The 91,472-nt window shown below is 46.7% G+C and carries 78 protein-coding genes (1 of these 78 only partly in view); 36 read left to right on the top strand and 42 right to left on the bottom strand.

Going from position 1 to position 91,472, the window contains the following annotated elements; translation table 11 throughout:
* Nucleotides 1-125 precede the first annotated feature (125 nt).
* The gene (locus Q0N89_RS00660) at nucleotides 126-4,307 is read right to left on the bottom strand and encodes an ESPR-type extended signal peptide-containing protein (RefSeq protein ID WP_294032891.1); all 4,182 of its coding nucleotides are present in this window, start codon (nucleotides 4,305-4,307) and stop codon (nucleotides 126-128) included.
* Between the two features lie 699 nt (nucleotides 4,308-5,006).
* Here Q0N89_RS00660 and cysM point away from each other — a divergent pair.
* Together cysM and Q0N89_RS00650 are read left to right on the top strand one after the other, a co-directional pair.
* On the top strand, nucleotides 5,007-5,930 hold the full coding sequence (gene cysM / locus Q0N89_RS00655) for a cysteine synthase CysM (RefSeq protein WP_294032890.1): 924 nt from the start codon (nucleotides 5,007-5,009) through the stop codon (nucleotides 5,928-5,930).
* Between the two features lie 6 nt (nucleotides 5,931-5,936).
* A complete protein-coding gene (locus Q0N89_RS00650) occupies nucleotides 5,937-6,713 on the top strand; it encodes a 3'-5' exonuclease (RefSeq protein WP_294032889.1) in 777 nt (258 codons plus the stop codon).
* Nucleotides 6,714-6,794: 81 nt separating this feature from the next.
* Here Q0N89_RS00650 and Q0N89_RS00645 read toward each other — a convergent pair whose 3' ends face one another.
* Both Q0N89_RS00645 and Q0N89_RS00640 read right to left on the bottom strand, forming a co-directional pair.
* The gene (locus Q0N89_RS00645; protein ID WP_294032888.1) at nucleotides 6,795-7,133 is read right to left on the bottom strand and encodes a type II toxin-antitoxin system RelE/ParE family toxin; all 339 of its coding nucleotides are present in this window, start codon (nucleotides 7,131-7,133) and stop codon (nucleotides 6,795-6,797) included.
* Between the two features lie 3 nt (nucleotides 7,134-7,136).
* Entirely contained in the window at nucleotides 7,137-7,415 is a 279-nt protein-coding gene (locus Q0N89_RS00640; RefSeq protein WP_294032887.1) for a hypothetical protein, read from the bottom strand.
* Between the two features lie 176 nt (nucleotides 7,416-7,591).
* On the opposite strand from Q0N89_RS00640, the gene Q0N89_RS00635 reads away from it, so the two are divergent.
* A complete protein-coding gene (locus tag Q0N89_RS00635) occupies nucleotides 7,592-7,834 on the top strand; it encodes a hypothetical protein (protein ID WP_294032886.1) in 243 nt (80 codons plus the stop codon).
* Nucleotides 7,831-8,199 carry a type II toxin-antitoxin system VapC family toxin gene (locus tag Q0N89_RS00630; protein ID WP_294032885.1) on the top strand — a complete coding sequence of 123 codons (369 nt, stop codon included), beginning with the start codon at nucleotides 7,831-7,833 and terminating at the stop codon, nucleotides 8,197-8,199. The genes Q0N89_RS00635 and Q0N89_RS00630 overlap by 4 nt, the downstream gene beginning before the upstream one ends.
* A 6-nt stretch (nucleotides 8,200-8,205) precedes the next feature.
* Here Q0N89_RS00630 and Q0N89_RS00625 read toward each other — a convergent pair whose 3' ends face one another.
* The gene (locus tag Q0N89_RS00625; RefSeq protein WP_294032884.1) at nucleotides 8,206-8,937 is read right to left on the bottom strand and encodes a sulfite exporter TauE/SafE family protein; all 732 of its coding nucleotides are present in this window, start codon (nucleotides 8,935-8,937) and stop codon (nucleotides 8,206-8,208) included.
* 172 nt (nucleotides 8,938-9,109) lie between these two features.
* On the opposite strand from Q0N89_RS00625, the gene rlmD reads away from it, so the two are divergent.
* The gene (gene rlmD, locus Q0N89_RS00620) at nucleotides 9,110-10,597 is read left to right on the top strand and encodes a 23S rRNA (uracil(1939)-C(5))-methyltransferase RlmD (protein ID WP_294032883.1); all 1,488 of its coding nucleotides are present in this window, start codon (nucleotides 9,110-9,112) and stop codon (nucleotides 10,595-10,597) included.
* A gap of 58 nt (nucleotides 10,598-10,655) precedes the next feature.
* On the opposite strand, the gene Q0N89_RS00615 is transcribed toward rlmD, so the two are convergent.
* The gene (locus Q0N89_RS00615; RefSeq protein WP_294032882.1) at nucleotides 10,656-11,678 is read right to left on the bottom strand and encodes a WG repeat-containing protein; all 1,023 of its coding nucleotides are present in this window, start codon (nucleotides 11,676-11,678) and stop codon (nucleotides 10,656-10,658) included.
* A 156-nt stretch (nucleotides 11,679-11,834) separates the two neighbouring features.
* Entirely contained in the window at nucleotides 11,835-13,805 is a 1,971-nt protein-coding gene (locus Q0N89_RS00610; RefSeq protein WP_294032881.1) for a DEAD/DEAH box helicase, read from the bottom strand.
* Between the two features lie 505 nt (nucleotides 13,806-14,310).
* On the opposite strand from Q0N89_RS00610, the gene Q0N89_RS00605 reads away from it, so the two are divergent.
* The 4 genes from Q0N89_RS00605 to Q0N89_RS00590 all read left to right on the top strand — a co-directional run bounded on the left by Q0N89_RS00605 (nucleotide 14,311) and on the right by Q0N89_RS00590 (nucleotide 19,454).
* Nucleotides 14,311-16,677, top strand: coding sequence for a bifunctional (p)ppGpp synthetase/guanosine-3',5'-bis(diphosphate) 3'-pyrophosphohydrolase (locus Q0N89_RS00605; protein WP_294032880.1), 2,367 nt, complete (start codon nucleotides 14,311-14,313; stop codon nucleotides 16,675-16,677).
* A 77-nt stretch (nucleotides 16,678-16,754) separates the two neighbouring features.
* Nucleotides 16,755-17,639, top strand: a complete 885-nt coding sequence (gene mutM, locus Q0N89_RS00600) for a bifunctional DNA-formamidopyrimidine glycosylase/DNA-(apurinic or apyrimidinic site) lyase (protein ID WP_294032879.1) — start codon at nucleotides 16,755-16,757, stop codon at nucleotides 17,637-17,639.
* A 99-nt stretch (nucleotides 17,640-17,738) separates the two neighbouring features.
* Nucleotides 17,739-18,857 (top strand): DnaJ domain-containing protein, encoded by a 1,119-nt coding sequence (locus tag Q0N89_RS00595; RefSeq protein WP_294032878.1) that lies wholly within the window; start codon nucleotides 17,739-17,741, stop codon nucleotides 18,855-18,857.
* Nucleotides 18,858-18,968: 111 nt separating this feature from the next.
* Nucleotides 18,969-19,454 (top strand): hypothetical protein, encoded by a 486-nt coding sequence (locus Q0N89_RS00590; protein WP_294032877.1) that lies wholly within the window; start codon nucleotides 18,969-18,971, stop codon nucleotides 19,452-19,454.
* Here the strand turns inward: Q0N89_RS00590 and Q0N89_RS00585 are convergent.
* Nucleotides 19,445-20,674 carry an ATP-binding protein gene (locus tag Q0N89_RS00585; RefSeq protein ID WP_294032876.1) on the bottom strand — a complete coding sequence of 410 codons (1,230 nt, stop codon included), beginning with the start codon at nucleotides 20,672-20,674 and terminating at the stop codon, nucleotides 19,445-19,447. The genes Q0N89_RS00590 and Q0N89_RS00585 overlap by 10 nt on opposite strands.
* A 267-nt stretch (nucleotides 20,675-20,941) precedes the next feature.
* Here Q0N89_RS00585 and Q0N89_RS00580 point away from each other — a divergent pair, with 267 nt between their 5' ends.
* On the top strand, nucleotides 20,942-21,487 hold the full coding sequence (locus tag Q0N89_RS00580; RefSeq protein ID WP_294032875.1) for an acyl-CoA thioesterase: 546 nt from the start codon (nucleotides 20,942-20,944) through the stop codon (nucleotides 21,485-21,487).
* A 56-nt stretch (nucleotides 21,488-21,543) separates the two neighbouring features.
* Here the strand turns inward: Q0N89_RS00580 and clpX are convergent, their stop codons facing one another.
* The 5 genes from clpX to Q0N89_RS00555 form a co-directional block, all read right to left on the bottom strand.
* Nucleotides 21,544-22,851 (bottom strand): ATP-dependent protease ATP-binding subunit ClpX, encoded by a 1,308-nt coding sequence (clpX, locus tag Q0N89_RS00575; protein WP_294032874.1) that lies wholly within the window; start codon nucleotides 22,849-22,851, stop codon nucleotides 21,544-21,546.
* A 12-nt stretch (nucleotides 22,852-22,863) separates the two neighbouring features.
* Nucleotides 22,864-23,517, bottom strand: coding sequence for an ATP-dependent Clp endopeptidase proteolytic subunit ClpP (gene clpP, locus Q0N89_RS00570; RefSeq protein ID WP_294032873.1), 654 nt, complete (start codon nucleotides 23,515-23,517; stop codon nucleotides 22,864-22,866).
* Between the two features lie 127 nt (nucleotides 23,518-23,644).
* Nucleotides 23,645-24,982, bottom strand: a complete 1,338-nt coding sequence (gene tig, locus Q0N89_RS00565; RefSeq protein WP_294032895.1) for a trigger factor — start codon at nucleotides 24,980-24,982, stop codon at nucleotides 23,645-23,647.
* 203 nt (nucleotides 24,983-25,185) lie between these two features.
* Entirely contained in the window at nucleotides 25,186-25,797 is a 612-nt protein-coding gene (gene rdgB / locus Q0N89_RS00560) for an RdgB/HAM1 family non-canonical purine NTP pyrophosphatase (protein ID WP_294032872.1), read from the bottom strand.
* A 24-nt stretch (nucleotides 25,798-25,821) separates the two neighbouring features.
* The gene (locus Q0N89_RS00555; protein ID WP_294032871.1) at nucleotides 25,822-26,565 is read right to left on the bottom strand and encodes an endonuclease/exonuclease/phosphatase family protein; all 744 of its coding nucleotides are present in this window, start codon (nucleotides 26,563-26,565) and stop codon (nucleotides 25,822-25,824) included.
* Between the two features lie 108 nt (nucleotides 26,566-26,673).
* On the opposite strand from Q0N89_RS00555, the gene Q0N89_RS00550 reads away from it, so the two are divergent.
* The 3 genes from Q0N89_RS00550 (at nucleotide 26,674) to Q0N89_RS00540 (ending at nucleotide 29,873) form a co-directional block, all read left to right on the top strand.
* Nucleotides 26,674-28,785: a M3 family metallopeptidase gene (locus Q0N89_RS00550; protein ID WP_294032870.1), complete on the top strand. Its 2,112-nt coding sequence runs from the start codon at nucleotides 26,674-26,676 to the stop codon at nucleotides 28,783-28,785.
* Nucleotides 28,786-28,793: 8 nt separating this feature from the next.
* Entirely contained in the window at nucleotides 28,794-29,027 is a 234-nt protein-coding gene (locus Q0N89_RS00545) for a YheV family putative metal-binding protein (RefSeq protein ID WP_294032869.1), read from the top strand.
* A 159-nt stretch (nucleotides 29,028-29,186) separates the two neighbouring features.
* The gene (locus Q0N89_RS00540; protein WP_294032868.1) at nucleotides 29,187-29,873 is read left to right on the top strand and encodes a hypothetical protein; all 687 of its coding nucleotides are present in this window, start codon (nucleotides 29,187-29,189) and stop codon (nucleotides 29,871-29,873) included.
* Between the two features lie 115 nt (nucleotides 29,874-29,988).
* Here the strand turns inward: Q0N89_RS00540 and Q0N89_RS00535 are convergent, their stop codons facing one another.
* The 7 genes from Q0N89_RS00535 to Q0N89_RS00505 all read right to left on the bottom strand — a co-directional run bounded on the left by Q0N89_RS00535 (nucleotide 29,989) and on the right by Q0N89_RS00505 (nucleotide 42,389).
* Nucleotides 29,989-32,067: an AAA family ATPase gene (locus Q0N89_RS00535; protein WP_294032867.1), complete on the bottom strand. Its 2,079-nt coding sequence runs from the start codon at nucleotides 32,065-32,067 to the stop codon at nucleotides 29,989-29,991.
* A 114-nt stretch (nucleotides 32,068-32,181) separates the two neighbouring features.
* On the bottom strand, nucleotides 32,182-34,185 hold the full coding sequence (locus Q0N89_RS00530) for a DUF262 domain-containing protein (protein ID WP_294032866.1): 2,004 nt from the start codon (nucleotides 34,183-34,185) through the stop codon (nucleotides 32,182-32,184).
* Nucleotides 34,186-34,196: 11 nt separating this feature from the next.
* Nucleotides 34,197-35,540 carry a DUF262 domain-containing protein gene (locus tag Q0N89_RS00525; RefSeq protein WP_294032865.1) on the bottom strand — a complete coding sequence of 448 codons (1,344 nt, stop codon included), beginning with the start codon at nucleotides 35,538-35,540 and terminating at the stop codon, nucleotides 34,197-34,199.
* Between the two features lie 60 nt (nucleotides 35,541-35,600).
* Nucleotides 35,601-36,581 (bottom strand): WYL domain-containing protein, encoded by a 981-nt coding sequence (locus Q0N89_RS00520; RefSeq protein WP_294032864.1) that lies wholly within the window; start codon nucleotides 36,579-36,581, stop codon nucleotides 35,601-35,603.
* A 122-nt stretch (nucleotides 36,582-36,703) separates the two neighbouring features.
* Nucleotides 36,704-38,152, bottom strand: coding sequence for a dihydrolipoyl dehydrogenase (gene lpdA, locus Q0N89_RS00515; RefSeq protein WP_294032863.1), 1,449 nt, complete (start codon nucleotides 38,150-38,152; stop codon nucleotides 36,704-36,706).
* An 89-nt stretch (nucleotides 38,153-38,241) separates the two neighbouring features.
* Nucleotides 38,242-39,444 (bottom strand): 2-oxoglutarate dehydrogenase complex dihydrolipoyllysine-residue succinyltransferase, encoded by a 1,203-nt coding sequence (gene odhB, locus Q0N89_RS00510; RefSeq protein ID WP_294032862.1) that lies wholly within the window; start codon nucleotides 39,442-39,444, stop codon nucleotides 38,242-38,244.
* Between the two features lie 92 nt (nucleotides 39,445-39,536).
* The gene (locus Q0N89_RS00505) at nucleotides 39,537-42,389 is read right to left on the bottom strand and encodes a 2-oxoglutarate dehydrogenase E1 component (protein WP_294032861.1); all 2,853 of its coding nucleotides are present in this window, start codon (nucleotides 42,387-42,389) and stop codon (nucleotides 39,537-39,539) included.
* A gap of 488 nt (nucleotides 42,390-42,877) precedes the next feature.
* Here Q0N89_RS00505 and Q0N89_RS00500 point away from each other — a divergent pair, with 488 nt between their 5' ends.
* On the top strand, nucleotides 42,878-44,389 hold the full coding sequence (locus Q0N89_RS00500) for an aldehyde dehydrogenase family protein (RefSeq protein WP_294032860.1): 1,512 nt from the start codon (nucleotides 42,878-42,880) through the stop codon (nucleotides 44,387-44,389).
* A 70-nt stretch (nucleotides 44,390-44,459) separates the two neighbouring features.
* Here Q0N89_RS00500 and Q0N89_RS00495 read toward each other — a convergent pair whose 3' ends face one another.
* On the bottom strand, nucleotides 44,460-45,410 hold the full coding sequence (locus Q0N89_RS00495; RefSeq protein ID WP_294032859.1) for a hypothetical protein: 951 nt from the start codon (nucleotides 45,408-45,410) through the stop codon (nucleotides 44,460-44,462).
* A gap of 118 nt (nucleotides 45,411-45,528) precedes the next feature.
* On the bottom strand, nucleotides 45,529-46,461 hold the full coding sequence (locus Q0N89_RS00490) for an alpha/beta hydrolase (RefSeq protein ID WP_294032858.1): 933 nt from the start codon (nucleotides 46,459-46,461) through the stop codon (nucleotides 45,529-45,531).
* Nucleotides 46,462-46,735: 274 nt separating this feature from the next.
* On the opposite strand from Q0N89_RS00490, the gene Q0N89_RS00485 reads away from it, so the two are divergent.
* Complete coding sequence (locus tag Q0N89_RS00485; protein ID WP_367178538.1) at nucleotides 46,736-47,275, top strand: TetR/AcrR family transcriptional regulator; 540 nt, start codon at nucleotides 46,736-46,738, stop codon at nucleotides 47,273-47,275.
* A gap of 152 nt (nucleotides 47,276-47,427) precedes the next feature.
* Here Q0N89_RS00485 and Q0N89_RS00480 read toward each other — a convergent pair whose 3' ends face one another.
* Nucleotides 47,428-49,101 carry an FMN-binding glutamate synthase family protein gene (locus Q0N89_RS00480; protein ID WP_078254517.1) on the bottom strand — a complete coding sequence of 558 codons (1,674 nt, stop codon included), beginning with the start codon at nucleotides 49,099-49,101 and terminating at the stop codon, nucleotides 47,428-47,430.
* 297 nt (nucleotides 49,102-49,398) lie between these two features.
* Here Q0N89_RS00480 and hisIE point away from each other — a divergent pair, with 297 nt between their 5' ends.
* From hisIE to Q0N89_RS00455, 5 genes are all read left to right on the top strand, one after another.
* Nucleotides 49,399-50,208 (top strand): bifunctional phosphoribosyl-AMP cyclohydrolase/phosphoribosyl-ATP diphosphatase HisIE, encoded by an 810-nt coding sequence (gene hisIE, locus Q0N89_RS00475; RefSeq protein WP_294032856.1) that lies wholly within the window; start codon nucleotides 49,399-49,401, stop codon nucleotides 50,206-50,208.
* 90 nt (nucleotides 50,209-50,298) lie between these two features.
* Entirely contained in the window at nucleotides 50,299-50,517 is a 219-nt protein-coding gene (tatA, locus tag Q0N89_RS00470) for a Sec-independent protein translocase subunit TatA (protein WP_294032855.1), read from the top strand.
* An 18-nt stretch (nucleotides 50,518-50,535) separates the two neighbouring features.
* Nucleotides 50,536-51,051 carry a Sec-independent protein translocase protein TatB gene (gene tatB, locus Q0N89_RS00465; protein ID WP_294032854.1) on the top strand — a complete coding sequence of 172 codons (516 nt, stop codon included), beginning with the start codon at nucleotides 50,536-50,538 and terminating at the stop codon, nucleotides 51,049-51,051.
* Nucleotides 51,048-51,827, top strand: a complete 780-nt coding sequence (gene tatC / locus Q0N89_RS00460; RefSeq protein WP_294032853.1) for a twin-arginine translocase subunit TatC — start codon at nucleotides 51,048-51,050, stop codon at nucleotides 51,825-51,827. Before tatB ends, tatC begins: the two co-directional genes overlap by 4 nt.
* On the top strand, nucleotides 51,824-52,174 hold the full coding sequence (locus Q0N89_RS00455) for a DUF4298 domain-containing protein (RefSeq protein WP_294032852.1): 351 nt from the start codon (nucleotides 51,824-51,826) through the stop codon (nucleotides 52,172-52,174). The genes tatC and Q0N89_RS00455 overlap by 4 nt, the downstream gene beginning before the upstream one ends.
* Before the next feature lie 18 nt (nucleotides 52,175-52,192).
* On the opposite strand, the gene Q0N89_RS00450 is transcribed toward Q0N89_RS00455, so the two are convergent.
* From Q0N89_RS00450 to Q0N89_RS00440, 3 genes are all read right to left on the bottom strand, one after another.
* Nucleotides 52,193-53,377 (bottom strand): PLP-dependent transferase, encoded by a 1,185-nt coding sequence (locus tag Q0N89_RS00450; protein ID WP_294032851.1) that lies wholly within the window; start codon nucleotides 53,375-53,377, stop codon nucleotides 52,193-52,195.
* Nucleotides 53,378-53,448: 71 nt separating this feature from the next.
* On the bottom strand, nucleotides 53,449-54,600 hold the full coding sequence (gene dnaJ / locus Q0N89_RS00445; RefSeq protein ID WP_294032850.1) for a molecular chaperone DnaJ: 1,152 nt from the start codon (nucleotides 54,598-54,600) through the stop codon (nucleotides 53,449-53,451).
* Between the two features lie 155 nt (nucleotides 54,601-54,755).
* Nucleotides 54,756-56,180, bottom strand: a complete 1,425-nt coding sequence (locus tag Q0N89_RS00440) for a phosphomannomutase CpsG (protein WP_294032849.1) — start codon at nucleotides 56,178-56,180, stop codon at nucleotides 54,756-54,758.
* Nucleotides 56,181-56,354: 174 nt separating this feature from the next.
* On the opposite strand from Q0N89_RS00440, the gene Q0N89_RS00435 reads away from it, so the two are divergent.
* The 3 genes from Q0N89_RS00435 (at nucleotide 56,355) to Q0N89_RS00425 (ending at nucleotide 60,105) form a co-directional block, all read left to right on the top strand.
* On the top strand, nucleotides 56,355-57,449 hold the full coding sequence (locus Q0N89_RS00435; protein WP_294032848.1) for a DUF4268 domain-containing protein: 1,095 nt from the start codon (nucleotides 56,355-56,357) through the stop codon (nucleotides 57,447-57,449).
* Nucleotides 57,450-57,552: 103 nt separating this feature from the next.
* Nucleotides 57,553-59,052 (top strand): UvrD-helicase domain-containing protein, encoded by a 1,500-nt coding sequence (locus tag Q0N89_RS00430; RefSeq protein WP_294032847.1) that lies wholly within the window; start codon nucleotides 57,553-57,555, stop codon nucleotides 59,050-59,052.
* Between the two features lie 63 nt (nucleotides 59,053-59,115).
* Entirely contained in the window at nucleotides 59,116-60,105 is a 990-nt protein-coding gene (locus Q0N89_RS00425; protein ID WP_294032846.1) for a tRNA-dihydrouridine synthase, read from the top strand.
* A 13-nt stretch (nucleotides 60,106-60,118) separates the two neighbouring features.
* Here Q0N89_RS00425 and Q0N89_RS00420 read toward each other — a convergent pair whose 3' ends face one another.
* The 3 genes from Q0N89_RS00420 to Q0N89_RS00410 form a co-directional block, all read right to left on the bottom strand.
* On the bottom strand, nucleotides 60,119-60,442 hold the full coding sequence (locus Q0N89_RS00420) for a MazG-like protein (RefSeq protein ID WP_294032845.1): 324 nt from the start codon (nucleotides 60,440-60,442) through the stop codon (nucleotides 60,119-60,121).
* Nucleotides 60,443-60,473: 31 nt separating this feature from the next.
* Nucleotides 60,474-62,297 carry an ABC transporter ATP-binding protein/permease gene (locus Q0N89_RS00415; RefSeq protein ID WP_294032844.1) on the bottom strand — a complete coding sequence of 608 codons (1,824 nt, stop codon included), beginning with the start codon at nucleotides 62,295-62,297 and terminating at the stop codon, nucleotides 60,474-60,476.
* Nucleotides 62,298-62,385: 88 nt separating this feature from the next.
* Nucleotides 62,386-64,590: a TonB-dependent receptor gene (locus Q0N89_RS00410; RefSeq protein ID WP_294032843.1), complete on the bottom strand. Its 2,205-nt coding sequence runs from the start codon at nucleotides 64,588-64,590 to the stop codon at nucleotides 62,386-62,388.
* Between the two features lie 187 nt (nucleotides 64,591-64,777).
* Between Q0N89_RS00410 and Q0N89_RS00405 the strand changes: the two genes are divergently transcribed.
* The 3 genes from Q0N89_RS00405 to Q0N89_RS00395 all read left to right on the top strand — a co-directional run bounded on the left by Q0N89_RS00405 (nucleotide 64,778) and on the right by Q0N89_RS00395 (nucleotide 66,321).
* The gene (locus Q0N89_RS00405; RefSeq protein ID WP_294032842.1) at nucleotides 64,778-65,134 is read left to right on the top strand and encodes a hypothetical protein; all 357 of its coding nucleotides are present in this window, start codon (nucleotides 64,778-64,780) and stop codon (nucleotides 65,132-65,134) included.
* 5 nt (nucleotides 65,135-65,139) lie between these two features.
* On the top strand, nucleotides 65,140-65,559 hold the full coding sequence (locus Q0N89_RS00400) for a type II toxin-antitoxin system VapC family toxin (RefSeq protein ID WP_294032841.1): 420 nt from the start codon (nucleotides 65,140-65,142) through the stop codon (nucleotides 65,557-65,559).
* Nucleotides 65,560-65,850: 291 nt separating this feature from the next.
* Entirely contained in the window at nucleotides 65,851-66,321 is a 471-nt protein-coding gene (locus Q0N89_RS00395) for a hypothetical protein (protein ID WP_294032840.1), read from the top strand.
* 1 nt (nucleotide 66,322) lies between these two features.
* Here Q0N89_RS00395 and Q0N89_RS00390 read toward each other — a convergent pair whose 3' ends face one another.
* The 5 genes from Q0N89_RS00390 to Q0N89_RS00370 form a co-directional block, all read right to left on the bottom strand.
* The gene (locus Q0N89_RS00390) at nucleotides 66,323-67,093 is read right to left on the bottom strand and encodes an ATP-binding cassette domain-containing protein (RefSeq protein WP_294032839.1); all 771 of its coding nucleotides are present in this window, start codon (nucleotides 67,091-67,093) and stop codon (nucleotides 66,323-66,325) included.
* A complete protein-coding gene (locus Q0N89_RS00385) occupies nucleotides 67,090-68,085 on the bottom strand; it encodes an iron chelate uptake ABC transporter family permease subunit (protein WP_294032838.1) in 996 nt (331 codons plus the stop codon). Before Q0N89_RS00385 ends, Q0N89_RS00390 begins: the two co-directional genes overlap by 4 nt.
* 91 nt (nucleotides 68,086-68,176) lie before the next feature.
* Complete coding sequence (locus Q0N89_RS00380) at nucleotides 68,177-69,166, bottom strand: iron chelate uptake ABC transporter family permease subunit (protein ID WP_294032837.1); 990 nt, start codon at nucleotides 69,164-69,166, stop codon at nucleotides 68,177-68,179.
* A 102-nt stretch (nucleotides 69,167-69,268) separates the two neighbouring features.
* Nucleotides 69,269-70,270 carry a siderophore ABC transporter substrate-binding protein gene (locus tag Q0N89_RS00375; protein WP_294032836.1) on the bottom strand — a complete coding sequence of 334 codons (1,002 nt, stop codon included), beginning with the start codon at nucleotides 70,268-70,270 and terminating at the stop codon, nucleotides 69,269-69,271.
* Nucleotides 70,271-70,531: 261 nt separating this feature from the next.
* On the bottom strand, nucleotides 70,532-71,068 hold the full coding sequence (locus tag Q0N89_RS00370) for a hypothetical protein (protein ID WP_294032835.1): 537 nt from the start codon (nucleotides 71,066-71,068) through the stop codon (nucleotides 70,532-70,534).
* Between the two features lie 303 nt (nucleotides 71,069-71,371).
* Here Q0N89_RS00370 and argA point away from each other — a divergent pair, with 303 nt between their 5' ends.
* Nucleotides 71,372-72,709, top strand: a complete 1,338-nt coding sequence (gene argA, locus Q0N89_RS00365; protein ID WP_294032834.1) for an amino-acid N-acetyltransferase — start codon at nucleotides 71,372-71,374, stop codon at nucleotides 72,707-72,709.
* Between the two features lie 48 nt (nucleotides 72,710-72,757).
* Nucleotides 72,758-73,267: a DsbC family protein gene (locus Q0N89_RS00360; RefSeq protein WP_294032833.1), complete on the top strand. Its 510-nt coding sequence runs from the start codon at nucleotides 72,758-72,760 to the stop codon at nucleotides 73,265-73,267.
* Between the two features lie 105 nt (nucleotides 73,268-73,372).
* Here Q0N89_RS00360 and Q0N89_RS00355 read toward each other — a convergent pair whose 3' ends face one another.
* Nucleotides 73,373-74,245 (bottom strand): FKBP-type peptidyl-prolyl cis-trans isomerase, encoded by an 873-nt coding sequence (locus Q0N89_RS00355; protein ID WP_294032832.1) that lies wholly within the window; start codon nucleotides 74,243-74,245, stop codon nucleotides 73,373-73,375.
* 311 nt (nucleotides 74,246-74,556) lie between these two features.
* Between Q0N89_RS00355 and Q0N89_RS00350 the strand changes: the two genes are divergently transcribed.
* A complete protein-coding gene (locus Q0N89_RS00350) occupies nucleotides 74,557-75,741 on the top strand; it encodes a mechanosensitive ion channel (protein ID WP_294032831.1) in 1,185 nt (394 codons plus the stop codon).
* 113 nt (nucleotides 75,742-75,854) lie between these two features.
* Here the strand turns inward: Q0N89_RS00350 and argH are convergent, their stop codons facing one another.
* Entirely contained in the window at nucleotides 75,855-77,237 is a 1,383-nt protein-coding gene (argH, locus tag Q0N89_RS00345; RefSeq protein WP_294032830.1) for an argininosuccinate lyase, read from the bottom strand.
* Between the two features lie 153 nt (nucleotides 77,238-77,390).
* Here argH and hemC point away from each other — a divergent pair, with 153 nt between their 5' ends.
* From hemC to Q0N89_RS00315, 6 genes are all read left to right on the top strand, one after another.
* Nucleotides 77,391-78,356 carry a hydroxymethylbilane synthase gene (gene hemC, locus Q0N89_RS00340; protein WP_294032829.1) on the top strand — a complete coding sequence of 322 codons (966 nt, stop codon included), beginning with the start codon at nucleotides 77,391-77,393 and terminating at the stop codon, nucleotides 78,354-78,356.
* Nucleotides 78,313-79,137: a uroporphyrinogen-III synthase gene (locus Q0N89_RS00335; protein ID WP_294032828.1), complete on the top strand. Its 825-nt coding sequence runs from the start codon at nucleotides 78,313-78,315 to the stop codon at nucleotides 79,135-79,137. Before hemC ends, Q0N89_RS00335 begins: the two co-directional genes overlap by 44 nt.
* A 158-nt stretch (nucleotides 79,138-79,295) precedes the next feature.
* Nucleotides 79,296-79,826: a nucleotide exchange factor GrpE gene (gene grpE / locus Q0N89_RS00330; protein WP_294032827.1), complete on the top strand. Its 531-nt coding sequence runs from the start codon at nucleotides 79,296-79,298 to the stop codon at nucleotides 79,824-79,826.
* 205 nt (nucleotides 79,827-80,031) lie between these two features.
* Nucleotides 80,032-81,942, top strand: coding sequence for a molecular chaperone DnaK (gene dnaK, locus Q0N89_RS00325; RefSeq protein WP_294032826.1), 1,911 nt, complete (start codon nucleotides 80,032-80,034; stop codon nucleotides 81,940-81,942).
* A 225-nt stretch (nucleotides 81,943-82,167) separates the two neighbouring features.
* Entirely contained in the window at nucleotides 82,168-82,422 is a 255-nt protein-coding gene (gene nqrM, locus Q0N89_RS00320) for a (Na+)-NQR maturation NqrM (protein WP_078254583.1), read from the top strand.
* Nucleotides 82,423-82,591: 169 nt separating this feature from the next.
* Nucleotides 82,592-83,782: an MFS transporter gene (locus tag Q0N89_RS00315; RefSeq protein ID WP_294032825.1), complete on the top strand. Its 1,191-nt coding sequence runs from the start codon at nucleotides 82,592-82,594 to the stop codon at nucleotides 83,780-83,782.
* Here Q0N89_RS00315 and Q0N89_RS00310 read toward each other — a convergent pair.
* The 5 genes from Q0N89_RS00310 to sdhC form a co-directional block, all read right to left on the bottom strand.
* Nucleotides 83,779-84,687, bottom strand: a complete 909-nt coding sequence (locus Q0N89_RS00310; RefSeq protein WP_294032824.1) for an AEC family transporter — start codon at nucleotides 84,685-84,687, stop codon at nucleotides 83,779-83,781. The genes Q0N89_RS00315 and Q0N89_RS00310 overlap by 4 nt on opposite strands.
* Before the next feature lie 79 nt (nucleotides 84,688-84,766).
* Nucleotides 84,767-85,477: a succinate dehydrogenase iron-sulfur subunit gene (locus tag Q0N89_RS00305; protein ID WP_078318268.1), complete on the bottom strand. Its 711-nt coding sequence runs from the start codon at nucleotides 85,475-85,477 to the stop codon at nucleotides 84,767-84,769.
* 72 nt (nucleotides 85,478-85,549) lie between these two features.
* Complete coding sequence (gene sdhA, locus Q0N89_RS00300; protein ID WP_078253704.1) at nucleotides 85,550-87,397, bottom strand: succinate dehydrogenase flavoprotein subunit; 1,848 nt, start codon at nucleotides 87,395-87,397, stop codon at nucleotides 85,550-85,552.
* 70 nt (nucleotides 87,398-87,467) lie between these two features.
* Nucleotides 87,468-87,803 carry a succinate dehydrogenase, hydrophobic membrane anchor protein gene (sdhD, locus tag Q0N89_RS00295; protein WP_294032894.1) on the bottom strand — a complete coding sequence of 112 codons (336 nt, stop codon included), beginning with the start codon at nucleotides 87,801-87,803 and terminating at the stop codon, nucleotides 87,468-87,470.
* 17 nt (nucleotides 87,804-87,820) lie between these two features.
* Nucleotides 87,821-88,210: a succinate dehydrogenase, cytochrome b556 subunit gene (gene sdhC, locus Q0N89_RS00290; protein WP_294032823.1), complete on the bottom strand. Its 390-nt coding sequence runs from the start codon at nucleotides 88,208-88,210 to the stop codon at nucleotides 87,821-87,823.
* Between the two features lie 700 nt (nucleotides 88,211-88,910).
* Between sdhC and gltA the strand changes: the two genes are divergently transcribed.
* A complete protein-coding gene (gltA, locus tag Q0N89_RS00285) occupies nucleotides 88,911-90,188 on the top strand; it encodes a citrate synthase (protein WP_078253701.1) in 1,278 nt (425 codons plus the stop codon).
* A gap of 150 nt (nucleotides 90,189-90,338) precedes the next feature.
* On the opposite strand, the gene Q0N89_RS00280 is transcribed toward gltA, so the two are convergent.
* Both Q0N89_RS00280 and Q0N89_RS00275 read right to left on the bottom strand, forming a co-directional pair.
* Nucleotides 90,339-90,725 carry a carboxymuconolactone decarboxylase family protein gene (locus tag Q0N89_RS00280; RefSeq protein WP_294032822.1) on the bottom strand — a complete coding sequence of 129 codons (387 nt, stop codon included), beginning with the start codon at nucleotides 90,723-90,725 and terminating at the stop codon, nucleotides 90,339-90,341.
* Nucleotides 90,726-90,753: 28 nt separating this feature from the next.
* Nucleotides 90,754-91,472, bottom strand: the 3' portion of a protein-coding gene (locus Q0N89_RS00275; RefSeq protein WP_294032821.1) for a glutamate-5-semialdehyde dehydrogenase. 565 nt of this gene lie beyond the right edge of the window; 719 of the gene's 1,284 nt are visible here — the last part of the coding sequence; the start codon falls outside the window, past its right edge; it ends in the stop codon at nucleotides 90,754-90,756.

Genomic DNA, 91,472 nt, shown 5'->3' with positions numbered 1-91,472 from the left:
TCATGGCAGCGGCTAGGGCTGATACTGCTAGGGCTTTGTAAAGGGTTTTCATAGTGGGTCCTTAAACTCAAAATTAAATTGGGAAACTACCCTGCCACTGGCAAGGTAGTTTGTTGGGATGTAGATTACCAGAAGTAGCCGATACCTAGGTTACCTGCATTCTCGTTTTGGCTGTTGGTTGCGTATGAACCACGGAATAGCCACTTACCATTATCCGAGATCGATGTGAAGCCTACTGCCACACCAGTTTCACCTTCGTACTGACCGACAGCCGCTACGAAGCCTGACTGACCTTCGCGGTATGCCTGTGGCAAGCCCGCTGCTGCCATCGCTGATGCCGAGCCAGCCTTACGGTTCGAGTCTAGGTCATCGATACGATTATTGACAGCGCCGATTTGCTGATTGAAGTTGTTCTGTACGGCATACAGCTGGCTACCATTGATCGCATCAGTCGATGATGGGCTGATCGCACCATTTGCGACATTGGTGATTTGGTTGCCGCCTACGCTTAGGGCTGGTACAGCAGTATCATCGATCTTCTGACCTGTGCTGTTGTAGTTGCCACCTGCGACTGTAGTTAGAGCTGTGTTGCCTGCATCACCACCGACATTGACTGTTGGTGCTGTGACTGACTGCCCAATGGTAATATTTTTTGCTAAATTAAACTCAACATCATTACTATCAGCAGCTTTAGTGATGACAACATTACCATCTGTGTTTTTCAGATCAACTGTGTCGCCTGGATTGACCGTGCTTGCATTCGTGCCATTTGCCAATAGACCAAAGCCCGAATTATTGATTACATCGACGATATTACCCACAGTTGCGACTTTATTGGCATTATTCGCATCAGCGATTGCCTTGCCTGCTGGTACTGTTTTGCCATCTGCATCTTTTGCAGCGCCATCACTCACTGATGCAACACCTGTCTCAACCTTGACTGAAATATTGCCCGTTGGGTTGGTGACGATGGTTGCTGTTTCAGTGTTTTCAAAGTTCAGCGTGCCATCTTTGGTGATGATGGTCGGTGCAGGCATATCTGCATATAGTGTGCCATTGGCATCTGCCTTGATCGTCGTGCCGTCAATCTTGGCTGAATAAGTCACAATGCTCGTCTTGCCATCTTCTGAAGTGACCGTGACTTGAGTGCCTGTACCTTGCTTGAACTGCACATTATCGGCAGGATTGACAAGATCCACTCGCTCGCCTGCATGATTTAGGATGTTCCAGCCAGTATTGTTGATGGTGGTTGTGATGTCACCGATGGTTGCTACACGACCTGCATCCACCGTTGTATTTGGTACAGCTTTACCATTTTCATCAACTTTTGATGTACCCGTATTGACATTTACCGAGACATTACCTGTGGTTTGATTGACTTCGATTCTTGTCGTATTGGTATTCTCAAGGTTGATCGGACCTTCTTTGGTGATAATCACTGGCGCAGGTGTGATGGCGGTTAGCTTGCCATCTTCTCCGATGGTGATGGTCTTGTCATCGACATTGATATCAAAGGTAACATTGCTTTGAGTGCCGTTGGTGTAATCAATACGAGCAGTTGTACCAGTACCGTTGACAAAAGCAACGGTGTCGTATGGCTTAACAAAGTCCACAGCTTCATCATTGACTTTTAGGTTCCAACCAGCATTTAGGACATCACCTAGAGTCGCTGCATTACTGCCTGAAGTGTTGGCAATATTCTGCGCTTCTTGTGCAGTAATTGGCGCTGCTTTGTTTGGTGCAGTTACTACTTCGCCTGCATCTTTAGTGATGTTGAAGCTTGTGGTTGGTGGCAGTGTTGTGGTCAAGTTAGTGATCACATTCTTACCTTCAGGCGTGGTCATGATGGTGATAGGGCTAGTAGTGATAACATCGCCTGCTTCATTCGTATAAGAACCACCGATGGTTGTGCTATTCAGCACAAGATCATCTTTGGTTGCATAGGTATAAGAAATCACGCCTGTAGTCGCATTGATCTCTTGAGTGACAACCATATTCTTGCCAGCTTCGAAGTTCACCTGATCGCCTGGATTGACTAGGGTTTCTTCAGCTTTAACCGTTGCTGTGGTTGAGTTGGTTCTCCAACCTGATGCATTGATCATATCAGCGACATTTTGAGCTGTAGCAACTGCATTACCTGCGTTTGTGATCGCAGCTTGTGCCGCATCTACAGCATTTTGTGCAGCTTTTTTCTGCGCTTCAGTCGCATCTGCAGGTAGCGCTGCTAGCGCATCTTCAGCTGCTTTTAAGGCATCAGTTAATGCAGGAGTAACAGGACCAGTGACGGTACCGTTAGGATTATTGGTGATGTCACCAGTTTTTACTTCTACCTTGATGCCGCCTGCTGTTGGTGTTACGGTCGTGGTATCACCATCGATTAGGCTAATTGGGCCAGTGACATTTTCGCCATTGACTTTCGGGCCAATCGCAGAGATTTGGCTGGTCACATTTTCAACAGGTACTGCACCTGCTTTTGGTGTACCATCTGCATTTACATCAGATGGATTGTAGAACTTATCACCAACTTTGGTTACTTGATCACCTTTCGCATTGACATAGGTGATTTGCGTGGTTTTGCCATCGACATTCACATTATACTGGATGGTGCTGACATTACCGTCTGAGCCGACGACAGCTGTCGTACCTTCACCATTTTTGAAGTTCACTGTGTCGTATGGCTTGACGAAATCAACCGCTTCATCATTGCCTTGTAGGTTCCAACCAGCATTTAGGACATCGCCCACAGTCGCTGCATTGTTATACATCTTCGCAGCTTCTTCGGCTGTTGGACCTGTTTGTGACTTGGTGTATTCCGTTGATGCAACATCACTAGGTACTCCAGTTGTTGCATCGATTGTCATGTCACCCACATTATAAGTCGGTGTCAAGTTACCTTTGACATTTGCCAAAGTTTTTGGTGAATCTGCAACATTATCACCATCATTCATCGAAGCGATCACATCGCCTGCATCAACTGGCGTTGCAGGGGTTGCAGTGCCTGCCGCTACCTGCTCTGGTGTTGTACCTGGTGGGTAGTATTTACCATCGATCAAAACATTATCTGCAGGGTAGAAATTGCCATCTGGTGCTTTGATTAGCTTATTACCATCAGCATCGGTATAGATCACTGGGAACTGATCCAGTGTACCTTTTGTAACTAGATATAGCTGTGAACCATTAATCGCGTCGGTAGAAGTTGCAGAAATTTCACCTGGGGCAACATTAATAATTTGACGCTCAGCACCTTTTGCACCGACAGAAACAATACCTGTAGCTGTACCTGCAAAACCACCATAGGTTACATTAGCTACTGTTGCACTGGTAATTTGATTTGCAGTACCTTTAGTTGTAGTCACTGACTCTTCTGAGCTATTTTGACCTAGGATGACATTATTTGCAGCAGTTGCAGTGATATTATTACCTAAGGCAATAGTGCCTTCACCCGATACAGTATTATTCAAACCAATTGTAGTAGAATTTGCTGCAGTAGCTTGAATGCTTGATTGCGTACCAATCGCAATAGAATTTACTGCTTCTACCTTGTTATACGAACCTAGAGTTGTTGCATTTGTTGCTGATTCAGTAGAGTTTGAGTACACGCCCAATACGGTAGAAAAATTACCGTCAGCACCCGCCCAAGAACCAAGAGCGGTTGCTCGATTAGCAGTGGCAGAACTCAGTGTACCAACAGAAGTTGAACCTAAGCCACTTGAAACAACATTATTACCTAGTGAAATAGCACTACTTCCATTTGCAATACTGTTTTGACCAATTGAAATTGAAGTACGACCAGAAGCGGTAGCATTGGCACCGATAGCCGTTGTTTGAATATCGTACGCTTTAGCACCATAGCCAAGTGCTGTACCTTGGTTCATATTTGCAATAGAAGCAGCCCCCACTGCAACAAAACCCGTGCTATTCGGTGATCCATTAGCATTAGGTCTTGCAATCGCACTAATTACAAAATAGTCACCATAGCCTGTTTTATCACCTGTAGCGTCATTAACGGGACTATTTGGGGTTACTGTTGGGTAGGTATCTCGAGTGCCTGTATAAGAACCCACAGTAAAACCATCACTATAACTGCTAGCCGCCTGAGCAACACCGCCAATTACAACAGATGTTACAGCTGCTGCCAATGCTGTTTTGGCGGTTTTTACTGATTTGGTCTTGCCTTTGGCACGAGCGACTTCAGATGCCGCCACCCAAGTTTGAGTTGCGTGGTTCCAGATAACTTTAAAAGCTTTGTTCATAAATTCACTTCTATCAATAAAGGTGATATTACTGCTCGGTGATGATAGTGACATATCAGCTTAATATGCTTACTACCGTGTAACCCCCAAGCGTCCCAAACTAACGATGCATGGCTTAAAATATCGCTAGTGTAATGTCTTCATTATAGCATTACAATTTATTATTACCACACCCCCCCCCTGCGGAAAGTATAAAATTGGTACGACATAACATATATTTTTAATATTTTATTATTATGTTTTATATCAATAAATTATGATATATTTGTATAAATTTTGTTCAATTTTTTATTGCCAAAATTTTACATAAAGTTACATAATTTACATAAAATCAACTTAATCTAAGCCTGTTTTACTGCTGAGATTTGATTAAAATTCACTCAATTCAAACATAATAAATATGCTGTATCTGTGTAACCGTGATGTCATTATAAGTTCGTACTTGTTTACAAATGATTGATTTTTGGCAAGTTTTGATGAATATAAGTAAGATTGGGCGGTGTGGTGCTGGGTGGATTTTTTTTGGTGAAATGATGCGTAATCTGCATGATATATTTTATCAAATACAATCATTGGGAATATTAATCAAAATCTACTAAAAATAATGTATCAAAATATGAGAATATGACATCTGTATGACAATACGACCGTTTTTTACGCTGATATGCTTTTGGATGATGGCTACTGAGACAATCTGCCTTTTTCTACCATGAATATGCTATAATCTGCCATTATATCGACAGGAAAAAACCCATGACAGACTTTATCCATCATACCACCACGCTATCTGACTGCGTGGGCAATACGCCACTGGTCAAGCTATCCACACTTGGCAAGAACACAGGCGCGACACTGCTTGCCAAGCTAGAAGGCAATAACCCAGCAGGCTCGGTCAAGGATCGCCCTGCCTTTAATATGATCTATCAAGCCGAACAGCGTGGCGATATCAAACCAGGCGATACGCTCATCGAAGCCACCAGCGGCAATACAGGCATTGCCCTAGCGATGGTCGCTGCCATGCGTGGCTATCAGATGACACTGCTGATGCCTGCCAACTCCACCCAAGAGCGTAAAGATGCAATGACCGCCTATGGTGCGACACTGATCGAAGTCGCTGACGGTATGGAAGCAGCACGAGATCTGGCACTACAGATGCAAGCTGAAGGCAAGGGCATCGTGCTCGATCAGTTTAACAACGCTGACAACAAGCAAGCCCACTACCTAACCACAGGCCCTGAGCTGTGGGAGCAAACCGATGGTAAGATTACACACTTTGTCAGCAGCATGGGCACCACAGGCACCATCATGGGCGTGAGCCAATATCTCAAAGAACAAAACCCTGCCATCCAAGTCATCGGACTACAGCCAGATGACGCTTCAAGCATCGCAGGGATTCGCCGTTGGCCTGCTGAGTACCTGCCGGGGATTTTTGATGCGTCATTGGTCGATACCATCATGGATGTCAGCCAAGCCGATGCCGAACGCTATATGCGTAAGCTGGCTCGCGAAGAAGGCATCTTCTGCGGTGTATCATCAGGCGGTGCAGCATGGGCAGCACATCAGATCGCCAAAGACAATCCTGATGCCGTGATTGCCTTTATCGTGTGCGATCGTGGTGATCGCTATCTATCCACAGGACTGTTTGGTGTCGTCGATGCACCATCAGAGTCAGAGTAAGCCGATATGAATAGCCAATCACCGATACTGGTCTTTGACATTGAGACCATCCCTGATGTTGAGACAGGTCGCCGTCTGTATCCGACACTCAAGGACTTGGATGATGCCGATGCACTGTCTGCCTTGACCGCACTGCGTCAGGCTGAAGCAGGCACGGATTTTATGCGTCTGCCCTTGCACAAGGTGGCGTGCCTGTCGTTTTTGTGGTTTGATGGGGTGAGTTTTCGTCTCAAATCGCTATCACTTGAGACGATGAGCGAAGATCAGATTTTGGCGACTTTTTTGCGTGCCTTTGACAAAAAGCCTGTCCTTGTCAGCTGGAACGGTGCAGGCTTTGACATCCCTGTCATCATGTACCGAGCCATGCACCACAGGCTGTCCGCCCCTGCACTGTTTAATTCTGCTCACAAGCCTGATTATCTGTATCGCTATGGCGAGATGCATATTGATTTGATGGACAAGATGTCCTTGTACAACGGCTATCAACGCCAAAAGCTCGACACCATCGCAAGCCTGTGTGGATTCGCTGGCAAAGGTGATATCGACGGCTCGCAAGTCGTGCCGATGGTACAAGCAGGCGACTGGCAAAAGCTCACCACCTACTGCGAGTCAGATGTGCTGAACACTTGGCTGATTTATCTGAGATGGCTGATATTGACTGGCAAAATGGACACGCCTGCCGCTGATGGGCTGATCGATGCCACTTATGGCTTTGTGGAGAGTCTGAGTGATAGTGACGGCAGGAATCGCCACCAGAATTTCTTGGATGCGTGGGTGCGGTAGGTGATACCCTTTCCTAGATTAACATAGATTAACATGACAAAACCGTTCATGCTCATCATAACCAAAGCATGAACGGTTTTTTTAATTGATCTCATCCACCCCAAAAAGTCGGCGAGCCGTCTGTGGATTTTCCTTAGCATGGCGAATCTGCGCCACCACCACAGTATGATAGCGATGATCGATAAAATAATAAATCAAGATGGGGAATTTTGACAGCGTCATCTTATAAACAGGCGACTCATGCCGATAAAACGCCACCACATGACGCTCTGGAAAAGTCTGCAAAGTCTCAATACTCTGCACCACATAATCAGCCATACGATCAATCAAAACCTGATCGCCTGATACCTTGTGATAAAACTCAAGCAGGGATTTGAGATCATCCCAAGCCGATGACAAAACCGTGATTTGAAAGCCCATCAATCACTTCACCGAATGCAAATCAGCAACAAACGCTCGCAAATCCTGCTTGGCACTCGTCCAATCCATCATCGATGCTTGATTGGCATAATACGCATCCATCCGCTGTGCCAAGATTTCATCAGCTCGCCGATCGGCTTGATATTCTTGCTCTTTGGCGATGATGGCTTTTTCGATGACTTCATTGATAAAGTGGTTGGCGGTGGTTTTTTCTTGCTTTAAGATGGCATCTAGCCTGTCTTTGAGTTCGGGTTGGATTTTGGCACTGATACTGGCAAGCATGGTGATGTCCTTGAGATTGGAAAGTTTTCTAATTTGTTCTTATTGTAGTGGAATTGGCATGATAAGACAAGCCATTGCAGGGATTTGACAGCTATTTTGACACCAAAGCATCTTTGCAATTTATCAAAAATCCCAGTAGAATAAAGCTAATAATAACAGCCAATAAGGAAAATGCCATGTTAATCGAAATCAGCACCCTGCCACCCATTATCCAAGAACAAATTTTACAAATTCAGCAAGGCGAAACAATCCAATTCGCCAATCACGGTCAGATTATCGGTGAATTAGTCCAAAACCACGACACCACCGACAGCGATAGCCTGATGGCGACTTTTGGGCTATGGCAAAATGATTCTATTGATGGCTTGGCGTATGAACGCAAGTTACGCAGTGAATGGGATAGAGAGTGGGAAAAATGATTTTAGTTGATAGTAATGTCATCATCTATCATTTAAATGGTGTCGCTCAAGCCACTCGGTTTTTGCAGGAGCATCGTGGCCATATGTGCATCTGCATGATTACTGTTGCCGAAGTACTTTCCTTTGCACCAAATGCACAAGCTCTAGCAATGACCGAAAAAATGCTACAAGAACAATTTACATGGCTTGATATCAGTCGTGAAATTATCTTAAAAAGTGCAGAGTTACGCCGTGAAAAGAAAATCAAACTACCTGATGCTATCATCGGTGCGACAGCGATTTGTCACCAATTGCCACTTGCAAGCAGAAATAGCAAAGACTTTGAACATCTGCCAATCACACTTATCAATCCTATTGACGAATAAACCAACTCAAACCCGCTCAAGTACAAATTTTATCATCACCTGCAAAGCAATCACTGTCAAAATCCACGGCATCGCCCCTTTGAGCCATATCATCGGCATACGATGACGCAGACGCACCCCAAGCCATGAGCCTATAATCGCCGAGATACTCATCAGCACAATCAACTGCCAATAATCCATAAACACAAAGCCGAGCGCCAAATAAGCGACGAGCTTGAACACATGAAAAAAGGTCATCATCGCTGATGCGACTGTCACCACCGTGTGCGTATCGTCGTATTTTTTGGTCAATAGTGGCATATGTAGCGGCCCTGGGCTACCCACAAACATCCCGATACCCACTTGGATAAAGCCAATCAAGTAGAAATTTTCACGGTTTTTAAGCCATTGATTAACAGGCTTTATCCACTGTGTCAGCAAAATATACACCGCAATAAACAGCGGCACCCACTCAAGGCTAATCACCCGTACAAGCAGCCAAAACACCGCCGCACCACCCACCGCACCAATCACATAAGGCAGGATATAACGCCAATCCATCTGCGCACGCCCAAACCACGCTCGACTGGCATTACTCGCTAGCTGTGCTGTGGCGTGTACAGGCACGATGGCGGTCGCAGGCAAAAACAGTGGCAACAATCCCACCAAAATCACCCCACCGCCCATACCGGCAATCCCTGAGATAATCGATGTCAGCAGATTGACCAGTGCCAATACTAGCTCATTTATCGCAATCATAACCACACCCAATGCACGCATCTGATGGTGACATTATACCCAAAATCTACCAAAACTGCGGATAGATTGGGCATAAAATCATCAAAAAGCGGATTGTAAACTGTGCTATAATAATCCGTTTACCCATCTATCTATTTTTAGCATTTATTAGCATTGATAAGACAGGCAGCTCATGACCGCACAACATTCTTTAATCAAAAGCCCAAGCAAAAAAGGCAAGCCCACCGCAAGAGCTCGCAAACGCTTGGCAGATGCTCCACCGATTGATTTTACCATCACCAATCTCTCCCACGATGGGCGTGGTGTGGCGGTCTATGAAGCTGATAATGATGCGCACAATCCTGATAAAACTGGCAAAAAAATCTTTGTCAGCTTTGCTTTGCCAAACGAAACCGTCTCGGTCAAGGTCACCAGTAGCAAAAAAACCTTTGAAGAAGGCGATGCCAAAGCTGTCGTTAGCAATCCCCATCCACAGCGTCAGACGCCGCCGTGTCCGCATTTTACCGTCTGTGGTGGCTGTAGCCTTCAGCATTGGGATGCCGATGGTCAAATCGCCTTCAAGCAATCGGTGCTCTCAGAGCTGCTTGAGCATCAAGCAGGTGTACAGCCGGATAACTGGCTGCCGCCACTGGTTGGCGATCGCTTGGGCTATCGCACTAAAGCTCGTATGGGTGTGCGCTATGTCGCCAAAAAAGACTCGGCGCTGGTCGGCTTTCGTGAGCGTGGCAGTAATTTCTTGTCCGAACTGCACGAATGCCATATCCTAGATTCACGCATCGGCTTTGAGATTGACAACCTAAAAGCACTCATCACCACGCTTGATGCTCGTGATCATATTCCACAGCTAGAAGTGGCGATGGGTGAGACGCTTGACCATGTCCCTGACAGTGCCAAATCGGTCGCCATCATCGTACGCCACATGGTTGCTCTAAGCGATGATGATATCGCCAAGCTACAAGCATTTTTTGCCGAGCGTAACTGGCAACTGTTCTTACAGCCCAAAGGCTCAGACACCGTGCATCGCATTGATACCGATGGTGCACGAGACAGCTCATTGACCGTACCACCGACGGGCGGACTGTTTTATCATTTGCCAAATTTTGAGTTGACTTATGAATTCTCGCCACTGGATTTCACGCAGGTGAACCTATCGGTGAACCGCAAGATGATGGATTTGGCGTGCGAGCTACTAGACTTACAAGCAGGTGAACGAGTGCTGGATCTATTCTGTGGCTTAGGGAATTTTAGCTTAGCGCTTGCTCGCAAAGTCGGCGAGACAGGTTTTGTCGTCGGTGTCGAAGGCTCAACCGAGATGACCGAGCGCGCCAAGATGAATGCGATTGCCAATGGCATACATCACACCGAGTTTTATGCCCAAGATTTGACGCAGGATTTTTCGGATAAGCCGTGGGCGACAGGCGAGCATCAGTTTGATGCGCTACTCATCGATCCGCCACGCTCTGGCGCGTGGGAAGTGATGGCATATTTGCCAAAATTCAACGCCAAACGCATCGTCTATGTCTCATGCAATCCTGCCACGCTTGCCCGTGATACCAAAGCGCTCATCGACGCTGGCTATCGCTTGACCCATGCGGGCGTGATGGATATGTTTAGCCATACCGGTCATGTCGAGAGCATCGCTCGATTTGAGAAGGTTTAATCAGATACAGCCACCATCATTCCAAAGTATAATCACGCTTTGGAATGATGGCGGTTTTTTAATATTCGATGCCGACCGTATCTTTTACACCGTCTTTAGTCACAAGTACTTGGCATTGGCGTGGCTGTCCATCATCCCGTTTGGACTCAATAAACAAACAATGATGCATAAAAATATTATCATATTGAATAGGCAATATTACATCGCCACCACGACCAAATGCACCAAATTTACCACCCTTTGATACGACGATAACATAATCTCCGATGTGGGAATGTATCGCATCAAATTCAATCGGAATCACGGCTTTGCCTGTGACATCTATCACCCCATAGCGCATCTGTTCGTCAGACTGGATGCCGACAAATGCAACTGGCTGATTGCTCAGTTTCGAGTTTTGATTGTCTTTGATTGCAAATGATACCGGATAAAATGGCAATGCTCGATCATAAGATGGCGAGATGACTTCTTTACCATTTTGGTCAATATAACCAAAGAGACCCCCTTTACGCACCATTGCCAGACCATTGGAAAAACTGTGCAAATAATCATAATCCAAAGTAAAATCCACCAATACCCGATAAGACTGATTAAAATTTGGCTTGCCATCAGCATCGGTTACAAACTGGATTACGCCCCATTTACCACCTTTGGATAATGGCAATGCACCCTTGTTAAACTTGCCATGCTTATCATATTCAAATGGCAGTATGATACGCCCTTTTCCATCATAGATACCGTACTGATCATCCAATTTGGCAAGATAAGCCGTACCACCTTCTTGTACCTGCTCATATCGCATTAGGTCATACAGTTCATTGTGTCGAACAGGAACAACCACTTTACCTGATTGATCAAGCACGCCAAATCGCCCGCTTTTCTTTACAATATATTTCCCTTGAGACGCTACAACATCATCATACAATACCATCCAAGATGCCTGCGATGGTGAGTACGACGGTTCTTGTGGCGCATCTGGTGCGTCAGGTTGATTGGATGATGGCTTTGATTCGGCATAACTGTTGCCGCCAAGCATGGCAACAAACAATATAAGCACTGTGGTGAATTGTCGTATTCTCATGATACCTTCCCAAATCTACTACTGCAAATTATAGCATAGCTAAACCCCATTGATATGCAATTGTTTTTTTATTCACCGCCCAAAACAAAACCCAAGAAAAATCAATTTCTTGGGTTTTTGTCATCTAATTAGCACTGATATAGTACTATTTGACACTTAAGCATCGCCAAATTTGCGAGCTTTTTTGGCTTGGCGTTTGGCAAAAAAGACTTCTTCGACTGCTTTTGGGCGATGGCTTTTTTGTGGACGGTCTTTGAATGACTTAGCGCCTGCTTTTGCCCCTTTATCAAAGCTTGGCTTGTCTTTGCCAAACTTCTCACGGCGATCAGCTCGTGCACCACGCTCAAAACGGTCATTGCGGTCAAATTTCGGCGCATCAAAGCCTTTATCAAAGCCCTTATCAAAACGACGCTCGCCACGATGCTCAAAACCACGCTCATTACGCTCTGAACGCTCAAAGCGATCGCCATCGGCACGATAGTAGCTGTCACGATTTTTGTATGGCTTATCAAAGCTACGCTCACCACGATCGCCACGCTCACGATGCTCAAAACGCTCTTCGCGATTAAAACGCTCAGACTTCGGCTGATCGAAGTTTCGGCGATGACTGCGTTCATGATTACGCTCGCCACGATAGTCATCACGACGCTCATGACGATACTCGCCACGACCATCAAAACGCTCACGGCTGTCAAATCTTGGCTTATCAAAACTGCGATCACCACGCTCAGCACCACGCTCAAAACGCTCACGAGACTCAAAACGCTTGGCATCATCAAAGCGCTCACCACGAGACTCAAAGCGATCCGAACGACTGTCAAAACGAGATTTGCGACCGAATCCGCCACGCTCTTGGCGAGCGCCATCACGATCATCACGGCGACGATTGCGACCGCCTTTGCCTTTACGGCGTGGCTCATCGATGATACCAAAATTTCGGCGTGGCTCTAGCCCTTCGATGGTGGCAATCGCCATATCACGCTTAAGGTAGCGGTTGATATTGGCAAGCTGTTTGTTGTCATCTAGGCTACACAGATTCACCGCCACGCCTGTACGTCCAGCACGGCCACAGCGACCGATACGATGCACATAGTCTTCGACTTGACGGGGCAAATCATAGTTCACCACATGGCTGATGGCAGAGATATCGATACCACGAGCGGCGACATCGGTGGCGATGAGTAGGTCGCACTTGCCTGCTTTCATGTCGCTGACGATGCGGTTACGCTTGCCCTGTGGCAAATCGCCATGCAGATAGCGTGCCTTGTAGCCGACTTCGTTTAGGGTGTCGGCAAGCTTTTCGGTAGATAGCTTGGTGGCGGTAAAGATAACGGCTTGTTTGATTTCTGGATTGTTCAGCACTTCAAGCAGGATTTTGTTTTTGTGATTAAAATCATCACAAAAATACACGCTCTCATCGATGTGCGCTGACTCAACCTTAATCGAGACTCGCTCAGGATTGGTGGTAAAGCTCTCAGCAATCTTGCCCACCGCACCATCCCAAGTGGCAGATGACATCACCGTTTGGCGAGTGCTTGGGGTGTTTTCTAGGATTTCTTTGATATCATCGGCAAAGCCCATATCCAGCATACGGTCAGCTTCGTCCAAAATCAGCATATCAAGCCCTGACAAATCCACACGCCCTTCACGCATATGGTCAATCAAACGGCCCGGGGTAGCAATCACCACTTGCACGCCCTTACGCAGTGCACGCAGCTGCCCGCCATACGGCGCACCGCCGACCAACGGCACGCTAAACATCCCACGCATCCCATCGCCATAGCGACGCACGCTGTCATGCACCTGCAAGGCAAGCTCACGAGTCGGGGTCAAAATCAGCGCATGAATATGCTTTTCAAGCTTGGGCAAGCGGCTCATCTTATCAAGCACAGGTAGCACGAACGCCGCTGTCTTGCCGCTGCCTGTCTGGGCAGATAATAATAAATCACGGCCGTTTAGCGCATGGGGAATGGCTTGGGCTTGGATGGGCGTTGGCGTGGTGTAGCCACTTTTGGTCAGTGCCTTGATGATGCCTTTGTGCAGACCTAAGTCCGAAAATTGTAGCACGAACTCGCCTGCCTGCTCGTCTGCTTGGGCGGTGCTTGCGGTGTGTAATTGATTAGTCATAAAAAAACCTTGTATTAGTCATGCCCCCACGATGAGCCAATTTTTTTGGTCAAAAAAACCGACAAGCCAACTTCAGCAGATGCTTTAGGCTTGCTACAAAATTGCATTTTGGATTTGGGTGGCGTATTGTCGCTCAACTGCTTGTCGTGGTGCAAAAAAGCACAATAAAAAACAAGCCAAAATCATCGCGACAGTTAGGACTAATAAAGATAAAATAGACAAAGCAGGTGGCAAGACCACAGCTTAGCAAGAAATCATATCATCACATGGGTCAAGTCAAACTTACCCATCAAAATCGGTGCGATGTCATCAAAAGCGTGTGTGAATTATTCACGAAAGATGAGATTATAACATGGTTTGGATAAAATTACTTGATTTATTTTATAAAAATAATGCGTCATGACTTTTTGGCATAAAATTTATCGATTTTGCCTTTAAAATTACACGCCAAAGTGCCATAATACTAAGATAATAAAACGAAATTGGTTTGGACAAGGATACAACCGTGGTACAGATTCGTGACAGCCTGCCCCTGTTGGGTGGTAACAGTAGCAGCATGGACAGTGCGACACTGGCGGCAAGTTTGGTCGCCAAACAGCTTCATCCTGATTTTAAGGCACAGCTTGCCAATCACAAGCTGGTCAGCGCCCTTGACCATACCAACAGCACCACCAATCCAAGCGACTTAAATGTCTCTGACATCGACATCGAAGCATGGATTGCCAAAGTCGCCGCTCGTATCGGCAAGGATGATTTGCCTATTTTGCGCAAAGCCTGCCAATTCGTCCAAATCCAAGTCAATAAACCCCATGTTACCCGTTCAGGTGCGTATATCACTGGTATCGGCATGGCGGATATTTTGGCGTATCTATTCCAAGATGAGAACGCCCTAGCCGCTGCCATGCTGTATCGCACCGCTCGCCGTGAGCTTGTCAGTATCGATACCATCAAAAAGAACTTCGGCGATGACATCGCACAGCTGGTCACTGATACGCTTGCGATGGGTAAGCTGTCTGAGAGTATCGAGAGCAACAAGCGACTTGAAGATTATTTTGAGAGCAATCAGCGAGATCAATTATCCAACATCTACAGTATGCTCATCAGCACCACCAATGATGTGCGTGCGGTGCTGATTAAGCTTGCTGAGCGTACCTTTGCCATGCGTGAGCTGTCATTTTCACCGCCTGATCGCCAAAAGCGAGTGGCTCGTGAAGTGATGACCATCTATGCACCACTTGCGCATCGCTTATCGATTGCACAGCTCAAATGGGAGCTTGAAGACTTAGCATTTCGCTATCTTGCCCCTGATGAATACAAAAAAATCGCCTCACTACTTGCCGAAAAGCGTAGCGAGCGTGAAGCCTATATCGAACTTGTCAAAGCCAAACTCAGCGCCGAGCTTGAAAAAGCAGGTATCCAAGGCGAAGTGTCTGGGCGTGTCAAGCACATCTATTCGATTTGGCGCAAGATGAAATCAAAGAATTTATCCTTTGATCAGCTCTATGACATCCGAGCCCTCAGAGTGATGGTCAATACCAATGCCGAGTGCTATTATACGCTAGGTCTGGTGCATGGACTGTGGCGACACATTCCTGAGCAGTTTGACGACTATATCACCAATCCCAAGCCCAATGGCTACAAGTCACTGCATACCGCGGTGATTGCTGAGAATCGTACGCTTGAAGTGCAGATTCGTACCTTTGATATGCACTTTGAAGCCGAGCTTGGCAAAGCGTCTCATGTCAATTATAAAGAAGGTCTAAAAGCCAAAAAAGACGATTATCTCACCCAAAAAATCAGCTCACTGCGTCAGCTACTCGGTCAAGACATCCCAGATGGCGAAGATGAGATTGAGCTCGATGTCGATAATGCTGAGCGGATTTATGTCTTTAGCCGTGATGGTGATATCACTGAGCTACCCAAAGGGGCGACGGTGCTTGACTTTGCCTACTATGTGCATACCGAAGTCGGCAACCGTGCCCAAGGCGCTCGGGTCAATGGCCGCTATGTACCGCTCACCCATCAGCCCAAGACAGGCGATCAGATTGAGATTATCACCAAATCCAGCCGTGAGCCGAATCGTGATTGGCTGATGGCATCGCTTGGCTATATCCATACCAATCGTGCCAAGTCCAAACTGCGCCAATGGTTCAACAAACAAGACCGTGATAAGAATATCGAAACCGGCAAAGGGCTACTGCTTAGAGAATTTGACCGCCTATCCATCGCCCCAAATCAAGTCAATCTGTCCGACTATTTTGGTGAGCTTGGGGTCAAATCCGAAGACGATCTGTATGTCGCACTGGTCATCGGTGATGTGAGTGTCACCCAAATCAGCAACCTAGTCGCCCAAAAACTGCACATCGCAGAACCTGTACCAGATGTGCCAAGTATCGACATCAAAACACCTGCTCGCACCAATAAATTTAAGATTGACTTGGATGGCTTTGATAATGTCGAAATGCACCTTGCCAAGTGCTGTAACCCTGTGCATGGCGAGCCGATTACCGGCTTTGTCACGCTATCAAATGGCATCAGCATCCACAATCAAGGCTGTCCTGAATACCTAAGACTGATCGAAAAAGAGCCTGATCGTGGGGTCAATGCACATTGGCAAGACAGCTTTGGTCGCTATCAGCCTGTGGTGATTCATGTCGAAGCACAAAATACATCAGGGCTACTGCGAGATTTGGTGCATGTCATTGACCGTGAAAAAGTCAATATCAGCCGAGCCGAAACAGTGAGCAACGACGGTGCGATTAGCCATATGAAGTTTTATGTGGAAGTGGCAGGCATTTCGCATCTATCACGCCTGCTTAATAAAATCGAGCAACAGCCCGGGGTGCTACACGCTCGCCGAGCCACAGCATAACGCCCCTTTAGCCCTTGATTGACCAATGCCGAGTAGCATACGGCATTGGTTTTCTTAACTGATCATAAGTACAGACCATGCCAGAATTACCCGAAGTCGAAACCACCAAAGCCAGCCTTGAGCCACTACTGAACCAAACCGTATCCAAAGTCAGCATCCGCTGTCCGACCTTACGCCATGCCATTCCTGCTGATTTGGACACTTTGGTCGGCTTTCGGCTTGTGGCGGTGCGTCGCCGTGCCAAATATCTGCTCTTAGATTTTTATCACACGATCGATCATCGGCACAAGACGGTGCTGATTCATCTTGGGATGTCAGGCAGCCTACAACAGCATCGAGACCTAGATGCTCGCAAGCATGATCATCTACTGATTGACTTCATCGATGATGATGGTATGACGACAACGCTACATTATCATGACCCCAGACGCTTTGGGATGATCTTGTGGATGCACAATGATGACTATATCGGCACAATCGATACCGCCGAGCGGTTCTTGTCGCATCTTGGGCCCGAGCCACTTGATGATGCCTTTGATGTCGATTATCTACGCCGCATCATCCATCGCACGGACAATCTACGCCAAAAAGCCATCGCCAAACCCATCAAATCAGTCATCATGGATCAGGCAGTGGTGGTTGGCGTGGGTAATATTTATGCTGCCGAAAGTTTGTTTTTATCCCATATTCATCCTTTGACACCAGCGTGCCAAATCGATGATGATGAGCTTGAAACGCTAGTCGCCAACATCAAACATATCCTTGCCCAAGCCATCATCCAAGGCGGCTCAAGTCTAAAAGATTTCACCGTTGGTAGTGGCAAGACGGGCTATTTTCAGCAGACGCTACTGGTCTATGGACGAGATGGCGAAAGCTGTTATCACTGTGGCAGCCTACTTGAAAACACCAAAATCGGTGGGCGAGCGAGTGTATATTGCCCCAGCTGTCAGCCATTGGTTTAGAACTAAATTAGCGATGATTGGCAAGATAATCATTTACAAAATACGGATATTTTTGTAATATATCTGTAATAAATCCTTTGAAATACTTGCCAATATATCATGAGCACACAAACCTATTATGACATCCTAGGTGTCGCCCAAAGCGCAGACATCACCATCATCCAAGCCGCCTATCACGCCCAAATCAATAAATATCGCCATGACCCTGCACAGGCGCATATGCTTGGCATGGTCAATCAAGCCTATGATGTGCTCAGCAATCCTGCCAAGCGAGCCGATTATGATGCGTGGCTACGAGTCAATCAATCACAGCCTGCCAGTGCGCCACCTTATACGCCACCTGTGCAAGTGTATCAGATGCCATCTGAGCCCAGCTATCGTGCGCCTGCCAAGACGAGCAATTCTAAGATTATCGCTTGGTTGATTGGGCTGTTTTTTGTGCTTTTGACCATTATTGTGCTGGCATATATGTTCTTGTCATCGGTGGGGACATTTGATGATGACGACACAGTCACGCCAATCAATCAACCTGCCCAAACCGTGCAAACCAACCCTGTTACTCTACAAGAAGTACAGCCACTTGAGCCAACCACGCCCGTCACCATCGACCCGCCAAAGCCTGTGGTCACTGTGACCAAAGAGCAACAGACAGCACGTAACCAAGCGCACGCCCAATATCTGGCTGCGGTCAATCGTATCAATAGCGTTTGGAACAGCCTACCCAAATCCACCCAAAACGCCCTGCGTGCCGAGCAACGAGCCATCAATGCCAAACGAGAAGCCGACTGCAAAGCCCAAGCAGCCAGTCAGCATACCGCCGCCATTGACCAAGAAACTGCTCGTTTTGCTTGTGAAGTGCCACGCATGGATGCACGCACCGAAGAATTGCGTGTCTATGCCGAGACCATCCGCAGTCAAGCTGCGCCTGTACAGAGCAATGTCAGTGATGACCCTGTGCACTATCTAAGCCCATCAGAAGCTCGTGCACTCTATGAAGCATCAGTGGCAAACATCAATGGCGTCTGGAACAATCTATCTGATGACACCCGAGAGACTCTGCGTGCCGAGCAACGAGCCATCAACGCCGAACGTGAAGCCCGCTGTAAGCAATATGCCAAAGAGTATTACAGCAGCAAAAACGACCAAACCGTCGCCCGCTATCTGTGCGAAGTACCCGAGCTTGATGCTCGCGCGATGGAGCTTGCGGAGTATTATTAATCGGTTTATCGCTAAGCAAGTATCAGCACAGGCTCAATCAAGACGCATTGAACTGCACCAAGATGATTTGTATAATACACTCATCTATCTGTATAGGGTGATGAGAAGTTTATGAAAACACTGTCTTGGTTGAAGCTTGGCGTGATGCTAAGTGTAGCACTTGGCGCATCTGCTTATGCCAACACAGATGCCAGTGCCGATGATGACACTTGGTATCAGACATTTTTGGGCAAACCCAATACAGCTGAATACATCAAAATCAACTATGACAGCATCGCTCGCCATCCCATGCGTAATGGGTTTTATACCAGCGCATGGATTGAGCGACGCCATGAACATTTCCAAAAAACCAACTTTGGCACAAGCTACGCCATCGACCGCACACACTGGCTGACGGATTGTGCAAATGACCGCTATTTGCTTGATGAAATCAGCTGGCACGATGCCAAAGGCAAGCGACTAGATGGCGCAACCAAATCTGTCAATCCAAGCACCGCCACCGATTGGACTGTCGTTATTGCGGGCAAGCCTGATTATGATGTCTATCAATGGATTTGCTGGATGGATGAAGTTAAGGCGCAGGCCAATTATAAATAACCAACAGGCACCGAAACCAAATTCTCATCCAGCCACAATTTGTTGGGATATTGACTGATAATCACCCCACAAGCGACCTGCAACTCATGTGCGGGCAAATAATCTCTTAGCACACGAAAGTTACTTGCCATCTTTTTGGTTGGATTGGCTGTTGTCTTAATCTCGATTGGATATAGCGTCTGTTGATACTCAATCACCACATCAATTTCTTTTTGGTTGGTGTCTCGATAAAAATATATCGGCGCCTGTATGCCTTGATTATAAAATGACTTAACAATCTCACTCACCACAAAAGTCTCAAAAAATTGCCCATTTTTTGCGCCATGCTGGATGGTTTCAGGCGTCAGCCATTTGGTCAAATACGCCATTAGCCCCGTATCTAGCATATATAGCTTTGGTGTTTTGATGGCTCGCTTGAGATGATTGTGATGATAAGGCTGTAGCAGATAAACGATGCCAGACATCTCAAGCACTGTCAACCATCGCTTAACAGTATCATTCGACACGCCAGCTTCTTGTGCGATATTGTTATAATTCACCAACTCACCACTGCGTGATGCGACCGATACCATAAACCGAGCAAAATCCCCAATATTATTCACATTCACTATTTGCCTAACATCTCGCTCAATATATGTCGCCACATAAGATGCGTAATACACTTCCCAATCAGTTGGCTGTTGGTACAATCTGGGCATACTGCCTTGGTGAATAATCTGCCACAAATTTTCAATAACGCCATCACCTTGGCGAGCTGTCAAATATGCCATCGTTGGCACAAATGGTTGGTCGAATGTCTCATGGCGAATTTCTCGCAATGACAATCCAAGCAACTTCAACACCGCCACACGACCCGCCAAACTCTCGCTGACATTTTGCATCAACTCAAATGCCTGCGATCCTGATAACAAAAATAACCCATTTTGTTGTTCGCGATCAATGGCAAGTTTTAGCAAGCGAAATAACTCTGGCGCATACTGGACTTCATCAATAATCACCTGTCTTGGATAATTGAGTAAAAATAAATTTGGCTCTTTTTTTGCCTGCTCGCACAATAACGGATCATCCAAAGTGACATAGCGATAGTCTTTGGCGGTACGTTGGAGCAATGTGGATTTGCCAACCTGTCTTGCTCCTGTAATCATCACCGCTGGAAATTGCAACATCAACCGCTCAAGCATCGGCTGTATCTGCCTTGGGATATAATTTATAACTTGCATAACAATCATCCATCATTATCAATCAGTTTTATATTGTAAAGTAAGCATTGGCAAAAATCTAGTTCAATTTCTCATTAGATAAGAAATCAAACTAAATTTTAGAGATTATTCGTCCACTGCAATTATATAAATTTCAAAATTTTTTTAAATTGGCTAAATTTCAAAAAACATCAATCCTGCAAACCCATCAGTCATCATTCGCCTGCTTTAGCCCGCCAAAATCTGCTATCATGGGCAAATCTTTTTTTAAGCGCATCGGAACACTTTATGTATCCTTTTATCCGTCTTGGCACAGGCATTGGCAAAAGCATCTATCACACGCTAAAAGGCGATACGCTTGGCGTCACCGACACTGGCGAAGTCAGCTTTGTGTGCAATATCAATGACATTGATAATTTTCTTGAAATGAACAATGGGCGGATTTTGACGCTGTTTGACCTTGGGCGCAACGACTTTGCCATCCGCACAGGACTTGGCAAAAAACTCATCGCCAACCGTTGGGGGCTGGTCGTGGCAGGTAGCACCATTCAATATCGCAAACGCATCCGCCTATTTGATAAAATCACCATCAAAACTCGCATCTGCGCCATCGATGAGCGTTGGTTCTACATCGAGCAGACCATGTATGCCAAAGGCGTGCCGACATCGCACGCACTGCTACGCACAGGCGTGACCAATCTGATTAGCGGTAAAGTCATCGACACCAAGCAGGTACTTGATGCACTTGGCGTAAGCGGGCTTGATATGTCACCTGATGAATGGGTGCAAGCATGGATTGATGCTGATAAACTGCGACCCTTTCCGGCCCAATAACAACAAAGCCCACCGATAAACCATCGATGGGCTTTGATGCACAAAGCTGATTGTGCTTATTTTTTCTTGACGGTTGGCTTGTCGCTTTGTTCGATGACATCTTTGGTGACGATGACTTCGCTGACATCGGTCATGCTTGGTAGCTCGTACATGGTGTCCATCAGGGCATTTTCGATAATCGAGCGCAGGCCACGAGCACCAGTTTTGCGAGTCATGGCACGCTTAGCGATGGCGGTCAGTGCATCAGGCTCAAAGCTTAATTTCACCCCTTCCATATTAAACAGGTACTGATACTGCTTGACCAGTGCGTTTTTTGGCTCGGTCAAAATCTGCACCAACGCCGCTTCGTCCAGCTCTTCAAGGCTTGCAATCACAGGCAAGCGACCAATCAGCTCAGGAATCAGACCAAACTTAATCAAGTCCTCAACCTCCACTTCACGGAACAGCTCCGTGATGCTCGACTCGTCCGCCGCCTTGACATCGGCATTAAAGCCAATGCCCGTCTTCTCAGTACGCTGACGAATCACCTTATCAAGCCCTGCAAACGCCCCACCGACAATCATCAAGATATTGCTGGTATCCACCTGAATCATCTCTTGGCGTGGGTGCTTACGGCCGCCTTGTGGTGGGATATTTGCCACCGTGCCTTCGATGAGCTTGAGCAGTGCTTGCTGTACGCCTTCACCTGAGACATCACGAGTGATGGACGGATTTTCGCTTTTTTTGGAAATCTTATCAATCTCATCGATATAGATGATGCCTTTTTGGGTTTTTTCGACATCATAGTCCGCTGCTTGTAGTAGCTTTTGGACGATGTTCTCGACATCTTCGCCGACATAGCCTGCTTCAGTCAAGGTCGTCGCATCCGCCATCGCAAATGGCACATCAAGCATCTTAGCAAGTGTCTGTGCAAGCAATGTCTTGCCCGAGCCTGTCGGCCCAATCAATAGGATATTACTCTTGGCAAGCTCAACATCCGCTTCATCAGCATCATTTTGGGCGACTTTTAGGCGTTTGTAGTGGTTATAGACCGCCACCGACAGCGCTTTTTTGGCAGCATCTTGACCGATGACATAGTCATCTAGATGTGCTCGTAGCTCTTTTGGCTTGGGCAGTGGTTTATTGAGCCAATCTTCCAAGCCATCTTGCTTGTCTGCTTTGGCATCATCTGCCTTATCTGCCTTATCTGCTTTGCTGGTTTTGGCTTTGGCAGGCTTGTCTTTAGTTTTTTGATTACCCAATAAATCACCGCACACTTCGATGCACTCATTGCAGATGTTGGCATCAGTGCCTGCGATGAGCTTTTCAACTTCGGTTTTTTTCTTGCCACAAAATGAGCAGCTTGGTACTTCGGTTTTACTCATAGCACTCTTCTCTTATAGGGCTTTTGGGCGTTTTTGTAGCACAACATCCACAAGCCCGTATTCTTTGGCTTGCTCGGCACTCATAAAATTATCACGGTCGGTATCACGCTCAAGCGTCTCAACAGATTGACCAGTATGCTCCGCCAATAGACGGTTTAGCTTGGCTTTGAGCTCGATAATCTCACGGGCATGAATCTCGATGTCCGATGCCTGACCACGAAAACCACCCAACGGCTGATGAATCATCACACGAGAGTTGGCGAGCGCATAGCGTTTGCCTTTTTCGCCCGCTGACAGCAGGAACGAGCCCATTGATGCCGCCTGACCTAGACAGATGGTTGAGACATCTGGCTTGATGAAATTCATCGTATCATAAATCGCCATGCCTGCTGTCACCACACCGCCTGGTGAATTAATGTACAGATGGATGTCTTTTTCGGGGTTGTCCGCTTCTAGGAATAGTAGCTGAGCGACGATTAGGTTCGCCATGTTATCTTCGACTTGACCGGTCAAAAAAATCACACGCTCACGCAATAGACGAGAGAAAATGTCAAATGAGCGTTCGCCACGACCTGACTGCTCGATGACCATCGGCACAAGCGTATTTTGGGGCGCATGATAGGCATCCGCCAATTGGTCATAAAAAGGATTGTTCTTGATATTCATAAATATTCCGCTGTTTAATTAATTATCCATACTAAGAAACTTGAGAACAAAAACCCCAATGCATACGCTTTGGGGCATTTGTCAATTTGCTAAAATTCAACCTTTAGCCGTCTAAGTACTTGGGCAATTAGATGGCTTGTTGTTGTGCTGCCGCCAATAGCTCTTGGTACTTGACTTCTTTTTCAGTCACTTTGGCTTGACCTAGTAGATAATCCACTACTTGATCTTCTAGCACCACAGACTCAACTTGAGCGCGTTGCTGCTTGTCGTTGGTGTAGTAGTCGATGACTTCTTGTGGGTCTTCGTAGTTCTCGGCAGCTTCAGCGATGAACGCAGAGACACGCTCTTGATCCACTTCTAGCTTTTGCGCTTCGATGATTTGGCTTACTAGTACGCCTAGACGCACCGCACGCAATGCTTGGTCTTCAAATAGCTCATTTGGTAGCATATTTGCATCAAAGCTTGCAGGGTTTGCGCCGAACTGCTGTGCAAAGCGGTTTAGCATCATTTGACGCTGACGGTCAATCTCTTGATCCAGCATCGCTTTTGGCACATCAAATTCGTTCTTTTCTAGTAGTGCATCAAATGCCGCTTGCTTGACTTGGTTGCGACCTGCGTGCTTGACTTCACGCTCCATGTTCTTACGAACATCAGCTTTTAGCTTGTCAAGACCGCCTTCAGTCACACCAAATAGTGCAAAGAATTCGTCGTTTAGCTCAGGCAAGGTCGCAGCTTTGACTTCTTTGACGGTGATGACAAACTGTGCATCTTTGCCCGCTAGGTGTTCAGCTTGGTAGTCAGCAGGGAAGGTGACGGTGATGGTTTTTTCTTCACCAGCTTTCATGCCTTTCATGCCATCTTCAAAGCCTGGAATCATACGACCAGAGCCGATCACTAGCGTGTAGTTCTCAGCGCTGCCGCCTTCGAATTTTTCGCCATCGATTGAGCCTGAGAAATCAAAAGTCGCTTGGTCGCCATCTTCGATTGCACCGTCTTTGGCTTCAAAAGTTTGGCGTTGTTTTTGTAGGCTCTCGATCATCACATCGACATCTTCGTCAGACACAGTCGCTACTTGACGCTCAACTTCGATTTCGCCTAGACCTTTAACTTCCACTTCTGGGAAAGTCTCAACAGTCGCTTGATAAACCAAGAAATCGTTTTCTAGCTTGACATCATCGATGTTTGGCACGCCAACCACACGGACTTTTTCGGCTGCTAGTGCTTCAAATACGGTGTCACGAATCACATCGTTGATGACTTCTTGTTGGATGCCTGCACCATACTGAGCACGGATGTGCGACACTGGTACTTTACCTTTGCGGAAACCATCAATCTTGGCAGTCTTAGCGACGCTGCGAATACGGCTTTCGACTTTGCTTTGGATGTTGCCCACTGGCACTTTAACGGTTAGCTGTGTTTCTTTGTCAGAGATGACATTCACAGATACTTGTAGATCGCTCATAATTCACCTTAATATCATTAAAAATAAAACAGTTTGCCCTAAGGCATAAAATTCGGATATGCTTGCTAACTAATTTCCATATTTAGATATAATTAACCAATAAGCATATAAATAGACTAAAAGCAATACAGTATACCCATATCAAGCTAAAATTACAACTCAATTTGCTTGAAAAACCGTACAATCGCTCAACTTGCGTAATCAAATCAAAGCGTATTCATGTTTTTGAGCTGATGAAGCAGCTGCTGTAGGGCTTGGCCACGGTGGCTGATGGCGTTTTTATCTGCTTTATCTAGCTCAGCTGATGATTTGCCAAGATCTGGGATTAAAAACAGCGGATCATAGCCAAAGCCCTGCTCGCCACGCGGTGCATCCAAAATCTCACCCTGCCATTTGCCAATGGCTATCAGTGGCAGTGGATCGTCGGCATGACGCACCATCGCAAGCACACAGACAAAAAACCCTGCAATCGGTGCATCACCCCGATAAGGCAATAAATCCGCCAAAAGCTTCTCGTTATTGGCAGCATCATCACCATGCGTACCTGCGTAGCGTGCCGAATATATCCCCGGTGCATTGCCAAGTATAGGTACGCACAGGCCACTGTCATCAGCGATGGCAGGTAGGCCACTGGCACGAGAGGCATGACGGGCTTTGATGATGGCATTTTCGACAAAGCTCAGTCCATCTTCGATGGCATCATCAATGCCTAGGCTGCCTTGACTGATGATCTCGACGCCTAGATTTGCCTGATCAAACAGTGCTTGAAATTCGGTAAGCTTGCCTTTGTTATTGCTGGCTAAGACCCATTGCTTCATAAGATTTCCTTTAATATTACTCAATTAAACTAGTGATACCACCGCACTGATTGGCAGATGATCGGATAAATTTGACCACGGCACACCGCCATGCACCACCGCATTATGCACCTGTAGTCCACGCACATAGATACGATCAAGGCAGAGCATCGGCATCTTGGCAGGATAAGTCGCAGGATATGCACCATGACAGGCATCAAACACTTCAACAAGCCCAAGTCCTGACAATGCTTGGCAAGACTTTTTTGACCAATCATTAAAATCCCCCGCCAAAATCAATGGCACTTGTGCATCCAATGTGGCAATATACTCACGGATGGCTTGATACTGTTTTAGCCTGTCTTTATGTAGTAAATTTAAATGACAGCACAGTACAATCACTGGCATCTGCCAGCCATCAGGTGTCACTTCGCAGTGCAAAATACCGCGTTTTTCGAGACGATTGACGGTGATGTTCAGATTATGCTTGGGGTCAAGCGGATGGCGTGACAAGACAGCATTACCATGATGACCATGCTCGTATTCGGCATTTTTGCCATAACTGTCTGAGTAGCCCAAAAACTCGCCAAACCACTCATGCTGCGGCTGTGACGGAAACTCATTAAAGGCGATGACGCGCTTTAGATTTTGCCCTTGGACTTCTTGTAGACAGATGATATCGGGGTTTAGGCGTGCCAACGCATCTTTCATGCCAGAAAGTCGCACGGCACGATTGGTCGGTGACATACCTTTGTGGATATTAAAACTGGTAATCGTGATGGGTGTCATGAGTGAATTTATCGCAATAAAAGGCTATTGTAGCATGATTTTGTCTTGCAAAATATGCATTTGGACGCATAATAGAACCAGCTTTTTGATAATTGAGATGCAATGACAATGACTACGATTGATTTGACCACAAGCCCACTGGATGCTCGCTTGGCATTGGTGGATTTTGATAAAGCCACACCAAGCACCTTACAAGCCCTGACCGAACAAGCACTACAAACCGCCACCGACAAGCTAGATGCCATCGAAGCGATGGATAGCGATGTGAGCGTGGCAGATGCTTTTGTGCAGATTGAAACTTTTAATACGCTTAGCCGCGCCATTGAGCGTGCGTTTGGCGTATTATCACACCTAAACAGCGTGGCAAGCACTGACGATATTCGCCATGCACATCATGAAGTATTGCCCAAGCTGTCTGCCTTTGGTACTCGTGTGGGTCAATCAAAAGCCCTGTATCAGCTGTATCAGACCGTGCATGATGGCTTTGAACAATTACCAAATGAGCACCAAAGCGACGCCCAACGCCAAGCCATCAAAAAAGCCCTACAAAGCTTTGTGCTGTCAGGTGTGGCGCTTGATGATGCCAAAAAGGCCGAATTTGCCGATATCCAAAGTAAGCTTAGCCTATTATCCGCCAAATTTTCGGATAATCTGATGGATGCCACTCGCCACTATGCTCGCCCACTAGCTACTGATGAATTATCAGGGATTAGCGACAATGGCTTGGCGCTACTCAAGGCTGCCGGTGATGCTTATCGTGCTAGCCATCCTGATGCCAATTTGCCAAGTGATTATGTAGCGACACTTGATATTCCGATGTATTTGGCGGTGATTAGCTTTGCTGATAGCCGTGCACTGCGTGAAGAGATTTATCACGCCTACAATACTCGTGCATCCGACCAAAGCCCTGATACCAAAGACTTTGATAATTCACCACTCATGACCGACATCATCAATCTGCGTACCCAAAAAGCCAAATTGCTTGGCATGGCAGATTATAGTGAATATTCACTGGCGACCAAGATGGCAGAAAATAGCCAAGAAATCGAAACGTTTTTGTTAGATTTGTCAAACAAAGCCAAGCCAAAAGCATTGGCAGAATATGCCGAATTGCAGGATTTTGCCAAATCGTTAGGCATTGATGAGCTCAAGCCTTGGGATGTCGCCTATGTCAGCGAAAAAATCCGCCAAGCCAAATTTAGTCTGACATCTGACGAGCTACGCCCTTATTTCCCATTGCCTGTGGTGCTCGATGGCTTGTTTGACATCTGTCGCACCTTGTTTGGCGTGGTCATCGAAGTTGTGGATAAGCAGGCATATTCTGCTTGGCATGATGATGTGCTATTTTGTCAATTGAGCGATGAAAATAGCGGTGAATTGCTCGGCGGTCTGTATCTTGACCTATTTGCCCGTAGTGGCAAGCAAGGCGGCGCATGGCTTGATGATTTCCAAAAACGCAACGAGCAAGGCGATAGCATCACCTTGCCTGTGGGCTTTATCGTGGGGAATTTTGCCCCGCCGGTGAATGACAAGCCAAGCTTACTATCTTTTGACGAAGCCAATACCTTATTCCATGAGTTTGGTCATGCCTTGCACCATCTATTGACCGAAGTTGGCGTGGCGGATGTGGCAGGTATCAGTGGCGTGGAGTGGGATGCGGTTGAGCTACCTAGTCAGTTTATGGAAAATTTTGCCATCACTGATGAAGGCTTACAAAAAATCAGCCGTCATATCGACACTGGCGAGCCTCTGCCAAGCGATAAAAAAGATGCACTGATTCGCACCAAAAATTTCCAAACAGGACTACAGACCCTACGCCAAATGGAGTTTGGGCTGTATGATTTGCGCCTACATAGTCAGTCGATGGCGAACTTTGGCAATGTCAGCTACCAAGACATCCTAGCTGTCGCCGATGCCGTCCGCCAAGAGATTGCGGTGGTGATGCCGCCTGCTTATCAGCGTTTTGGCAATGGCTTTAGTCATATTTTTGCCGGCGGTTATGCCTGTGGCTATTATTCGTACATCTGGGCAGAAGTGCTGTCGTCGGATGCGTTTGGCAAATTTGAAGAAGATGGGATTTATAATCCTGCTACCGGTCGTGCTTTTCGTGCCGAGATTTTGGCTCGTGGTAGCTCACGAGATGCCAAAGACAACTATCTGGCATTCCGTGGTCGCAAGGCGACTAATGAAGCACTACTTCGCCATCGTGGCTTGGCATAGGAGCGGTCATGCGCTATCAATCCAATCGCCCAAAACGCCAATTTCTAGCTGGCGTCGCTTGTCCATCGTGCAAAAAAGTCGATGTCATCGTACAAATTCAGGTGTTCACGCCACAGTTTGATGAATACATCGAATGTATCGACTGTGGGCACAGCGAACGCCGCCCCACCCCCGATGAGACCGCCATCATCCAAGAGCAAAATGCCAAAGCTGATGGCGTGGGCGTGGTGAAGTTTAAATAGATGGCTTAATTTATTTACAATCAATCTTAAAAAAAACTTATCCGACGCTAGCCCTATGTGCACAACTCAAATTAGGCTCTGTTATACGAACAGGGCTTAATTCTTGCAAATATTTTGAAATATTATTACAATAAATTCATTTGCAAGGAGCGATTTGTCATGACACCACTCAAAACTTTTTGCTGCACAGTCGTATTATTGAGCGCAACCACCGCTTGCACCGATACATCAAACACCACCACGCGCCCAAGCGATGATACACCGCACGCTCGTACTGCTGATTCGGCGGTCACTACACCTATAGCGACATCTGCGCCAACAACCCCCGACCCAGAAGACGACCCAAGCATCACAGGCACTAATGTGCTAGGCTTTAAGCTACAGGCATCGACCTTTGAATCCGTCAAAAAACGCTTGGAAAATTACCAATTTGATGAATATGCCAAATCATACGCCGGCGGATACATCCTAGAAAATGACGGCGCAGGCTTTGGCATAGAAGGCTTAAATCATGTGCAATTTGGCTTTGATACCAATCAAAAATTGGTTTATGTCTTTATGCAGATACACGAATCCGACCCCATGGATCATACCACCTACAAAAAGATTGTTTCTTATGTTAAGCAAAACGACTACACAGTTATTGGAAGCAAAGAGCCATTTGTTGGTGATCGTGAAACACGATTTAAGACCCCAAGAGCCGAAACCATCACGGTATCATCGCCACACATGGGTGATTTTCAGGTCTATGTAGAATACTATACAGATGAATTTGGCAAGATGCGCAAGCAAGCACAGCACAATGCCAAAACCAGCCAACAACAGACAGAATCCAAAAATTTCTGAAAAAAACAAGCCTAAAACCACACCCCAAAAGTTGAGCGCTTAGACAGTTAAATACTTAGGCTAAGCTTTGGGGTGTGGTTATGACAAACTTTTGAGATAATTTAATAAATTCTGCTCACGCCACAAAACCCATCGGCTGTGGCAAATTGTCTTGCTTTGCCATCGATTCATCATAGACGCCATCAAGCCACTCGCCTGCCGATGCAAACGTTGCCAGACGATGACGCCTGCGCACCGCCACAAAATCCCCCATCGTCAGATTACTCAGTCGTGACAGACGGCGTCTTTGGGTGTCGTTGAGTGCGCCAAGTTCAAGCTCGCTCAGCATCTCATCAGCGATGGCACAGCATTGCTCGGCGGTCAAATAACCAAACTCAAGCTTGACATCAAAACGGCGCATGGCAGCCATATCAAGCACAGACTTGGCATTGGTCGAGACGATCATCACCCCTTCAAAATCCTCCATTTGTGTCAGCATCTCATTGACCTGTGTACGCTCCCAGTGCCGCTGCGCCTGCTCACGGTCAAACAGCAGGCTATCTACTTCATCAATCATCAGCACACCACCCGTTTGGGTTGCAAGTTTAAAGGCGGCGGCGATATTTTGCTCGGTTTCGCCGACATATTTGGACATCAGATCCGATGCACGATACAGATGCAGCGGCACATCCATCTGCAAGGCAAGCCATTTCGCCCATTCACTCTTGCCTGAGCCAGGCTCGCCATAGCACAAAATCCGCCCTGTCTTATGCACTTTAATGCCATCGCTGATCTTGGCAAGCGTACTTTGGCAAGATACATACTCTAGTCGAAACTCGGATTTTTTGTCTTGATAAGCTTGGATGGTAGGTGCACCGCGACTTTTTAGCACCTCATTCACCATCATCAAGCACAGCTGATCGAAGTTTTGATGACCGCCTTGCTGATCCACACTCATCGCCACACCAAAGATACGCTCAATCATACCCACGCTCAATGACTTGACCTGTGCAAAATGTGCAATCTGCTGATCGCTAAGCCGATCGCCGACTTGCGCCTTGATCTGCGCTGCTTTTTGTGCGACAGACAAATCGGGCATCTGCACCACCAGATCAAAGCGCCGCAAAAACGCTCGATCCATCATATCGATGTCATTACTGATCCAAATCGTCGGCACAGGATTGGTCTCTAGTTGATGATTCACCCATGCCTTGTGCGCTTGACCCACCGATTTATCAAAAGCATTTGCAGCAAAAACATCTTCGATTTCATCGAAAATCAACAGCGTCGATGTTTTATCCAATAGCGCCTGACTGAGTCTTAGCTTATAAAGTCGAGATTTGGCAGAAAGTGGGTCTTGATCATCATCTTGATGAGTCACCGCAAGCCCCGCAACGCCCAGCTGCTCTGCCAAGACGCTCGCCAGCTGCGTCTTGCCCGTACCAGGTGCGCCATAGAGTAAGATATTCACGCCTGATTTTTGGGCAGTATAAGCATGGCGAAGATATGCCGCCATCATCTGATAGTGCTCATCCATATAAGCAAAATCAGTCGCTAAAAGGCCTGCCGATGCCACCGGCATGACGCACTGCTTGACGAGCTCATCCTTGCTGATCGGTCGCATCAAAAAATCAGTGCAAGTAATGCAGTCACCCCAGTCAAGCAAATCACTTGCATGAGTATAATTGTTCGAGCCATATCTATAACAAGCAGCCAAGATACCAAATTTGCGCAGCTGATTTTTGGATGTCATCAAAAAGCGTATCGCCGTCTCATCACAGTCCAATAGCTTGGCGACAAAGCGCAGTAATTGCCGATAATCCTTTTTAATCTGCTGCAACAACTCACGCAGCACTTCTTCGGCGACGGTATGTAGCGCCAATCTAAGAAACGCAATCTCATCATCGCTTAGCGCCAAAAACTCTGCCAAACAAGCGATATTCTCATACGGCTGCTGCCAGTCGTCGCTGTCTGCGATGCCTGTCCGCTTGATCGTCTGATAGCGGTCATCGAGTCGCTGTTTAATCTTGGCATAGTCATCTCGATCAATCTCATCAACATCATCAATGACGCCCAGCGCCTTGCCACACTGCTGTAAATACTCATCAAACCGTATGCCACAGTCACAGCCAAAATAGGCATGTAGCACCATATACTCCGCATAAGGCGATAAACTGACTTGATTCACATCAACCCATTGCTTTGTCTGCTTCATCATACGCTCCTTTGTCACGGGTGGGTAATGGTAGTATAACAACACAGTGCGACATTTTGTGTCGCATACAGATATGGCACAAAAAAATAACCGCACAATGGCGGTTATTTGCTGTTAGACAATGGTTTCAATTTGCTCTTTGATCAATCCTTCCAATTTGCCTGTATAGCTTTCAATCGCACTTATATCCCAGTTTTTGTGCATCAGCATGATCAGCTGACTTAGACTTTGGGTACTCTTCCCGCTATTGAGCCGTGCGATGACTTTATCGCATTTTGCAGCAGGCATCAGATTGGATAATCGTGAGTTTTCGCTATGACTTACCAAACACAGATTGCCCAATTGATTCAGTGCTATTAAATCATCGTCTGTTGTTTTTCGATTGGATTGATCTTCTGGATTGCGTGGATAACAATGTTCAATCGATGAGCGATGCATAAAGACAAACTTAGCAAAAGCCTTTTTTAGCTCATTAGCATTGGAATTTTGATTTGGTGCGTACCCTTTAAAAAACTCATCACTTTTGTTATCCTGCCCAGCCTGTTTCCACTGATACCACAAACAATAATCAACATAATTGAGCATAAAATAAGACACATCAGGATAGCTTAGTTTGTCCTGCTGTTTTTGGTAATAGTCATACGCCAAACAATGTAGTTTATTAAGAAACTTCTTATCAAAATCTTCATCTTTAGTCTGAGCATGATTCTTCCACAAATACGCCAAAATATCCTGTAGCCAAGTTTTATAAGTGCGGCTCGAGTGCGACACATGAAACATCGCCTGTACCATCACCAGATGCTCGTTGTATTTAGATTCCCCATCCACATTGGTTTGAAAAGTATTTTTGGCATAGATACTATTATTACTTAGCTTGGGCTGTAAGATCGCCCACTTGACATCCGTGCCATCATTTGCCTTGCGGTTGTCCTGCTTGATCACATAATAATCAAACAACAAACGGCATTTTAACAAATCCATCGCAAATCGCTTAACCGCATCTGCATCCTTCAAAGATTCAAATGCTGTCAGCAATGACTCATCATCCAAGCTGATTTTTTCTTTTTCTGCTTCCTTTTCTTGCACTTTTAGTACATGCAATAAAAAGTTTGGAAAATCAATCACCGATTGGTATTTGCCATCATCGGTATGATTATCATCTTTGGGTTTGTTGATTGATTTGCCAATAATATCACGGATAGAAAGACCGTCTTCTAATTCGCCAGTTTCAAGATCTTGTTCAATCTTAGCTTTTCTTGTCTCAAACTCTTCAGTTGCTAATTTTTCAGACTCTAATTCTTCTACCCTTTTTTTAATCAGTGACTGCTTAAACTTGTCCAAGTCAAAATCCTGCTCTAGGCGATTGGGCAATTCATCCACAAAAAATTCTGCTCGTATGACTGTCGGCAAGCCCGATACCGCAAAGCGACTCATATCCGAACAGGCATCCCAAATCATCGCAAATGCTTTTTGGTCTTTTTGGTCTTTTTGGTCTAATTTACCCATTAACTGCGCCTTGATGATTTCATGCTTTTCAAGCTGTTCGCCACGCGTGTTCATGATTTCAAAATAATGGTTCAAATCTGTATCTTTAGGCACGATGGTGCGGCAGATTTTAACTTGTTCATTGATAAATTTTTTAAATGAATCAATATTTGCACCATTCAAATTTTTAAGATTCATCAATGCCTGCCACATTTCATCAAAGCCACAAGCGATACTGCTATCGGTTTTCATCGCTATCGCCGGATCATCGATTTGCGCCTTGGACTCTGGACGAGATTCAAAGTCAAGCTTGGTTTGTTCTGTATCCCATTGAATTTTATACAAATCACAACCATCATCAAACTTTGATAAACATTTGTTCAAAATATGCAAAGTCGTCAATCGCTGCTGACCATCAATGACTTCATACCTGCCATCAGCTCGGTGATGCACCACTAAAGTACCGAGATAATAAGCCTTGTCCTTATCCTGCTCAAACGCTTTATACAAATCCTGAACCAATTGCCCAATCTCAACACCGCCCCATGCATAGTTGCGCTGATAGACGGGGATTAGATAGTGATCTTGGCTTAATAGCTGCTCGATGGTTAATAATTTGACTGCTTCACTCATAACTTTTCCTCTTATGATGACGACTTTGGTGCTGATAGATACTCTGCTAACTGAACGGATTTGCTTTTACTCTCAGATAAAGGCATCACGATAAAATTGGCAATTTGTTTAGGATGGATGGCGTGCAACAACACATCAAACAAACCATCACGCTCAGCGACGATTTTTTCAATCGTGCCCCAATCAATTCGTTCTTTGTCTAGACGCACTTGAAACACCCAATTAAAAATCCGCGATAACGCCACATCCAAACCATGTGTCTCAAATTTATCATAATACATCAATACCATCGCATAAAATAAGATGCGTAAATAGCCATCACCTGTACGATGCGAACCATCATAATCCATCGCATCCAAATAGCTGATTTGCTTTTTGACTTCGCTGGTACCATAGGTGAAAAAATAGCCATTTAACGCACCTTGATCTTTATCAAACAACCGATGATACATCTGCACATAATGGTCGATATACATAAAAAACAACTCACCATCAATCAATGGCTGCGTGGTCTGAAACGGCGACGGCGACGGCTGTACCATACGCCATGGATTTGCTTGGTGCTCTTGGTATAATGCCAAATTGGCACGCACAGCGTTGAGATAGGGATAAGGCTCTTCAAGCGTCACACCTTTAAACACAGACAGCTGCTTGACCGTAAACTCATCTGCCCGACGAGATTTTGACCACTGACGCAAGCAAAACAATGTCTTGCTAATGACTTGATCTAAGCTTGGCTTACCATCAATAGCCCGCTCCCAGCGCATGACATAGTCAAGCTTATTTGGGTGATCGAATGGGATGGCTCGCAGATGATACGCTTTGAGCAAATCATACGGCGCAAGGCTTTTACCACGAGCATTTTGTGAATCAAAAAACTGAAACGCTTCATTTTGATTGGTCAGCTCAATCCACACAAACTCACACTGCTTTTGGATAAATTCCCGCAAGCTTGTTTTACTATTGCCATCCAATGCACCTAGATACTGCTTAATCAGTTGATAATTATGATAGATATGATATTGGCTGATTGGGTGGGCAAATTGATCTTTTTCCAAAAATGCATCAATGCTTGTATCTTTCAAACGATGCAAAATCAACGCCAAAGTCACCAAGCGCTGCTGACCATCAACGATGTCATATTTATCTTGATTTTTGTGAATCACTAAAGTACCCAGACGATAGGTGCTGTTTGGTTGATTGATACAATGATGATTTAGGTCATCAAGTAGCTGGCGTACATTCTCCACACGCCACTTATACGGCCGCTGATAATCAGGGATGGATAGACCTTTTTTATACACTTCATTGATCTTATAGACATCCAATTTTGGATCTGAACCTGTCGTACTCATAACACTCTCCTGCTATTTTTTATCATGATAACACGATTTGGCGACAATCTGTGTCGCGCATCACGCCTTCGTCTTTTTCACCTGCCACACGCTCTCGCCAAAGCCATTGAGCCAGCGATCTAGCATATCACTATCCATCACGGTCGCGCGGACATGATAATAGCCATCATGCGCCTGTATCACTTGATCGGCTGATAATGGCGTCTCGGTCAGATGAAATCCTTCAATCGCATCAATACAAAACTCAAGGCAAATCCGCTCTCGCCCAAAACCAAAACCCGCCTGCTGATTGATATAATCCGATAAATCAAACCTACTCGGATACTCAAATGTCAGCGACGACACAGCTGCTGCCTGACAGCGATGCAGTGCCAAATGACGAATATCATCAAAGCCATCAAACTGTGCGACCAGATACAGATTACTCCCTTGTTGCACGAGCGCCAAAGGCTTGATGCTGTATTCACTGCTAAGATTGTGGCGACGCTGAGTTTGGTTGGCATATCTGATGGTCAAATATCGATTGTCATACAAAGCTGTACTGATGGCATCGAGCACTTCAGGCAAAATCACAGGGGGTAATAATGGCTGAGCCATCGGCGCAATGGCAACTTTTTTCATCCATGCTTTGGCATGATCATCGGTCGCATCCCGATGATACAGCTCATAACCTGCTTGCGCAAAGAGAGATTCCAGCGATGTCTTGGCAGAATTTGGCAAAAAATGCTTAAGATGCTGATATGCCAATTGCAGTAGCAACGCTTCTTGGTCATTCATCTGCGAAATGCTCACGCCAGAAGACTGCGCCGACCACTGATAGCGATAAGGTGTCTGACGATCATCACAAATAATCCCAAATGCATCGCACAATGACTGTAGATCCCGCTGCAGCGTACGCAGGCTGAGTGTGTAGCCCTGTGCCGTCAGTGCATGATGTAGCTCGCTACTGCTGATGCTTTTGGGCTGTTTGGGAATTTTCTTAAGCATTTCAAGCAGGTAAACCGCCCCTTGCTTATTGGATTTGCGTGCTTTTGTCGCCATCTGATCGATACTCCTGTCATCGATGGGTGCTAGATTTTGTGTTATTTTGCCACAAAAAACACCCCAAAAGCGCAAAACTTTTGGGGTGTATCAAACTTAAGTTAAATCAATCAGTTTATTGATTACTTGCGTTTTTTGCGTTGGATAGCGTGGATTGCACGGCCATCAGCAGATAGTGCCGCTTCATGCACCGCTTCAGAGACAGTTGGGTGAGCAAAAGTCATCAACTGCAGATCTTCGATACTAGATACAAATTCCATCGCAATCATGCCTTGATGTACGATGTCACCTGCGCCCACGCCGACCATGTGCATACCTAGTAGACGGTCAGTTTTGGCATCTGCCACGACTTTGACCAAGCCCATGCCTTCGCCTTGTGCTAGTGCACGGCCGTTGGCTGCTAGGCTAAATGTACCAGTTTTGACTTCATGACCCTTAGCGATGGCAGCTTCTTCGGTTAGGCCCACCCATGCGATTTCTGGGTGTGTGTAGATGACGCTGATGATGGTGTCGTAGTTCACTTGCGCTTTTTCGCCGTGGATGCGCTCAACTGCCATCATGCCTTCTTCCATCGCTTTGTGCGCAAGCATTGGGCCACGCACTAGGTCACCGATGGCATAGACGCCGTCTAGGTTGGTTTTGCATTGATCATCTACTGCTACCAAGCCACGCTCAGTCAGCTCAATACCACAGCCTTCGGCAAGTAGTTTTTCGCTATAAGCACGACGGCCGACGCAGACGATTAGTTTATCAAAGGTCTCGGTTTTTACTTCGCCTTTAACATCAGTGGTGACAACCACTTCGCCATTGACCACTTCTGCATTGGTCACTTTGGTATCGACACGGATGTCTAGGCCTTGTTTTTTCAGTAGCTTGGCTGCTTCTTTTGAGATTTCTTTATCAGCCACCGCCAAGAACTCAGGCATCGCTTCATAAACGACAACTTCAGCACCTAGGCGACGCCATACAGAACCAAGCTCAAGACCGATTACGCCTGCACCGATTACGCCTAGGCGTTTTGGCACTTCAGCGAACTCTAGCGCACCAGTTGAATCAACGATGTATTCGCCGTCAGTCTTAGCCACTGGGATTTCGATTGGCACAGAACCTGCTGCTAGGATGACATACTTAGCAGTGATGGCAGACTCTTCGCCTTCTAGTGAAGTGAATTTCACTTGTTTTTCAGCTGATTTACCATCAACCAGCGTACCCCAGCCTTGTAGCCAGTCCACGCCATTGCCTTTTAGTAGGCCTGCCACACCAGCAGTCAAGCCTTTGACGATGGCATCTTTGCGTTCAAGCATCTTAGCGATGTCGATAGCCACATCACCTGTGGTGATGCCGTGCTCAGCCAGCTCATGCTTGGTTGCTTCATAGCGATGTGAGCTGTCAAGCAGTGCTTTTGATGGGATACAGCCGACATTCAAGCAAGTACCACCAAGCGCTGGCTCGCCCTTGTGAACACGCTTTTCGATACACGCTACGCTAAAGCCAAGCTGTGCGCCACGGATTGCTGCTTCATAGCCACCTGGACCACCGCCGATGACAACTAGATCATAAGAATTTTTCATAACTATCTCTTTATTATTGATTTATAAAATGGACAAAGAATTGCCAAGCCATCAGCCGACAATCCTTTGTGTGAATCATGCTACAGACATTATAGGTCTAGTAGTAGCATTTGTGGATCTTCGATCAGCTCCTTGATAGTTACTAGGAACTGTACCGCTTCTTTACCATCGATTAGGCGATGGTCATAAGATAGCGCAAGATACATCATCGGTAGAATCACCACTTCACCATTGACCGCCATTGGGCGCTCGTTGATGGCGTGCATGCCTAGAATCGCAGTTTGTGGTGGGTTGATGATTGGGGTTGATAGTAGCGAACCAAAGACACCGCCGTTGGTGATGGTGAATGTACCGCCAGTCATCTCTTCGATAGATAGCTTGCCTTCACGAGCTTTGATCGCATAGTCACGGATACCCGCTTCCACATCAGCCATGCTCATGTTGTCAGTATCACGCAGTACAGGCACAACCAAGCCACGATCAGAAGATACTGCCACGCCCACATCATAGTAGCCATGATAGATGATGTCGTTGCCATCGATTGATGCGTTCACCGCTGGGAAGCGTTTTAGGGCTTCGGTCGCTGCTTTTACAAATAGTGACATAAAGCCAAGTTTTACGCCGTGGCGTTTTTCGAAACGATCTTTGTACTTGGCACGCAGATCCATCAATGGCTTCATGTTCACTTCGTTGAACGTGGTCAGCATTGCAGTTTCTTGGGTTGCTGACAATAGACGCTCAGCGATACGCTTACGCAGACGAGTCATTGGCTCGCGTTTTTCGATACGCTGACCTACTGCAGTTGCGATGACTTGGCCATTGTCGCCTTTTAGCGTTGGGTTCACCATGTCTGCTTTGGTCACACGACCGCCACGGCCTGAGCCTTGGACATCAGCAGGGTTTACGCCAGTTTCTTTGGCAGCTTTGCGTACGGCTGGGCTTTGGTCTTTGAAGTCACCTTCAGCGCCAGTTGATGCTGGTGCTGGTGCAGCTGCGGCAGCTTCTGCTTTTGGTGCTTCTTCGGCAGCTGGTGCAGCGGCAGGTGCTGCAGCGACTGCGCCCGCTTCAAAAATAGCAACCACTTCTACTGATAGTACAGTGTCATCGACATTTTTGACGATGCTGGTGATCACGCCATCATCAGGGGCAACGATTTCTAGCACAACTTTATCAGTCTCAACTTCAGCCAATAGCTGGTCACGGCTGACTGCTTCGCCTTCGGCAACGTGCCACTCAACGATCGTACCATCTTGAACTGATTCTGGGAATACTGGGGCTTTGATTTCAGCCATAATAAACTCCTTAAAAGTTTATAAATATCAATTAATTTAATTTTAAAAAGTAAAAACAGCCAAACCAGCCAAATGATTTGGCTGCGGATCAATTATTGTAGCTCATCAACAGTAACGCCAAGCGCTTGGGCGACTAGGGCTTTTTGTTGTTCTGCGTGCATCTTCGGTGAACCAGTCGCCGGTGCAGCTGCCGCTGGGCGAGCAGATGGTGCGATGATTTTCGCTTTGGTTGGCACAGGCACCACGATACGATATAGCTCTGGCGCTAGGTAGTACCACGCACCTTGGTTCAATGGCTCTTCTTGTGACCAGATGATTTCTTCTAGCTTTGGATATTTTGCAATCTCTTCTAGAATGCGTGCTTCTGGTAGCGGATATAGCTGTTCGATACGCACGATGGCGATATGCTCTTGACCCAGCTTACGGCGTTGATCAAGTAGATCGTAGTACACTTTACCGCCACACAGTACCAAGCGAGTCACTTTGCTGTTGTCGATGGTATCGATCTCTGGCAATACTGTCTCAAACTTACCTGTTGCCAATTCTGACAGCTCAGAAGTCGCTAGCGGATGGCGTAGCAAGCTCTTTGGTGACATCACAATCAATGGCTTACGCACTGGGCGAACCACTTGGCGACGCAATGCGTGGAAAATCTGCGCAGGTGTCGTCGGTGTGATGACTTGCATATTTTCTTCGGCACACAGTTGCAAGAAACGCTCTAGGCGGGCTGATGAGTGCTCAGGGCCTTGACCTTCAAAGCCGTGTGGCAATAACATCGTTAGACCGCACAGACGCTGCCATTTGGTTTCGCCTGATGAGATGAATTGGTCAATCACCACCTGCGCACCGTTCACGAAGTCACCGAACTGCGCTTCCCAAATAATCAATGAATTTGGCACTGTGGTCGCATAGCCATATTCAAAGGCAAGCACCGCTTCTTCTGATAGTAGCGAGTTATAAGTCGCAAATCGTGCTTGGGTTGGTGAAATGTGCTGTAGCGGAATGTACATACTGCCGTCATTCATGTTGTACAGCTCACTATGACGATGTGAGAATGTACCACGACCGACGTCTTCACCGGTGATACGCACCAATGAGCCTTCGTCTGCAAGGCTAGCATAAGCCAAAGTCTCAGCAGCACCCCAGTTCAGTGGCTCTTGACCGGTTTGCATGGCTAGACGCTGTTCCACGACTTTTGCCACTTGACGCTGTAGGGTGAAGCCTTCTGGGATTTTTGCCATTGCTTCGCCATAAGCTTTTAGCTTATTGATATCAACGCCAGTTTCCCAGTCATCTTCTAGCTTATGACCTAGATAAGGTTTCCAATCCACGAACAATTCGGTATTTGGCTCACTGACCCAGCCACTTGCGACATTTTGACCATTGTCTAGAGCGACACGGTAGTCGTCTTCGTACTTGGCATTTTCTTCGGCACTAATCACGCCTGCTGCAACAAGCTTGTCCGCATACTGCGTGCGAGTGGTTGGTAGTTTTTTGATAACAGCATACATCAGCGGCTGTGTGGCTGATGGCTCATCTGATTCGTTATGACCGTTACGGCGATAGCAGACGATATCAATCACGATATCTTTGCCAAATTCACGGCGATAATCCACCGCCAATTGAGAAGCGAATACCACCGCTTCAGGGTCATCACCATTGACATGGATAATCGGTGCATGAACCATCTTGGCAACATCAGTACAGTACTCGGTTGAGCGAGCATCTTCTGGACGTGATGTGGTAAAGCCTACTTGGTTATTGATAACCACATGAACCGTACCACCTGTCTTGTAGGCACGAGTTTGTGACATTTGGAAAGTTTCTTGGTTCACGCCCTGACCTGCAAAGGCAGCATCACCATGCACCACGATTGGCATAACGGTGCTGTTGTCAATCTCATAGCCGTACTTGTCTGAGCGACGAGCTTGACGAGCGCGCACTGAACCTAGTAGCACTGGCGAGACAATCTCTAGATGTGATGGGTTGAATGCCAATGCCAAGTGCATCTCACCGCCCGGTGTCATCACGTTTGATGAAAAACCATTGTGGTATTTGACGTCGCCTGAACCAACCGCTGGCTGTACTTTGCCATCAAATTCATCAAACAAATCGCTTGGATTTTTACCCAAGATATTGACAAGTAGGTTCAAACGGCCACGGTGTGCCATACCGATGACGACTTCTTTTGAGCCATAGCCACCAGCACGCTGTACCATCTCATGCATCGCAGGGATAAAGCTTTCGCCACCTTCTAGACCAAAACGCTTCACGCCTGTGTATTTACGAGCTAGGTATTTTTCTAGACCTTCAGCTGCGGTTAGGCGCTCTAGGATTTCTAGTTTTTTGGCTTTGTCAAAGGTGATATGACCTTGATTTGATTCGATATAATTCTCAAACCAGCGTTTTTCGGTGGCGGTGAATACATGCATGTACTCATAGCCGATGCTGCTGCAATAGATACGCTCTAGGATCTCAATGATCTCACGCAGCGTTGCGCTGTCTTTGCCGATGGCAAGATCATTGGTTGGGAAAGTTGTATTAAGGTCGGCTTCAGACAGACCATGATACGCCAAAGTCAGCTCTTCTAGCTGTGGGCGATCTTGTAGCCCTAGCGGATCTAGGTTCGCCATGCGATGACCACGGCGGCGATACGATGAGATCAGCTGCTGTACTGCCATCAATTTTGGATTGGTGTCACCAGAAGACTGAGCTGCTGCTCGTGGTGCATTGGTTTGGTTGCGTGCCAAAAGCAAGAACTGCTCTTTGATGGCATTGTGCGGTGCATCAGTCGGCTGCTGATAGTTGGCAAAGTAGGTTTGCCACTCGGTGCTGACACTGTTATTATCTTCTAAATATTGTTCATACAGTGCTTCGACATAGGCTGCACTGTCTGCCGCCAATTCGGTGTTTAAAAACGCCACCGTCTCTTTACTGTTTGTCATTGTATTACGCCATGGTTAGCCAAAATCAGATTGCCATCCTGACTGATTCATCAAATGATGGCAACGAACTATGCGTCTTGTTATAAGACATACCGCTATATAGTGTACGCCTTTTTTCTAAAGATAACAAGTTTCAATCGTGTAAATGTCGATAAAATTCGTGCCGATTGACGCAATTATTTTCAAGGTTTGGCTAAACAGTTTGTTATTTTAAGAATTTTAAAAATGTCAAGATGTTTGACGACTTTTTATGCGAAAAATTTTAATCGTTATCATTGATTTTTTTAAAGTTGCTTGTACCGAGTGATACGTTATTTATTTACATTTTAGCAAGTTATTGATACAAAATAACTACAAGATGCCATTTGCCAAGCATCAAATTTTTCATGCATTATAAGTGTATCGACAATGCAGGGAATGCATGGTGGCATCACCTCTGTCGTTGATGACACTCATCTATAAACGGTCACTCATAAAAGGAACTTATCATGCGTTATGCCAATCCAAATACCGAAGGCAGTAAAGTCAATTTCAAAGAAAAATACGACAATTTCATCGGTGGGCAATGGGTCGCCCCTGTGGATGGTGAATATTTTGATGACATCTCACCGGTCGATGGCAAGCCTTTTGCCAAAGTCGCCAAATCCAATGCCAAAGACATCGAGCTAGCACTTGATGCTGCACACGCCGCCAAAGACGCTTGGAGCAAGACTTCACCGACCGAACGCTCTGCATTATTATTAAAAATCGCTGACCGTCTAGAAGCCAATCTTGAGACGCTGGCGGTTGCCGAGACTTGGGAGAATGGTAAGCCAATCCGTGAGACGCTGGCGGCCGATATTCCGCTTGCGATTGACCATTTCCGTTATTTTGCTGGCTGTATCCGCAGCCAAGAAGGTAGCATCAGCCAAATCGATGACGACACGGTGGCGTATCATTTCCATGAGCCGATTGGCGTAGTGGGTCAGATTATCCCTTGGAACTTCCCAATCTTGATGGCAGCATGGAAAATCGCCCCTGCTCTGGCAGCGGGTAACTGTATCGTGCTCAAGCCTGCCGAACAAACCCCTGTCAGCATCATGGTATTGATTGAGCTGATTGCAGATTTGCTACCAAAAGGCGTGCTCAATGTGGTCAATGGCTTTGGCCCTGAAGTCGGCACACCGCTTGCAACCAATCCACGCATCGGCAAAGTCGCCTTTACCGGCTCAACCGAAGTCGGTCAAAAAATCATGCAATACGCCACCGAGAACATCATTCCTGTGACGCTTGAGCTTGGCGGTAAATCACCGAATATTTTCTTTGCCGATGTCATGGACAAAGATGATGACTTTTTGGACAAGGCACTCGAAGGCTTTGCGATGTTTGCCCTAAACCAAGGCGAAGTCTGCACCTGCCCATCTCGTGCACTGGTGCATGAGAGCATCGCCGAAGAATTCTTGAAAAAAGCTGTTGAGCGTGTCAAGAAAATCAAAACCGGTCATCCGCTCGACACCGAGACCATGATTGGCGCACAAGCATCCCAAGAGCAACAGGATAAAATTTTAGGCTGTATCGCCAAAGGCAAGGCCGAAGGTGCGGAAGTCTTGACAGGCGGTGAAGCGCGCAGTGAGATTGATGGCGGATTTTATATTGAGCCGACCATCTTTAAGGGTGAGAACAGCATGGAGATTTTCCAACAAGAAATCTTTGGCCCTGTCTTGTCGGTCACCACCTTCAAGGACTTTGACGAAGCCATCGCCATCGCCAACGATACCATGTATGGACTTGGCGCAGGTGTCTGGAGCCGTGACGGTAACACCGCCTATCGTGCTGGTCGTGCCATCCAAGCAGGCCGTGTGTGGACCAACTGCTACCATGTCTATCCTGCACACGCTGCCTTTGGCGGCTACAAGAAATCAGGTATCGGCCGTGAGACGCACAAGATGATGCTTGACCACTATCAACAAACCAAGAACCTGATGGTCAGCTATTCTGCCAAGGCAATGGGATTTTTCTAAGTCTATCCCATCTTGATAGCAAGCCCTAAACAAAATGCCGTTTGTCAGTTCAAACGGCATTTTGTTAAATTTACGGCTTAATTTGCACATCTTGCCAAAGCCCATTATGTTTTATTTCAGGATTTGCACCGACAAACGCTTTACCTGCATTGGCGTCATTCAACAAGGTATAAAGAAACCAAGCCGTCATATAGCCATCGCCAATATAGAGCATTTGACTGTGGTCAGCATCTTTACGGCGAGCCATGACATTTAGCTTTTTACTATTGATTTGTTTGGCATTTTCTTGCATAGATGAAAGCGGTGTAATGCCTGATTTTTTGTCATCACCATTACCTGCATCTACTCCCCCCATACCTGCGGTAGCAAAATACGGTACGGAAATTTTGTTGATGTGGTAATCCCATTTCAACTGTTGTGCCAAAGGTAATTTTGTCGTGCTGGCAGTATGCACGGATTTAAATTGACGGCTATTGGCAAACTCGGTTGCACCATTGATTGCACCAACACCGCCTTGAGAATGTCCTGTAATCCCTGCATTGTTTGTATCTAGCTTTCTGTAAAAGATACTATTTTTATCAGCATTAAGCTCGTCTAATTTTGCCAATGATTGCGATGATGATAAACCGCTCCAACTGGTGCCGTCATCATTGCCAATCACCACAAAACCCCAACTTGCCAAGCGTTCCAAGACTGGCTCATATTTTTGATAGGCAGACCCTGAACCATTTGCCGAAACAATCACAGGAAAAGGCTTGGTGCTTTGAGCGATATTGGCAGGATACCAAACTTTATAAGTTTTGAAACGAGCGTCATTACTTGGGAAAACTTGGCTTTGTACCGCATATTGACCCATGCCTGTATATTGGCGTTCTATTGGGTAATTGGTTTGTGTTTGGATGTAATAATTGGGCTGAATGGCAAAAACTTGTTCAAGTTTTTTACCAATCGCAGTACAACCAACCGCCACCATGCCTGTAACAAGCATTACACCAATTAAACCTTTTTTAAATTTTTTCATTATTAATCCAAAAGTTGAAGTTAAAGAATAAGGTAATTATACCAAGCCAAAAATAAATAAAAAGCCGATTTTAAAAACTGCAACAAAAAGCCGATTTTGTCGCAGTTTTTAAAAATTATTACATATACATGGCTAAATAGTTGTCTAATTCTGCCCACAATTTTTCTTGCATCGCTTTATCTCGGTGTAAACCATGTCCAGAATGTTCAAAGACAAAAGCAGTATGTGGCACCTGATATTTTTTCAATGCCTGATGTAATGGAATAACCGCATTAAACGGCACAAGTTTATCCAATTTACCATGAGCGGATAAGCTAGGTGGCGAGTGTTCGTCAATCCAATCAGCTGCATTAATGAGCTTTAAAGCTGCATAATGTTCGCCATTCTTAATTTGTTCAGTCGTTAATTTTGTGCCTGTCATCATTGCTACCCAAAGGGCTTGTTCTTCGGGTGTGGCATTGGGAGCATACCAATTTTTGGCATCAAAATTAGCACCCCCTACCATACCGAATACCATTTTTACGGGCACAGGGGCGGTTTTGCCATCACGATATGCATAAATCATCGCCAAAGAATGACCTGCCGAACCGCCTGCAATCATCATTTTATCAATGGGGTAGCCCAATTGTTTTGCCTGTTCAACGACTTTTGGAATGGCTTGCTTGATTTCATTACTCATATCCAAAACGCTGACTTTATCGTTTGGACTGCTTAGTGAATAGTTAATGCCTGCCGATACATAACCTTTTGCGGTAAAAAATTTTAAAATATCGGCATCATCATGCTTATCGCCACCTGTAAATCCACCTGCATGTAGATAAACGACTAATCCGTAAGCAGACTTGGATTGATCACTTGGCAAGTATAAATCAAAAGTATTTAAAGGTTTATCGCCATAAGTAAAATCATATTGAACCGTACCAACGCTGTCATTCCAATCTGTTTTGACCGTCATTGGATTATCAGCCATCACAATGGATACGCCAAAACCAAGCAATACTGCCAAGCAAAATACTGTCAATACGCTTAAAATTTTTTTTATCATATTCATCAAAATATACTTCCACCAAGTAACATATCTAAAGCCAAATCTTTAATATTTAATCCTAAAATAAAGCCTATCATGGCAATCACTAATAAAAACCAATGAAAAAGACGAAATTTGCGTTGTTGCATAAATATAAAAACTCTCAAAATAGACACGAAAATAAATTCTACATGACCAACTTAAAAAACAGAAATCTTTAATAAAAACTGCAACAAAAAGCCGATTTTGTTGCAGTTTTTTGTTAAAATTATGCAAAGTCTCTTAATCCTTAGCTTCCATGACCAAAGCCACACTCAATCACGCCATCAAAAACTATATTACCCAAGCTCTGTTATTATTGATGAAAGAAAAAGAATTTGGGCAAATTCGCATTAGCGAAATTACCGCTCGTGCTGGGGTAAATCGTGCGTCTTTTTATCGTAATTTTAGTAGCAAAGAAGATGTCTTACATCAGTATCTACACGCTCAATTTGACGAACAATTTGTACAAGTTGCCCTAGCGGGCAAATTACGCAATACGCATGATATTTTTGTGAATATTTTTGCTTTTATGAAAAATAGCGAACAGATGTTATTTGTTTTGTATGACCATCAAATTTCACATTTATTGCTTGATTTTATTAAAAATTGTTGCGGTGCAAAGCCTGAACAAGATAATGATTTGGCGTATAAAAACACCTTAATTATGGGCGTGGTCTTTGGTGCGGTTGATGAATGGATTAGGCGTGGTTGCATAGAAACGCCTGATGAAATGGCAAATACAGTTGAACGACATTTGGGGAAAATCGTACAAAATTGGCATGGCGAAACCAAATGATTTTGAACAAAACATTCAAACGGCATTTTTATGCAATTCATTTTTTAGCCTTTACCCTTTTCTTTGATAGACAACCTAAACGAAGTTCCACATGAAACCCCACAAAAAAAGACATCACCGATTGGCGATGTCTTGGTATGGATGCTGTGGCATTAGGCACGATTGCGTTCATTCTCCGCATCGACGATCTCATCAGCGATACTCATCGCCTGAAAGCTGTTCGGATCGGCAAGCAGCCACATATCATCGAGTACACGGCGACCACAGTCACCGGTCAGTAGCGAGCCTGACTCGATGAATTGATAATGCTCTGATAGTAGCTTAATCCAGCCATCAGGCTGACGACGCACGATATGATGTGGCATCAGCTCGGTTGGGTGGGTAAGCCCTGCACAGCCGACGATTTCTGCGAGTGCCTTTAGGGTGTTGCCATGATAGTTTTTGACACGGCGAGATTTGTCTGGTACATCCAGCGCTTTTTGGCGAGCTGGGTCTTGGGTGGCGACACCGGTTGGGCACTTGTTGGTATGGCATGAGCGAGACTGAATACAGCCCACCGCAAACATAAAGCCACGCGCCGAGTTACACCAATCTGCCCCAAGCGCCATCATCTTGGCGATATCAAAGGCACTGATGATTTTGCCACTGACGCCGACTTTGATTTTGTCGCGGATGCCTGCACCGACCAAAGTATTTTGGACAAAAATCAGTGCATCGACAAGCGGCATCCCCACCGAGTCCATAAACTCCACAGGGGCAGCACCTGTACCGCCTTCAGCACCATCGATGACGATAAAATCAGGATAGTTATTCTCTTCTTTCATCGCCTTGACAATCGCCATAAACTCCCACGGCATACCAATACACAGCTTAAAGCCCACAGGCTTACCGCCTGATAGCTCACGCAGCTGCTGCCAAAACTGCACCAGTTCTTTTGGCGTGCTAAATTCAGGATGCGTCGCCGGCGAAATGCAGTCTTTGCCCATTGGAATATCACGGGTCAAGGCAATCTCTTCGGTGATTTTTGATGACGGTAGCACGCCGCCCTTACCCGGTTTTGCGCCTTGTGATAGCTTGATTTCAATCATCTTGACTTGCTCAAGGCTAGCACGCTGCTTAAAGGTCTCAGGATTGAATCTGCCATGCTCATCACGACAGCCAAAATACGCCGTGCCAAGCTCCCAAATCAAATCACCGCCATGCTTTTGGTGATAAGGACTGATACTCCCTTCGCCCGTATCATGGGCAAAACCGCCTTCTTTTGCGCCTTTATTGAGCGCTTCGATGGCATTGGCAGACAACGCCCCAAAGCTCATCGCCGAGATATTAAACACGGACAAATCATAAGGCTTAAGGCAGCGCTCATTACCGATACGCACACGAAAATCATGATTGTCAATCTTGTGGCTACGCCCCGAATGCAAGAACCAATCCGTCCCCGGCTTACTCAAATCATTCAAGCTACCAAAGGCTGTGGTGCTGTCCAAATCTTTGGCACGCTGATAGACGATGGAGCGCTGCAAGCGTGAAAATGGCACTTCTTCGCGGTCGCCTTCGATGAAATACTGACGCACTTCTGGGCGAAAATTCTCAAACAAAAAGCGAATGTGCCCGCTGATGGGATAATTACGCAAAATCGCATGGCGTTTTTGGTTGATGTTATAAATGCCAAGGCAGGTCAAAGCCACTGCAATGACAAGCAACCACCAAATCTGAAAAAACCACGCCACAGGAATGAGCGCCACACACACCCAAAACAGGGCAAATCGTGGCAACACCAAAAAGAAAAAGTTGGCTGAATGGTTATTTGGCTTGGGATAAGACATAACAATCACTTATAAATGTAGCGAAGGGCATGACAAGCACGCCCTATGTATTTCTAAAATTTTTGTCAATTATAACACAGCCAATTTATCATCATAATTTGATAATATTAATAAACCTATCGATTTTTTTGATAAAACGGGTGGCGACTTTGGGCAATATTACCCAAGATTTCATCAAGCTGCCATCTTTGGACGGCATAATATGACGATTGATGACTTTTGCGTCATTTGGTGGTTATCATCTGATACAGCCTATGCTACACTAAGCGTTATTTGATCAGAATAAGGATACTCACCATGACGACAGCCGATGACAGATGGCTTGACGCCATCAAATTTAACACTGATGGACTCGTGCCTGCCATTGCCCAAGATCACGCCACGGGCAAAATTTTGATGATGGCATGGCAAAATCGTGAATCGCTGAGCCTAACCAAGCAAACAGGCACAGCGGTGTATTTTTCTCGCTCTCGTGGCAAATTATGGCACAAAGGCGAAACATCAGGGCATACACAGCTTGTCCATGACATCTACACCGACTGCGATGGCGATACGGTGATTTTGTCGGTGACACAGCTTGGTGGCATTGCTTGTCATACAGGTCGTGAGTCATGTTTTTTCCAAAAACTGGATGAACACGGACAATGGCAAATTACGAGCGAAGTCATCAAAGATCCAGATGACATCTATGGTCACAGTGATCAGCACAGCCACACAGATGATACGCCTGCTGTCGCTACAGTCGATGCCAAGACAGTTTTGTCAGCGCTTGATGGCATCTTGGCAGAGCGCAAAACCGCTGATAAAGACAGCTCGTATGTCGCAAGCTTGTACCACAAAGGACTCAATAAAATCCTTGAAAAAGTCGGCGAAGAAGCGGTTGAGAGCATCATCGCCGCCAAAGAGCTACAGCTAGCGCAGACATCTGGCAGTGACATCGATGCCAAAGCACATGATCTCGTCTATGAAGTGGCGGATACTTGGTTTCATCAGATGGTGGCGCTATCAGCACTGGGTCTGGACTCACAGGCTGTCATCAGTGAGCTGGCTCGCCGCTTCGGTGTGTCCGGCATTGACGAAAAAAATAGCCGAAAAACCGCAAACTGAAGTTGCAAAAACAGGCGGTATCGTACATTCACAGCCCATCAAAAATATGCTATGATGGGCACAAATTTCATTGACAATAAGGATAATAATATGGGTACTTTTTCTATTTGGCACTGGCTGATTTTGTTGGTCGTTGTCGTTGTCGTTTTTGGCACTAGTAAGCTAAAAAACGCAGGCAAAGACCTAGGCTCAGCGGTCAAAGGCTTTAAAGATGCAGTCAAAGAAGATGATACCAAAGCCATCAACCAAAGCGAAAAAACCATCGTCGCCGAAGAAGTCAAAGTCGAAAAAACCGACGATAAAGCCTAATAGCCGCAATCGACATCCATGCTTAATATCGGTTTATTTGAACTGACGCTGTTCGGTATCATCGCACTTATCGTGCTTGGGCCCGAAAAGCTCATCGTCGCCGCTCGTACAGCTGGGCGTTGGTACGGCACGATTCGCCGTGCAGGGAATCGCCTGCAATCAGAAATCCAAAACGAGCTTCAGATTTTAGAAACCCAAGAAGAGCTCAAAAAAGAGCTTGCCAAGATTCGTGAATCCGAAGCGCAAATGCAAGCACAGATGAATGCCTTGCAGCAGTCGCTTGGTCGTCGTGAAAGTCAGTTCGCCCAAGCCAAACATCAAGCCTTGGATGCTTGGCAAACACTACCTGACATATCAGACAATACAACCAATCAAAGCAGTACATCGGACACCGCACCATCGATACCATCGACACAGCCCCTAGCGAACCGCTGGTTCGTCCTAGGTGATTATGATCGTGCTCGTCGTCTGCCTGCTGCACCACTAATGCCCAACTACACTGCCGATCCACTGCTCAATCAGGTGAAATCATGAGTCAAGACACACCAAATCAAGCACTGGATGATATGCCATTGATGTCGCACTTTGTTGAGCTGCGGACTCGCTTTATTCGCATTTTTATTGCACTGTTGGTGATTTTTTTGGCATTAGTGGGTTTTAGTCGTGATCTGTATGATTTTATTTCCAATCCCTTAGTCGCCCTACTGCCAAAAGAAGCCAGTCTGATCGCCACCGATGTCGCATCAGGGTTCTTGGCGCCGATTCGCTTGACTTTTTTTGTGGCGTTATTCATCGCCGTGCCGTTTATTTTGGCGCAGATTTGGGGCTTTATTTCACCAGCTTTATATAAGCACGAAAAAAAAGCTGCCGTACCGCTGCTATTATCCGCCATTGTCTTATTTTATGTTGGTGTGGCATTTGCCTATTTTATCGTACTCGTACCTGCGCTCAAATTCTTTGTGATGTTCGCACCGGATAATGTCTTGCCGATGACTGACATTGACAGCTATCTAAACTTCGTACTCAAGCTGTTTTTGGTATTTGGTGTGATGTTTGAGATTCCTGTGGCGACGATGATTTTGGTGCTGATGCGCCTTGTGAGCGTGCAGAGCCTTGCGGACAAGCGCCGCTATATCATCGTCGGCTGCTTTGCCGTCGCTGCTGTCGTCACACCACCTGATGGTGCAAGTATGCTGATGCTCGCCATTCCGATGTGTTTATTATTTGAACTGGGTTTATTTATGGCGAAGATGTTGGTCAAGGATAAGCCTGCCGATGATGCCACGCCGCCGCTTGAGCAGACGCCATGACACCAAAAGATGCCCAAGCTCACCTAGATCAACTACAATCTCTATACCGCCAATGGCTTGACCAAAAATCACAGCTAGACACGCTTGAACGACACCTAACCGCCGCCCTAGAGACCATCACAGCGCTAGAGCGTGCCTATATGAGTGATGACTATCATGAGCTGCTTGCCCTTGATGCAAAAGGCTTACTTGATACCACCACCGATGGCGAATACAGCGTACTGAGCGAAGATACACTGTATAACGAAATCATCGCAAAAGAAGTCATGCTATGGCAGCTACTACGCCTATGCGTACAGGCGCTTGATCGCACACGCTCAGCTGATAATACTGATAATTTGGTATAAATTCAGTCGCACTTAGTCTTAGTCTGACAAAACGGCGAGCGCCTGCTCAATATCCGCCATCAAATCACTGGCATCTTCAAGCCCGATACAAAAGCGCACCAGATAGCCATCGGCAAGATGGTTATTGGCAAGCTTGCGCATTTTTTTGATGTTATAGAGCATCACAAGGCTGGTCGCCCCGCCCCAGCTAAAGCCGATTTTAAATAGCTGCAGCGCATCGACAAATCGGCAGACATCCGCCCATGAATAGCGCTTATCTAGGATGACGCTGATCAGTCCTGCACTTTTGGCGGTCGGGCAGTTTTGTTGCCAAAATTGATGGCTGGCATTGTCTGCCATCGCAGGGTGTAGCACTTGGATAACTTGCTTATGATTTTTTAAAAATTCTAATAATTCTAAGCAGGTAGCAGACTGCTTATCATAACGCATACTCATGCTAGGCAGGCTACGATATACGGTGGCGCAGTCATCCCCTGAGACGCTGATGCCTTGTCGTGCGTGCGTGAGTAGCAGTTTGGTGTGCAAAACCTTATCCTTAGTCACCACGCTACCCATCAGCACATCACCGCCGCCGCTTGGGTATTTGGTCAAGGCGTGCACGGCGATATCCACCGCTAGGGCTTCATCACCGATGGCAAACGGGCTAAAGGCAAGCGATGCACCCCAAGTATGATCAATCGCCGTCAAGATACCATGCGCTTGGGCTTTTTTGATTAGTCCTTGTAAATCAGGAAATTCTAGCGTCACAGAGCCTGCTGCTTCTAGCCAAATCAGCCGACAGCGATCTGATGGCGCAAATGAACTGACATCTAATGGGTTATAGACCTTTGGAATGATGCCGTAGTGATTTTGTAAAAATTCTAAATGTTCAGCGTTTGGTCCATAGACATTATCAGGCAGCCACACTTCATCACCTGATTTTAAAAAGGTGCTATTCACCAAATTAATCGCCGATAGACCGCTTGGCGCAAGCAGGCAGTAGTCGCCCCCGTCAAGCCGTGCAATCTGATCAGCAAGCGTATAAGTCGTCGGCGTGCCATGCGTGCCATAGCTATAATCGTAGCGATCTGTCCAGTGGCGGTGAAATAGCTGTGCGGTGTCTTTGAACACAATCGTCGATGCTCGATATACAGGCGGCTGCAAGCTGTCGATGTACTGCGGGGCATGGCGAGCATCATGGATGAGTGCGGTTTGATTTTTCATAGATTGACCCATAAATAAAAGCCATCATACGCAGGATATGATGGCTTTGTCAAATGATTTAGGCGATGCGATCAGTCGAACAGATCTTTGACATCGTCTTTGATCTTATCAAAGAAGCCTTTTTTCTGCTCGCCGCTATTTTTTTCGCCTAGGCTGGCTTGTAGCTGGCGCATCAGCTCTTTTTGTTCGTGGGTCAGATTGACAGGTGTCTGCACCACGATACGGCAGATCAAATCGCCTTGCATATGCCCACGCACGGTGGTGACGCCTTTGCCACGCACACGCAGTAGTTTGCCTGATTGTGTACCTTCGGCGATTTTGACTTTGATTTTGCCATCGAGTGTCGGCACTTCCACTTCATCGCCAAGCGCTGCTGTCACCATCGAAACAGGGACATCCATGTGCAAATCCGCCCCACGACGGGTAAAGATACTGTGTGGCTGTACACGCACTTCGACATATAGGTCGCCATTTGGCATACCGCTGTCGCCCGCTTCGCCTTTGCCTGCTAGGCGCACACGGTCGCCATCATCGACACCGGCAGGGATAGAGACTTCCAAAGTTTGCTGTTCGCTTTTTTTGCCTTCGCCATGACAGTCAGGGCAAGGGTTTTTGATTTGTTTGCCCGTGCCATGACACTGTGGGCAGGTCTGCTGCATGACAAAAAAGCCTTGTTGCATACGCACTTGACCTTGACCGTGACAATGGCTACAGGTGACGATGTCGCTGTCTGATTTTGCCCCTTTGCCATGACAGGTGCTACAGGTGACCGATGTTGAGAAGGTGATTTGTTTTTTGCAGCCTTTGACCGCTTCTTCAAGTGTCAAGCTAATGTTGTACAATAAATCCGCCCCACGGCTGGCACGGCGGCCTGAACCACCGCCAAATCCGCCAAAACCACCACCGCCACCGAATGCCGAACCAAAAATATCACCGAATTGGCTAAAGATGTCTTCGGCGCTAAAACCACCACCGCCAAATCCGCCTGCGCCCATGCCCTGCTCATAGGCATCATGGCCCATGCGGTCGTAGGCGGCACGCTTTTCAGCATCGCTTAGGGTTTCGTAGGCTCGGGTGGCTTCTTTGAGCTTTTCTTCGGCTTCTGGATTGTCTGGATTGCGATCTGGGTGGTATTTCATCGCAATTTTACGAAAGGCTTTTTTGATTTCTTTTTCGTCGGCAGAACGATCCACGCCCAATACACTATAAAAATCTTTACTCATATCCAAAACTCATAAAAAATACAAAAAATATGCCTAAATATGGTGCTGATGGGGTGATTTATCAAGCCTAAATTGTCAAATACCTGCAAATTTTGGGGAATTTTTATAAAAAAATCCCGATGCATACATCGGGATCGTATTAGTCATTGAGCGAATTAGTGATCAGCACGCACCGCACCATGCTCGCTCAAAAATTCCATGATTTCACGCACTTTTTCATCAAGTAAGCCTGCATCGCCACGAGTTTCGATATTTAGGCGAATCAGTGGCTCGGTATTGCTTGAGCGCAGGTTAAATCGCCAATTGCCAAAATCCAGACTTAAGCCATCCAGCGTATTTTTGCTTGGGCTGTGTGCGCTGTATTTGTCTTCTAGCCCTTGGCTGATGGCGGCGGCATCCGTTTGTCCAAGCTTGAAATTAAGCTCGCCTGAGCTTGGAAAAGCTGTGATATAGTCATCGACAAGCTCCGCTAAGGATTTGCCCGTCACGGACAATAGCTCAATCAAGAGTAGCCACGGCACCATACCGCTGTCGCAGTAGAAAAATTCTTTGAAATAATGGTGCGCCGACATCTCGCCACCATAGATAGCGCCCGTTTCACGCATCACTTGCTTGATGAACGAATGTCCAGATTTGCTCAGCGCAGGTGTGCCCGCCATCTGCTCGATGACATTTGCGGTGTTATAAATCACGCGTGGGTCATAGACGATGGTTTGGTTTGGGTATTTTTGCAAAAATGCCGCTGCCAGCATCCCAACAATATAACTGCCATCGATAAATCTGCCATTGGCATCAAACAAGAAACAACGGTCAAAATCGCCATCGAACGCCACACCAAAATCCGCCTTGTGCGCAAGCACGGCATCACGGGTCGATGCTTGGTTGGCGATAATCATTGGGTTTGGGATACCATTTGGGAAACTGCCATCGGGCGTGTGATGTACTTTGATTAGCTCAATCGGTGCGCCTGCTGACTTTAGGCGTGCTTCGATGGCATCGACCACAGGGCCTGCTGAGCCGTTACCGCTATTGACGATGATTTTTTTGGCGGTGAATTTGGTGGTATCAACAAAGCTCATCAGCTTATCGATGTAGGCAGTTTTGTCTGATTTTTCAATCACTTGCCCTTTTGGGGCATTGATAAATTCACCGCTTTCTGCCAAAGCACGCACATCGCCAAGCCCTGTATCAGCACTGATTGGGCGAGAATTTTCACGCACCATTTTTAAGCCATTATAATTAATTGGGTTATGGCTTGCGGTCACTTCGATACCACCGATGGCATCATAGAAACTGGTGGCAAAATACACTTCTTCGGTGCCTGTCATGCCAAGGTCAATGACATCGACGCCAGCATCAGTGATGCCATCGATGGCGGCGGCTTTTAGGGCGAAGCTTGATGGGCGAATGTCTGCACCGATGACGATGGCAGGCTTGTCGTGGGTGGTGTTCTTTGCCAAAATCTGTGCAAAAGCACGGCCAATGCGATACGCGATGGACTCGTCGAGATTGACACCAAGCTCGCCACGCACATCATAGGCCTTAAAGCAGTCGATGGTGATTTTTTCAAAGTGATTCATCATATTTCCTTAATAAAAATCTGAGATTTCAACCATATTTTATCACAAAGATACATTGGTTCGTATGACTAAAGTGTAAAAAGTCAGCCCAAATCAAATGCCTTGAAAATCCAATCAGATTCAAGTTAAAATAATACGATTGTTCAATCTCCTTCAACAGTTATCAGGATCATTATGTTTAGCATCAATCAAGTCGATAATAGCATCGAAAAGATTCAGCCAACCAGTTTTTCAGAACTTGGCTTTAGTGAGCGCAACCACTTGCAAGAATGGATTGCAAAAAATCCTGCGGCACTCGGTGAAGAACTGCTGATTATCCAAAAAGAGTTTGATGGCTTTGACGACACCAGAGAACGCTTGGATTTGTTGGCATTGGACAAGCAAGGTGATCTTGTCATCATCGAAAATAAACTGGATGACTCTGGGCGCAATGTCACTTGGCAAGCTCTAAAATACGCATCGTATTGTGCCACTTTGACCAAATCGCAAATTATTGATATTTATCAAAGCTATTTGGGTCATCACAGCGAACACAATGCCGAGCATGAGATTTTAAAATTTCTACGAGCAAGCGATCTGGACGAAGTACGATTTAATCAAAATCAGCGCATCATCTTTGTCGCCAATCACTATCGCAAAGAAGTGACTTCCACAGTACTATGGCTAATGACCAAGCACGAAATGCCAATCCAATGTTTTAAGGCAACACCTTATAAATTTGGCGAGCAAATATTTTTGGATATGGAACAAATCATTCCCATCAAAGAAACTGAAGAATTCATGATTAAGATGGCTGAAAAAAATCGTGAAGAACAAAATATGTTCAAAGAGCGAGATCGATTGTTATTGGATTTTTGGCAAACGGTGATTGATCGATGTAAGCAAGCAGGCATCGCACTATTCGCCAATGCCGCGCCATCAAAGTTCAATAACATTGGCACAGGTATCGGCATCACAGGGCTGAGTGTGAATTTTGTGATGACTAGAAATACAGGCAGAATTGAGCTGTATATCTCCAAAAACAGTCCGGAAGAAAACACAAGAATATTCAATGAACTGCTAAAATCTCAAGACATGATCCAACAAGAGCTTGGCTATGAGCTGATTTGGGAATCATTGGATGATAAAAAAGCTTGTCGCATCAAAGCTGAGCTTAGCGATGTGGGCACCTTTGATCAACAAACTTGGGATGCTGCCATTAACTTTTTTGTTGGTAATGTGCAAAAGTTTTATGATGTGTTCAAAAAACATCTAGCCAACATCAATTAGCAAAGCATTGATTCACACTTCTTGCTTGGCGTTGCGATTTGATTTTGTCAAATGGCACTGCTTTTTATGCTATAATGGCGTGATTTGATTGTTTTGATTTGCCATGCATCGTCAATTTTCACCCATGCCATCCACCACCCCCACGCCGACTGATGAGCAGTTGGCGTCTTTGGACATGGCATTGACGGGGCAGTCGTTTAAGATTGTCGCTTATGCAGGCGCAGGTAAGACAACGACGCTGAAGCTCATCAGCGAAAATCTGCGAGGTCGTGGACTGTATTTGGCATTCAACAAAGCCATCGCCGCCGAAGCACAGGGCAAATTTCCGCCCAATGTCCGCTGTCAGACCTTTCATTCACTCGCTTATCGTCATGTCAATCGTGACATCACCGCCAAGATTAGCCTGCCCCGCCTGACACCGTCACGACTAGCAGCTGAGCTTGACTTGACTGCCATCAGCACTGAGCGGATGATTGATGGCATCAAAAAGCCCGTCACGCTCACGCCTGCCAAGCTTGCCAATATCATCAGCGAGTCGATTACCACCTTTTGTAAGACATCATCTGCCTATCCTGCGCCACGCCACATCACTGCGCCATCGTGGATGAGCGAAGCTGATGCCAGTCAGCTACAGCAGACGCTTTATCCTGCCTTTGAGCGCCGCTGGCTACAGTCGATTGACCCACGCCATCAAGCGGGCATCAGCCATGATATTTATCTAAAATTATGGACGCTGTCCAATCCTGTTATCCCTGCCGATTTTATCTTGTTTGACGAAGCCCAAGACGCTGACCCCTTGATGATGGGCGCACTCATCCGCCAAGACAAGCAGACCATCTATGTCGGCGATGCGCATCAGCAGATTTATGAATGGCGTGGCGCGCTCAATGCCATGAAACGCCTGCCCTATCCGCAGACGCTATTGACGCAGTCGTTTCGTTTTGGGGAGGCGATTGCTGATGTTGCCAATGTGTTTTTGACCGCCTTACAAGAAGACATCCCGCTCAAAGGCAATCCCAATCAGCCATCCACACTTGCCAAAAGCCTAGTACACGGCGCAAAAGACGCCATTCTTTGTCGCACCAATGCCACCGCCATGAGCCATCTGCTTGATGGGCTCAAGCTTGGGCATAAGGTGGCGCTACAAGCGGACAGTCAGCGGATTTTGCGCTTTTGTCAAGGGGCGGACAGCCTAAAAAATGGCAAATCCGCCTATGGTATCCCCGAGCTTGCTTACTTCAACCACTGGGGCGAAGTCCAAGAATTTAGCGAAACTGGTGAAGGTCGTGACCTAAAAACTTGGGTCAAGCTCATCGAAGAGCACGGCACAAGCACCATCACCAAAGCCATCAATAGCCTATCTACCCAAAGCCATGCCGACTATGTCGTCTCCACAGCGCACAAGGCAAAGGGGCTTGAGTGGGGTCGGGTGCAAATCAGCGATGATTTTTTGTACGATGTCAATACGCTATCGGTCAAAATTACGCCCGAAGAGCTACGCCTGCTGTATGTCGCCTGCACTCGTGGCAAAAGTCTGCTTGATGTACATCATATTGGCGATTTGCTACATGGCTTGGTGCACAAAAAAGTGATTTATGGCTAAGCTGCCATCAATGATGGTATTTAGCCCCATTTCAAATATTTTAACAGTATTTATCCTAACTTTATGACTTTTAACCATTTCTTCCCTCACCCTGTCCGCCTACTTGCCCCGATGGAAGGTCTGACTGACCCGCTGATGCGACGGATTTTGACCGATATTGCGTGCACACTTGGCGCACCCTATGACTGGGCGGTGAGTGAGTTTATCCGTGTCACGCATTATCCTTTGCCTGCGCATGTCTTTTATAAATTTGTCCCAGAATTACATCACGGCGGTCGGACAGCCAGCGGTACGCCTGTGCATATTCAGCTACTGGGCAACAACCCCGAGACGATGGCAGAGAGTGCCGTGACAGCAATCGCTCTTGGGGCGGCGGCAATTGACCTAAACTTTGGCTGTCCTGCCAAGACGGTCAATAACCACAAAGGCGGCTCGGTGCTGCTAGAAGAGCCCGAAGTACTGTACCACATCATCAGGGCTGTGCGCGGTGCTGTGCCAAGTGACATCCCTGTCTCTGCCAAAATCCGTCTGGGCTACACGGACACGAGCCTGATGACTGACATCGGGCAAGCCATCAAATCTGCCAATGCCAGCTGGCTGACCGTCCATGCTCGCACCAAAGTCGATGGCTACAAGCCCCCTGCCTATTGGGACAAAGTCGCCCCCTTTACCACGCTTGGGATGCCTGTGATTGCCAATGGTGAGATTTGGACAGCGGATGACGCCAAACGCTGTATGGCTGAAGCTGATACCCCGCATCTGATGCTCGGTCGTGGGGCGGTCACTCGTCCTGATTTGATTGCTACCATCGCAGGCTTGGATGGGGTGGACTGGGCGACATTATGCCAATATCAGTTGCAGTTTTTGGCGGATGAGACAGAGAACCAAAATGGGCTGATTGGTCGCTATAAGCAGTGGCTAGGTATGCTTACCAAAGGTTACGATGAAGCAGACACGCTGTGGCACATCATCAAAAAAATCAAGGATAAGGGTGAGATTGAGCAAGTACTTTTGGATAGCATGAAAGATAGCATAAAAAAAGCCAACCTGTAGGCTGGCTTTATGATCAACAAGACAATCGACGCTCTAAATTCGTTAAAAATTCATTCATCTCCATATTGATATCAATGCCCATGCGTTCAGCCAAGACAATTTGCCACCAAATATTTTCGGCAAGTTTATGGGCAAGCTCACTGTACACATCGCCACCTGACTTTGTCCAACGCCCTTCATGTGCCATCGTCAAGCGACCCACCAAGCCTGCATCAGTTAAAAATGCTAAGGCATCTTCTTCCACCGTCCATTTTGAGCCATGATGTTTGTCTTCTAGGACATGATATTTGGCACGAATTGCCATCGAGCGATTGATAATTTCTTTAAAATCAGACATAAAATTTCTCCAATAATGATAATCTCAACCATTATACCGCAGTGGTCAGAGTTGGCTGTGGCACTCTTGTAATCTGCACCGTTTTATTATGAAATTCAAGCAAGCTTGTGCGATGACCGATACTCACGACGATGCTGTCAGGCAGGTGCGTGGCAAGCAGTGTGTACATCAGCTTCTCATTGGCTTCATCAAGCGCTGATGTCGCTTCATCGAGAAATATCACATCAGGACAAGCCAGTAAAATCCGCACAAAACCAATCCGCTGAATCTGACCGGGAGACAGATACGCTTGCCAGTCTTCGATGTCATCTAGGCGTTTGGCAAGTTTTTTGAGCCCCACGACACTTAGCCAATGAGCAATGGTTGCATCATCCGCCATCATCGCAGGATAGGTGACGACATCACGCAGACTGCCTTGGGGGACATAGGTTTTTTGGGGCGTAAAGTGCAGTTTTTGTTGCACATCCAGATACATCACCCCCACTGTCGGTAAGGGATAAATGCCCGCCATCGCTCGTAGCAGACTTGTCTTGCCCACGCCTGATTCGCCTTGTATCAATAGACGGTCGCCACGGCGTAGCACCATATCCACAGGACAAAACAGCAGCTGACCGCCACTTATCAGCCCAAACTGCTGTAATGCTAGGCGGATATCTGCTGATTGGGCAAGTGTATCATCCCTTGTTTGGTGAGTATCGCCATCCGCTTTATCAGCTTTTTTATCAATATTATCTAAAGAATGTAGAAACCCATGCAGACGATTAACCCGAGCTTGATATAGGGTAAAATCTTCATAAAATAAGCGGAAAAATGACAAAGCACGCATCAAGCGGTTGAACGACTGCACCGTCTGATGCACATCACCAAGCTTGATTTGTCCTGCAAAAAATCTTGGCGCTTGTAGCATGATTGGCAGCAGCATCGCAAACTGCGTCACCCCTGTATTAAAGCCGCCCAAGCCAAGCGAGCGTTTAATAATTGCCCAGCGGTTATCAATGATGGCACGAAAATACGCCGTCAGACTTCGCTTTTCTTGGCGTTCACCTTGATAAAAAGCGATACTCTCGGCATGGTCACGCACTCGCACCAGCGCATAACGATAGTCGCCATGACGATGCTCTTTTTCAAAATTCAGACGAATCAGCGGTCGCCCAATCCACACCGAAATGACGGTCGCGGTGATGATAAATCCATACACCAAAAACACCACACCCTTTGGAATCTCAATGCCTGCAAGCACTAGCACGCCTGATAAGCCCCACAAAATGATGGTAAACTCAATCGATGACAAGATGGCGTTCAGCACCCCACGCACCATCTCAAGCGTATCGGTGATAAAGGCGGTGGCGTCCTGCTCGATACGCTGGTCAATGTTGTCAGGCTTGGCATTGTCTGGGCGAGTCAGGCGATAGTAGTTTTGATTATCTAGCCATTTGTTTAGCAGTACTGCATTTAATTTTTCAAGCCAACGAATCTCAAACACCTGCCCTATCAAGATATCCACAATCTCTTGGATGACCTTGATACCGACAAGGCTGGCATTAATCAGCGCAAAAAACCAAAACGCATCAGGCTTCATCTCTTGTAGCGATGTATAAAGCCCATTATAAAAAAAGGTATTAAGCACGCTGATACGCACTTCGATAAGTACAAAGGCGATGAGCGCCACCACCATCAGCACTGTCTTGGTGATACTGGTATTTGTTAAGCATGGCTTAGTAATATGCCAAAACTTCTGCCCTGTACTCGTGTAGCGTGTCAGCACAAAAAACGCCACAGCAAACGCCGCCGACACCCACGCCAAAGTCTGTACAAACCAAATCGCCGAGCCACCAAGCTCACTTTGCCAATCCATAAATTACCGCTTATGTTATTGTTATGAAATTATTATGAACAAAAAACCGTTTGCAAGTCGCTCGCAAACGGTTGTTGCTCATAAATACTTAAAAATCAATGGTATAGCTGACATTGTAGTTGCGACCACGACCGCCTGTATAACGCTCAGATGATGGCAAGACAGTTTCGGTCAAGAACACATCGTATTCTTCGTTGAGTAAGTTATTAATACCAAGTCCGATTGTCCCTTTGCCCAGTGGTTGTTTATAAGTCATATCCACCAAAGTATAGCCATCGAATTTGGACTCATAAGAAGTGCTACCTGAAGTCACATCAGGATAATCACGGGCAAACAGGTGCGTGGCTGTCATGCCAAATCGCTTATCACTATCACCAAAGCGATAGTTCACACCGACAGACAGCTTATCAGGGCTGATATTGCGTGCTGGCATATCCACCATCACGCCATCGCCATTGGCATCGTATTTGCCTTGGGTGTGTGCATAGCTTGCGGTGAATTGCGCATTGTCGGTCGCTTGATAGCGTAGTGCCACTTCAGCGCCCTTGATGTTGGTAGCTTCACGCTTGGCACGATAGCCTTCGAGTGCGGCATCATATTCTAGCGTCGAGCCCAAGTCTGATTTGGACTGAAAGACGCTCAAGTCCGCTGATAGCTTATCGCCTGTATAGCGTACGCCCACTTCGGTGTTGTCCGTGACAATCGGCTCAAGGTTGATGCTCTCAACGCTCTGATTCAATGCGGTGATGGCACGCAAAGTCGCCCCCACATCAGGCATACCCAGCCCTTTGGCATAGTTGGCAAATACTTGGGTCTTATCATTGATGTCATAGACCAAGCCTGCACTTGGCAAGACTTCATCAAACTTCACCGTACCGCCTGCCACAGGGGTGCTTGTCCAGCGACGAGCACCAAAGCTTGCTGCACGGGTATAGCCTGCCAAAGTCGAAAAATCATCCACTTCTAACTGACCTTGCTCATAGCGTACGCCAGCACTTAGGCTAAGACGGTCAGCCAGTCGCACACGAGCTTGGGCAAATGGTGAGATATTTTGATAAGTCATCTCTGGTGCCCAGACACGGTTGTACTGAATCAGATTTTGCCCTGTCACATCTTGCATGGCATCCACGCCTGCGGTCAGCGATAGGCGGTCTTGCCATAGCGTGTCTTTATTGACGGTCAGCTTAATACCTGTCTTAGTGGATTCGTTTTGGGATTGGTCAAGTAGCGTACCATTTGGGGCGATGCTTGGGTCTTGATAATTATTGGCATAGTTCGCCCCATAGCGTGCGGTAAAATCATTATAAAACGCTTGGGCTGATAGGCGAGTACCAAAAAAGTCATCATCGCTATAAGTGGCATTGACCGTCAAAGCGTCATTATAAGGCGTCTTGCCACGATAGGCACTGCCTGTATATTTGATTGCTGTATCAGTCAGTCCTGTGGCACGATTGCCTGCGACATTTTCATAATCAAGCGTCGCATCCGAATCTAGGTGATAATAATTCACCGATGCGCCGATACGCTTATCATCATCAATCTGATAGCCTGCTTTGGCAAAGATGTCATAGCTTTGCGAGCCTTGAGTGTCGCCTTGGTTGCCATAGATGCCCACCATGCGATTGTCCGCTTGGTAGTACATCCCTTCTTTGGCGTATTTGACAGCGACGAGTGCATCGGTCTTATCGCCGCCGTAGCTGGCTTGATAACGCACGCTACCGCCTAGACCATCAGAATGAAAATGATTGTCACTGCTTGCGGTGATGGTAACTTGTTGTGCGACGCCATTTTTGCGGTTGGTTTTGGTGATGAAATTGATGATACCGCCTGTCGCCCCAAGCCCCTGCTCGGCAGATGCGCCATAGACCACTTCGATACGCTCCACCATCGCCAAATCAATGGTGCGGCTCTCACGACTACCATCACGCAGTGGGTTGGACTGTGGCACGCCATCAATCATAAACAGCACTTCACGACCACGAAAGCTCTCGCCCACCGTGCCAAGCTTCTCGCTTGCTGGCGCATAGCCGGGGATAAGCTTTGAGAGCGCATCAGATGTGTCATCGCTAAGCAGCAGCTGATCGTCGATGGCTTGACGGTCGATGATCAGCACCTTTTGGGCAGACTCTTTGAGCGTGATGTGATCACGCTTGATGGTGATGACATCAGTATCCAAAACGACAGTCGGCTCGGTCGTATCAGCCAGTGCAACCGTCGGTACAATACCACAGACGGTGGCGACAGCCAGCCACAATACAGATGGTGCAAACAGGGTTGGGCGATGTGTTTTCATCTTAAAACATCCTATAAAACAACACAAGAAATACAATCCAATCAGTCAAATCATCAAATCTGCTTGATTGTTGTTTTTTGTCCAACGCTGGACATCAACGCTTGCCCAAATGGGCTTTTTTTGTTAAAAATCTAAATTTATGCTATACTTAAGCTGTGCACTTTAACCACCAAATAAGGGGGTGTTTATGCCAAATTACATGAATTTTTTGAGTACATCCGTCCAATCCAATAATCAGTACCCTGTTGCCATTTCTCTAAAAATTGAGCAACCAAAGACGGCTTACAAAATTTCTTACCAAAGCCAATCAAAAGCCAATCAAAAAACTTCAGAACAGCGATCATACGATTACTACCTAAAAAGACTCGAACAAGATTTTGATGCTCAAAAGCTCGGTTTTTTAGATGAAGATGACTTTTTGGCTGACTCTTCATACTATGATGACGAAATGGAGCACAGACCATTTGACTTGCCAAAGACGCTGTACGACCTAGGCAAAAGCTTTGACCCAAAACTTGCCGATATAATCTGTGATGGCGAATAGTTTTCATGTATTTACTTGATACCAACATCGTTTCTGAAATTCGTAAAATCAGCAACGGCAAAGCTAATAAAGGGGTTGTTGAATGGTTCAAAACTGCCGAAACTGGTTCGCAATTCATCAGCACCATCACGCTTTTTGAGCTACAAAAAGGTGTCTTATTGGCAGCTCACAAAAATGATTTTGTCAAAGCCGATGCGCTACAAGCTTGGTTGGATACCATACGATTTAATTTCACTGGTAGAACCCTGCCTGTCAACAAAAAAGTTGCTTTGTACTGTGCCACATTGCACATTCCAAACCCTAAGCCAGCATTTGATTCGCTCATTGCTGCCACAGCATTAGCTCATGATTTAACACTGGTTACTCACAATACTTCAGGCTTCGAAAACATACCCAATCTACGCATTGTCAACCCGTTCATCTAAGTGTCCCACGTTGGGGCACTTTTTCTTTATCACCAATCACATCGCTCAAACAAAAAATCCGCTCGCCATCATGACAGGCGAACGGACATTCTACTTCCAATTAAGAATGTTATCGATAATGATAGTGGTTATCAATTATAAATAAGAGTGATTATAATGTCTAGTGAATTGATAGAAATTTTTTATGGATTTTTATGATAAATTAATAAATTGTAAGGTTATAACACTGACAAGCACTTGCTAAGCGTGCAATAGTTGCTATACTAAGCGAAAGTTTTTTTGGAAATTGGCATGAGTACACAGCCCGCACCTTATCCTTATTGGCGTATCTTGCTTTGTTTTGGTTTATTAGGCGGGGCAGTTGGCGGATTGCTTGCCAGTTTATTGTCAGCCATTGTGTTATCACCCAATGACATCTTGGATTTTATCTTATTTAGTCCAGTCTTTATGCTGACTGGTGCAGTGATTGGCTTAATTCCTGCGTTGTTGACCGCTTTGGCGATTGTCCTTAGACGGATGATGCTGACCAGCTGGGTGGATTATTGTCAGCTATTTGCCATTGGCTTTGGGTCATCCGCCTTATTTATGCTCACCATCATAGCCATCGATGCAGGTATAGCGCCACATTACGACCCCAAATATATGCCTTTGCAAAATTATGATTTAATCCCTTATATGGGTATCATCGGCGAATTATCAGCGGTCATCTTGGGTCGCTTTACCCTGCCCAAAATCGCCAAAACCCCCATCAGCCATCACTAAGTCATTCATCATCCACCATCGCATCAACAATCACAGGCTTGCCATCATGATATAGCACGGTGGCATCGACATGATACAGCTGTTTCATCGTACTTGCGGTCAATACATCAATAGGCTTGCCTGTGGCGATGACTTGCCCTGATTTCATCATCACCACCGTATCAGCAAACTGCGCCGCTTGGTTGATGTCATGTAGGACGATGACGATGGTTTTGCCCGCTTTGGCAAGCACTCGAAGCTTACGCATCAATCTCCCTGCGTGGTACATATCCAGATTGTTCAATGGCTCATCAAGTAGCAGATACGGCGTATCTTGGCACACCACCATCGCAATCAGCACCCGCTGACGCTGACCACCGGACAAATCGGACAAAAACCGCTGTGCCAGTGCCGTCAGCTCAAACTCCGCCATCACCTGCTCAACTCGTTCATCATCCGCCGCTGTTGGCACGCCTTGATGATGCGGATACCGCCCAAACATCAACAGCTCACGCACTCGCAGCCTGCCTTGCACATGATTTTCTTGGGTCAGCATGGCAAGCGTACAGGCAAGCTTGCGACTGTCTGTCGTCGCCACATCACAGCCACCAAAGCTCACCTTGCCCGACTGTAGTGGTGTGATGCGTGCCATCAGATTGAACAAGGTGGATTTGCCTGCGCCATTTGGCCCAATCAGCGCCACCACTTGCCCTGTGTGCAGTGACAAATTGACATCATCCAAAATCTGCGTGCCGTTATTGAGTCGATAGCCGACGCCTTGAACTTGTATCATCGTGTTGCCTGCTTTTGATATTGATGAAAAATAATCCACAAAAATGCCAAACCGCCCACCAGCTCAATCACCACTTCAAGCACGCCTGCCATCTTGAGCAGATGCTCAAAAATCATCTGCCCTGCCACCAAGCACAGCATGGCAATCAGACTCACAAGCACCAACCGTTTGCCATGATGCATCGATGGGCTAATCGCATTGGTCAGTGCACACACCAATAGCCCAAAGAAAGTCACCGGCCCCACCATCGCTGTCGATACAGCGACCAGCAGTGCAATCATCGCAAGCATCCCAAGCGTCAGCCGAGTATAGTCAATGCCCAGATTAATCGCAGGCAGTCGCCCAAGCAGTAGAATATCAAGCTTGTGGCGCATCCGATACATCAAGACCGCACAGATGGCACACAGCACCATGCCGACGCCGAGCACTTGGGTATTAATCGTGTTAAAGCCTGCATAGCTCACCGATTGGATGGTCACAAACTCTTCGGGGTCAATCATCCGAGCCACCAAAAATGACAAACTGCGAAACAATAGCCCAAAGACCACACCCACCAATATCAGCCGTGTCAAATCCTGACTGTGTCGCCCAAACAGCATCCGAAACATCACAAGCGATAGCCCAAGCATGATGATGACTTCAAAGCCAAACTTACCCAAAGTCGGTATCGACGCCATCCCCACCGACCCCAAGAAAAACACCATCAAGCTCTTAATCAGCACATACAAGCTATCAAAGCCAAGCAGTGCCGGGGTCAAAATCGGATTGTGCGTCAAAGTCTGAAACAGTAGCGTCGATGTGCCAATGGCAAAACCGACGGTCAAAAGTGCGAGCAACTTTTTGCCACGCAAGCTTAGGATAAACGACCAATTGCCACTGGCATTGACACTCATAAACAGTAGCATGGCGATGACAAGTAGCACCGCCATCACGGCAATCGGTCGTGCCTGAATCAGCGTAATAGGACGGGCAAACAGTTGGGTAACAGACATGATTGATAAGGTTAAGGTTAATTTTAATCGTTAAAAAGCCGAAAAATTGGCGATTATCAGTGATGATTCAGTAAATTAATGATAAAGAAAGCTATTTGGGATTTTTTAATAATAAATACAAAAACACCATCGCCCCAAGCACCCCAAAGACCACCGTCACAGGGATTTCAAACGGATAAATAATCAGCCGCCCGATGATGTCACACAATAGCACCGCCGATGCACCAAGCAGTGCCACCGCAGGTAAGGTGAGCCTAAGCCTATCACCCATCAGTCGGCTGATGATGTTCGGCACGACCAGCCCGACAAACGGAATCATACCAACCGTCGCCACCACCACCGAGCTCACCAAAGCCACCATCACCACCGATAGGCGTAAGATGGTCTCACGATTCACCCCCAGATTGGTTGCGATATGATCGCCAAGCCCAATGATGGTCAGCTTATCCGCCAAGACATAAGCCATCACCGATACCGCACCGACGAGCCATAGTAGCTCATAGCGACCCGCCAAAATACTCGAAAAATCGCCAAATCGCCACACACCAAGCAGCTGCACCATCTCGGTTTGATACGCAATAAAGGTGCTCATCGCATCAATGATACCGCTAAAGACAATCCCCACAAGCGGAATCATCAGATGATCGGTGGCAGGCAGTCGCTTAATCAGCATCATAAAAATCATCATCCCCACCATCGCACAGACGGTAGCGATACTGATTTTGGCGATGATGGGCGCTGATGGCAATACAAGTGCAGTGATGAGCATCCCAAGTGCCGCACTTTGGGTAGCGCCGACCATTGATGGCTCGACGAAGCGATTTTTGAGCACGACTTGCATCATCATGCCACTGATCGCCATGCCTGCACCGGTCAAGATGATGGCAAGCGTACGGGGGATGCGGCTTTGTAGTAGGATTTGGGTGTCTTGGCTGACTTGACCTGTGATCAGGTTTTGCCAACTAAAATCCGCCACGCCCACAGACAGGCTCACCACGATCAGCACTGCCATCACCACTAGGCTTGCAGCATTGATACTGATGGCTTTGTGCCAAGGATTGGATAATGTGGCGGTGGTCATAACACTCTCAAGATACGCACAGGTTGGCTAACTCATCGGAAAATATCAGCAAAATATCAGCAAAATAAAAGATGGCAAGTATCACACCTGCCATCCTTGGGATTATTGTGCAGTTTTGGCGTTGAACGCATCGGTAACGATTTGGGCATCGTTGAGCCATTGATAATAACCACCAAATGCCAAATAGCTATCTGGGCTTAGATAGACGATTTGTTTGTTTTTCCATGCCTTAGTGCCGTGCATCAGTGGATTATCTAGCACCACTTCAGCCGATTCGCCTTCTTCGCCGATCGCTGCACCACGATCTAGGACAAATAGCCAATCTGGATCGACTTTTTGTAAGTATTCAAAGCTGATTGGCTGACCGTGGCGAGCATCTTCGATATTGGCATCTGCCATCGGGATACCAAACGCCGTGTGCAAAAAGCCATAGCGAGATTTGTCGCCATAGGCAGACAGCTTATTGCCATTCACCATAATCGCAAGTCCATTGCCCTTGCCTGCCGCCGCTTGTTTGGCGGCTGCGATTGCCGCATCGATGTCGCTGATGGCAGTGGTCGCTTCGGCTTCTTTACCAAATAGCTTACCAAAGTCAGTCAGCTGCTGCTTGGTGGCTTCGTACGGGTTTCTGGTGTCGATGGTTAAGTTCAGCACTGTGCCGATTTTGCCAAGCTCTTCGGCTTTTTCTGCCATGCGAGAGCCGACGATGATGGCTTTTGGTTGTAGGGCGTTCAATGCTTCAAGATTCGGCTCTAGCACAGTGCCGATTTCTGCTGAATCTGGGGTGTTCGCCGCTTTTAGGTTGGTCAAGCGTAGCTCAGATGGCATCCCTTCGACCGCCACGCCAAGCACAGCAAGGTTCTGCATAGCCGTCATATCATACACTGCCAGCGGATGTGGATTGCCCGCAATGGTCACATCACCGGTGGCTGTCTTGATGGTGACATCACCTGTTGGTGCAGCCGTTTCGGTGCTTTGGGTGCTTTGGGCATCAGCTTGGGTCGCTTGGGCTGACTCGGTGCTTTGTTCGGTTTTTGACTCGCCACAAGCAGCCAAACCCAGTGCCATCATGACTGCCAAACCCAGTGATAAACGCTTTTTCATAATTACCCCTATGATTAATCATTGCTTGAGCCAATGAACAAGTATCGCTTGCCAAGTTCGCTCAAATTTGCCGTGCCATTATAATGCACAGACCGCCAAGATTCAAACCAAATAAGAATGTTTTTTATTTGCAAATGATTTTTATACAATATGATAACAGTTCGGTAATGCTATCGTTACTTTGCCAAGCCGATTTACTTTTTTGGCAAAAAAATAACCGCCCAACAGGACGGTCATTTGGCATCACTGCCAATCAAGCAATCAGCGGATGGTCGCACGGTATTTAACAACCGCTGTACCGCCCAAACCAATCTCTTCGATGGTCCAACGCAAGGCTTGATAACGATCAAACGGCAAGTTTTGTGTTGCGCCATTAACTGTCGTACGAATCGGCATACGCACAAAACGAGCACCATCAGCACTCGCTAGCGTGCCTAGCGCAGGATCGGCTTGACCGGTGAATACCGCACCTTCAGGCAAGCTCAGCGTCACTGTCATGCTGCGCACACGATCGGTGCCTGTGTTGGTTAGAAGTGTCTGATACTCAACCACATCACCTGATTTTACAACGGTAGCAGTAGTAATCGGCTCAAGCGTCTCTTGACCATTCGCCGTGCGTACCAAATAGGCATTCACAACAGCATCAATACTGTCAGGGACACTTGTAGTCGCCATGGTATTGACTTTAGCTGCTGCTGTTTGGGTACTTGTGGTTTTGCCAGTAGTGCTTGGCATTGCGCTACATGCTGCCAATGCCGCTAACGCCGAACCCATTGCTACAATTTTAAAAGCTTTCATAATCAATCCTGTTTTATCTGCCGAATCAAAAAAGTTCTTGGTATCATAGCATAGCTTTGGCAATTTTAAAGTATTCAACTGTTTATTTATGGTAAATTGGGCGGATTTTGGTGCATTTTTGGCAAATTTCTTGGCATATTTTTGATAATCCCCCAAAATGCGCCATAATTTTGGCAATTATCCATCAAATATCCGCCAAAAAACTTGGCAGAATCCCAAAACTTTGTTATCGTATCAAGATTATTTTCTCATAAATGTATCCATAAGAAAAATTTGCATTTTTGCCCAATTTGGAGCTACGACATGAATCCAATTACCACACACACCGCCGCCACCGAATCACAGTTCAACCATGTACATTGGTTCCGTAATTCTGCCCCCTATATCAACACCCACCGTGGCAAGACTTTTGTCATCATGTTTGGTGGTGAAGCGGTCGCTCGTGATGGTTTTAGCACTTTGATTCATGATTTTGCACTACTACATAGCTTGGGGATTAAGCTTGTGCTCGTGCATGGCGCACGCCCACAAGTCGAACAAAACCTGATTAAACAAGGGCTTGCCACCAATATCCACGATGATGTGCGTGTCACGCCAAAACAGGCAATGCCTGCTCTACTCGAAGCGGTCGGCTCAATCCGCCTACAAATCGAAGCACAGCTGTCGATGGGACTTGCCAACTCGCCGATGTACGGCTCTCGCATTGATGCGATTTCGGGGAATTTTGTTACTGCTCGCCCTTTTGGTATCCGTGACGGCGTGGATTATCAGATGACTGGTGAAGTCCGCTCTATCGATGTCGATGCCATCCGCCACAATCTGGACAATAACCACATTGTCATCCTAGGGCCGACAGGATTTTCGGTCACTGGTGAGATTTTTAATCTGCTTGCCGAAGATGTCGCTCTACGCACCGCAGTGGCACTAGGCGCTGATAAGCTGATTTTCTTGGGTGAAGAAGATGGCATCATCAGCCGTGATGGTCGCCTATTGCATGAGATGATTCCGAACGAAGTTGATCGCCTACTGCGTGATCGCAACAACCAAGAAGAGATTACCCATTTCCTACGCTGTGCCGCTGCTGCCTGCCGTGAAGGTGTGCACCGCACGCACATCATCAGCTATGCCAAAGACGGCGCACTGATCGAAGAGCTATTCACCCGTGATGGCTCGGGTACGCTCGTTAGCCACGACCCATACGAAGAGATTCGCCGTGCTACTGTCAATGATGTGATTGGCTTATTAGAACTACTCAAGCCACTTGAAGAACAAGGCATCTTGATTCGTCGCACCCAAGAGCGTCTCGAACAAGAGATTGAGTATTATAATGTCATCGAGCGAGACGGCACTATCCTAGGCTGTGCTGCCCTATATCCGCTTGACGAGCAGTCGGCCGAAGTCGCAAGCCTTGCCATCCATCCTGACTATCGCAAAGGCAGTCGTGGTGCGGATTTATTGGCGTTCTTGGAACAGCAGGCACGCAGTCACGGTCGCCATCAGCTATTTGCCCTGACGACACACACGGCACATTGGTTCGTCGAGCAGGGCTTTAATGAAGTGGCGGTCGATGATTTGCCTGCCGAGCGTCAAGCGGTGTATGACCACAGCCGTAATTCAAAAGTCCTAAAAAAACAACTCTAATTCTACCTGACCGCTCATGCGTGGGCAGTCTTAACACATGGAACGATGATGACACAGACACTTGTTAAACCACGACTTAAGCCACTACTCAAGCTTGGCTTGGGTGCACTGCTACTGACCACACTGCCTGCACTTGCCAATACGGTGAATTATCAAGCACTGAACCCAAAAAATGCTTTGGTATTCAAAAGCGGTAAAGGCAGTATCAAATTCTCTGTCATCACCGACCCCAATTGTGGCTACTGCCGTAAGCTTGAACAAAATCTTGCCCGTATTGACAACATCACGGTCAATAAATATCTGGTCAATTATTTTGGCAGTAGCGATAATAGCCAAAACATCTGGTGTAGCAAAAACCGCAATCAAGCTTTTTTGAACTTGATGCAATACAACATCCAGCCACCGGCTCGTGCTTGGTGCAAAACCCCGATGACAAGCAATATGATTGTCGCCAAAAGCTTCAATATGCGTGGCACGCCAATGATTATCAAGCCAAATGGCGAATACATCTACGGCGCACCGCCGGTTGATGAGCTGATTGCATGGCTCAATAAATAATATCAATCGGTGTTAATCGCCTGCAATCACCTAAAACGCAAAAAACCCAAAAAAATCCCTGAAAATGTGCTTTTCAGGGATTTTATCGCAATATATCAGCTAGGATTATTTGCTCTCGGTCTTAGCTTCAGCTGGCTTAGCTTCGGCGGCTGATTGGGTCGCAGCTTGGGCTTTTTGTGCTTCTTCCATTGCCTTAGCTTGCTCTTCCATCATTTTTTTCACTTTGGCTTCAGCTTCTTTGATTTGTGCATCGTTTAGTAGCTCAACAGTGAAAATCAGCACGCTGTTTGGCTCGATGTTTTGGTTGCCTTGCTCACCATAAGCCAGTGCCGACGGGATATAAAATTCGTATTTTGCACCCGGTTTCATTAACTGAATACCTTCAGTCCAGCCTTTGATGACTTGATTTAGCGGGAACTGTGCTGGCATATCACGCTCATATGAGCTGTCAAATACCTTACCATCAATCAGCTTGCCTTCATAGTTCACGATAACGGTATCGGTTGCTTTTGGTGAATTACCGCTACCTTCAGTGATGACTTTGTATTGCAGGCCTGATGCGGTGGTTTTTACGCCTTCTTTCTTGGCATTTTCGGCTAGGAATTTTTCGCCATCAGTTTTGTTCTTGGCAGCAGTTTCTTCAAACTTCTTCTTCATTTCTTCGGTTTTGCGAGTTTGATACGCTGTGATGACTGCTTGTGCTTGCTCTTCGGTCAATGCACTTTCTTTGCCTTCAAAGCCATCTTTTAGTGCTTTGTTATAAATCTCCAAATCAATCGCTTCATCGATTGTTTTGGCTTCTTGACCTGCGCCAAAGCCAAGCAAGTAGCTTACTTTTTCCATTTCGGTGCTTTTGTCGGTCACGACCGTTGATTTTTCGGCTTTGGCATCAGTAGCAGATGCAGCTTCTTTGTCTTTATTACAACCAGTCAAAACCAATGCCGCAGCGATTGCAGAAACCAATAGATGTTTTTTCATAAAAAATTCTCAAAAATGGTGAAAAAAGAAATACAAAAATGTGTGCCAATAATAACAAAAAATTCATCATTTCGCCATCAAAAACGCCGATTTTGTTGTGGTCTCTGTATGAATATTGTTAATTTTGTGAATATAGTTTAACAGTGGGCGAAACAATAGCCAATTTGGTGTTACAATCTGCGAAACTTTGTGGTTTTTATCAATGATTTTCTCTTTTTTGTGGTTTAAAATGGAATAACACATTGCATGGGCATTCCCCATCATTGATAAGAACTTTTTTTATTGATTTTTTATGAATTTGGAGCAATGGTATGGATTTGTCAAAAATCGCCATTTTAAACCAAAGCCTACAAGGTCCATTGGGCTCAATCATTGGGGCTTTGATTATCCTTGCAATCGGCTGGTTCGTTGCAGGTATCATCCGCCGTGTCTTGGCAGCAGCACTTGCCAAAACCAAGCTAGATAGCAAACTATCTTCTGAAGCAGGTATCCAGCCTATCAGTGGCATTATCGCCGACTTGATTTATTGGTTCATCTTGCTGATTGTACTGACGATGGTCGTTGGTCGTCTGGGTCTAAATGGGCTATTCACCCCATTGACCAATATGATTGATAAGATTTTTGCCTTTATGCCAAATGCGATGTTGGCAGGCTTTGTGATGTTCATTGGCTTTATCGTTGCCAAGATTGTCCGCAGCATGGTAACAACGGTGGTCTCACGCCTAAACATTCAGGCGCTAGTTAGCAAAGCTGGTGTCGATAGCAAAAATAATCTGCCAAATATCGCAGGTTCGGTGGTATTTTTGCTTACGATTGTGCCATTTACCATTGCAGCACTGGATGCACTAAAAGTTGAGTCTATCTCACGCCCTGCAACCAATATGCTCAATAAAGTGATGGAGTCATTGCCAAATGTCTTTACAGCATTGGCGGTGCTTGTCGTTACTTTCTTGGTCGTGCGTTTGGTTGCTGATGTCATCAAAGGCTTGGTTGCCAACACTCAACTGGATGATTTACCAAATAAAATCGGACTACAAAACGTGCTAGGCACCAAAAAACTGTCTGATGTCATCGGCTGTGGCGTGCTTGTGTTTGCGATGCTATTTGCCATCATCGCAGCGGCAGATTTGCTTGGCTTTGGTCAAATCAGTGACATCGTGACTATGTTTATCGCTTTTGGCAGCCAAATCATTCTAGGTGCGGTGATTTTGACCATCGGTTTTTGGCTTGCCAATCTTATCGCTGGTGTGGTTGAGCGTTCTGAACAAGGTTCAAAATTCCTAGCCAACATCGTCCGAGTCCTAATCATGGGTCTGGTACTAGCGATGGGTCTAAAAGCGATGGGTATCGCTGACAGCATCGTCAATCTTGCCTTTGGTCTAACGCTTGGCGCTGTGGCGGTGGCATTTGCTCTGTCATTCGGTCTGGGTGGTCAAGAAGCAGCAGCTCGCTATCTGCGTCGCCTACAAGACAAGCTTGAAAAAAATGATGAATAATTAATCTAATCAAGCATAAGCCCCTTAAGTATTTTGCTTAAGGGGCTTTTTATTGGCAATAATTAAACCGCCATACACTTGTATGACGGTTTACTTTCTATATCAAGCCAGACTTAGATGCGCTCACGACCACGAGCAATCGCCGCCTTGACTTGAGTTGGCGCTGTACCACCGATGTGATTACGGGCGTTGAGCGAGCCTTCAAGCGTCAAGCACTCAAAGACATCATCACCAATGAGTTCACTAAAGCTTTGTAGTTCAGCTAAGCTTAGCTCACTTAAATCCACACCTTTGGCGACGCCTAACGCTACCGCTTTGCCGACCACTTCATGCGCATCACGGAATGGCAAGCCTTTTTTAACAAGATAATCCGCCAAATCAGTCGCTGTAGCATAGCCTTTCATCGTCGCTGCACGCATATTCTCGCTATTTGGCACAAGATTTGGCAACATATCAGCAAAGGCAAGTAGCGAGCCTGTCAAAGTATCCACGCAGTCAAACAGTGGCTCTTTGTCTTCTTGGTTGTCTTTGTTGTATGCCAGTGGCTGATTTTTCATCAAGCTAAGCAAGGTGGTGAGCTGACCAAACACGCGCGCCGCCTTACCACGCACAAGCTCTGGCACATCAGGATTTTTCTTTTGTGGCATGATAGATGAGCCTGTGCAGAAGCGGTCAGGCACTGCCACAAAGCCAAACTGCGCACTCATCCATAGGATAATCTCTTCGCTCATGCGAGATAGATGCATCATCAGAATCGACGCATTGGCGGTAAATTCAATGGCAAAATCACGGTCGCTGACAGCATCTAGCGAATTTTGGCAAATGCCTTCAAAGCCCAAGAGTTCAGCGGTGATGGTGCGGTCAATCGGATAAGTCGTGCCTGCTAGCGCCGCACTACCTAGTGGCATCTGATTGATACGACGGCGAGTATCGGCAAAGCGCTCGCTATCACGGGTCAGCATCTCAAACCACGCCATCACATGATGACCAAAGCTCACCGGCTGTGCTGTTTGTAGATGGGTAAAGCCCGGCATGATGGTGGTGGTATGCTTATCTGCCAAGTCTAGCAAGCCTGATTGCAAGCGTTTTAGTAGTGCCAAGATATTATCGGTCTCATCTCGTAGCCACAGGCGAATGTCGGTCGCCACTTGGTCATTGCGACTGCGTCCTGTGTGCAGCTTTTTGCCGACATCGCCGATGATGGCAGTCAGACGGCTTTCGACATTCATATGCACATCTTCGAGCGCCACCGACCACACAAATGTGCCATTATCAATCTCGGCTTGGACTTGCTTTAGGCCATCGACGATGGTTTGGCTTTCGTCCATTGTGATAATCCCACAGCGACCCAGCATGGTGGCGTGGGCGATAGAGCCTTGAATATCTTGTTTTGCCATGCGTTTGTCAAAATTCACCGACGCGGTAAATTCGGCAACAAAGCTGTCGGTCGCTTCGCTAAAACGACCGCCCCACATACTTGAAGTTTGCTCACTCATGATAAATCCTTTGATTTACTTAACTTTGCCAAAGTATAACACATCTTCGCCATCGCATTCATCAATTATCCGCAGGCATAACATGGCTTTTATGTCCCAAAGGTTTTATAATAGGATAATTTTTATGATTTTTTGCAAAATTTGGACACGCTTATGACCACTCGCACACTGACCATCGCCACTCGCCAAAGTCCATTGGCACTATGGCAAGCCAATTTTATCAAAGATGCGCTTGAACGCCTGTACCCGCAGATGACCGTCACCTTGCTTGAGATGGTGACTCGTGGCGATAAGATTTTGGACACGCCACTTGCCAAGATTGGCGGCAAAGGTCTGTTTGTCAAAGAACTTGAGCAAGCTTTGTATGATGGGCGTGCCGATATTGCCGTGCATTCGCTCAAGGATGTGCCAATGGTACTACCCGAAGGCTTGACACTTGGGGCGTATTGCAAGCGTCATGCACCGACCGATGCTTTTGTGTCAAATACCTATGCAAGCCTAGATAAGCTGCCAAGTGGTGCGGTGCTTGGCACATCTAGCCTACGCCGTGAATGTCAGCTTCGTCAAGCTCGCCCTGACCTTGTCATCAAAAGCCTGCGTGGCAATGTCGGCACACGCCTAGCCAAGCTCGATGCCGGTGAGTATGATGCGATTATCCTAGCCACGAGCGGACTTCAGCGACTAGGACTCGATGCTCGTATTCGCCATGAGCTCGGTGAATCGCTGTCATTGCCTGCGGTGGGTCAAGGGGCACTTGCCATCGAATGTCGAGCGGGTGATGATGAGATGTTATCGCTACTAGCACCGCTCAATGACACCGCCACTGCCTTGTGCGTGATGGCAGAGCGTGCGATGAACCGTACGCTAGAAGGCGGCTGCCAAGTGCCGATTGCAGGCTTTGCCACCATCAATGATGGCACACTGCGTCTGCGTGGTCGGGTCGGCTCTGTCGATGGCAAGGTACTACTAAAAGCCGAAAACACCATCACCCTAGGCGATGATGAGACTGCCAATATCACAGCGGTTGAAGCGCTTGGCGAACAAATCGCCCGTGAACTACTCGCCCAAGGTGCGGATGCGATTTTACAAGAAGTTTATCAATCCGCTGATAACGCCTAATATGCCAACGACCTTGCCTGTGCTCATCAACACCCGCCCTATCCATCGGGGTGATACCATCCGTCAAATGGTGGGGGTGACGGTGGTGGATTTGCCATTACTTGAGATTCGCTCACTGCCCATCGCTGATGATGCACAGGCGATGATGGCGCAGTTTTGTCAAGGGGGGTATGATGCACTGGTCATCACCAGTGTCGAGTCAGCACGGCGAGCCTTGGACTATCTGCACACGCATCAGGTGGATACGCCCATCCATCTGCCAAACACACCCATCATCGCCGTCGGCACTGCCACCGCCCAAGTGATGCAGGCGCATGGCTTTGATGTCATCTTGCCACAGACCGCTAACAACGAAGGGATGCTAAGCCTACCGCAAATCGCAAGTCTGACAGCACATGACCGAGTGCTGATTTGGCGTGGGGTGGGTGGACGGCGACTGCTACACGACACGCTGGTGGCAAAGAGCGTGCACATCGATGCCATCGAATGGTATGAGCGGACGACACCGTCTGATTTATCCGATAACTTTAGCGCCATCTTACCGACACTGCCCACTGTGCCTAGCCATACCCATGTCATCATCAGCAGTGCGATGGCGTATCAGGCTTGGGCGAGCCTACCACATCACGGCACAGCGTATCATTATTTGGCACTGGGCGAGCGACTTGTCCGTATCATCCGTACGCACGAGCCATCTGCTATCATCAGCATGATTGATGATTTGTCCGTACAGGCGATAGCGCACGCCATCAGCACTTATCCATCAACCATCATTGCATAACTATCGCAACGGATTATCCGTCACACCCGCCATCGGTGCGATTACTTGGCGATTTTTTGCCAAAAATTTCATCTTTTATCACCCCATTCCCTTGAAAAAACACCCCTTTACCATTATCAATGTAGGGATTTTCATTGAAACTAAATTTTGGGGGAATTATGACCGAACAGACCAACGAGCCGACCGTCGAAGAAGTGGCACAAACTGCCGAGACCACCGCCGAGCTTGACGAAGTGGCGACACTCAAAGCCACCATCAGCGAGCTTGAAGCACAAGTCAAAGACGCCAAAGAAGTCGCCGCTCGTGCCAATGCCGAGAGCTACAACGCTCAGCGCCGTATGGAACAAGAAGCGGACAAGGCCAAAAAATACGCCCTACAAAAATTCGCCAAAGAACTCTTAGATGTCGTCGATAACCTAGAGCGTGCCATCGAAGCGAGCGAAAAAGCAGGCGCCGATGACAGCACCCTAGAAGGGCTAAAACTGACCCACAAATCACTACTGACCGTCCTTGAAAAAAATGGCGTGGTCGCTGTCGGCGTGGTCGGTGATAAATTCAACCCAGAGCTACACGAAGCCGTCGGTATCTATCCTGATGCCGAAAAAGACACCATCGGTCAAGTGCTGCAAAAAGGCTATACCCTAAATGAACGCACCCTACGCCCTGCGATGGTGCTTGTTGGTGGCTGATTGGGCAAGCTTGGGGATTTATTGAATGATTTCAATGGCTTAAAAGTCAAAAATTTTTGAAAAATTTTCAAAATTTCCCCTTGAAAAGTAAAAAATCACACAAATATAGCACTCAAGCTTGGCAAGTTTTTAGATATTAAATAATCAAGCTTGGCTAAGCAGAAAAACTTTTTAATCATTACAATATTTAAATCTGGAGTAAATTATGTCTAAAGTAATCGGTATTGACCTAGGTACCACCAACTCATGTGTGGCTGTCCTAGAAGGTGACAAAGTCAAAGTCATCGAAAACGCAGAAGGTGCACGCACCACCCCATCAATCGTCGCTTTTAAAGATGGCGAAACTTTGGTGGGTCAATCGGCCAAACGCCAAGCGGTCACCAACCCAAAAAACACTCTATTTGCCATCAAGCGTCTGATTGGTCGTCGCTTTGAAGACAAAGAAGTGCAAAAAGACATCTCACTTGTGCCATTCAAAATCGTCAAAGCTGACAATGGCGATGCGTGGGTAGATGTCGATGGCAAAAAACAAGCGCCACCACAAATCAGCGCTGAAGTACTACGCAAAATGAAAAAGACCGCCGAAGATTATCTTGGCGAGCCTGTGACCGAAGCAGTTGTGACTGTTCCTGCATACTTCAACGACGCACAGCGTCAAGCAACCAAAGATGCTGGTAAAATCGCAGGTCTGGATGTTAAGCGTATCATCAACGAACCAACCGCTGCCGCCCTAGCTTATGGCATGGACAAAAAAGGCGGCGATAAGACCATCGCTGTCTATGACCTAGGTGGTGGTACATTTGACGTGTCAATCATCGAGATTGCTGATGTCGATGGCGAACAACAATTTGAAGTACTAGCAACCAACGGTGACACCCACCTTGGCGGTGAAGACTTTGACTTGGCATTGATTGATTATTTGGTTGAAGAGTTCAAAAAAGAACAAGATGTCAACCTAAAAGGCGACCCGCTAGCAATGCAACGCCTAAAAGAAGCTGCCGAAAAAGCCAAAATTGAGCTATCAAGCAGCCAATCAACCGAAGTGAACTTGCCATACATCACCGCTGATGCTACAGGTCCTAAGCACCTTGTTATCACCATCAGCCGTGCTAAGCTTGAGAGCCTAACCGAAGAGATGGTTGCTCGTACGATTTTGCCTTGCAAAACTGCACTAGAAGATGCTGGCCTATCAACCAGCGACATCGATGATGTCATCCTAGTCGGCGGTCAAACTCGTATGCCACTTGTCCAACAAAAAGTACAAGAATTCTTTGGCAAAGAGCCACGCAAAGATGTGAACCCTGATGAAGCGGTCGCAATGGGCGCAGCGGTTCAAGGCGCGGTACTGTCAGGCGACAAAAAAGATGTTCTACTGCTGGATGTTACCCCACTAACCCTAGGTATCGAAACGATGGGCGGCGTGATGACTGCCATCATCGAGAAGAACACCATGATTCCAACCAAAAAATCACAAGTGTTCTCAACAGCAGCTGACAACCAACCTGCGGTATCTATCCAAGTGTATCAAGGTGAGCGTAAAATCGCTAACCAAAACAAACTGCTTGGCAACTTTGATTTGACTGACATCCCACCTGCGCCACGCGGTGTGCCACAAATCGAAGTGACCTTTGACATCAACGCTGACGGCATCATGAACATCAGCGCCAAAGACAAAGGCACTGGCAAATCACAGTCAATCCAAATCAAGGCTGACTCAGGTCTGTCTGATGCCGAAATCGAAGAAATGATTCGTGCTGCTGAAGCAAATGCTGCCGAAGATGAGAAATTTGCAGCGCTTGCCAATGCTCGTAACGAAGCAGACGGTCGTATCCACGCTGTCCAAAAAGCACTTAAAGATGCTGGCGACAAGGCGACTGCCGAAGAAACTGCCGCTGTCGAAGAAGCCATCAAAGCGCTAGAAGCAGCGACCAAAGAAGACAATGTCGATGACATTAAAGCCAAGCTTGAAGCGCTTGACAATGCCTTCTTACCAATCGGTCAAAAAATCTACGCTGATGCTGGTGCACAAGGCGCTGACGCACAGCCACAACAAGATGCTAAGCCTGCCGACGATGGCGTGGTGGATGCTGAATACACCGAAGTCAAAGACAAATAATCCAAAGTTTTTTGTCCAAGACATCAGCAATGACCCATCCGTGTGATGGGTCATTTTTTTATAAAACTGCTTGGCAAGCTTAGTTTTTGGATTTGCCAATAAATACAGCTTTTGTTAAACAAAGTCATACAAAATGCCAATCACAGTGACAAATCTTAGCCAACATTCATCAGCAAAAGTGATATAATAACCGCAATCCTTGTAAACCTATAAAGTGAGACAGCCATGAGCGACATCATCAGCCAATTCATCCCCATTTTTGCGGTGACTTTTGGGGTGTTTCTACTGTTTTTCTTATTCATGGGCGTGGGTTATTTGGTCAAAAAACAACCACTCAAAGGCTCATGCGGCGGTGTTGCCAATTTGATGGGTGATGAGTATTGCCAATTTTGTGGCAATGACCCCAACAAGTGCGAAAGCCAAGCCAAGCTGGATGCCGACACCAAGTCCAAAGCCGAAAGCTTGTCCAAGCCTGCTTAATCACACCCATATCATGCACAAGACTTGGTGGATATCTGCCAAGTCTTTTTTATCATTGATTGATTATCATTTCCCAAAAGTTGGCTTAGCCCCAATCTTTTTTTGACTATTGGCAACCAAGTTTCATGTTACAATATCGCAAATTTTCAAGCCATTTTGCCATATCATCATGACACACCCAACCACCGCCAAAGCTCGCTTTATCGTGCCACTGCTTATCATCGGGCTTATCTTGGCTGCGACCAATATGCGCTCGCCGATCGTGATGATTGGCTCGATTGCATCGATGCTACAGCAGACATTGGGGCTTGGTGCTAGTGATATTGGCTTGCTGGGCGCATTGCCCATGCCGTTATTTGCCATCGGTGCGCTGATTGCACCCATGCTTGCCAAGCGGTTTGGGCTAGAGATAATGATGATTGCCATGACAGCGCTGTTGACACTTGGCGTGGCGACTCGTGTCTGGGCAGGTGCGCCACTACTATTTGCGGGGACGCTTGTGCTGTCGTTCGCCATCGGGATGCTCAACGCACTCACCGCGCCTTTTATCAAAAACTACGCCCCCAATCATATTGCGCTTGCGACAGGTATCTTTAGCCTGAGTATGTCAGCCATCGCAGGTATCAGTGCGGTGGTGGTCGTGCCGATGGCGGATGGCTTGTCGTGGCAGGTGGCGCTGAGTAGTTGGGCGATATTTGGCTGTATGACGACGCTGATTTGGACGCTGATTTATCGGACACGGCACACGCAGGCAGTGGCAGATACGGCAATACAGCACACGGCTCGCTTTCGTCCGTGGCGTAGCCTGTCTGCTTGGCAGATGGCAGTGATGATGGGTGTGCAGTCGTTTTTATTTTATACTGTGGCAAGCTTTTTGCCGTCGATTGGTACTAATCTTGGGCAAGATTTGGGGCGTGCCACACAGACGGCGTTGATTTTTCAGCTGATGGCGCCGCCTGCGATTTTGCTGTTGACTTATCTGATTCGCCACGCTGTGCCCACACGTATCATCGGTGCGACAGGCTGTGTGTGCAATGCCATCGGCGTGCTTGGCATTTTGATGATGCCAAGTCAGCTCGTGCTGTGGTCGGCGGTGATGGGCTTTGGCTGTGCGGTGGTGTTTACCTTGTCGCTGATGATGTTCTCGCTACGCACCAGTAGCACGGAGAATGCTCGGGATTTATCAGGCATGGTGCAGGCGGTGGGCTATTTTATTGCGATGTTTGGGCCGCTGAGCATGGGCTGGCTGTTTGAGACCTGTGGCGATTGGCAAGTGCCGCTGATTGTCCTGTCTGTGCTCATGCTTATCAATGCGCCCTTTGGCTACCTTGCCAGTCGTGATGATAAGGTGGATGCCTAAAGTAGCCACCACAGTACAGTCGGCAAAGTTACCATCGCAAGCATTGTCTGTAGGCTGATGATTTGTGCCATCAATGCATGATTACCGCCCAGCACCTTCGTCAGCACATACGCCGTCGGCGCTGTCGGTAGCGCAAAAAACAACACCACCACTTGCCGTCCAATCCCCGTAATCTCCATCATGCCACATACCAAGAATGCCAACGCAGGCATCAACAGCAGGCGTATCAAGGCGTGCATCATCACAAGCGGTAAACCCCGACCCAACAGCCCCGCAAACTGTAGCCCCGCACCAATACATATCAGCCCCAAAGGTAGGCTTGCCGTGCCTAGCAGTCGCATCAGCTCATTGATGGCTGTCGGCATGGATACAGGTGAGAGATTGACCAAGATTGCCAAGATACAAGCGACAATCAGCGGATTGGTCATCAGATTGTGCATCAGTCGCTTTGGCGATAGCCCCTGATGTACGGTCAAGAACAGCACCGAGATGACATTGATTATCGGAATAAAAATCGCAATAATCAGCGAATACAGCGTCAAGCCATCATTACCAAATAGCGACACCACGAGCGCAAGCCCAATATAGGTATTAAAGCGGATGGCACTTTGGGTATAGACACCGATATTGTCATGCGACACACCCAAGCGGCTTGCCACAATCATCGCAATCGTCGCAAGCATCAACACGATGGCAACTACCATCACCACCGAGCCAAATTCGGACAGCACCACCTGCGCCTGCGAAATGGATAAAAAGAGCAATGATGGAAACAGCACATAATAATTGAGCCTATCGATACCCTGCCACACCGCATCAGGCACAAAACGATAGTGGCGCAACCCCACACCCAGTGCGATGCACAGCACCAATGGCATGAGACTATTGAAAATCGATGTCATCATCCGTGTTTATCCATCTTATGTGCCAAAGACAACAAAACCACACCAAAGATGATGTGGTTTTGGGCAGTTTTGCCAATCATTAGCCTGCTTGGTCTAGTAGCATACTACGGATATGACCGATTGCTTTGGTTGGGTTTAGACCTTTTGGACACACTGACACGCAGTTCATGATGCCACGGCAACGGAATAGGCTAAATGGGTCATCTAGGCGAGCTAGGCGAGCTTGGGTGTCGCTGTCACGGCTGTCGATGATGAAACGGTAGCCATTCAATAGCGCAGATGGGCCTAAGAACTTATCAGGGTTCCACCAGAATGATGGGCATGAAGTTGAACAGCACGCACATAGGATACATTCGTACAGACCGTTTAGTTTCTCACGATCTTCTGGTGATTGTAGGCGCTCTTTTGGTGGCGCAGGCTGATTGTTGATCAAGTATGGATGAACTTTTTCGTATTGCTCATAGAATTGGTTCATATCCACAACCAAATCTTTGATCACAGGCAGGCCTGGTAGCGGACGGATCACGATCTTTTCTGGCAAGGTGTTCATGTTGATTAGACACGCCAAACCATTTTTGCCATTGATGTTCATACCGTCAGAACCACAGATACCTTCACGGCATGAGCGACGGAAAGTTAGGGTTTCATCTTGTTTTTTTAGACGCAATAGCACATCTAGTAGCATACGATCAGATTCTAGTAGCTCAATCTGATAAGTCTGCATATATGGGGCTTTGTCCTTATCAGGATCATAGCGATAAATTTCAACGGTGCGAGTTCCACGACTCATAGTCTTTCTCCGCAAAATGCTTGGGCGTAGGCTGATGCAATACGCCCAAAATTCAAATTAGATAAATGTCAATTAGAATGTACGAACGCGTGGCTCACAGTAATCCACAGTCAATGGCTTCTTGCGCACTGGCTTATAGATTACCTTGTTACCTTCTGAATACCATAGCGTGTGCTTCATCCAGTTCTTGTCATCACGACCTAGTGGCGCTTCGGCATCATCTGCAGGACGCTCATAGTCTAGGACGCTGTGCGCACCACGGCACTCATGACGAAGTGATGCTGATAGCATGGTTGCTTTGGCGACTTCGTATAGGTTTGCCACTTCTAGAGCTTCGATACGCGCTGTGTTGAACACCGCTGATTTGTCTTTTAGATGGATTTGCTCAACTTTTGGTGCAAGCGCCATAATCTTCTCAACACCTTCATCCATCAACGCTTGGGTACGGAATACACCAGCGTGTGACTGCATGATTGAGCGGATTTCATCAGCGACTTCTTGCGCGTTGTAGCCTTCAGTTGAGTTTTGTAGCTTATCAAGGCGTGCTTGAGTGAAGTCTAGGACGCGTGGGTTCAATGGCTTGTAGCCACGGTCTGACTTAGCAAACTCATCTAGGATGTGCTGGCCTGCTGCACGACCAAATACCACAAGGTCAAGCAGTGAGTTCGTGCCTAGACGGTTTGCACCGTGTACAGAGACACACGCACATTCGCCGATGGCATATAGACCTTTGATGACACGACCTTCGGTGTATAAACCTTGCTCATCACGCTCGCCATCTAGCACAGGTACAGTCACCTGACCATGGATGTTCGTTGGGATACCGCCCATCATGTAGTGGATGGTTGGGACAACTGGTACTGGCTCTTTGGTAATGTCCACGTTGGCGAAGTTGTGGCTGATTTCAAATACCGATGGCAGACGCTTCATGATTTCGGCATGACCTAGGTGGGTCATGTCCATCACGATGTAGTCGCCATTTGGACCACAGCCACGACCTTCTTTAATCTCTTGGTCCATAGAACGAGAGACGAAGTCACGCGGTGCCAAATCTTTTAGGGTTGGGGCATAACGCTCCATGAACGGCTCACCGTGCTTGTTACGAAGGATAGCGCCTTCACCACGACAGCCTTCGGTCAGTAGGACACCTGCGCCTGCGACACCCGTTGGGTGGAATTGCCAGAACTCCATGTCTTGTAGCGGGATACCTGCACGCACTGCCATGCCCAGACCGTCACCAGTGTTGATGTAGGCGTTGGTTGATGCACGGAAGATACGACCTGCACCACCTGTCGCTAGTACGGTAGTTTGGGCTTGGAATACAGAGATATTACCTGTTTCTTGGTCAAGCGCTACCACGCCGTTGATATTGCCTTCGTCGTCTTTGATTAGGTCAAGTGCAATCCACTCAACGAAAAATTGAGTGCCTTTTTCTAGGTTCTTTTGGTATAGCGTGTGCAGTAGCGCGTGGCCAGTACGGTCAGCTGCCGCACAAGCACGTGGCACAGCTTTTTCGCCGTAGTTGGCACTGTGACCACCAAATGGACGCTGATAAATCGTACCATCGGCGTTACGGTCAAATGGCATACCCATGTGCTCAAGCTCATAGACGACCTTTGGCGCTTCACGGCACATATATTCGATGGCGTCTTGGTCGCCTAGCCAGTCAGAACCTTTGACGGTGTCATAAAAATGGAAATGCCAGTTATCGTTGCTCATATTACCCAATGACGCACCGATACCACCTTGGGCAGCAACCGTGTGCGAACGGGTTGGGAAAACTTTGGTGATGACTGCGACTTTCATACCGCCATTAACCAGCTGTAGAGAAGCACGCATACCAGAACCACCACCGCCAACGATGACTGCGTCAAAGTTTAGCGTTGGGATGTTGTTGATTACAGTATCTTGTGTTGCCATGTTTATTCCTAATTATGTTTTTATTGGTGTTGATGGGGCAAATTTACCAATGGCTAAGCCAATCGGTCAATTACCAAAAAATCATCACGCCCCAGAATAGATACACCAAAACAGCGATAATGACCAATGACTGAATCACCAAACGCAATCCTGATGATTTGACATAGTCAGTCAAAACTGTCCACATACCCACCCATGCGTGGAATACCAAAGACAAAATCGCAACCAAGCTAAATAGCTTCATTGGCAGGCTTAGCATGAAGCCTTTCCAAGCTTCAAAATTCACATCGCAAAATAGGAAATATCCTACAATCACAACGCTATACACCGCCAAAACGACAGCACTGATACGCTGCAAAATCCAATCACGCGAGCCTGAGCCTGTTAGACCAGTCGCACTTTTAATACCAGAATTATTTCTCATTAGAACATCACCCATACAAACGATGCGACAATCAGTACAGCAGCGATTACAAAGCTAATCACCGCAGCCGTACGGCCAGAATTGAACTCTTCGTTCATGCCTAGGTCAGCCAACAAGTGCTTGATACCCATGACAAAGTGATACGCAGTCGCTGCAACAAAAATCCAAGCAACAAAGCGTAGTGCAATATTATCAAAAACAGCATCAAAGCCTTCTTGTGAAGTCAAAGAAGTCTGAAGAATACATAGCATCACAGGGACAAGCAAAAACAAAACAATCCCAGAAACACGATGCAAAATCGACGCCATAGCAATCGGTGATTTTGAGTTCACAGCGATGACTTGGCTCAAAGGTAGGTTAATCGGTCGGTTGCTTTTCACAGCGGGCATCCTTATCTAATTTACGCCGAACAATGGCAAGGAGTAGCTAGCCGGCTATCGGTAATCATCGCAAGCGATAAGTTACCAGTCATCAAATGATGTACAGCGAGCACCACAAAAAATTGCAAAAAATCCCACAACGACATCATTGTGGCATTTATAGCCAATCAATCAAGGCGATGCCTTGTATCAAAAGCCTATAATGCGATTGATTATCGTTTATGGAAATGCAGTCATAAATAATTTAAATTATAAATCGCTTGAACAATAATTACAAACAAATTCCTATATTTTGTGCAAAATTCCCGTGATTTTTTAAAAAAATAACCAAAAAGCTGTCAAATTAATTGTTACAAACAATGTCAGAGCCACAAAAACACTTGTCAATTTGCCACATTGTCCCTAAAATCACGAATGAAGCAATGAATAGGTGTTTACTAAAATTTCGTTAAAATGCGAAAAAAGCTTGTAAGTTTGACAAAGTTTTTGTATTATCCAAGATACTCACTGCTGAGTGCATCTGTTCACAGATGTGTAATTTAATAACAACACAAGGAAGCCGCACTTAAGTTGGCTGATGGCTTAGCCTAATAAGTGTGAATTTATTCGTCTGATTGTATGGTGCTAATTAAGCACCAACATGGATGTTCGGTGATTTTTATGCACAGTACAAGGTTTTCAGACGCAACCAACCCCAAAGAGGTCAATTATGTCAAAGAAAGTTACCCTTACCGTTGATGGTGTCGAATATGATATGCCAGTGCTGGAGAGCACGCTAGGACGCCCTGTATTGGATGTAAGCGCTGTTGCCAAGGCTGGTCTATGGACTTATGATCCAGGCTTTATGGCGACTGCACCAGTTGAATCAAAAATCACTTATATCGATGGCGAAAAAGGCGAGCTACTACATCGTGGCTATGCGATTGATGATTTGGCATCAAACGCTGACTACCTAGAAGTCTGCTATGCGCTACTATACGGTGATCTACCAAACGCTGAAGAAAAAGAGAAATTCTACGCACGTGTTTCTAACCACATGGCAGTGCATGACCAACTGCGTAAGTTCTTTGAAGGTTTCCGCCGTGACGCTCACCCAATGGCAATCATGGTCGGCGTGGTCGGTGCGCTATCAGCATTCTATCACAACCACCTAGATATCTCTGATCCTGCACACCGTGATGAGACTTGTGTTGATTTGATCGCAAAAGTACCAACCCTAGCTGCGATGAGCTACAAATACTCAATCGGCGAACCGTTCATGTATCCACGCAAAGACTTCAGCTATGCTGAAAACTTCCTATACATGATGTTTGCTACCCCAGGTGAGCCTGACTACAAGGTCAATCCAGTGCTGGTCAAAGCAATGGACAAAATCTTCACCCTACACGCAGACCATGAGCAAAACGCATCAACTTCTACCGTGCGTCTAGCAGGTTCAACTGGTGCAAACCCTTATGCGTGTATCGCAGCAGGTATCGTCGCACTATGGGGCCCATCACACGGTGGTGCAAACGAAGCAGTTCTACAGATGCTTGATGAAATCGGTTCTGTCGAGCATGTCGAAGAATTCATGGAAAAAGTTAAGCGCAAAGAAGTGAAGCTCATGGGCTTTGGTCACCGCGTCTATCGCAACTTTGACCCACGCGCCAAAGTGATGAAAGAGACTTGTGATGAAGTACTAGGCGCACTAGGCATCAACGATCCTAAGCTTGAGCTTGCGATGAAACTTGAGCAAATCGCTTTGAACGACCCATACTTTGTAGAGCGTAAACTATATCCAAACGTTGACTTCTACTCAGGCATCATCCTAAAAGCAATCGGTATCCCAACTTCAATGTTTACCGTAATCTTTGCTCTAGCTCGTACTGTTGGCTGGATCAGCCACTGGACCGAAATGCACTCAGAGCCGTTCAAAATCGGTCGTCCACGCCAACGCTACACTGGCGAGACACACCGTGAGTTCGTCCCTGTGGACAAGCGTAAATAATCCGATATTTACAACGGATTCTTATACCAAATTTCCCCAAGTGAGTGCTTGGGGAAATTTTTTTGCTGTGATTTTTTATGATGACTATAATAAAAAACACCGCCTAAGCCAATGACAAAAGCGGTGTTAAGTTCAAATTTCGATGGCAAGCTAAGGCAATAATCCCATCTCAGTCAGCACATCAACAGCAGCACGGTAAGCTTCTTGGGCAGCTGGCGCACCGCAGTACGGTAAGCTATGAAGTAGCACTTCTTGGATCTCAGCAACCGTTGCACCGTTATTGATAGCACCACGGATATGCCCCTTAAGCTCGGTTGGGCTTTTTTGGGCGATTAAGAATGCGATGGTCACCAGTGATCTGGTCTTACGGTCGATGCCATCACGCTGCCATGTCGAACCCCAAGCGTGTTCATTGATCCAGTCTTGCAGTGGTGCGGTAAATGGCGTTACCTGCCCCATCGAACGCTCGACATGCGCATCACCCATCACTTGTTTGCGTACGGTGATGCCGTTTTGGTAGGTTTGGTTATTATCCATATATATTTCTCCCTTGAAAAATCATCGATTAGGTTCGCACTTCCCCATACCCAAAGACCACCCATTTTTCAGAAGTCAGTCCATGCAAACCCACAGGGCCACGAGCGTGAATCTTATCCGTTGAGATGCCAATCTCAGCGCCCAAGCCATATTCAAAGCCATCAGCAAATCGGCTGGACGCATTGACCATCACACTTGATGAATCGACACGACGTACGAATACATTGGCGGTGGTGTAGTTCTCGGTGATGATGACATCGGTATGATGGCTGCCATAGTGATTGATATGGTTGATGGCATCATCTAGGCTGCTCACCACTTTGACTGCCAAGATCGGTGCTAGATATTCAGCGTACCAATCGTCCTCACTCGCCATTTGATAGGCATCACCTTGCCCGAGAATCTCATGGCTCATCGAACACAGTCGAAACTGCATGGCACTGTCCGCAGCCATCATCGCCTGCGTGATGGCAGGTAGCAGTTCTTTCGCCACCGTTTCATGCACGAGCAGTGTCTCCATAGTATTGCACGTGCCATAGCGGGATGTTTTGGCATTGGTGGCGACTTTTATCGCCATATCGTGATTGGCATCTTTATCGATATAGGTGTGACAATTACCATCCAGATGCTTAATCACCGGCACGCTTGCCCCACGACTGATACGCTCAATCAGCCCCTTGCCACCACGGGGAATCACCACATCGACCGACTCTTTCATGGTAATCAGACTATCCACCGCCGAGCGGT

It is taken from the genome of uncultured Moraxella sp. (assembly GCF_945873075.1).
In the GTDB taxonomy this organism is placed as follows: Bacteria; Pseudomonadota; Gammaproteobacteria; order Pseudomonadales; family Moraxellaceae; genus Moraxella.
Note: the sequence above shows the minus strand (reverse complement) of the source record. Positions and strands in the feature narration are given on the sequence as shown.

Coding starts and splice junctions, on each gene's coding strand:
- Q0N89_RS00660 (WP_294032891.1), bottom strand. CDS start 4,307: ATGTCACTATCATCACCGAGCAGTAATATCACCTTTATTGATAGAAGT.
- cysM (WP_294032890.1), top strand. CDS start 5,007: ATGACAGACTTTATCCATCATACCACCACGCTATCTGACTGCGTGGGC.
- Q0N89_RS00650 (WP_294032889.1), top strand. CDS start 5,937: ATGAATAGCCAATCACCGATACTGGTCTTTGACATTGAGACCATCCCT.
- Q0N89_RS00645 (WP_294032888.1), bottom strand. CDS start 7,133: ATGGGCTTTCAAATCACGGTTTTGTCATCGGCTTGGGATGATCTCAAA.
- Q0N89_RS00640 (WP_294032887.1), bottom strand. CDS start 7,415: ATGCTTGCCAGTATCAGTGCCAAAATCCAACCCGAACTCAAAGACAGG.
- Q0N89_RS00635 (WP_294032886.1), top strand. CDS start 7,592: ATGTTAATCGAAATCAGCACCCTGCCACCCATTATCCAAGAACAAATT.
- Q0N89_RS00630 (WP_294032885.1), top strand. CDS start 7,831: ATGATTTTAGTTGATAGTAATGTCATCATCTATCATTTAAATGGTGTC.
- Q0N89_RS00625 (WP_294032884.1), bottom strand. CDS start 8,937: ATGATTGCGATAAATGAGCTAGTATTGGCACTGGTCAATCTGCTGACA.
- rlmD (WP_294032883.1), top strand. CDS start 9,110: ATGACCGCACAACATTCTTTAATCAAAAGCCCAAGCAAAAAAGGCAAG.
- Q0N89_RS00615 (WP_294032882.1), bottom strand. CDS start 11,678: ATGAGAATACGACAATTCACCACAGTGCTTATATTGTTTGTTGCCATG.
- Q0N89_RS00610 (WP_294032881.1), bottom strand. CDS start 13,805: ATGACTAATCAATTACACACCGCAAGCACCGCCCAAGCAGACGAGCAG.
- mutM (WP_294032879.1), top strand. CDS start 16,755: ATGCCAGAATTACCCGAAGTCGAAACCACCAAAGCCAGCCTTGAGCCA.
- Q0N89_RS00595 (WP_294032878.1), top strand. CDS start 17,739: ATGAGCACACAAACCTATTATGACATCCTAGGTGTCGCCCAAAGCGCA.
- Q0N89_RS00590 (WP_294032877.1), top strand. CDS start 18,969: ATGAAAACACTGTCTTGGTTGAAGCTTGGCGTGATGCTAAGTGTAGCA.
- Q0N89_RS00585 (WP_294032876.1), bottom strand. CDS start 20,674: ATGCAAGTTATAAATTATATCCCAAGGCAGATACAGCCGATGCTTGAG.
- Q0N89_RS00580 (WP_294032875.1), top strand. CDS start 20,942: ATGTATCCTTTTATCCGTCTTGGCACAGGCATTGGCAAAAGCATCTAT.
- clpX (WP_294032874.1), bottom strand. CDS start 22,851: ATGAGTAAAACCGAAGTACCAAGCTGCTCATTTTGTGGCAAGAAAAAA.
- clpP (WP_294032873.1), bottom strand. CDS start 23,517: ATGAATATCAAGAACAATCCTTTTTATGACCAATTGGCGGATGCCTAT.
- rdgB (WP_294032872.1), bottom strand. CDS start 25,797: ATGAAGCAATGGGTCTTAGCCAGCAATAACAAAGGCAAGCTTACCGAA.
- Q0N89_RS00555 (WP_294032871.1), bottom strand. CDS start 26,565: ATGACACCCATCACGATTACCAGTTTTAATATCCACAAAGGTATGTCA.
- Q0N89_RS00550 (WP_294032870.1), top strand. CDS start 26,674: ATGACTACGATTGATTTGACCACAAGCCCACTGGATGCTCGCTTGGCA.
- Q0N89_RS00545 (WP_294032869.1), top strand. CDS start 28,794: ATGCGCTATCAATCCAATCGCCCAAAACGCCAATTTCTAGCTGGCGTC.
- Q0N89_RS00540 (WP_294032868.1), top strand. CDS start 29,187: ATGACACCACTCAAAACTTTTTGCTGCACAGTCGTATTATTGAGCGCA.
- Q0N89_RS00535 (WP_294032867.1), bottom strand. CDS start 32,067: ATGAAGCAGACAAAGCAATGGGTTGATGTGAATCAAGTCAGTTTATCG.
- Q0N89_RS00530 (WP_294032866.1), bottom strand. CDS start 34,185: ATGAGTGAAGCAGTCAAATTATTAACCATCGAGCAGCTATTAAGCCAA.
- Q0N89_RS00525 (WP_294032865.1), bottom strand. CDS start 35,540: ATGAGTACGACAGGTTCAGATCCAAAATTGGATGTCTATAAGATCAAT.
- Q0N89_RS00520 (WP_294032864.1), bottom strand. CDS start 36,581: ATGGCGACAAAAGCACGCAAATCCAATAAGCAAGGGGCGGTTTACCTG.
- lpdA (WP_294032863.1), bottom strand. CDS start 38,152: ATGAAAAATTCTTATGATCTAGTTGTCATCGGCGGTGGTCCAGGTGGC.
- odhB (WP_294032862.1), bottom strand. CDS start 39,444: ATGGCTGAAATCAAAGCCCCAGTATTCCCAGAATCAGTTCAAGATGGT.
- Q0N89_RS00505 (WP_294032861.1), bottom strand. CDS start 42,389: ATGACAAACAGTAAAGAGACGGTGGCGTTTTTAAACACCGAATTGGCG.
- Q0N89_RS00500 (WP_294032860.1), top strand. CDS start 42,878: ATGCGTTATGCCAATCCAAATACCGAAGGCAGTAAAGTCAATTTCAAA.
- Q0N89_RS00495 (WP_294032859.1), bottom strand. CDS start 45,410: ATGAAAAAATTTAAAAAAGGTTTAATTGGTGTAATGCTTGTTACAGGC.
- Q0N89_RS00490 (WP_294032858.1), bottom strand. CDS start 46,461: ATGAATATGATAAAAAAAATTTTAAGCGTATTGACAGTATTTTGCTTG.
- Q0N89_RS00485 (WP_367178538.1), top strand. CDS start 46,736: ATGACCAAAGCCACACTCAATCACGCCATCAAAAACTATATTACCCAA.
- Q0N89_RS00480 (WP_078254517.1), bottom strand. CDS start 49,101: ATGTCTTATCCCAAGCCAAATAACCATTCAGCCAACTTTTTCTTTTTG.
- hisIE (WP_294032856.1), top strand. CDS start 49,399: ATGACGACAGCCGATGACAGATGGCTTGACGCCATCAAATTTAACACT.
- tatA (WP_294032855.1), top strand. CDS start 50,299: ATGGGTACTTTTTCTATTTGGCACTGGCTGATTTTGTTGGTCGTTGTC.
- tatB (WP_294032854.1), top strand. CDS start 50,536: ATGCTTAATATCGGTTTATTTGAACTGACGCTGTTCGGTATCATCGCA.
- tatC (WP_294032853.1), top strand. CDS start 51,048: ATGAGTCAAGACACACCAAATCAAGCACTGGATGATATGCCATTGATG.
- Q0N89_RS00455 (WP_294032852.1), top strand. CDS start 51,824: ATGACACCAAAAGATGCCCAAGCTCACCTAGATCAACTACAATCTCTA.
- Q0N89_RS00450 (WP_294032851.1), bottom strand. CDS start 53,377: ATGAAAAATCAAACCGCACTCATCCATGATGCTCGCCATGCCCCGCAG.
- dnaJ (WP_294032850.1), bottom strand. CDS start 54,600: ATGAGTAAAGATTTTTATAGTGTATTGGGCGTGGATCGTTCTGCCGAC.
- Q0N89_RS00440 (WP_294032849.1), bottom strand. CDS start 56,180: ATGAATCACTTTGAAAAAATCACCATCGACTGCTTTAAGGCCTATGAT.
- Q0N89_RS00435 (WP_294032848.1), top strand. CDS start 56,355: ATGTTTAGCATCAATCAAGTCGATAATAGCATCGAAAAGATTCAGCCA.
- Q0N89_RS00430 (WP_294032847.1), top strand. CDS start 57,553: ATGCATCGTCAATTTTCACCCATGCCATCCACCACCCCCACGCCGACT.
- Q0N89_RS00425 (WP_294032846.1), top strand. CDS start 59,116: ATGACTTTTAACCATTTCTTCCCTCACCCTGTCCGCCTACTTGCCCCG.
- Q0N89_RS00420 (WP_294032845.1), bottom strand. CDS start 60,442: ATGTCTGATTTTAAAGAAATTATCAATCGCTCGATGGCAATTCGTGCC.
- Q0N89_RS00415 (WP_294032844.1), bottom strand. CDS start 62,297: ATGGATTGGCAAAGTGAGCTTGGTGGCTCGGCGATTTGGTTTGTACAG.
- Q0N89_RS00410 (WP_294032843.1), bottom strand. CDS start 64,590: ATGAAAACACATCGCCCAACCCTGTTTGCACCATCTGTATTGTGGCTG.
- Q0N89_RS00405 (WP_294032842.1), top strand. CDS start 64,778: ATGCCAAATTACATGAATTTTTTGAGTACATCCGTCCAATCCAATAAT.
- Q0N89_RS00400 (WP_294032841.1), top strand. CDS start 65,140: ATGTATTTACTTGATACCAACATCGTTTCTGAAATTCGTAAAATCAGC.
- Q0N89_RS00395 (WP_294032840.1), top strand. CDS start 65,851: ATGAGTACACAGCCCGCACCTTATCCTTATTGGCGTATCTTGCTTTGT.
- Q0N89_RS00390 (WP_294032839.1), bottom strand. CDS start 67,093: ATGATACAAGTTCAAGGCGTCGGCTATCGACTCAATAACGGCACGCAG.
- Q0N89_RS00385 (WP_294032838.1), bottom strand. CDS start 68,085: ATGTCTGTTACCCAACTGTTTGCCCGTCCTATTACGCTGATTCAGGCA.
- Q0N89_RS00380 (WP_294032837.1), bottom strand. CDS start 69,166: ATGACCACCGCCACATTATCCAATCCTTGGCACAAAGCCATCAGTATC.
- Q0N89_RS00375 (WP_294032836.1), bottom strand. CDS start 70,270: ATGAAAAAGCGTTTATCACTGGGTTTGGCAGTCATGATGGCACTGGGT.
- Q0N89_RS00370 (WP_294032835.1), bottom strand. CDS start 71,068: ATGAAAGCTTTTAAAATTGTAGCAATGGGTTCGGCGTTAGCGGCATTG.
- argA (WP_294032834.1), top strand. CDS start 71,372: ATGAATCCAATTACCACACACACCGCCGCCACCGAATCACAGTTCAAC.
- Q0N89_RS00360 (WP_294032833.1), top strand. CDS start 72,758: ATGACACAGACACTTGTTAAACCACGACTTAAGCCACTACTCAAGCTT.
- Q0N89_RS00355 (WP_294032832.1), bottom strand. CDS start 74,245: ATGAAAAAACATCTATTGGTTTCTGCAATCGCTGCGGCATTGGTTTTG.
- Q0N89_RS00350 (WP_294032831.1), top strand. CDS start 74,557: ATGGATTTGTCAAAAATCGCCATTTTAAACCAAAGCCTACAAGGTCCA.
- argH (WP_294032830.1), bottom strand. CDS start 77,237: ATGAGTGAGCAAACTTCAAGTATGTGGGGCGGTCGTTTTAGCGAAGCG.
- hemC (WP_294032829.1), top strand. CDS start 77,391: ATGACCACTCGCACACTGACCATCGCCACTCGCCAAAGTCCATTGGCA.
- Q0N89_RS00335 (WP_294032828.1), top strand. CDS start 78,313: ATGCGATTTTACAAGAAGTTTATCAATCCGCTGATAACGCCTAATATG.
- grpE (WP_294032827.1), top strand. CDS start 79,296: ATGACCGAACAGACCAACGAGCCGACCGTCGAAGAAGTGGCACAAACT.
- dnaK (WP_294032826.1), top strand. CDS start 80,032: ATGTCTAAAGTAATCGGTATTGACCTAGGTACCACCAACTCATGTGTG.
- nqrM (WP_078254583.1), top strand. CDS start 82,168: ATGAGCGACATCATCAGCCAATTCATCCCCATTTTTGCGGTGACTTTT.
- Q0N89_RS00315 (WP_294032825.1), top strand. CDS start 82,592: ATGACACACCCAACCACCGCCAAAGCTCGCTTTATCGTGCCACTGCTT.
- Q0N89_RS00310 (WP_294032824.1), bottom strand. CDS start 84,687: ATGATGACATCGATTTTCAATAGTCTCATGCCATTGGTGCTGTGCATC.
- Q0N89_RS00305 (WP_078318268.1), bottom strand. CDS start 85,477: ATGAGTCGTGGAACTCGCACCGTTGAAATTTATCGCTATGATCCTGAT.
- sdhA (WP_078253704.1), bottom strand. CDS start 87,397: ATGGCAACACAAGATACTGTAATCAACAACATCCCAACGCTAAACTTT.
- sdhC (WP_294032823.1), bottom strand. CDS start 88,210: ATGCCCGCTGTGAAAAGCAACCGACCGATTAACCTACCTTTGAGCCAA.
- gltA (WP_078253701.1), top strand. CDS start 88,911: ATGTCAAAGAAAGTTACCCTTACCGTTGATGGTGTCGAATATGATATG.
- Q0N89_RS00280 (WP_294032822.1), bottom strand. CDS start 90,725: ATGGATAATAACCAAACCTACCAAAACGGCATCACCGTACGCAAACAA.